This window comes from Massilia sp. Masssp94, assembly GCF_059491305.1.
On the sequence record NZ_CP168501.1, the window covers coordinates 2,900,124 to 3,012,473 of the forward strand.

The following is a 112,350-nucleotide window of genomic DNA, read 5'->3' on the forward strand; positions in this document are numbered from 1 at the left end:
AGGCCGAGCAGCCAGGCACGATCGCCGCCGCGATTCAGGCGGGCACCCAAGACTTCGAGGAAGCCGACTTGTGGGTCGAGGAGGTTCAGCTCGACCTGCGCTCGCCGCTTGATCGGGCCGCCGCCCTGGCACGCGCCGATGCGGTCGGGGAGGTAGTGCACCTAGTCGACGAGCTCACATCAAACGACGAACGGCTACGCGCATGGATGCTAGACCAGCTCGGCGGCCTCAGCATGTTGCCACCCGGTCTGTCCGATTGCGACCCGTCGACGCTGCGCCATGAAGTACTACGTGCCTTGCTGGCCGATGCAGAGGCGACGGTCCTTGCCCATCTGGGCGCCATGGAAGGAACTTCACGATGAAACTGCGCGAACTGCACCTGACCGCCTTTGGCCCCTTTACCGATCGCAAGCTCAATTTTGGCAGCGCTGAGCAGAGCGTGGTATTCGTCCATGGCCCGAATGAAGCCGGCAAATCCTCAACGTTGCGCGCCATCTCGGACCTGCGCTTTGGAATACCTCAGCTGAGCCGTGACAATTTTCTGCACGAACACCGCAATATGCTGCTGGGCGGCATACTCGTCGACTGCAACGATAAGCGCTACCACGTCACCCGTCGCAAGGGTCGTGGCACCACCCTGCAATATGCGGACGGCAGCGCGGTTCCGCCCGAGATTGAGACACTGATCACTTGTGGCCTGTCGAAGGAAGACTACGAGGCTATGTTCGGCTTGGATCACGAACGCCTTCGTAGGGGCGGCGAGGCCCTGCTGGAGGGCCAGGGAGAAGTCGGCGCAGCGCTGTTCGAGGCCAGTGCTGGCGTACGAAGCATTCCGCAAGTGCTCGAACGACTCGACCAGTCTGCGCGGACGTATTTCATGCCAGGGACACGCGGAAAGAATGCTCGCATCAACGAGGCCCTACGCAGCTACGCTGACCATAATACGGAGTTCAAGAGCGCACAGATCAAGCCGGCGGCCTGGGCGGAATTGTTCAAACAGCACCAAGTGGCGAAAAAGCACTTAGCCGAACTGGAGGAACGCGATCGCGAGGCGAACCGAAAGCGTCTGCACCTGTCCGAGCTGCGTGGCGTGGCCCCGCTGATTCGCAGCCTGGATGCGGCGCACGAAATGCTAGCCGAGCTGGAAGACGTACGGCTGCTGGCCGAAACAGCAGCGACCGAACGGGCCGCTGCACAAGCTGGATTGGCGGCCGCGCGCCAAAGCGCAGAAGCGGCACAGGCGACTGCGCAGCGGCTGGGCGCGCAGCTCAAGACCCTGATGCCAGATCAGGCGGTGCTCGACGCCGCGGCAAGCATCGAACGGCTTGCCGCTAACGCTGAGGCGTTCGACACCTTGCGCAACGACATTGCCGCCGCCGCGGACGAGGTGACCGAGGCGCAGCGCCTGCTGAGCGAACGTGCCGGCAGCATCCTGCCCGGCAAGCCAGCAGATGCCGTGCTGGCCTTGGTGCCAGGCTTGGCTGCGCGCGCTGAAATCGAGGAAGTGCTGCGCGAATTCGAGCTGGCGCAACAGCGTCTGAGCCAGCATCTCGAGTCGGCACGCCCTCTCACTGCCGAAGAGGAAGAGCAGATGGTCGAGCCTCTGCCCGCACCCGAGCTGCTTACTGCCTTAGATACGGCCCAGGTCGAGGCGACGCGCAAGGAAGCGTTAATGAAGCGCAAGGAGCAGCTCCCGGCCGAGATCAAGTCGCTGGAACGCGCCATTGCAGCTGACGCTGCGGCTCTCGGACTGGGAAGCGAAGCGGAGTTGCTCCAGATTCGCACCCTGCTGGATAGCGAAATCGATGCCGCACGCAGCGAGTTCGAAACCGCCGAAACGGAACTAGTCACGCTGCGCAAGCAGCTCTCGCAGTCGAAAGCCGAGCAGGTGGTCGTCGAAGCGAAGCGTGACAAGCTGTTGGCGGCCGGCGCTGTTCCCACGATAACGGACGTGCGTGCCGCGCGCGACCGGCGCGACGTCACCTGGACGCAGATACGTGCTGCGAATGACGGCGGTAAGGCCGTTGCCATCGTGATGCTGGACACTTTTGAGGCCGAAACACGCGATGCTGACAGGCTCATCGACGAGCTGGCACGTGATACCGAACGGGCGACCCAATTGCAGGGCTGCCAAGACGATCTGGCACGGCTTGTGCGTCAGTCGACCGACATCGAACGCGATCACACCGACATCCTGGAGCGCAATGCGACTGCGCTGCAGCGGTGGCATGCTAAGCTGCAGGCGCAGGGCTTGCCTCTACTGGCGCCGGCCGCGTTGCGCGAGTGGCAGTCACGGCTCGGCGATGCGCGCGAACAGAGCGCTACGCTGCGGTCGCTGCTCGACGAATTGGAGACGGTGCGCGCAACAGAGCGTGAGCTGGTGAACGGTCTGTACGATGCCATTACGGCTGTTGGCGCATCCGCTCCTGTTAATGCATCTTTGTCTCTCCTGTGGTCACTCGCGACGGACATCCAGAACGAAATGGAGCGTCGCAAGCGCGCCCTCAGCGCGGCAGTCGGCAAACGCGCGGAGCGCGAACGTCAGATCCGCCGCTTCAAGGCGCAGCAGGAAACGCTGGAAGAACAACAGTCCAGCGCGGCGTTGGCAGTCTCCTCGCGGGTTTTCGGTACGCTGCACTTGGAACTGGGAGCCGGGATCGCCGCCGCTCGCGCACGGCTGCTCGAGTTCGGGGCGCTGGCCAATGCCAAGGCCGATCTGGACGCTGCTGCTGCGCGCGGAGTGCGAGCTCAGCAAACATTTGACCGCCTACTGGGCCACGCACGCGAACTGGCAGCAGCGATGGGAGAGACACTGCCCGGCGACTTACGGCTGTACGTGGCGCAGCTCGAAGCAAGACTCAAGAAGGCCAAATTGATTGAAAGCGAGCGCGCCCTGAAGCAGCAGAGCCTGGAGGACGCGCAGGAACGCCAACATGAGCAGGAAAGCCTGGCGCAACGCCACGAAGCGACGCTGGAGCGACTATGCCGCGCGGCCAATGTTAATTCGCCTGAAGCGCTGCCCGAGGCAGAGGCGCAGTCGCAACGCAAGCGTCAGGCCCAGGCCGACGCTGATCGCGCACGCAAAGACTTGGCCGCGGCATCGTCGCGACAAGCGGATGAGCTGCGTATCCTGTTGCGCGACTACGATGCCGAGCGCATGGATGAGGAGGAAGCACAGGCATCGGCCGAGTTAGCGGCGCTTGAAACCGAGCTGCGCAATGCACGTCAAGCCGAGGAGGTCGCTCGTCGCGCGTTGGACGACGTCGACAGTGCCGACACTGCAGCCGCCGCGCGAGAGCGGATGGAGCGCGATGCGGCTGCGGTGCGACTGTCTATGGCGCCGTGGATGCGTTCCCGGCTCGCATACAGCCTGCTCGCCGAGGCCCTCAAGCGCTTCCGCGAACGCGCGCAGGGGCCAATGTTGGCGGCGGCGTCGCGCTACTTCCATCAGATGACCGATGGTCAGTTCGTCCGCTTGATCAGCGACGACAGCGACGATAAGCCGGTGCTGCTGGCGCAGCGCGCCAATGGCAGCCAAGTGAGGGTTGAGGGCCTTAGCGAAGGCACACGCGACCAGCTGTACTTGGCGCTGCGACTGGCTGCGCTCGAGATCCGGCGCGAGGCTGGCTACGATTTGCCTGTGGTGCTCGACGACGTGTTGATGACCTCGGACGACAGCCGGGCCGCGCTTGCATTGCACGCGATCGCGGAGTTCTCCAAGGGACACCAAGTGATCCTATTCACGCACCATGCGCACCTGTTGGATGTGGCCGAGCGCACCGTGCCAGGATCGATGCTTCAAGTGGTCGGACTCTAGGGAGGGACCTCTGTTCACAGACGAAGGCTGTCAAAGCGAGAGGACAACCTCAGCCATCGGAATTATCCGCAATGCCTAGGAGGATTGGAAGAATTATTTCCAACAGTTGTCACCTCACTTAAGTGTCGCCACTAATAAATTTTGATAGTAACCACTAAAATTGGATAGTGCCTTGGCCTCGTCAATTGTTACTATAAATTTCCTACAGATGGGCTGTGGTATCGGTGAGCGACAGAAGTTTTAGATCGAGCAGTGCCGAATGTTGCCAAACGCAAAAAAAGCCCATGACTACGCTTGCTCGCTCGCGTAGAACTGTCGTAATTTGTGCTGATAATAGCATCTACGGGAATGACTAAAGAGCGAAAACGTCATGAACTTCATTTTTAATTACTAATAATGCTCAAATTACTCGTAAATACGCCAAAAGGTGGCGTTGGTAAAACTACTACAGCGACCAATATTGCATTGCTTTTAGCCAGGCAAGGGCAACGAATTTTGGCCGTGGATTTGGCGGGCGGCCTGATTATGTCCCGCGTGTTATCAACCACCCCTGAATTCTCTAGAAGTTCCGGGAACCGTATTATTCAAATGGAAGGCGAAGGAGTGCCAGACAATTTTTCTGGAGCATCGGGTTTCGATTATGCCGTTTTAGATACGGATGATAGTTTCGTCGTTAGCGCTGACCTTCTTCGTGGCACACGCTCAGGATGGCGCGTTCTATCGCCTATCAATCCACACGACACTATTGGTCTTGATAGGATACCGCGTGAGCTCCGAGCTGTTTTGACGACAACTGCGCTTACCCCAAGTGAACTTAGACTCAGTGTGTTTGCAAACATGGCACATGGGGGAGAAGTTACATCTGGGCTTGAAAAAATAAGGACTGCGCTTTGCGATCATGGTATTGAAAGTACACTTGCCAACACACACCTTCCTTACTCTCCATCTGAAAACGCGCCGATCCTCCTGGAGGATCCTAATTACACCGAGTCCCTTCAATCGCTTCTCTATGAGGTTCTTTAATGAATCTATCGAAAATTGAAAAATTAGCTTTGGAGAAAATAAAAGGGGAGGTGGAGAAGCCTATCTCCTTCGTTTATTCTGGAACAATTGACCCTGATTTGCTTTCGGCACTCCAAATTTTTTGGTGTACGAATTCGCAGAAAATTGTGGTGGAGAACTCGATTTCACTCGTCGCATCTAGTTACTTGCGAACTGGTATTGACATCTTGAAAATGGCGAAACCGGACAGGTTAATTTTCTTGAAGGAAATCACGCTGAATCCAGTTCCGAAAAGCACTAGTGCTAAGGATAAAAGCTTTCTTTCAATCCGAGTTTGTACTTGGCAGCTGTTCTTGATTTTGAGTAAATCTGATATTAATATTAAAACTTCCCAACAGTTAGTCGATTTTTGCCTGCGAAAAGCTTTTGAGGCTCGGGCTATGCTTTTCGGCGATACAACTGAGATGGACATATGGGAAAATTAGAGGAGGCTCTTGTAGAGAGAGTGCTTGAAACTAGCGCGGAATATAAGCGTGCGGTAATGGAAAATACTATTCGATCCTTGCTCGGTGCCGCTCCACTTGAGCAGGTTACCGGACTTCCGCCAAGACGAGGTCCAGCAGACGGAGGGATTGACGGTATTATTTATATATCAAATTCCGATGGAGTAGGTCAACCTGTACGAACTGCAATAAATGTAAAAGTAAGGAAGACAGATTTCACGCGCGAACAATTGGGCGGTTTTTTGCTTGATATGGACCGGGAAAGAATTACTTCGGGAGTCATAATTACAGCTGCGTCTTTAGCTCCTGATGCAGAGGTGGAACTGGAAAGAAAAAATCGCGAGGGGACAGTTATGCTTTATCATATTCGTTTAGCCGATATATTAGCCGGAGATTTAAGTCATCTGGACATATTTATCGGGCAAAATCACATCAGCTCGGTCCTCACCTCCCAATTGCGTGAGATTCTTTCAAGAGAGTAAATGTACTACTCCGGGCGGGTCAAAACAAAGTGTTACAGCAAAAAATGGAAAGCATGGGTCCGGTCCGATTCTGTACAGTGGCGAACGCCCAACTGTTGCTTAGCGGCTTTAAGGCGTTCTTTAAGTGAGCCTTTGTTAGATCTGCCTCTTTGACTAGGTGATTAGTTATCTCGTGAAGGACTGTATCAAAAACAAAATGGTCAATATCTAGGCGGCTGAACTGCACCATTTGTGCCAAAACGCCTGTTTCGAAGCCAAATTCATATTGTTCGAAAACTGAGGTGTCAATCGATATTCCACCGATTTTCCCCGCGATGACCGCCTCTTTTAAAGCATTAACTGAAATTACAGGCATACGATATCTCTAGGACGGGAGCTGTAAAAGAAACTATTGCTGAGTACTGAATTTCTGTATGTGCTTTTGCTCTGCCTTGTTTTAGATGGTATTTGGACAAAATCAACCTGATGATTTGCCTAAAACAATGACAGGTAAGCCTGGCGGGGGCGGACCGTCTTCAACTGATCGCCAAGATTCCGATCAGATTCAGTAGCGACAGGCGCGTCAGCGTCGCTCAGTTTGTCGGGCTTGGGTGGGCGGTCGCGGCGGACCTCCCCGGATTCAATTCGATCCATAGGCCGATGGTGACGCGCTATTTTCGAGCATCGTTTGCAGGGCAGTCCAATCCGGCATGGCGGCCAGGTTGGGATGATGCCGCCAGAAGCGCGCAATCAGTTCCCGAAGGTCGGCATCGAAACCCGAGTCTGTGCGCAAACGTTCCAGATTATCGTTCAGGGCAGCGACGTTACATTCGAGAGCAATCTGGATTACCGAGCGCACCAAGTGCGGCTTGGAGCCTTTCGCAAAGGCAAGCAATTTCGCACGGTCCGCTTCGTCCGCATGGGCGAATACCTGACGCAGGGCAGGTGTCAGGCGGCGTGACAGGTCACGCTGTGCGCTTTGGCTAATGTTCTGTACTGTGGGCGACCCGATCAATTTGCAGAACAGAGCGGCAGCATCTGTACCGGACCGAGTTGCAGCAGCCGCGATCGTCCAGCCGTACGAGGTCAAATGATTTTCGAGCGCCGGTGCCTTCAAAGTAATGTCGAGCAGGCGGTCCGCCCAAGTCGTTCTCGATGGTTCGTCGACGAACTCGAGCGGATCAAGTAGCCTGCGGCGCACGAGGGCGGCGCACGCGTTCAGATACTGCTCTTTCTGAAATCGGTTCACCCTAGCGGCGCGCAAAGCAGGGAAGACGTGCTCGTTCAGCCAGACAACCAAGCGCGCAGCGTCGGCAGCATTCCGACAGATGACATCGGCCGTCCAGGCCGCGAGATGCAGACGCGTCTCCGTGTCCGGCAACTTGTCGAGCCACGTGAAGACCTCGTCCATGGCCGGCACGTGGACGGCGTCCGCAGTGACCAGCTCGGGCAACAGTTGCAACACGCTCTTGCTGGCGCGGGTAGATGCGCTCCGGACGATGACGCGCACCTTTTTTTCGAGGGATTCACGGAAAGCTTCGTTCGTCCTTGAGGCATCGGAGAGCTCAGGCAGCAATTCGCGCAGCCAAGCCGCTTGGCCGGTATGCGTGACCAGGTCAAGCAGGGCATCGATGTACTTTGGCTGAGGATTGTCGCGAAACGCCGCGATCAACCGGGCTTGTAATGTCGATGCGGCCCGGCTGTATTTCGTCGGGTCGCCGAGCACTGCCTCGTAGGCAACTCGAGCGCCGGGCAAGCCGCCTTCCGATGCCGCGAGCAGGAAAGGCATGAGTTCGGACGTGCCTGTCCATTCGCCGAGGGCGACTCCTGGCTGGACAGCGCCGAATAACGCTGCGGTTGACTGCGCCGACAGTACGGCGGCTTCGAGCAGCTGTACGGCCACTCCTAGCTCGACATGGCCCTGTTTCCGGCGCAGCACGCCGATGCCGAGGTCGAGCGCAGATTGCAGTGCCAGAAGGGCAGGCTGCCGGGTAGCCGGTGCTTGGTATGCACGTCCCAACATCGGACCCAAGACGAACCGTGCCCACAAGATCCGCAACGGCTTATCTAGTCCAGTCATGTGACTCTGCAATGCAGGCAAGTCATGGACCATGTTCCCGGCAAGTTGCCGTCTAATGTACTCGTCCACGCCAAACAGGTGAACAGCGAGTTCGGCACCATCGGTCGTGGGCGCGGACGCTAGCAACTGGCCCAATGTCGTGCCTGACGCTATCCAGTGGCCTGCCCATAAACGTGCATAAGGCTTGGTAAAGGTGTCGGCGCCTGCCTTACATGCGCTCGCGTTCCAATACTTATGTCGGGGCTGTTGTGCTTTGAGAAACGAGTTGATCGCTGTAGTGTCGAGCTGGCCAACGATGGAAACGACCTGTGCCGCGCAATCTAGGCGCGTGAATTTGGCGAGCGCCTTATCGAGAGCATCGCCGAGAAGGCTGAGAGCACCGTGCGACGTCGGCTGAGCGGACAGTGCCAGATTACCGAGCAGATAGATATAGTCGGTGACAACATCGTTTCTCACGTTGGCGGCATCGAAAACGTGGTCGCGCAACCGCAGGCTGCCTATCAGGGCCAACACGTCGGCCGGCATCCGTGACGCGAGACGGCCGAACATCTGTACCATATGCTGACGGATGCGCGGACTCGCCGCGAGCCATAGCGGCCGTGCCAGTGCGATCAGCTCATTGAGCCGTTTTGACGGGATATTAGTCGCCGTGCGTAAAAAATGGACGCGCAGTGCTTCACTCGAAGCGGGGTCGAGCAACAGAGCCTGCACCTTGTTAGCGCGTTCCGTGCAGGCTTTCCGCATGCTGCAGTGGACATGCAAGGCGACGCTCTGGTCGGCCAAGTCTGTACTGTGCAACAACCTGTCAAGCTCCCGGTGCGCGGCCTTCGCGACCGCCCCCCCGACCTCTTCGGCAAGCAGCAAGGCGTGCTGTTGGATCGGTTTCATAAACAAGTCTTCCGGACGTTCGTCGCAGCGCTGCGATAACAGGTCGATTCCGTCGCGTCCGAGCAGAACCACGAGACCCTGAGCGGCCGCGTATTCGAACAGCGTCTGATGGAAGAAATGGATGTGCTTGCCGCTCCTCTGCAATATTCCGCGGTGCAACAGGTCTGACACAAGTTCGATCTTGCCATCCACTGCGGAAAATAGTGTGATGACCTGACGGTACTCGAGGTCCAAAGTACCTTCGACCAACATCTGCAGTGCGAGGTAAGCAGCCACTCTGGAGCAATCCCGGCCATTTTTTGGCACTGCATCCGTGAGCAGTCCAGTCGAACGGCGATCTGACCGGATCCGGTACTGCCAGTACTCCCTATAAAGTTCGAAGAGATTGATGTCTTCCGGAATGCCATGCGGGGAGTAGATGTCGAACAGCATACGCATTGCCAGCGGAATCGCACACACGTCCTTGAGTGGGCGCCACATGGCGACTGCGCGCAAGATCCGATCGAGTTCGGCTTGGCTGTAACCGTGCCGTCTCGCGTAGGATGTCAACGCGGATATTAGCTCGGTATCGGAATATGTCTTAAGACGATAAATGCGAGGTGTAAACCTGGCCATGTCAATTCGCTCGAGTTCGCCAGGACGCGTGCTGAGCACGACATAGGCGTTCGCCTCCAACAGGCCAGCCAGCCGTCCGGCGAACAGTCCCGCATTGTCCGGGTCACGTAGCAGCAAGTCGGCCGTGTCAATGAGGATGAGTGCCATCTTGCCGCCGCGATGGATTGCAGCGCACGCGTCTTCGAGGCCGTCGACGTCGAGACCGCTGCCGACTGTCGCTTTCGCAAACGATGCAGCAGGTAGGAATAGAGGAGACCATTGTAGGTCGTCCCTTAGTTCACGGTAGACCCACCACAGCAGGCTCGATTTGCCGTGGCCGCCGTCTCCGACAACAACGAAAAGCCGCTCCATGGCGTCCTTCATAGGCCGGCGCAGGTCCTGCAGCAGACCCTCTCCCTGCTCGCGTGGCACGAACAAGCCACTGCTCAGGCGCATCGGTTTGCCGGCCGCGTCCATGCCTGCGATGTCGACTTCGCGAGCAAATGCCTCCGATCGAGCCTGCAAATCGATGAGCGCACCGTCCCCGCTTGCGGATATGGCCTCCTGGGCCGCAAGTGCGCGCATGAGGTTTTCGAAGATGTCGCGGCGGAGGGTTACCGTGAACTGTTCTCCGAGCACCTTAAGCAGATCCGCCCTGGTCAGTTTCCGCGCTGTCGAGGCATGTGCCGTGTCGAGGACCTTCTGCAGAACTGCCGGGAAAGCCTTTTCTGCGTCCTGCGGCGTCACCTTGAAGAATTCGTGAACCTGGGTGATGAGAAGATCCAGGCACTGTTTGCGAAGCGTTTCCGGATCTGGTTGGCCCGTAAGCCAGATGATGTTGCTGAAGAGCTCGGCCTGTAGCTGTTGTGGCGTGCGGTTAGAAAGGTAAGACTTTGTTGCCGGCTTCAAGTCCTGTGCCATAACCACACGAATCAGTTCGTCTAGATCCGTTGGCGATAAACGGTTGGCCGCCGCGTCTCGCCATGCTTCCAAGGTAGGGCGACCGGCGACCTGGTCAGTCTTGTCGCGCTCCAGCCCGACTTCTGACGTCGTTAGGAGCTGAACTTTGACCTTGTAATGAGCATTGTTCGTGTTCAGGTACACGAAGGAATCGATCGTAGCGCGTGCGGCACTACTGACGATTGTCACAGAAGTGGTCGCAGTGCACTTCACCTGTGTCGCAAGCAGTGATTGACCGAGAACGTCAGCATAATCGTCGGCAACTTCAAGGTGCAGTTCAGCTTGAGCGTCGAGCAGCAGCCACGCTGCGCAGCTTGCGTAAACCTGATAGACATAGCCACCGAGAGATGCGATCGCTTGCCGGGTTTCATCGCCTTTGATTGGCGGTACCGTGGGTGCGTTTGGGAGAACGGCGGCCATTTCTATTGTCCAGGGATCTCGTACAGTTCAGGAAATTATTTTACCTTGATAATTCGTCACGTCACTGTTGTATCGGTTGTTGTACACAGCCGATGAGTGGCATGTTGACCGGGTGCGTACAGGAACACGCGCACCTGGTCTTCAGGGAAGAACTCAGCGCCTCGTGATCGTCCGTACAATGCCGCCACCGAACATCAGCTATCGCCCTCGTCTTTTGGTCGAGGCAAAGGTCATGGAACTCATTGATCGACTGGTAGGTGTGGTCAATGCTATATCGTTCGCAGGTCCACTGTTCCGAGATCCAGCCGATCTCGGCCGTCGATTGGCAGGTGCCGGCTTAACTGGTCGGGCAGTCGCTGCCAAGCTGGATAGTCTAAAAACGTTGGAGTGAACGAGGTATCTTCAACCCGACATTGATTCAATGCTTGTTCCAATAGTGCCGCCCATCTGAGCTGTACTCACTATTCCCAGGATGTTGCGCTGAGAACTACACGGCTGAGCTTGCTTCAACTAACGATCGCTGGCTAGCTGACATACAGTTAGGTACATCGTCCGCAAACGGCAGCGGTTGAAGCGAGACGGCAGGCTTCAGTTGCTGAAGTTATCCGCAATGAGGGGCGGATTAGGGAGAATTCTCCACAATATTAGTCACTCAAGGAAAAGTTAGCCTTAAACTAAAAAGGTTGGCCACAAGTACAGAGCCCGGCGGAAAAGCCGGGCTTTTTGCTTTTCTATTACGCCGAACAATCATAATCGCCGATAGGAAATTCTCAACAGCAACAGCGTCTGCCCGGTTCGGCATAAAGCAGTAATTCCGGCGGTATCGCTTTCTTGTCGGGAATCAGATCAAACGACTTGAGGTAGTTACTGATAAGAAGGCGAGCGCTTTACCGGGGTTGCGCCCGCCGCCCACGATCAATAACGGCCTTTGCCCTTCGCCCGCGCGCTTCGGTCAGCGTTGTCGCAGAATCCACTGCGCGGCGCACCCCGCCAAAACTTGCGTTTTGTCACTGTTTACACGCAATTTAATCACTACAGTCAAGAACTTCGTCGCAAGTTCAGACGCGCTAACAGCCACTTCGAGCACCTCGAATTCAACAATGCGCAGCTCAACGAATGAGTAACTACGATGACTGACCTGCAAGCACTGCTGGAAGTTCACCAAAGCACCCGCCTGTTGCGCTTGTCGTTCCCGAGGAACGACGGCCCGCGAGTCAAGTTGATGGTGAACCGGTTCGAAGGCACGGAATACCTGTCGCGCGACTTCGAATTCAAGGTGGAACTCCTGAGCGACGACGGCAGGATAGAACTCGAGGCAATGCACGGCAAGCTGCTGTGCGTCTCGCTGGTACAGGCGGACGGCAGCCTCCGTCCCTTCACCGGCTATGTCACGTCGTTCAAGCTGGTCAAAACCGATGGTGGCATCGCGTTCTACGAGGCCGTGCTGACGCCGTGGCTCGCGTACACGCGCCTGCGTCGTAACAATCGGCTGTTCCATGCCAAAAGCCTGCGCGAGCAGGCGGAGACGATCTTCGCTGGCTACAATGGACTACCCGCGTGGGAATGGGAAGTCACTGCCGAACAACCGCAGTTCACGATGACCACGCAATGGGACGAAACCGACCACAACTACCTGTGCCGGCGTTGGGAAGCGGCGGGCTACAGCTATTGGTACGAACACAGCCGCGAAGGCCATACGCTCAGGATCTGCGACGACACCCGCGCCGCGGCGCCGATCGATGGGCCGTCGCCCGGCATCCGCTTTCACCGCGCCGGTGGCGCGGTCGAAGAGGATGCGATCGGCGAATGGAGCCCGCTGCGCCAGTGGGCGTCCGGACAAACTGCGGTGAGCGGCTTCGACTTCAAGAATCCGCGCCCGATACATGCGGACACCGTCACCATCAACCAGCAAGGCGATATTCCGCAGCTGGAGGTGCATCGCTATGAAGGGCATTACGGATTCAAGCACCAGTCCGACGCCTACCGGCTTTCGCAATTGCGCATGGAAGAAATCGAAGCCCGCGGCAAGCTGTACGAAGCACAAGGCAACAACCGGCGAGTCGCCGCAGGCAGGTGGTTCAGGCTGCTCGACCATTTCAGCGAAAGCGAAGACAGCGAATTCCTGATCCTGGAAGTGCATCACGAAGCCAGCAACAATTACCTGCAAGGTAAGAATGCGCGCGCCGAGTACAAGAACCGCCTGCTCTGCCAGAGCAAGGCCTTGCCCTGGCGGCCGGGACGCGGCTTCAACAGCACGGATACCAGACTGCTGGCCTTGCAGACCGCCATCGTGGTCGGCCCGGAAGGTCAAGGCAGCCTGAACGTGGACCAGTACGGGCGCATCCAGGTCAAGTTTCACTGGGACCGGGACGAAAGCGGTAGCTGCTGGGTACGGGTAAGCAGCAACTGGGCCGGCGGCGAGAAAGGCTTGGTCAGTCACCCGCGGGTCGGCTCGGAAGTGATCGTGCAATGGCTCGACGGTAATCCCGACCATCCGATCGTGACCGGCTCGGTGTACAACCAGAGCTATATGCCGCCGTGGAAGCTGCCCGAACAGCGGGCGCTGACCGGGCTCAGAAGCCGTGAGCTGACGGCCAACGGCGGCAACGCGCCCGGAGGACGCAGCAACCACCTGGTGCTGGATGACACGCAAGGGCAGATCCAGGCGCAACTCAAGAGCGACCATCTCGCCAGCCAGCTCAGTCTCGGTCATATCAACCGCATCGAAGACACTGCTGGACGCAAGGGCGCGCGCGGCCAAGGCTTCGAACTGCGCACCGACGGCCGCGGCGCGGTGCGCGCGCAGCAAGGCCTGCTGCTCAGCACCGAAGGGCGGCCGAACGCCCAGGCCCATATCACGGACATGGAGGAGACGCTGGAGCGCATGGCGCAGGGCCAGGCGTTGCACGACAGCCTGTCGCAGGTGGCACAACAGGCGCAGGCGCACCAGCCCGGCGACCAGGACCAGGTGACCGACGCGCTGCAGGCGCAGGTCGATGCCATCAAAGGTCAGGGAGGCACTCCGGCGCAAGGCGAATTCCCGGAATTCCAGGCGCCCCACCTGACCCTGGCCAGCCCCGCCGGCATTGAAACCACCACGCAGGGCTCAACTCATCTGATGAGCGTGGAGCATTCTGCCCTGACCAGCGGCGGCCATATCAGCCTGAGCGCGGGCAAGAGCCTGCTGGCCAGCGTCAAGGAAGCGGTGCGCCTGTTTGCCTACAAGGCCGGCATGAAGCTGGTGGCGGCGAGCGCCGACATCGATATCACCGCCTTGAAGGACAGCGTGAACATCCTGGCCAAGCTCAACATCACCCATACCGCCAACCGGATCACGATCACGGCAAAGGAAGAGGTGGTGATCAACGGCGGCACCAGCTTCAGCCGTTGGAACGCATCGGGGATCGTCCATGGTACCAACGGCATCTGGCGTCAACACGCGGCGAAACATAGCTTCGACCCCGGCAAGAGCGAAGGCACGCCGGGCTTGCCGCAGACCGTAAAGCTACCGCCGGGGCAGCTCGACCTGTATCACCAGTACGTGAATCAGGAAGGCGGCAGGAAGCAAGGCGTCCAGCAAGGCGACTACACCGTCATCGATGCCGAAGGCGGCGTCCACCGCGGAACGCTCGATGGCAACGGCTTTGCCAGCGTGGCCGGCCTGCCGATGGGAATGGCCACGGTCAGCTACGACAAGGATCCGCGCGATCCGTGGGATGAAGGCAGCTACTTCGGCCGGGGAACCGAATGGCCGGCCGTCGCGCTGTCCGAGGCTGGCGCCGATGCGGCGGCCACGGCTGACCGGCCAACGTCGGTGCCAAGGGCGCAGAACCCCGGACTGCTCGCCGACGCCAAAGGTGCGGCAGCCAGCCTCACCGGCGTAGCCGGCAACTTCGGCGCGATCGCGCAAGCCGCGAAACAAGCGGCAAGCGTCGTGCGGTCGCTGCAAAAAGGCGGCGCGCAAGCACTGCTGGCACCGATCGGGCACGCGACCCTGAATGCCTACGGCGCGTCAAGTCCCGGCAAGCCTGCCGCCGCCGTTGCGTCGACCCTTGGTTTGCCCGGATCGCTGCCGCGCATCGGCGCTGAAGTCCCGCCGTCAACTTTGAAAACATCCACCGTATAAAAAAACTTCCATGACCGAACCCACGCAAGCCCCGTCCAAGCCGGCCGAACGCGTGCCGGAAGTCGCAGTCGCTCCACTCAACACGATAGACCAGCAAGACATTGGCGCCGCTGCCGCCGCTTTTGACAAATGGTTGCGCAAGATCAGCTATGACTACGTCACGTTGGAGCGCCTGAGCACGGTCGCCGGTAGCCTGCCGGTGATCGGCAACATCATGGCGTTGATCGACGCCATCATGGACATGGTGGGGGTCATCCAGAAGTACATCGCCAAGAAAGAAATTGATTTCCTGGAATGGGTCAGCCTGGGCATCAACTTGATCGGCGTGGTTCCGTTTCCGCCGACGATGAGTGCCGCCCGCATGAGCCTGCGGCCCGCGCTGCACCTGGTCCGGCAAAAGCTGGCGCTGGGCGTCAAGGATATTGGCGCCGCCCTGATCGAGGTGCTGATCGCGCACCTCAATGCCACGCTGGCGGGCAAGATCGAGACCTTTATCGATGGTGCGATGGGCAAGCTGGCAGGGATGCTGGACGATTGCGCCCACCTTGCCGACGGCATTGCCGACGATCTGATCAAGATCCTCAACCGCTGCATCGGCAAGGAACCGCTTTTCGACGTGGCATCCCCTGCGGAAGTGGAAGACAAGCTGTACGACCCCAAGGTGAAAAGCAGCTGGCGCCGCATGCTTGGCGCCCTTGGTCGGCAGTACAAAAAGGCCGCGAACTACGCTGTCGCTGCGGCAGCCAGCCACCTGCCGCAGAGCGCAATAGCGGGCGTGACCGGTATCATCGGTCACTTGACCGACTTTAAGCCGGCGTTTCGCAGCAAGCTCGCCGCTCTGGCCGACGAACAGGCGCAGATGAGCATCCGGTGGATAATGATGCGGCTGCGCGACGCGGTCATCAAGCATAAGAAGCGGCATCCGGTGCTGGTCCCGTCAGCCAAGGGCGCGCATCACAACAAGAACAACCCCGGCCACGAGCTGGAGGCTGTCAGCCATCAAAGCCCAGCCAAGGGCGACGCTAACGTTTGCAAGCTGTGCCCCGCACCCGGCGGGACCGCGCATTCGATCAGCTTCGCCACCGGCGCCGAAACTTTTACACATACCGACTTCGTACTGGATGCGCCGCTCCCCATCGAATGGAGCCGCACCTACCGCAGCCAGCTGACCGCCTTTGACCGCGGCAATCTTGGCGCACGCTGGCTCACGCCGTACAGCACCCGCATCGACGTCGTTGGCCAAGGCAAGTCCGCCGCCCTGCTCTATCACGCAGCCGACGGCCGCAGCCACCGCTATCCGTGGCTGGCCATCGGCCAGCGGTACTACGACCCGGTCGAGCAAATCACGCTCACCCGCATGAGCATCAACCTCCTCGCGCTCGACTTCGGCAAGCCGCTGCCGGAAGGCGAACCCAGCCCATGGCGCGAAACCTACGAGCTGGTCGACACCGTGCGCGCCAAGGTCGCCGACCTGGGCAAGGAACATTTCCGGCTGATCGCCGTGCATGCCCGCGACGGCGCCGGACTTGGCCTGCGATATGACCACGTAGTCGCCGGCGAGCAGGTGCTCAGCGACATCATCAGCAAGCAGGGCGAGACCATCGTCGCCCATGCCGGCACCCAGGTCGACGCCGATACCGGCCACGTCCGCGCACTGTGGGAAATCCGGGACGGCAAACTGGTGCGCCAACTTGCCGCCTACGACTACGATGTCCACGGCGACCTGATCCGCGCGCAGGACGAGAACGCCGCCGCGTGGCACTACCAGTACGACCGACACCTCGTCACCCGCTACACCGACCGCACCGGGCGTGGGATGAACCTCGCCTACGACACCAGCATCGACAGCGGTGTCCACGCCAAAGCGATCCGCGAGTGGGCCGACGACGGCGGCTACGACACCCGGCTCGAGTGGGACAAGAACATCCGTCTGACCTACGTCACCGACGCGCTTGGCCACGAGACCCGCTACTACTACGACATCGCCGGCTACACCTACCGCGTCGTGCATCCGGACGGGCGCGAGGAATGGTTCTTCCGCGATGACGCCAAGAACGTCGTCCGTCACGTTCACACCGACGGCAGCAGCGAGCATTTCCGTTACGACGAACACGACAACCTGCTCACGCACACCCGTGCCGACGGCAGCCAGGTTCACTTCGAGTATGACGACCAGCACCGCGTCACCGGCATCCTCGATGGCGAAGGCGGCACCTGGAAGCGTGACTACAACGTCCAGGGTGATCTGGTCGAGGAAACAGACCCGCTCGGCAACAAGACCCAGTACGCGTACGACAAGGCCGGCCGGCCCGTCGAAGTCACCGATGCCAAGGGCGGCGTCAAGAAACTTGCCTATACGCCGGACGGCCAGCTCGCCAGCTACACCGACTGTTCCGGGCACAGCAGCCATTGGGAATACGATGACCGCAAGCGCCTGATCAAGCGCATCGACGCCGCCGGCAATGTGACCCGCTACCGTTACACGCCGCTCAGCGCCGAAACGCTGACGCAGGCACACGGTGAAGGCGGCAACCATCCCGGCCAACTCGAAGCCGTCATCCACCCCGACGGCAGCGAAGAGCAACTGCGCCACGACGCCGAAGGCCGGCTGCTCGCGCACATCGACGCACTGCAACGCACCACCGCCTACCGCTACACGGCGGCCGGACTGATCGCGAGGCGCACCGACGCGCTGGGACATAGCCTGGATTATCAGTGGGATGCGCTCGGCCGCCTATCCGCACTGGAAAATGAAAACGGCAGCGTCTATCGCTTCCACTACGACCCGGTTGGTCGCCTGCTGCAGGAACAGGGTTTTGATGGCAAGACCACCGAGTACCGCTACGACGAAGCCAGTGGCGTGCTGGCGGAAACCGTCGAAACCGGCCTGACCATCCGCCTCGACTTCGACCCCACGGGCCGGCTCGTGCAACGCCGGGCCGCAGCGCCCGGCCAGTCGGAGCAAATCGAAACATTCGCCTACAACGCCAACGGCCAGCTGGCCGAAGCGAAGAACGAACACGCCAGGCTGCAATGGTTCTACGACGCCGCCGGCAACCTGGTCCGCGAGCACCAGCATTACCAGGGGCCTTTCCATCCCGACAGGCGCACCGCGGTCTGGCACCACCACTACGACGAACTCAATCAGCGCACCGGCACCACCCGCCCCGACGGCCACCGCGTCGAATGGCTGACCTACGGCGCCGGCCACGTACACGGCCTCCTGCTCGACGGGCAGGACCTCGTCTCCTTCGAGCGCGACGCGCTCTACCAGGAAACCGGCCGCACCCAGATCAACGGCCTGTTGCAAACGATGAAGTACGATCCGGCCGGACGCCTGATCGAACAGCAACTCGGAATCATCGCGCAGGCCAGCCAGAAGGACCGGGATTTCTACCCCGACAAGTATCGCCCCGACGTCCAAGCCGGCATGCAAGCCGCGATCCTGCGGCGCTACCGTTACGACCCGTCCGGCCAACTGACCAGCCTGGAAGACAGCCGGCGCGGCCGCGTCGAATACCGCTACGACCCGGTCGGACGGCTGCTGGCGGCAAACAGCGTGTTGGGCCATGAAACCTTCGCGTTCGACCCGGCCGGCAACATCCAGGCAGCCGATATCGCGCAGCAGGAACCCATGGCCCGTTATGCCCCGCTGCCAAAGCTGCTGGACAACCTGCTCAAGGAATATGCCGGTGTCAGCCACCGCTACGACGAACGCGGCAACCTCGTGGAACGCGTGCGGAACGGCAAGCGGTCCGAATATGAATGGGATGCGTTTAACCGGATGACCCGCGCCACCACTTGGCATGGCGTCACCACCTTTGCCTACGATCCGCTGGGACGGCGTGTTGCCAAGCACAGCCAGGTGATGGAAGGCACTGTGTTCCGGGAGATGACCCGAACCATGTACGGCTGGGACGGCGACACGCTGGCGTTGGAAAGCAGCGTGCATCACGGCTACGCGGCAAGCGAACGAACGGTGCACTACGTGTATGAGCGCGACAGCTTTGTGCCGTTGGTGCAGGCCAGTCGAAGCCACGCCCTTCGGCTGGCGCCTACCACCGATGTGAAGGCGCTGATGGCGCGCAACGGCGGTAAGTACGATATTGCGCTTGATCCGCTATGGAATGGGGATTTTGAGCAGGAAACCGAACCGTTCGGTAAGGACGAGATCGCCTTTTATCAATGCGACCATTTGGGAACCCCGCAGGAGTTGACGGATTGCGAGGGCAAGGTCGCATGGTCGGCGCAGTACAAGGCGTGGGGGCAGGCGAAGCAGGCAATCAGCGACGCGGCGTACAAGGCCGGGATACACAATCCGATCCGGTTCCAGGGGCAGTACTTTGATGAAGAGACGGGGCTGCATTACAACCGGCACCGATATTACGATCCACTTAGCGGTCGTTTTGTGAGCAAAGATCCGATTGGATTGCTAGGTGGTTTCAATACTCATACATATGCACCGAACCCTATTCAATGGATCGATCCGCTGGGTTTGGCACCAAAGAAACAGAATTCCGTTAAGAACGGTTGCGCTAGTTGCGATCCATGTCAAGGCCATAACCCTGCTGCAATTGCGCAGTCGTGGCAAGGTCGTGATCCGTACAACGGCGTGGATAGCTATAGAAATGTTGTCGTGAAAAAGGGCACCGTATTTTATACGCTTTATCCGCATGGAGACGCACCGGGGAACTATTTAGTGAAATCCGACGTAGTAGTAGGTGCCCGCAATGCTAGGCAGTACAATGACTCGGTACAAGTTGCTCACAAGGGAAATTGGAAGCATCGAGATGCACGTCCTATGCGCACCAAAGTTCACGGTTATGTTCTTGCTAAGGATACTTGCATGGCAGTTGGTGTTGCAAAAAACAATCCAAACCTTGGAAATGGTGGCGCCACCCAATATTTTATAGAAAATAAAGATAAACCAAGCCTTGTAGATACAGGGCGAATTATTGCGTATGGGAATTAATAATGCATACTGTTAAATTAGACTTGAAGCACGGTTTGATTTTGGTTGATTCGTCATCCATAACGGTTGATGAAAAAGGCGTTCTAGCCGGATCTATCGCAAAACTATGTTCACCACCGATTCAAACAGATGAGGGGCGAACGCAATATCGTCTACTAAAAAAAGTCAGTGTTTGCGGAAAATCGGCAGATAGCGTGATTGAAGTTGGAGAAGGGAAAATATGCGCCGTTACGTTTTTGTTTGATTTGATTGAGTTTTTTGAGTCCAGTATTCTGGAGTCAAAAGTACTAAAAGCATGCGAGAAAACTTTAAATTTGAAGTTTTTAAGTAATCATCCAAGCGAGGCCTTTTTCAAATCCAGCGAATGGGGGCGGGCCACATTTTTTTACGATGCTAAGCAAGGCGATCTAAGTTTGGACATCAATTTCGAGCATCGGACAAACAAATTAAGTTAAAAGGCATGAGTTGTAAAAAATACGATCTGGTTCCTCCAGGGAAACAATTATTTATCGATTTTTCGCTCGCCAACTGGGCTCCATACAGCTTCGTTAGGCTGAGGATACTCAGAGCCTATTCCTCGAGCTATCTTTTAATTTGGCTCTTTTAAGGAACTTCAATGAAAAAAGTTTCACTGTCTCTAGTATCTGGCCTTCTGTTGTCCATACTGGCGTTCCCTGCCTTGGCTGACAAAAAGATACCAGAATCGGCGTTTTTCGATGCCGCAATTTGTAAACCACCTTATTCTTCCCGTCATGCTTTGGATATGTATAAGGCAGCCGAAAAATTGGGTAAGCCCGATCAGTCATCAGGGGCAGCAGTGTATCATCTTACGGCTCCCATAAAAAAGGACGGTTTTGTTGCGCAAGATGTCTTGTTTGCTGGTTCAACCATTGGCGTCCTTGTTGAGGGAAATGTCGCCGAAAAATTGGCTAAGCATTACAAATTAGTACCGCAGGATATCAATATTATTAATATGTCTGGCTTTGCACGCCAGCTACCGGACGCCCAGCAAGAAATGAAAGAACTAGGACTAATTTCTCTTGTCGCACTCAAGAGTAGTGCTTTCAAAGATAAGACCTTGCTGGCGTGTCAATTTGTCAGCAACGAAGACCGAAAGAACATGGAATTACTGAACGAAAACTAAGCCTGACATTGCGCTCAACCTGGACACCGTCCCTAACACGCAGCGTCAGTTAGCTCCTCGGAGAGTTCGTCGTGGTGACAGTTGGTGACAGGTGGCTTGGCCATGAAAACCCCCTGGTAAGCCGTGCAGCCCAGGCCGCACGGCCACCTCGGAGTGCCATGCTCACACCACCATCGGCCCCCCGATGTTCCCTTTGAATATCTCCATATTCAGCGAGAAATCGTCCACGGTGCCCGCAGTCCGCCCATCGACCAGCACGCTGATCGCCCGGCCGCCGCATACCCGCTTCATCTCGTCGATCGACAGCGAGCGCACGCGCGAGCCGGCCGGCGCCGTGCCGTCAAAGGCCAGGTCTTCGATAATCAATGTGTTCATGATGGTTCTCCTCGAATGGTTGGAAGTGGAACGGCGCGCATGTCACGCGCCCACTTCCCACCATGCATGGAGCATGCCACCTGCCACGTAACGGGCAGGCCGGCATTGACGGCGGTTTGTGTTGGTCCGGGACCAACACATCGCCTGAGACTGTTGGAAGATCAGTTCTTGCCGGACGATTTGGCCGCCACTTCGCGATACCGGGCTTCCGTCTCGGCCAAGCCTATGCGGGCCTGGACGAGCTGGGTCTGCATGCGTATGCGCTCCACCTCTTGCTGCACGCCTGAGAGTCCGGAGCCCTCTTGCGGTGCCCAGATCAAATCTCCGCCTTTGCCCGTGGCATTGCCGCGCGTGCACACGCGGCCATTCAACGCGGCCCCTTCGGAAAACTTCTGGTCCTGGTAAAAACAGTAGGATGGGTCGGCGGCCTTGGCGGGTCCGACGAAAACGACCGCCAATGCGGCGGCCGTGATGAACATTGATTTCATTGCGTTCCTGTTCAGGTAACGCCGCGCCGGCTCGCACCGGCGCGGCACTTCAGGTTAGAACACGTAGGTGGCCTGCATGCGGAAGCTGCGGCCCGGATCGAACCAGGAACGGCCCATGTCGCCAGGGGTCTGCTGGTTGACCTGTTTCGTCACGGTACGGGTCAGGTTGCTGATGTTGAAGCTGCCCGAGAAGTGGTCGCTGAAGCGGTAGTTGATGCCCGCATCCCACTGGCCCACCGGCAGCTGCCACACCGGGATCCCGAAGCCCGCATCCTGCAGCGGGTTGCCCTTGTCGTCCACGTGCGCCGGATCGGCGCTGGTGCCGTTTTGCCCCTTGGCGCCATAGACACCCGTCGCCAGCAAGGTACGGTCACGCCAGGAATACGCCAGACGTGCCGACACCGGGCCGCGGTCGTACATGAAGGCCATGTTGAAGGCGCGCTTCGACATGTACGGCACCGGCAGGTCCTTGTACGGGATGCCGTTGGTGTCGCAGCCATACAGCGCTGCAGATCCCTTCAGCTCGCCACCGGAGGGGCAGAAATTCGACGGGTTCGGGTGGTACAGCTGCTGCTTGCCTTCGATATAGGTGAAGTTCGACGACACGCCGAAACCCTTCGCCCAGTCCGGCAGGTAGTCGCTCACGCCGGGCACGTGATCGAGGTAGGTCATGCCGGCCAGCTCGATACCGCGCACACGGGCCTTGGCCGCGTTGGCCGGACCGGTGATCGTGAACTCCATATCGTTGCCGGCGAGATCCTTATACGTCCTCGTATAGGATTCGTTCATGATGATGTCCTTGACCTGCTTGTAGAAGAATGCAGCGGTCAGGGATTGGCCCGGGCGCGGATACCATTCCAGCGTCAAGTCGACATTGTTCGACTTGAGCGGCTTCAGCTTCACGTTACCGTCGTTGGTGCCGGTGTACGAGATGGTGGTGATCTTCTTGCTGTCGTTGGGATCGTTGATCACGTTCTGCGACAGCGTGATGTACTCCTGCAACTGATCGAAACCGGGACGGTAGATGCCGCGCGACAGCGCCACGCGTGCCTGCAGCTTGTCCGTCAGGCTCGCCTTCAGGTTCAGGCTCGGAATCACGTCGACGTGGCTGGACTTGAGATCCATCGGATCGCTGATCTCGCCGAAGCGCGGGACGTTCGGATTGGTGGTCTCGCCATAACTTGGCTTGAACACCGTGTAACCATGGGCCACGGTATTGGTCCGGACCACGCGTACGCCGGCGACGCCGTCCACCGGATATTTCCAGTTGTCGAAGCCGAAGCGCAGGTTGCCGTACAGGGCCTGGGTGCCTTCGCTGTGCCGGCTGACGTACTGCGGTTCGGTGCTGAAGCCAGGCGGGCGCCAATCGCTGCCGGCCGTCGAGCAATCGCTCGTCGCGCCCGTCAGCCTGTTGTCGTCCTCGCAGTTATAGCGCAGCGCGGTCAGCAAATTCTTGTATGCGGCCATGTCCCTGACCATCGACTGGGCGGGCACGACGAACGCCGGCGGTGCATGCATCCTGCCGTTGAAGAAGTCGGGGAACGCGAACGTTTGGACGTTGCCCAGCGCTGCGTATTTCGGGTCGCTCAAGTAACCGAAGTTCGGGCGCTGCCAGTCCCAGCTTTCGAGGTGCGGGATTTGTCCCGGGACGTCGGTTTCCTTCACGCCCCATTCTTCGGCATAGGATTTCCAGCCCGAACCCGCATTCTTGTCCTTGCGCGAGGAACGTTCCGTGATGCGGACGCCGAAGCGGACGTCGCGCAGCACCGGATGGTCGAAGCTGTATTTGCCATCCAGTTTCCAGGCGTACAGATCGGCCTTGGCACGGTTGAATTCAGGCTGCGAAATACCCCAGTAGTAGTTGCGGGGATCGGCCAGGAAGGCGATCGCCTTGTCGTTGAAATTGAATGCGGGCCGCGAACCGGAGACGTCCAGGCCTTCGCTCGGCAGGAATGTGCCGAGGTTGAGCATGCCGTAATTGCCGTTGTTGGTGGCGTGCACCCATTGCAGGTCGTTCTGGAACGACCAGCTTTCGTTGACGCGCCATTTGAAGTTCCACGCCAGCTCGCGCGTGCGGCCATGCACGTCGCGGAAGTTCTGGGTGGTGTTCATGCCGAGACCGCCGTCCACGAACTGGTTCGCGCCCTTGCCGCCGATCGGATAGCTGAGAACGCCCGACTGGAACACGCCGGCGCTGTTGAACTTGGCGTCGGTATAGACGGTCTTGTACGGGTTTTCAGGGTTGACACCCATCGAGACATTCGCGTTGACCTGATGGAACGCGGAGTCGAAGTACGTCAACGACGATTCCAGGTTGTCCTTCTTCCACTGCAACGCGCCATAGAAGCCCACGCGGCGGGTATCTTCGTTGTTGCTACCCCAGTTGCCACCGGCCGGCACCCACGCGGTCTGGCCTGGGATGAGATCGCTCCTCGGGTAGTAGACGTTCTGGTCGATCGTGTCGTAGCGGAACTTGGTGCGATTGAACGACAAATCCACCAGCGCGCCGAATTCGCCCGCGCGGGTCTTCCACCGGTTCGAGTACAGACCCGAGAAGCCCGGCGATTTGGTCTTGCCCAGTTCGGCGTAATTGCCCGTGGTGGTCAGCGCGCCGTACTGGCCCGGCGCGTCGAACGGCAGCCGCGTGCGCAGGTTGATCTGGCCGCTGATGCCGCCTTCGATCAGGTCGGCGGACGGATTCTTGTAGACTTCCACGCCCGCCATCAGTTCCGGCGGCACGTCGCCCCAGCTCAGTTCGCGTCCAGGCCAGCCGGCCGAGAACGTTTCGCGGCCGTTCATCGTGGACGAACCCCAGGACAGGCCACGCACCTGCACGCCCGAACCTTCCACGTTGAATTCCAGGCCGTTCGCGGCCAGGGAGGCGCCCTGGCGCGACTGGTTACGGTCCATCGTGACGCCCACCACGCGCTGCAGCACCTCGGTGATCGAGCGGTCCGGCAGCTTGCCGGCTTCGTCGGCCACGACCGCATCGACGATCTGGTCGGAATCGCGTTTGATCGCCGTCGCGGTCTCGAGCTGCTTGCGCTGGCCGGTGACCACGACAGTCGTAGTTGCGCTGTCGGCCGTCTGCGCCTGCGCGCTGCCGCACAGCATCGCGAACTGCGCCGCGGCCATCGCCAGCGCGGTCATCTTGATCGTCTTCCTGACGACCTTCGTCTCATCTCTTGTCATTATTGATGTCCTTTGTCTATGCCTTGGTTGCCACCGCCGTGCGGTGGCCATGAATGTCAGTCCAATGTCACTGGAAGTAGATCGGGCCGGTCAGCTTGAACTGGGTCTGGTACTTCGACGCTGCGTTTTTCACCTGCCCGTTCGGCTGTACCGCGGAGAACCGCATCTCGAGGACCGGGTAGTTCTGCACTTCGTTCATGATGTCCAGCCCGCTCAGGCCGCAGGTCTCGCTGAATGCGAACTGATCCTTGAGGCCGACGCTGTAGTTCGTGGCGGCGGCGGCGGTCGGCTGGACGGTGGCTTTCAGGGCTACGTTGCAAGCCTTGCCATCCTTCTGGTTGAAGTGACCGAGGAAGAGTTCGACGTTGAACTTGTTGTTGGCCGCGCCGAACCACTCCGGATTTTGCGCAAGGTTGAAATGCAGCGCCGACTGGATCTCGAGCTGCAGGCCTTTCGGCGCGGCGCCCGGCGTGGTGAGGGCGGTTTCCTTGACGCCGGCCCGGTACGTGCCGTCCGGCGACAGGAGATCGGCGTCTGCGAGGCCGGCTGCGAAGAACTGGAACGACGCGCGGCTATACCACCATGCGTCCGGCGGCGCATCGGACGTTGCCGTGAAGGTGAAGCTGTCGCCGGAAGCGGCGCGATCGCAACTGTCGCACCACCATTGGTTACCGAAATGGCCAATGAGGCCTTCGTTGGTGTTGTCGGTGTCCTTGTAGCCGGTCAGGAAAGTCATCTTGGCCGGCAGTTCGGTACCGATCGGAATGTTTTTCTGCATGAACTGCGCCATCGCCACCGACGTCGCATCTTTTCCGGTCACCAACGCCGGCAGATAGAAGTCATTACCCTCCTGCTCGGCGACGATGGTGCACATCCCGTTGGCGAGCTTGGTCATCGTCGTCCCGCTGACCGAGCACACGTCGGGTGTCTTGCTCGTGAATTTGGCCGGCAGGCCCGAGGTGAAGGTGGCGGACAACTGCACCGGCTTCGTATCGAGCGGCTGCCAGCCCGGGTTGGGGAACTTGGCGATCATTTGCGGGTTCTTGGGAACGACGAAGATCTGGCGCTGCGAGACCGGCGCGTAGCCGTCGGCACCGGCCTGCGTGGCGGTCACCGAGCACTCGCCCAGTTTCAGCAGCGTCAGCTGATCCCCGCTGACGCTGCAAACGTCCGGCGTGTTCGACGTGAACGTCACGGCGCCGCCGGAACTCGCCGTCGCCTTCAGCGTGGCCGTCGCGGAATTGGGCGGCACGCCGATCAACGCCTCGCCCGAGAACGGGAGCTGAAAGCTGATGGTCTGCTCTGCGCCCCCGTCAGTACTGCCGCCGCCGCCGCCGCCGCAGGCGCTCAGAAGTGCGATGCAGCCGAGTGCAATCGCCGAAACATGGAATTTCATCGCTTCTCTCCTCATGGTGTGGTTCCTATCTGTCGTATTGATGCGTTTTTTACGAGCCCATGACACCGCGCCGCGTGAGGACACGCGTCGGGCGAATGCTTCCGAAGGGATGCACTGGACTGGTATCGGGACGGGAATGCCCGGGAGCGCGGAGCTCCAATCGTGCTTCAACTGTTATTGTTCTTTATATATAACGGACATTCTCATGGTTTATGATGCCATTGGCAGTGGCATGGCCACAATTACAATAACTTTTAAGGTAGGACATGAAATTCACCAGCCGTTGGGTTTTTGCCGATTGCACACGGGGAAACAAGCGCCGGCTATGTTGTTGATTTGCAACGCCGAACGACGGCGAACCTAAGCTTTGGCGCGCGCTCTAACACCTGCCCCGGACATCGACCGGACGCAGGAGCGTGACCATGGCAGGCATCGTGCGCATCGACGACGAAGTGATCACGACGGATGACTTCATCCGTACGCTGAAGTTGAACGGACAGTTCGAAGGATTGGTCGAGCAGATGGTGCGCGACCGCCTCACGGCGCGCGCCGCGCGGCAGGCCGGCCTCATGCTCGCGCCCGGGCAGATCCAGGAGCGTGCCGATGCATTCCGCCGCGCGCTGGGCCTGCATCGCGCGGCGGACACCAACCACTATCTCGACGCGCTGGGCGTTTCGCTGGACGAGTTCGAGGCGTACATCACCGACGGCCTGTACCAGGAAAAGATGCTGGAGCAGGTGTGCAGCGAAACGGCCGTCGCGCAGTATTTCAAGCTCAATTCGCCGCGCTTCGACAGCGTGGAGATCAGCCACGTCGTGCTCGATGCCGAAGGCGCGGCGCGGGAGATGCTGTCCGTGCTGCAGGAGGAGCCGGAAGCGTTCGCCGAGATGGCACGCGAGCACTCCGTCGACGAGGGCACGCGCCAGCAGGGCGGCGTTATCGGCAAGGTGTTGCGCGGCTCGCTCAAGGGCGACATCGAGGCGCGCGTGTTCAATGCGCGTGAGGGCGAACTGCTCGGACCGTTTCCATCCCCCGATGGCGCGTGCTGGGAAATTTTTTGCGTCAACGCGAAACACCCGGCCTCGCTCGATGCCGACACGGCCGCCGAGGTGCGCCGCCTGCTGCGCGAAGCGTGGCTGGTGGCGCGCGCGCAGGAGCACGTGATCGAAGCGTGTCCGACGCGCTGAGCCCGGCTGTCACCATGGAAACGCCGTCCAGAGCGCCGCCGTCCACGGATTTCCTGGCATCCGTGGAGATCCTGTCGCCGCTGGGGCGCGAGGCGCTGGAACAGCTGGCGGACGCGGTGCAGGTGAGTCATTACGCGTTCGGCGAGACGATCTGCAAGGCGGGCGACCCGGCCGAGGGGCTGTATGTGGTGAAATCCGGTTCCGTGCGCGTGTTCTCCGAAGAGCACGGCAAGGAGCTCAGCATCGGCGTCCGTAAAACGGGCGAGACGTTCGGCGACATCGCCATGCTGCGCGACGCCCACCATGACTTGTCGGCACGTGCATCGCTTAAGACGGAGCTGTGGCTGATCCCGCGCGCGGCGATCGAGCCCGTGCTGGCGCGCAATCCGCAAGCCCTCGATTTCGTCACGAGCTATGTCGCGATCGGTTCCGCCGGCGGCCTCGTGGCGCGCCTGTTCGATTTGCGCGGCAAGGTCGGCAAGGAAGAACTGGAAGAGATGGTGCGCAGCGTGGGCGTCAAGCGCGTCCCGGCTGGCAAGGAAATCCTCAGGCAGGACGGGCGCGACGACCGCCGCCTGTACGTGCTGCGCCAGGGGCAAGTGAAACTGGTCTACCACGACGGCGCCGACGAATTGACGTTGGCCACCCTGCAGGCGGGCGACATGTTCGGCGAGAAGGCGTGTTTGATGCGGCAGGAACAGATGGCGTCGGCCGTGGCGGTATCTGCCGCTACCCTGCTCGTCATCCCCGAAAAGACGGCACACATGATCCTCGAGCGCAACGCTGGCCTGCGCGAAGTGCTGGAAGACCGCATCCGCTTCGTCGAACGGGAGCTGGAGCGGCAAAAGAAGCTGGCCGAACGCCGCAAGCGGCCGCTGCGGCTCGACCTCGCCGAGCCCGGGTCCGGCGAGCGCGTGATCCGCCGCTTCGCCCTGGTGGAGCAGGCCGAGGAGATGGATTGCGGCGCGGCCTGCCTCGCCATGCTGTGCCGCCACTACGGCCTGCAGATTACGCTCGGCAAGCTGCGCGAACTGGCCAACGTCACCACGCAGGGCGCGACCCTGGACAGCCTCGCGCGCGCGGGCGAGACGCTCGGCTTCTCGGCGCGCGGCGTGCAGTGCACCTTCGATGCGCTGCAGGGGTTCGAGTTGCCCTTCATCGTGCACTGGGAGGGCTACCACTACGTGATCGTGTACGGCATCTCGCCGCGCACCATTTGGGTCGCCGATCCGGCGGTGGGCTTCCGCAAGATGTCCGTCGAGGCGTTCGAGCGGGGCTGGAGCGGCACCTGCCTCGTCTTCACGCCCGGCCAGGACATGGCGGCGCAGGCCGCCCTTCGCTCGCCGTGGCTGCGCTTCGTGGGCTATTTGCGGCCGTATCGCAAGATACTGCTGCATCTGTTCCTGGCCACGTTCGTGATCCAGATGCTGGGCATCGTGCCGCCCCTGATCATCCAGAACATCCTCGACGGCGTGATCGTGCACCAGAACGTCAGCCTCCTGCATCTCCTGATTGCCGGGCTCGTCATTTCAAATGTGTTCTCGCAGCTGATGGCGACCGTGCGCGCCTACCTTGCCAACTACATGGTGCGCAATCTCGACTTTTCGATGATGGCCGGGTTTTTCAAGCACACGATGTCGCTGCCGTTCTCGTTCTTCGCCAAGCGCAAGACGGGCGACATCGTCGCGCGCTTCCAGGAAAACCAGACGATCCGGGCCTTCCTCACCGAATCCACCGTCACGACGTTGCTGAACCTCTTGATGGTGTTCATCTATTTTTCCATCCTGTTCGTCTACAACGTCAAGCTGACCTTATTGTTGATCGCGTTCGTCATCCCGATCATGGCGCTGACGATCCTGACGACGCCGCACATCAAGCAGTACGCGCGCGATGTCTTCAACGCCTCCACCGATGCGCACGCCTTCCTGATGGAGGCGCTGGGCGGCGTGGAGACGATCAAGGGCATGGGCAGCGAGCGCCCCGTGCGCCTGAAGTGGGAAAAGAAGTACGTGAAGGCGCTCGACACGCAGTACCGCGCGCAGCAATTCAACATCCTCGTGGGCCTCGCGAGCCAGTTGCTCAATGCGGGCACGACCATCGCGATCCTGTGGGCCGGTGCCAGCCTCGTCCTGGACCACGAGCTGACGATCGGCCAGCTGATCGCCTTCAACGCCCTGATGGGCAGTGTGCTGGCGCCGTTGATGGGGCTGGTAGCGCTGTGGAGCCGGCTGGCGGACGCGGGCGTTGCCATGGAACGCCTCGGCGACGTGCTCGACATCGAACCGGAACAAAAGCCCGGCGAGGCGGCCAGCCGCGTCGTGCTGCCCGACCTGCGCGGCGACGTCAAACTCGAGAACGTGTACTTCCGCTATGGCGGCAACGACACGGCCTATGTGCTGGAAAACATCAGCATCGACATCCGCCGCGGAGAACTGGTCGCCATCGTCGGCCGCAGCGGCTCGGGCAAGACGACGCTGGCGAAACTGCTGGTCGGCTTTTATGCACCCACGGACGGCAAGATCCTCGTCGACGGCTACGACATGAGCGCGATCGACAAGGATTATTACCGCGCCCAGGTCGGCTACGTCATGCAGAGCAATCTGCTGTTCTCCGGCACCATCGCGGAAAACATTGCGAGCGGCGACGAGAGTCCGGACCGGCGCCGCATCGAGCAGGTCGCGAAGATGGCCGATGCGCACGCCTTCATCAGCAAGATGCCGCTCGGGTACGAGCAGGTGGTGGGCGAGCGCGGCGTCGGGCTGTCCGGCGGCCAGGTGCAGCGCTTATGCATCGCCCGCGCGCTGTACCAGGATCCGCGCCTGCTCGTGTTCGACGAGGCGACGTCGGCACTCGATACGCAGTCCGAAAGCAACATCATCGCGAACATGCACGAGATCCTCGCGGGACGCACGGCCGTGATCATCGCGCACCGGCTCAGCACGATCATGCGGGCGGATAAAATCGTCGTGCTGTACGAGGGCGGCATCGTCGAGCAAGGCCGGCACGACGAGCTGCTGGCGGGGCGCGGCATGTATTACGAGCTCGTGCAGAAGCAATTGGCCGCAGCTTGATTATCATGAAACTGTTCAACCAGGATCTGCCGCAGGGCGCATCGTCGATGTCATACGCGGGCTTGCTGGAGCGCCTGGAAATCCTGCGCTCGACCCTGCGCTGGGCCAGCCGCCTGGACCGGCCCGACATCGAAAAGCTGCTGCGCCAGGCGAATGCCGTGCGCGACGAGGTCATGCAACTGTCGCACACGGAGCGTTTCATACAAGCAGTCGGCAGTCAGGCGGCGCCGGAGCAGATCCCGGGCGAGCGCCGCCAGGCCCTGCTCGCGCGCAGCTTCGTGTTCGAAGGCACGTTCGGCGACAACCCACGCCTGCTGGACGCGCTCGAGATCGCGGAAAAGGCGGCGCCGACCGACCTGCCCGTCCTCGTCGACGGCGAAAGCGGTACGGGCAAGGAATTGATGGCCAAGGTGATCCATGCGAACGGCGCACGCGCCGACAAAGCGTATATCTCCGTCAACTGCGGCGCCATTCCCGAGAGCCTGATTGAATCGGAACTGTTCGGCCACAAGCGCGGCGCCTTCACCGGCGCGGCGACGGACCGCAAGGGCAAGTTCGAAAGCGCGCACAAGGGCACGATCTTCCTGGACGAGATCGGCGAGTTGCCGCTGCAGGGACAAGTGAAATTGCTGCGCGTGCTGCAGTCGCACGAGATCCAGCGCGTCGGCTCGGACGAGACGATCGCCGTCGACGCCCGCATCGTCGCGGCCACCAACAAGAATCTGCGCCAGCTGATCGAACAGGGCCAGTTCCGCGAAGACCTGTTTTATCGGCTCAGCGTGATCCACGTGACCTTGCCGCCGCTGCGCGAGCGCAAGGACGAGATCCCGCTGCTGCTGGCCTATTACGGCGACGAGGCGGCCGAAGCGCTGAAGAGGCGGCCGGTCGCGCTGACGCCGGTCTTGCGCGCCTTCCTGCTCGACTACACCTACCCCGGCAACATCCGCGAATTGCGCAACCTGATGTACCGCCTGGCCTGCCTGGCCGGAGACACGGCGGACATCGCGCACCTGCCCGAGGACATCCGCCCCGTTGCGCCTGCCCGGATCGAGACGGCCTCACCGGACCCGCCGGCCTCGCTGGCCGAAGCCAAGCGCGCGGCCAGCGACGAAGCCGAGCGTGCCTGCCTGGAACGCGGCCTGAAGGACGTCGGCGGCACCGTGGCCGAACTGGCGCGGCGCTGGGACATGAACCGCTCCCATTTGCAGATCCTGCTGAAGAAGCACGGGCTGCATTCGAAGGATTTTCGGCGGCATTAGCCGCGGATCACAAGGAGGGATTGAGAACGGTCTGGTCGGCCTCGACGTCGTCCGCGCGCACGACGATGACGGAGATGTTGTCGCGTCCGCCCCCTTCCAGCGCGAGCCGGACGAGCGTATCGGCCGCCTGCGCGCAGTCGCCGCCGGTCAGCGCGCCGAACATGGCCTCCGCGCTGACCGCATTGCTCAGGCCATCGCTGCAGAGCAGGAAGATGTCGCCGTCGCTCACTTGCACCTGCACTTCGTCCAGCGCCAGCGTCGTGGCCGCACCGAGCGCCCGCGTGATCATGGTCGCGCCCGGGTAGGCCGATGCGTCGGCAGGAGACAGGTGGTTCCGCGCTTGCAGTTCCTCGAACTGGTTGTGATCGCGTGTGAGCTGGTGCAGGCTGCCGCCGCGGCATAGATAGACGCGGCTGTCGCCGGCCCAGACGCAGACGGCGGTGCGGCCGGATGCCAGCAGCAGGACGAGCGTCGTGCCGATGACGGGCACGTTGCGTGCGGCGGCCTCCGCCACCAGCAAACCGTTCACTTCGAGCAGGCAGACGCGCGCTGCGGCGACGGCTTGTTGCAGCGCGTCTTCCGGCGGCAGCGCGTCCAGCGCTTCCACCGACATCCGGCTCGCGATTTCGCCGAACGCATGACCACCCATGCCGTCGGCGACGGCCCATAATCGCCGCGCCGGCCGGTCCAGCACGGCATCCTCGTTATTCGTGCGCACCAGTCCCGTGTCGGTGCGCGCTGCCGAGGTCCAGCGGAGTTGCAGCGTCTCGCCCATCAGACGTGTCCGTTGTTGGTACTCCGTTCATCCACGCCGACGGTCACCACCGAGTTCGGCGCCGAATTGCTCACGCTGACCGTCTGGAACTGGTTGATCATCTGGTCCGCGTAATTGTTGATCTGGTAAAAATTGATGACAGGTGAAGCGCGTAACTGCTCGGGCAGATAAGCCTGGATCCAGCCGAAGCACCACGCCGCGCCGTCGCCGCCGCGGACACGCGCCATCGCGCGCGCGTCGAGGGTGCGCTCGACGCGAAGGTCATCGATCCTGATGTGCGCCATGTGGCCTCCTGATTGAAAGACAGCGGCTGGTCGTTTTGGTTCATCGGTTTGGCGGGAACCGTATCAGGTTCCCGCCCTCCCGGGTCAGATCACCGCGATGTTGTTCTGGCCGAACTGGCTCGTGTTGTTGTTCGCGGTCACGCCGTTGACGAAGGCCGATCCGTTCGCAGTCGCGTTGACGACGTTCTGGAACTGGGTCAGGTTCTGCGTCGCGTCCACCGTCGTACCGTAGGTCGGCGACGGCGACGGCGAGGGCAGCGGGTACCAGGACGTCTGGCTCATGTTGTAGCCACCGCGTACGGCGGCCATGGCGCCGTGGTCGAGTTCAGCGGTGACGGACAGGTCTTTGATGATCAGGGTTTTCATGATGATGCTCCTTAAAAAATTACAGCGGGACGACAGCGTTATTGGTAGCAAATTGCAGTGGGTTCAAGGTCACGGCGGGGGCCGTGAAGCCGTCGCCGATCACACTGTTGTTGAGCACGTTGACCTTGATGTCCTGGACCTGGGCGATGCGCTGGTCGAGGTTCAGGTTGACGTTCACGTTCGGCCCGAAGGCCTGGCCTCCGCGGATCGCGGACATGGCATGCGTGTCCAGTGCGCGGGTGCGGGTGAGGTCCTGGATGACGATCGACGACATGATGTTCTCCTTAGATGACCAGCAGGTTGTTCTGGCCGAACTGCGACGTGTTGTTATTCGCCGTCACGCCGCTCACGAAAGCCGAGCCGTCGGCCGTCTCGTTGAGGACGTTCTGGAACTGGGTCAGGTTCTGCGTCGCGTTGACGGTTTTCGCATACGACGGCATCGGGTACAGCGAGTACGACTGGCTGCTCGTGCCGTGGCCGCCGCGCACGCTTGCCATTTGTTTGTGATCCAGTTCGCAGTTCTGGGCCAGGTCGTTGATGATCAGGGTTTTCATGACGTTCTCCTTACAGGACGGCGATGTTGTTCTGGCCGAATTGATCGGTGTTGTTGGTGGCGCTGACGCCGGAAATGAAGGCCGAGCCGTTGGCGGTCAGGTTCTTCACGTCCTGGAACTGCATCAGGTTCTGGTTCGCCTTGATGGACGAGTCGTACGACGGGCTGTACATGGTCGGCCAGGGCGTGGACGTGGCGCCGTGGCCGCCGTGGATGGCGGTCATGTCGCTGTGGCTCAGTTCGCAGGCGGCGGCGAGGTCTTTGATGATCAGGGTTTTCATGTTGATTCTCCTTGCGTCAGTGATTTGGTTGGAAGAGCGTTTGATTTGCGCTCACCAGGGTATGAGCAGAATGCGTGCCAGCCCAAAAAGCCCGTAAAAACAGGCTGTCTGGCTGTTTGGAAGGAGAATCTGGCGGGCACGGACCAACACCGCGCCGTATCTGTTGGATCCAGCCGAACACCGAACCTGAACGTACAAAAAAACCGCCCGGCTGGCGGGCCGGGCGGCATGGTAATCGTACTAAACGGTTTATATGGTTTATCTGGAAGGCGGCTTGCCCGGCTTCGCCTTCGTGCGGAAGTCGACGATCCGCTGCGGTTGCGCGGGCCGCAGCACACCCGCGTGCGAGCGCAGGCGCGAGCCGCCCGAGATCGCCTGCATTGCCTTGCGGTCCAGGTCCGTGTTGTCGGACAAGTCCTTGATGGTGATGGTTGCCATGTCGTTCTCCTGAATGGGGAATGCCGGCCCGGCCATCGTGAGATGACCGGGCCGGCATGAGTGACAGATTAAATTCGCGTTGGTTCCGCTCAGTGATCCATTTAATGAGCAACCACCGCGTTGTTCTGGCCGAACTGGCTCGTGTTGTTGTGTACGGTGACGCCGTCGATGAAGGCCGAGCCGTTCGCGGTCGCGTTCGTCACGTTCTGGAATTGCTGCAGGTTCTGGTCGACGTCGACGGTCGAGTTGTAGCTCGGGAAATAGACCGGCATCGGGGACAGCCCATGCGACGGTTGCTGCATCTTGCCGTGACCGCCACGCACGTGCGCCATCGCGCCGCGGTCCAGTTCGCAGGTGAGTGCCAGGTCTTTGATCGACAGAGTGTTCATCGTGTTTCTCCTTGAGTGTATGAAGTCAGGTTGGTTGGCGAGCCGCTTTCGTCGTGCTCACCCTACTCTTCGCGAGAACCGTGCCAGCACTTTTTTGCGCCCATTCGCGGCGTTTTATCGGGTATCGGGTGGGTTCGGTCCAACACTGGCAGTGACGCCGTTTGGCCGGGAACAACACATCGTCTGTGCGGTGAATTTGCACACGGCGCACCTGTCAGAGGAAGACATGGACAACCTCGCCGATACCCTTCGCCAGTTCCAGAGCGGCACCCTCGGGCAAGCCGAGATGTTCGCGCGCGTCGACCGCCTGCTGGCCAGTACGCCCGAGAGCGTCTCGAACCTGCTCAAGACCCTCAACGACGCGCATCGCCGCGCGCCGCTGCCGGCCGAGGTCTATGGCGAAGTCGAGCGCCGCATCGCGCAGGCGATCGAGGCACGCCAGCGCCAGCGCGTCGGCGACGAAGAAACCTATGTCCAGACCAAGCCCCTGCAACCGCCGACGCAGCCCGCGGGCATCGCCGGCCCGCCGGGCGCGGCGGTCGAGCGCATGAAAGGCGTCGGCGACACGCTCAACGGCCGCTTCGTGCTCGAGGAATGCGTCGGCTTCGGCGGCATGGGCACCGTCTACAAGGCGCTCGACCTGCGCAAGCTGGAAGCGTCGGACCGCCATCCCTATATCGCGATCAAGGTGCTGAACGTACAGTTCCAGGGGCACCCCAAATCGCTGATCGCCCTGCAGCGGGAAGCGCGCAAGGCGCAGACGCTGGCCCATCCGAACATCGTGGCCGTGTACGACTTCGACCGCGATGGGCCGATGGTCTACATCACGATGGAATACCTGCAGGGCAAGTCGCTCAGCCAGATGCTGCGCGCGCCCGACTTCCACGTCCTGCCGTTCGACGAGGCGATGAAGATCGTGAGCGGCATGGGCCGCGCGCTCGCCTATGCGCACGAGCGCGGCTTCGTCCATTGCGACTTCAAGCCGGCCAACGTGATCCTGACGGAGACCGGCGGCGTCAAGGTCATCGACTTCGGCATCGCGCGCGTGTTCCAGAAAGCGGAAGAGGACTCGGACGTGACCGTCTTCGATCCCGGCAGCCTCGGCGCCCTGACGCCCGCCTATGCGAGCCCCGAGATGCTGGAAAACCGCGAGCCCGATCCGCGCGACGACATCTATGCGCTCGGCTGCATCACGTATGAATTGCTGACGGGGCGCCACCCGTTCAACCGGCTGTCTGCCCTCCAGGCGCGCGACGCGGGCCTGCGTCCGCAGCGGCCGCCCGGACTCGGCCACAGGCAATGGCGCGCGCTGCGCAATGCGCTCGCGTTGCGGCGCGAGCTCCGCACGCCCACCGTCAACGGTTTTTTGAAGGAGATCGGTGCGCGCGACGCGCGGCGCCGGCAGCCGCTGCTGATCGGGGCGGGAACCGCGCTGGCCGCCGCGGCCGCGGCACTGGTCGTGTTCGTCGCACTGCGCCTGCTGTTGCCGCGGCATGGCACCGCGCCGGCCGCGCAGGGGCCGCCCGCGTCCGTCGCCGCCACGCCGCCGCCCGCGAACTCGCCCCCCCCTGCGCCTGCGCCGCCGCCGACCCTGGCGGCCGTCTCCACCGTGCTGGCCGGCGTGCCGTGCTCGGCGCTCGTGCCCGCCATCGACGGGCGTGTCGTGAGCGTGCAGGGCTATCTCGCGCACAGCGTGGGTCCGGCGCGCCTCAAGACGATGCTGGCGGCTCTGCCGGGCGTGACGCGGGTCGAGCTGACCCTGCGCGACGTCGACGATGCGAAGTGCCCGTTGATGCGCGTCCTCGGCCGCTACTGGGTCGCGTCCCGCACGGCCGGTGTGGCGCTCCGCCTGAACCCGGGCAGCGGCCGGGGCGGCAACCTGGCGGCAGGCGATACGCTGATGGTCGACGTGGCCACGCCGGACTACCAGTCGTACGTGTCGGTCGATTATTTCGTCCTGGACGGCAACGTCGTCCACCTGCTGCCCAATGCGGCCGCGCGCGAAAACCTGGCGCCGCCGCGCTACACGGCCACCATCGGCAGCCTCGGCAACTGGGTGATCGGTCCGCCGTTCGGCACCGAGATGCTCGTGCTGGTGACCACGTCCGTGCCGCTGTTCGAGGGGCTGCGTCCGGATGCGGAACCCGGATCGGCGTATCTGCGCGCCCTGGACGAGCGCCTCGCCGCGATCGCCGGGGCACATGGCGCGATCGCCGTCGACTTTTTGCAGATCACGACGCACGCGCGCCGCTAGCCGTCAATCGAGCGACCGCGCGACCCGGAATCCGTTCTGCGACTGGCGCACGCTGGCGTCGTATTTGAAACGCGTGGTGGACAGCATGTAGCTGCCGTTTTCGCGCCACGAACCGCCACGGATGACGCGCGCCTGGCAGTTGCCGTCGACCCAGGCGCTACCGTCGGCGGGCGCCCCCTTGTACGTGCTGTGCCAGCAATCCTGCACCCATTCCCACACGCTGCCGTTCATGTCGTTCAGGCCGAACGGATTGGCGGGGAAGCTGCCGACCGGCGGCGGGCGTTCCTCGCTCCAGGGCATGCCGCAGCCTTCGCAACTCGAATTCCCGCCTTTCATCTCTTGCCCCCACCAGTAGCGGGTCGTGGTGCCGCCGCGCGCCGCGTATTCCCACTCGGCCTCGGTCGGCAGGCGGTACGGCTTCCCGCTCACCGTGCCCAGCCATTTGAGGTACAGCTGCGCCTCGTCCCAGCTGACGTCGCGCATCGGCAGGTTTTCGGGCACGTTGCCCAGCGACGGCATCGTCGGACACACGCTGGCCCGGACGCACTGGTTCCACTGCCCCACCGTGACCTCGTACTTGCCGATCGCGAACGGCGTGTGCAACGCCACCTTGTGCGCGGGTCGCTCGGACGGGTCGCTGCTGTTGTTGCCCATCATGAACGGCCGCGGCGACAGCGCGACCATCAACGGGCAGACGTCGCAATCCTTCATCGTGGCAACGGAACCGGCCGGTCCCGCTGCGGGCGCCACTTCACGGCCGCCGTCGACGGGTGCCGGCACCGGGCGTATCTTGTTGTCGGGCGGCCGGGTTGGCTGCGATTGCGGTGGCGGCTTCGGCACGGTCTTCGTCTGCGGCTGGGTGCCTGCGGGCTTGCTCCCGGCCGGCTTCGCGGGCGCGGGCGCGGGCGCCTGCGGCGGGGCCGCCTTCAGCTGCTGGATGCGCGTGCGCGCCAGGCTGGCGAAGCGTCCCTTCGGATAGGCCTGCAGGTAAGCCTCGTAGTCGCCCACCTGCTTGCTGTCCTTGACGGAATTCCAGAACGCCAGCTCGAACTGCTCGGCGCTGTTCTTGGGCAGGACGCCCGCCACCTGGAACGTCGTGGGCAACCCATGCGCGCGCACGGGCGCGACGGCCGCCAGTGCCATCAGGCTGCACAGGATCAAGAGCCTCATCCACACAGGCCGCCTCCGCAAGTGTCAGGAAACCGCTTAGACCACAGGCCGCCGCGATTGTGCCGGCCGCACGTTTGTTCTGGCACAGGTGCCATGCATCCCGGTTGACGGATGCTGCCGGAACAGCGGCCCGCATGGCGGGCAGGAGAGGACGATGCGCAAAACAATTGTCTTGATACTGAGCGCGGTGGTATTGCAGGCCGTGCCCGTGCTCGCACGCACGCCGTCGCCCGAGAGCGCGCTGGTGTATTTCATCTGGCCCAGCGACGGCATGGTCGTCCGTCACGCGTTCTGGGTGCGGATGGGCTTGCGCAACATGGGCGTCGCGCCCAAGGGCACGGACATCGCGAAGACGGGCCACCACCACCTGCTGATCGACACCGACCTGCCCGAGAACATGGACCAGGCCGTGCCGAACGACCGCAACCACCTGCACTTCGGCGCCGGCGAAACGGAGGCGAGAATAGAACTGCCGCCGGGTTCGCATACGCTGCAGCTGCTGTTGGCCGACAAGGATCATATTCCGCACGATCCGCCGGTCTACTCGAAAAAGATTACAGTCACGGTCAAGTGAAACAGGAGCCCCCATGCGCATACGACTGGCAGCCGCCCTTCTCGCCGCCGCCGTTTCAGTTCCTGCCGCCGAGCCGACGCCGGCGCCGCCCAACGCCTACCTGTACATCGGCTGGCCCAACGACGGCCAGGTGGTCGCATCCGGCAAGCCGATCCGCGTCTGGTTCGGCCTGCGCAACATGGGCGTTGCGCCGAAAGGCGTGAAATTTCCGAATACGGGGCACCACCACCTGCTGATCGACACGGACGCGCCGGAGCCGGGCGTCGAGATTCCGAACGACCGCAACCACCTGCACTTCGGCGCCGGAGAAACGGAGACGACGATCGAGCTGCCGCCCGGCAGGCACACGCTGCAGCTCGTCATGGGGGACGACCAGCACGTCACGTTCGAGCCGTCCGTCCAGTCCAGAACAATCACGATCACTGTGAAATGATTTGCGAACTGTAGCGCGGCGTCACTGTCTTACAGGTCTCAAGGCGAGGACGACATGGCGATCGAACCGGCACCGGAACCCTATGCGGCACCGCCCGTGGAAGGCGGCGTCAGCGCATATCTCGAGCTGCTGGGCGGGCGCGACGTCCGGTCGCGGCTGTTTCCGCTGCACGACGAGGTCGTGATCGGACGCGATCGCCAGGACGCGCTCGCGTCCGACCAGTTCATCTGCATCCCGCTGCACACGATCAGCCGCCGCCACGCGCGCGTGCGGAGGCGCGGGGAGGCCTGGTCGGTCGAGGACCTGCACTCGTCGAACGGCACGTTCGTCAATGGCGAGCGGCTGCAACCCGGGTCGTGGCACGTGCTGGGCGACGGCGACGAACTGGCGCTCGCCTCCACCCAGCTCGTGTTCCGCTCGCTGGTCGCACCCGGCGCGGCCAGCATGCCGACGGTGATCAGGAAGTCGGTCGACGCCACCCAGTACGTGCCGGCGGCCGGCCCGCGCGATGCGCCTCGCGGCGAGCTCGAGAAATCGGTGCTGAAACTGCATGCGATGGCCCAGGTCAGCATCGCGCTGGGCGCCGTCACCGACCGCGCGACGTTGACGGAAAAGATCATGAATTTCATCTTCGACCTGTTCCCGCTGGCCGAGCGCGCGTTCATCCTGCTGCGCCAGAACGAACGCGACCCGCCCGTGCCGGTGGCGGCGCGGCGGCGCAACGGCATGGTCGAGGATCCGGGGCAGGCGCGCCTGTCGCACACGATCGTCGACGAGGTGCTGGGCAGGAAGCGCGCGATCCTGTCCGTCGATACCCTGGCCGACCGCCACTTCGCCGCGCAGGATTCGATCGTCGCCCAGGCGATCCGCAGCGTCATGTGCGCGCCGCTGATCGTGGGCGAGGAAGTGCTGGGGCTGATCCAGGTCGACAGCTCGTCCGATCCGCGCGCGTTCCAGGAGGCCGACCTCGAACTGCTTACGGGCGTGTGCGCGGAAACGGCCGTCGCGCTCAAGAATTTCCAGCTGTATTCCGACATCGAACGCCTGCTCGACGGCTTCGTGCGCGCGTCCGTGCAGGCGATCGAGGAGCGCGATCCCGTCACGGCCGGCCACTCGTTCCGCGTGGCGAGCTATGCCGAGCGCCTCGCCATGGCGCTCGACCGCGCGCAGGATCCGGACGTGCGCCGTATTGCCTTTACGCGCGAACAGTTGCGCGAGATCCGCTATGCCGCGCTGCTGCACGACTTCGGCAAGGTCGGTGTGCGCGAGCACGTGCTGCGCAAGGAGAAAAAGCTGCACCATGCCGACATGCGCCTGCTGGAGCAACGCTTCCTGTACGCACGCGCCTGCCTGGAGCGCCAGGCCTATCACACGCTCGCGCAGCGCCACATCGACGAGGGCTGGAGCGCGGCGACGTTCCGGGTCGAAAAGGAGTCCGCCGATGCGCGCCTGGCCGAGGAAGCGGCGCGGCTCGACGGCTTCCTCGCCACGATCCGCAGCGCCAACGAGCCCGCCATCTCGCGCAGCAGCGCCCTGCCCGATTTGCGCGACATCGTCCACTACGGCTGCCACGACCCGGACGGCCAGCCGCTCGCGCTGCTGGAAGACCACGAGGTGGCGGCGCTGAGCCTGGCGAAAGGCTGCCTGACGGCGGACGAGCGGCGCCAGATCGAGGAACACGTGGTGGATTCGTATTCGTTCCTCGTCCTGATCCCGTGGACGAGAGACCTGGCCGGCGTGCCCGCGATCGCGCACGGCCACCACGAGAAGCTGGACGGGTCCGGCTATCCGTCGGGCCTGCGCGGGCCGCAGATCAGCATCCAGACGCGCATCCTGACGATCTGCGACATCTACGATGCACTTACGGCCGGTGACCGGCCGTACAAGAAGGCCGTTCCCGTGGAACAGGCGCTGGACCTGATGCACGAGGAATGCGACGCGGGGCATATCGATGCGCGCCTGTTCCAGGTGTTCGTCGACGCCCGAGCATGGATGGCGCCATGACCGGCCGTCTCCTTTGCCTGGTTGCCGCCCTGCTGCTTGCCGCCTGCGCGGACGTCGGCATGCGCCCGTACGCGCGGCCGTCCGTGCCGGCCAAGACGGCGTGGGCGAACTCGGCCAGCTTGCCGCTGTCCAAGACGGAGCTGATCGTGCCGGACTGGTGGCACGAATTCCGCGATCCCTACCTCGACCAGCTCGTCAGCCGCGCGCTCGCCGGCAATTTCGACCTGGCCGTGCTCGCCGCGCGCATCGGCGTGGCCAACGCGCAGATCGGAGAGGCGCGGGCCGGCGCGCTGCCCACGCTCGACGCGGGTGCGGGCGCGAGCTTCCAGAAGGTCACGGGTCAACCGTTCACGAAGCAGTTCAACCTGGCCACGCAGACCAACTGGGACATCGACATCTGGGGCAAGGTCGAGAAGGGGGTGCAGGCGCAGAAGGCCGAGTTTTCCGCCACCGAGGCCGAGTGGCGCGCGGGTTATCTGAAACTCGTGTCGGACGTGTCGACGACGTATTTCCAGATCCTGCAATTCGACGAACAGATCGACCAGCAGCGCCAGACGCAGGCCCGCAACCGCGACATTCTCACCACGTACCAGGCGATGGAGCAGAACGGCCTCATCCCGCACACGCGTGTGCTGCAGCAATCGGCCGAGGTCAACCGCCTGAGTACGGAGCTGATCGAATTACAGCGCCTGCGCGCACTGGCCGGCAATGCGCTGGCGACCTTGATCGGCGTACCGGCCGGCGACTTCCAGATGCCTGCCGGCCGCCTGCAGGAGCGGGTGCGCGTGCCCGAGGTGCCGGGCGGCCTGCCGTCGCAATTATTGAAACGCCGGCCCGACGTCGTCGCGGCCGAATATCGCGTGCTGGAAGCGTACGACCTGACGGGGCAGGCCAAGCTGGCGCAACTGCCGTCGATCAGCCTGACGGGGCGCGGCGGCACGTCCAGCTTCGCGCTGTCGACCTTGCTGAAATCGTTCACGTTCGGGCTGCTGCCCAGCATTAATTTCCCGATTCTCGACCCGGGCGTGAAGGCGCGCGTGCGCACGAGCGAGGCGCAGACGAAGGTGGCGGAGCAGGCGTATCGCCAGACCGTCATGGCCGCGTTCGAAGACGTGGAAAATGCGCTCGTCAACCTGGAGGCGCACAAGAAGCAGCGGGGAGAATTGCAGCAGCAGGTCGACCAGTTGCGGCTCGTGGCCAGCACGACGGATGCGCAGCGCAAGGAGGGCGTGGCGTCGCAGCTGGAAGTGTTCGAGACCGAGCGCACCCTGCTCGGGGCCCAGCTGGCGCTGCTCGCCAACCAGCAGCAGATCCTGTCCGATACGGTGACACTGTACAAGGCGCTGGGCGGCGGCTGGCCGCCGGTGGAGGTGGCCGATGCGGCGCAGCATTGAAAGACGCTCCGATGGCGCCTGACGAAGTCCTGGTCGGCAAGATGCAGGCACCGCCTCTTCAACGCGTCGGCATCGTGCTCGAACCGCTGAACCATCCCGAGCTCGGTCCGCTCGCCATCGACGACGGCCTGTTCGCCATCGGCCGCACCGAGCCGCCGTTCGCCGCGTATCCGCCCGAGATCGTGGCCGATTTGTCGCGCCGCCATGCGCGCGTCTTCGTCGAGGGTGGCGACGTGTATATCGCCGACCTGGGCAGCAAGAACGGCACCACCGTCAACGGTGTCGCCGTGCGACACGGCATCGTGCGGCTGCACGACGGCGACGAGGTCGGCCTGGCGCGCGTGCTCGCGTACCGGGTGCGGCTGCAGGCGTCTACGCCGGCAGCGGCGCCGGCCGCCCGGCTCGCGAGCCTTACGCTGGAACCGGAGCGTGCCGACCTCGGACTGGAAGCCATCGTCATCACCAGCTTTCCCTTCCTGATCAGCAAGGTGGACGATACGTTCGCGCGCTACAAGGAGAAGGAGCCGCACCAGGTCGGCTATCTGTCGCGCCGCCACGCCCACATCTTCCTCAAGGCGGGCGTGCCGTACGTGGAGGACCTGGGCAGCACGAACGGCACCTTCATCGGTGCGGTGCGGCTCGACGAGCACGCCCATGCGCTGGAGGACGGCGACGTGCTCGCGTTCGGCGGTCATCACTTCGTCTACCGCGTGCGCCTGCAATGGGAACAGGCCGGGCCCGAGCCGACCGTCACGCGGGTGTCGTTGCCGCCGGCGGCCTCCCCCGCGGCGATGGATGCGGACCACACGACGTTCGTCGCGTCGGCCGGCTCCTTCCTCGACATCTTTTGCGCCGACGAGCTGCCCGGCGCGCAGGAAGACGAGGTGAACCCCGCCTCTGCGGAACCGGCCCGCATCAGGCACGACAAGCGCGGGCAGGCCGCCCTGATGACGGCCGCCCTGCTGGATGCAATGGGCGCCGCCGGCGATGCCGACCCCGCGCGCCTGCGCCGCTGGCTGATGACATTGAGCGCGCTGGTGATCGCTGTCATCCTCCTGTTCCAGCTGGCCGGCGCGCCGGAGCGGGCGTTGCAGGGCCTCGTCGACCGCGGCGATTTCGCGACCGCGGCCCGCCTCGCCGACGACCGTCTCGCGCGCGACCCGGACAATGCGGAGGTGAAGGCGCTGGCCACGGAAGCCCTGCTGAAAGCGGAACTGCCGCAGTGGATGGCGGACCTGAAGGCGCGCCGCTTCGACCGCGCCATCCAGGCCGAAACACGCATGCGGCGCCTGAGCACCCATAACGCGGATGCCCGGCCGCTCGTGGCGGAAATCGCCTGGGTCGGCGACGTGGAACGGTTCGTCCATGGGCGCGGCGGCGCGGCGGCCCCCGTGCGCGACGCGGCCGACGGTGCGCGCCTCAGCCGGATGGTGCGCCAGTGGCAGGACGAGCAGCCGGCGCACCAGCGCGCGTTCGCGACGATCTCGGCGTACGTCCCGGCCTTCCGCGACACGTATGCGCAGGCGGCCAGCGACCTGCGCAAGCTGGCCCTGACAGGAGGCGGCGATGGCAACGAGTGACAAACCCCTGCGCCCGCTGATCGGCGCGCTGGAAGACCACGGCGACGAGGGCATCGGCATCCTGACGGCCACGCCGGCGCGCTTCACGCACCTGGCCATCTACGTGATGGTGGCGCTGGTGCTGGTCGGCCTGGCGTGGTCGTTCTTCGGCCGCGCGGATGTGCTCGTGATGGCGCCGGGCACGCTGGTACCGGCATCCGAGGTGCGCCGCCTGTATGCGCCCATCGACGGCGAACTGGCCAACATCTACATCGCCGAGGGACAGCCCGTGCTCAAGGGAGACGTGGTGGCGCGGCTGTACGCACGCGGCGCCATCGAGGCGGCCCGCAATGCGCTGGAGGCGCGCCTGAAACTGGAAGACGCGGAACGCGAATGGAAGGAATTCCCACAAAAGAAAGCTTTATTGGACGAGCGGGTGGCCGCGCTCAAGGAAGCGATGGACACGGAGGAACGCCAGCACGAGCGCCGCCAGGCCGAGGGCACGAGCCGCCTCGCCGCCGGCCAGCGCGCGCAGGCGCAGGAAGCGCGCACGAATCTGGAGGACGCGCGCCGTGCACGGGATGCGGCGCGCGACGAAGCGGCCAAGTACGAGCGCCTGTTCGCGCTGCCGGGCGGCGGCGGGGTCTCGCAACTGCAGGTGGAGGGCAAGAAGAATGCGCTGCAGGCGGCCGAGAACGCGGTGCGCGTGGCGGAATCGCGCGCGAGCGAGCTCTCGGCGCGCCAGAGCCTGGAAACCACCGAGGCCCGCTCGCAGCTGGAGACGAGCGGCCAGCAGCTCGCGAGCCTGCGCCTGCAGTACGAAGCGGCGACGCGCGAGGCGACGAACGTCGAGGAAAAGCTGCGGCTGCAGGTGCAGACGGCGCGCCTGGTGGCGGATGCGGCATCGCGCATCCAGTTCGAGAACATCGACAAGGACAATTTCCTGCGCATCCTTGCGCCCGTGGACGGCGTGATCACGGAGGTGACGTCCACGCAGCCCGGCGATAAGATCCAGGCGAACACCCCGCTGGGCGGCATCGTGCCGAAGAACACGCGGCCCCTGCTCAAGATCGAGATCCCCGAACAGGACCGCGCCTTCCTCCGCGAGGGCTTGCCGGTGCAGGTGAAATTCAACGCCTTTCCATACCAGCGCTACGGCATCATCGACGGCACCTTGCAGACCATCGCGCCCGCGACCCGGGCCTCGCCGCAGACGCGGCTGCCCGTGTACGAAGGCCGCGTCGCCCTCGAGCGCGATCACTACACCGTGGGCGACACGTCGTACCCGCTGCGCTACGGCATGACGGCGAGCGCGGAAATCGTCGTGCGCAAGCGCCGTCTCATCGACCTGGCCTTCGACCCGTTCCGCCAGCTCGGCGGGTGATGCCTATTGCGGCAAGCCGTTGTCGCCGTCGGACGCCGCCTTGAGCTGCAGGAAGACGACGTCCGCCGGCACGGTTTCTCCCGCCCGGAGCTTGGTGCGCGGGTCGTCCATGACGGGTGTCAGCATGAGCTTGCCTTCGACCCGGTCGGCGACGAACCAGGATTTCATCGCAGCCACGTGCACGAGGAAATCGCCGGCGCCGTGACGATAGCGGCTGACGAGCCGTGCCACGGCCGCGTTGCCCAGTTCGGACGCCCGCCAGCCTTCGCGCGACCCGGTGACGAAGATCGAGGTCGCCACGCGGTCGCCGACCTTGACGGGGTACAGGCTACGGCGGATGTCGACGAGCAGCGTTTCCGGATCGGTGTTCCCGGTAAAGGCACGCAGGGCGTCGAGCTGGACCCGGTAGACCTGCAGCGGCTCGCCGAGCGTGGCCTGGCGTACCTCGGCCTCCGACTCGAAACCGAGCGACGCATAGTTGCCGGCATTGACGACCTGCCGGAGCGTGGCCAGGCCATGCTGCGCTGCGGTGTCCTGGCTGTGGTTGGGGCGGGGTTGGCTCGTCTGGCAGCCGCCGAGGAAGAGGACGACCGCAACGACCAACGCGAAAGGAAGTTTGCGCATGTCAGTCACCTTTGTACGTGATGTTGTAATAGTCGTTCCAATGGGTGTGGTCGCCCGTGCGGCTGACGTAATCGGCATACGTCATGATGGTTTCCGTGCCGCCGACGAGCGTGCCCAGATCCGTATAAGGCTCGGGATCGTTGACGTCCACGTATTGCACGCCGTTCACCGTGAAATAGCCTTTTACGACCATCATGTGGCCACCGCCGCCGGGCCAGTGCCAGCTGAATGCGATGGGTTTCTTTTTGCAGTAAATCTGCGATTTGATCTGGCTGAACGTGAGTGCCGTATCGGAGGTCTGGTCGGCCGTAAAACCGTATTTCACGTATTCCGGCCAGCCGCCGTTATTACAGCTTCCGGAATTATTTTCGCAGCACGTCGCGAGGCCGAAACGGTTATTCGCTTCCACGCATTGGGCGACGTCATGGCCCAGGAAACGCATGGTCATCTGGCCGCTCGCCGCCCAGCACCAGTTCGACGCCTGCTGCGGTAATTTCGGGACGTCGATTGTGGATACCAACGGTGGATTACAACAGGCGGATAAAGTTCCCAATAAAAAAATTCCGCCAAGTATATTTGCGCTTTTCATTACGGCGACCCTCCAGCGAGTTCAATCGTTTATTTCCGGAATCATCCACGTATGGATAAACCCTCCCGATAAAGGTATATGCAGATCGGTTGCGAACCCAACCTGATTCCCGTGATTGGTTGAGGCCGCTCATTGATGAATAACGCCATCTTTTAATGCGGTATCATTGCGCCATGCGCCGCCTGATCCTCATCCTGCTGCTGGTCGTCTATCCATTCCAGGTCGCCCTGGCCATGGCGGACAAGTGCTGCGCGATGACGCCGGCCGGCGTGAGCCACCACAGCGTCGTCGCGCCAGGCGTAGACCGGACCGTGTTCGTGGCCGACGACGACGGCGCGTCCCTGGTCGACCCGCACTGCGCGGCCTGCACGTTCGGACATACGGCGTGCCTGCCCGCGGCGTTCGTCGTGATACCGGCCGAGCGCCGGCACGCTTCCAGCATCGCCTTCTTCCCGCCCTACCTCAAAGCGCCGCCCGCGAGCCGTCCCGAACGGCCGCAATGGCCTGCCGCCGCCTGACCCGCGCGCGGCATTGATACCCCACAAATCTCCGCGCGCCTGAATCGACCATTTTCAGGAGCACGCATGAACACATCCAGACAAAGACTGGCGATGTTCGTCCTCGCATCCGCATTGGCATGGCGCTGCGGCGCCGAGCCCCTGCGCGTCGCGGCGGACACCACCCCCATCGACTTATCCACAGCGATCCGGCTCGCCCTCGACCAGCCCGCCGCGCGCGCGGCCGCGCATGAGGTGGCGGCGAGCGAAGCGCTGGTCGGCCAGGCCGGCCGGCTGCCGAATCCCGAGCTGTCCTGGCTGCGCGAAGGCCAGCAGGCCGGCACGCGCACGACCACCGTGCAGATCAACCAGCCGATCGAGCTCGGCGGCAAACGCCGAGCCCGCGTCGCCCTCGCCCAGGGTGCGGCCGACGTGGCGCGCGGCGACCGGCTGGCGCAGCGGCTGGCCATCCGGGCCGACGTCATCGCAGCCTACCATGACGTCCTGATCGCCGGACACCGGCTCGCACTTGCCCAGGCCTTGACGGACCTCGCGCGCCGGACCGTCGACGTGGCGGGCAAGCGCGTCGCGGCCGGGAAGATATCGCCGATCGACGAGACACGGGCCCGCCTCGCGGCCGTCGATGCATCGACCGCGCTGACCCGGGCGACGGCCGCGTTGGCCATCGCCCGCACGACGCTGGCCGCGCTGGTCGGCCGCCCCGCGGACACCCTGGCGCTGGCAGACGACAGCGAGCGGCTGCCGGACCCCGCACCCATCGCGACCTTGCTGGCCCGCGAATCCGCCGCCGTCCGCCGCGCACGCGGCCAGCTCGCGGCGCGGCAGGCCCAGGCGGATGTCGAGCGGGCGGCGCGCGTGCCGGACGTCACGCTGTCCGTGGGCACGCAAAAGGATGACCAGGTGGGCCGGCGCCAGGCCGTCGTCGGCCTGTCCGTGCCGCTGCCCCTGTTCAACCGCAACGAGGATGCCCTGCACGCGGCCTTGCGCCGCACCGACGCGGCGAACGACGAACTGGCTGCGGCCCGGGTCGAGACGGCGGCCGCGCTGACGGCTGCCCACACGCGCTACGCAACGGCGAAACAGGAAGCCCGGCTGCTGCGCGACGACGTCGTGCCGGGCGCGAAGACCGCGTACGAGCAGACGCTGAAAGGATTCGAGTACGGGAAGTTTTCCTTCCTGGACGTGCTCGACGCGCAACGGACGTGGTTCCAGGTGCAGACACGCCACTGGGACAGCCTGGAAACCGCCTGGCGCGCCTGGGCCGACATCGAACGCCTCGCCGGCACCGATCAAGATTGAAGAGAACACCATGACGAAGAAACAGACCCTGGCGATCGCGCTGATGTGCGCGTTCGCCCTCCTCCTGGCCGGACTGATGCTGTTTACGCGCGAGGACTCGGCACCCACGAAAGATGCGCACGGCCACGACGACCGCGGCGCGGAAACAGGCGGCGCAGCGGAAGATGCAGGCGCACGCGGCATCGCGATGACGGCGGCGCAGATCAAGGCGAACGGCATCGCCCTCGACACGGCCGGTCCGGCCACCTTGCGGCAGCGGCTGCACCTGCCCGCGCAAGTCAAAACCGACGCGGAACGCACCGTCGCGCTGGCCGCGCCCGCGCCGGGCATCGTGCAGGCCGTGCTCGTGGCGCCGGGCGCCCTGGTGCGCAAGGGGCAGGCGCTCGTGACGATCCGGAGCCCGGCCATCGCGCAGTGGCGCGCCGACGCCGCCAGCGCGCGCCAACGGCTGCAGCTCGCCCGCACGACGTACCAGCGCGAAAAGGCGCTGTGGGACGAGCGCATCTCGGCCCGCCAGGATCTGGAAGCCGCGGCGACGGCGATGCGGGAAGCGGAGATCGCCGCACAGGCGGCGGCACAGCGCCTGGCCGCCCTGGGCATCGAAGCGGGCGGCGGCGTGTCCAGCAGCGTGACGATGCGCGCACCGCTGAACGGCGTCGTCGTCGAGAAGCCGGCCGTCGCGGGCCAGGCGGTCGACGAAACGAAGCCGTTGCTGACCATCGCCGACCTGTCGCACGTGTGGATCGAAGCGGCCGTACCCGCCGACAGCCTGGGCCAGGTCGGGGCGGGCATGGCGGCGAAGATCAGCGTGGGCACGCAACCGGGCGAGATCGACGGCACCGTCGCATTCGTCGGCCCCGTCCTCGGCGAGACGACGCGCATGGCGACGGCACGCATCGTCCTGCCGAACCGCGACGCGCGCCTGCGGCCGGGCATGCTGGCCAGCGTCGACCTGATGGGGCCGCAGGCGCAGGTGCCGGTGACCGTGTCCGGCGATGCCATTCAGACGATCCACGAGCACAGCGTCGTGTTCGTCCGCACGAAGGCCGGATTCACGCTGCGCGACGTCGTGCCCGGGCGCTCGGACGGCAAGCGGATCGAGATCGTGCGCGGGCTGGCGGCGGGGGATGTCGTCGCGGCCGGCGGCAGCTTCCTGCTGAAGGCGGACCTCGGCAAGAGCGAAGCCGAACACGACGACTGACGAGGCGCCCATGTTCCAACAACTTATCGCATTCGCCATCGCGCGCCGCTGGCTGGTCGTGCTCGCGGTCCTCGCCCTCGCCGGCCTGGGCGTGGTCAACTACCAGCGCCTGCCGATCGACGCCGTGCCCGACATCACGAACGTGCAGGTGCAGATCAACACGGCCGCGCAGGGCTATTCTCCGCTGGAAGTCGAGCAGCGCATCACCTTCCCCATCGAGTCGGCGATGAGCGGCCTGCCCCGGCTCGAGCAGACGCGGTCGCTGTCGCGCTACGGCCTGTCGCAGGTCACCGTCGTCTTCAAGGAAGGCACCGACATCTATTTCGCCCGCCAGCTCGTGAGCGAGCGGCTGCAACAGGCGAAAAGCCGGCTGCCGGACCAGGCCGATCCCGCGCTGGGGCCGATCGCGACGGGCCTGGGCGAGATCTTTTACTGGACGGTCGAAGCGCGCCCGGACGCATTGAAACCGGACGGCACGCCCTATTCTCCGGCCGACCTGCGCGAGATCCAGGACTGGATCGTGGCGCCGCAACTGCGCGGCGTCGCGGGCGTGACGGAAGTGAACACCATTGGCGGCTACCTGAAGGAGTACCAGGTCGCGCCGGACATGGCGAAGCTCACTGCGCGCGGGCTGTCGCTGGCGACCCTGGTCAATGCCATCGACCGCAACAACGTCAACGCGGGCGCCGGCTATATCGAGCGCGGTGGCGAACAATTCGTCGTGCGCACGCCGGGACAAGTGAAAACGCTGGAGGAGATCCGTAACATCGTGCTGGACGTCGTCGACGGCGCACCCGTGCGCGTGCGCGACGTGGCCGACGTGGAGCCGGGCCGCGAACTGCGCACCGGCGCCGCCACGGAGAACGGTCGCGAAGTGGTGCTGGGCGCCGTCTTCATGCTGATCGGCCAGAACAGCCGCGCCGTCGCGGACAGCGCGCGCCGCAAGCTGGACGAGGTCAACCGTTCGCTGCCGCCGGGTGTGCAGGCTTTGCCGGTGTACGACCGCGCCGTGCTGGTGAACAAGGCGATTCGCACCGTCCGCAACAACCTCGTCGAAGGGGCGCTGCTCGTCATCGCGATCCTGTTCGCTTTTCTCGGCAATCTGCGCGCGGCGCTCGTGACGGCGCTCGTCATCCCGCTCACGATGCTGCTCGTGTTCACGGGCATGGTGCAGGCGGGCGTCAGCGCCAACCTGATGAGCCTCGGCGCGCTCGACTTCGGCATCATCATCGACGGCGCCGTCGTCATCGTCGAGAACTGCATCCGCCGGCTCGGGATCGCCCAGGCCGAGGTCGGGCGGCCATTGACTGGCGCGGAACGCCGCACGGAGGTGGCGCTTGCCGCGGCGGAAGCGAGGCGGCCGCTGCTGTTTGGCCAGGTGATCATCATGACGGTCTATCTGCCCCTGCTCGCACTGTCCGGCATCGAAGGCAAGATGTTTCATCCGATGGCGCTCACGGTCGTGATGGCGCTCGTCGGCGCGATGATCCTGTCCGTGACGTTCGTGCCGGCTGCCGTCGCATTGTTCGTCAGCGGCAACGTGGCCGAACACGACAACCGCATGATGCACAAGGCGCGCGACTGGTACCGGCCGCTGCTGGACTGGACCCTGCGCAACCGCCCGGTCGCCCTGACCTTCGCCGTGCTGTCCGTGCTGCTGACAGGCTTGCTGGCGACCCGCCTCGGCACCGAATTCGCGCCGAACCTGAACGAGGGCGATCTCGCCGTGATGACCTTGCGGATTCCCGGCACGAGCCTGCAGCAATCGGTGGCGATGCAGCAGCAGTTGGAGACCGCCCTGCTGCGCGAATTCCCCGAGATCGAACGCGTGTTCGCGCGCATCGGCACGGCCGAGGTGGCGACGGACCCGATGCCGCCGAATGCTGCCGACAGCTATTTGATCCTGCGTCCGGAAAACCAGTGGCCGAAGCCGAGACGAACGCATGCCGAGCTCGTGGCCGCGATCGCGGAAGCGGCCAACCGCATCCCCGGCAACAACTACGAGTTCTCGCAACCGATCCAGCTGCGCTTCAACGAGTTGATCTCGGGCGTGCGCAGCGACGTGGCCGTGAAGGTTTTCGGCGACGACACGGCGACCATGCTCGCGACGGCCCAGCGCATCGCCCAAGTGCTCGATCGGCTGCCGGGCGCCGGCGAAGTGAAAATCGAGCAGACGGGAGGTTTACCGGCGCTGACCCTGGCCGTCGACCGCATCAAGGCCGCGCGCTACGGCCTGAACGTGGCGGACGTGCAGGAAGCGTTCGGCACGCTCGTCGGCGGCCGCGACGTGGGCACCGTGTTCGAAGGCGACCGCCGCTTCGCGATCACGGTGCGCCTGGCGGAAGGGGCGCGCAACGATGTCGACACGCTGCGGCGCCTGCCGATCTCGCTGCCGGCGCGCGATGGGCGGGCCGCCAGCATTCCGCTGTCCGAGATCGCCACGTTGGACTTCGTGCCGGAAGCGAACCAGATCAGCCGCGAGAACGGCAAGCGCCGCATCGTCGTCACGGCCAATGTGCGCGGGCGCGATCTCGGGTCGTTCGTCGCCGCGCTGCAAGCCGACCTGGCCAAGCTGAAACTGCCGGCGGGCGTATGGCTGAGTCTCGGCGGACAATTCGAGAACCTGCGGGCCGCGGGCCAGCGCCTGGCGCTCGTCGTGCCGGCCGCACTGGCGCTCGTGTTCGCGCTGCTGTACCTGATGTTCGGCAGCGTGAAGGATGGCCTGCTCGTGTTCAGCGGCATCCCGTTCGCCATGACGGGCGGCGTGCTGGCGCTGTGGCTGCGCGGATTGCCGCTGTCGATTTCGGCGGCGGTCGGCTTCATCGCGCTGTCCGGCGTGGCCGTGCTGAACGGGCTCGTGATGCTGGCGTTCGTGCGTTCGCTGCGCGACCAGGGCCACTCCGCGCAAGATGCCATGCGCGAAGGGGCGCAGGTACGTTTGCGCGCAGTGCTGATGACGGCGCTCGTCGCCTCGCTGGGCTTTTTGCCGATGGCGCTGGCGACGAGCACGGGCGCGGAAGTGCAGCGGCCGCTGGCGACGGTCGTCATCGGCGGCATCCTGTCGTCGACGGCGCTGACCTTGCTGATCCTGCCGGCCTTGTACACGTGGGCGCATGAAAGTTCCCGCGACCCGGCCTATCGTTGAGCGTCATGGTGCGACCGTCCGGTACGCCATCCGGACCGGCCGCACCTGTGGCAGACTTTGTCATCGCTTATCGCTTACCAACACGGACAAGCACATGGACATCGGACGGATCGAAGCCCTGGCCCTGCGCCCCAGCCTGGCCGCGCCACCCGTGCGCGTGGACGGCGTGAGGGCCATCGCCTACCAGGGACTGGACGGCGACGTGTACGCCGACCCGCTGTCGCCGCGCCAGCTGCTGCTGGCCGGCACGGATGCTTACGACGCGTTCGCGCTGCCGCCGCACACGCTGCGCGAGAACCTGCTCGTGGACGTCGACACGTCGCGGCTCGTCTCCGGCACCGTGCTGCAGGTCGGCGATGGCGCCCTGCTGCGGCTGATGTTCCAGTGCGAAGCCTGCGGGCACCTGGACGCGCACCAACCCGGCCTGTCGACGCGCATCGGCACACGGCGCGGCATGCTGGCGCGTGTGCTGCGCGGCGGCGAGATCCGGCCGGGCGACCGGATCCGCGTGGCGGGCGCGCCGCTGCCCGCGTGGTCGGACGACTGGCGCGAGCGCATCGTCCATGTGCTCGATACACTGCCGCCCGCCAGCGTGATCACGTATAAGCGGCTGGCCCAGGTGGCCGGCATCGCGTCCAGCTATTGCCGCGCTTTCCCGGGCATGATCGCCCGGCTGGGGCCGCGCTACGCGGGCAAGGCCGTGCCCTCGCAAGCGGATATCGACCTGCCGCGCTGGGATGGGCGCGGGTTGTTCGATCCCGCGCCGGTGGAACGGTTGTTTTTCGCCGAGGTCGTGCCGTAGGCTTGCCCGTCAGGCCAGCTGTTCGATCGGCTGCAGGGCGTAGCGGACGTCGCCGCGGTCATCCGCCTGTGGTCCGGTGACGAGACAGGCATCCCAACCCAGTCTCCCGCTCGGCGCGGGGCCGAGGACGGTGCTGCGGACCGCTTCTCCGCGCAGGATCAGTTCGACCTCGTATTCGAGCGTGACGCCGGCCAGCAGGCCCAGCAGGCTTTTGAGGGCGCGCGCCGCGAGGCCACCCGGCAGGAACGACGAGAAACCGGCGTGGTCCAGCGGACCCACCACGACGCGCAGGCGCAGGTCGCGCTGCCACACGCGGTCGCCGGCCATCGCGCTCGTGCCCAGCACGGCGGTGGGGTGGCCGAGGACGGTCTGCTGGGCGGACGGCACGTCGTACCAGGCCCCGACGAATTGCTCGATGCGCACCGGGTGGTCGAAATACTCGGACAGCACGCGCCCCATCTGTACGGCCGAGGGCGGGCGCTGGCGGATCGACGCGGCGAAGTAGCCGATCGATTCGTCCAGCAGGGCGCCGTCCCTGGGATGCGTCAGGCGCCGGCGCAGCGCATTGTGGCCGAGCCCTGCCAGTGCCAGCAGCAGCGGCAGGAAGGTGTCCTGGCCGTCGAGCTGGTATTTGAAGTGCAGCCGGTATTTGCGCCAGGCTGCGTAGAACAGGGCCAGCGAGCGGTTCGAGAACGTGTCCAGCAGCGCGCGTGGACCTTCGTCGGAATGGCGCTGCTGGTGGTCGGCGATGCGCTCCGTGTAATGGGCCGGCAGCACGCCGGTGGCGCTCAACAGGCCCATGAAGGAGGGGGTGACGCGGATGTAGGTGAGCCTGGCTTCCTGCAATGCCTTGCCGAGCGCGTGCGCGCCGCGGTCGAGGTCGCGCGGCTCGGGCTGGATGGCTTCCAGCTGGCTGGCCGGAAATCCCAGCGACGTCGAGTTCTGGAAGCGCACGTAATGCGCGATGGCGTCGTGCTGGGGGCTGCCGTGCCGCTTGAGCCAGAGCTCGAGCATGCGCACGGCCTGGAAGTACTCGAAACGATAGGGTTCCCTGAACAGGCGCTCGATTACAGCAGGCTCAAATCGCCGCTTCTCGGTAGGCATTTCAATAATTCCTCTCCGGTTTTATTGGACACCACCACCAGTTGCGTGAAGCTGTTGGCGTGCACGTACAGGGCGAGAAACCGTTCGATGATGTGGGCGAATGCGTAGATGCCGCTGCCGACGAAGGCTTCCTCGTCGATGAGGATGCGCACTTCCACGCCGCGCACGAGGCAGGTGAACGGATTGCCCGCCATCCACGCGCTGGCGGTACGTTGTTCGATGCCGGCAATGCCGCCGATCTGGCGCTGCGACGATGGCGAACGGGGCAGGTCGTACAGGGCGAGCATCTCGCGGAAGGCGTCGACGCCGCCGTTTGCCAGTGACAAATGGTTCAGCGTCAGGTGCGAGATCAGGCGCCAATGGGCGCTGCGGGCGCTCTCGAAGCGGTAGGTGATGGTGGGCTTGCGCAGGAAGTGGATCGTCTTCATGCTCGAGCCGCCTTCGAGGAACAAATCGCCGCCGAGCTGGCCATAGGAGAGTGAGGCCGGCAGGTCGCGGTTGCTGCAGATGAGTTCGATGTTCAGCGTTTGCGTCTCGACGGCGGCCGGATCGAAGTCGATGTCGACGATGGCGATCTGTGTCTCGTACCCGGGGCTGCGCTCGGCCAGCGTCTCGTCGCGCCGCAGCACCCAGTAATGCCCGTTCCGCTCGGGCGTCTGGGCGTGCTTGAGCGAGTAAAACGGGTGGAATTCGACGACGGTTTCTCCCTGCGGCGTCTGGCGCACGAGGTTGACGGATTCGATGGATTGCACTTCGTAGGCGAAGGCGCGGCGTGCGTCGGCCAGCACGGGGTAGCTGGCGCTCGCGTGGGTCAGGCGGATCGGCTCGCCGCGCTGCGGGAACAGGTTGATGACGGGCGTGCAGCCGAGCAGCAGGTTGTTGGTCGACAGCGTGCCGAGCATGCGCGCCGTGTTCGAATCCGCGCGCAGGCCCGCCAGCGCCAGGTGCAGCGTCACCGTCGTCGCGCCGGCCGCCAGCGCGGTCGGCAGCGCGGCCATGAGTGCGGCCAAGTCGATGTCGAAAAAGTTGAACTTGTCGGGGAAGCAGAAGTACTCCGTCAGCAGGCGGTAAGCGGCATGCGAGCGCGCGGGAAAATCGATCAGGGCTTCGTCGTCGGCGAAGCCGGCGGGCTCGATCGGGATCGCGCCCAGGGGAAACCAGCGGCCATTGCGGTCCGCCTCGACGTATGCGCCCGCGGCCCGCATGAACAACGTGTCGCGCAACGCCGCGCAGAACGACGGTTCGCCGTCGATGAACACGCGCAGGCGCGGCAGGGCCAGCCGGCCGAGGCGCAACTGGTCGGCCGTGGCGGTGAGCGTCAGGCTCAGGCCGGAGCCGGCGCCTTCCGGCAGGCGTACGGCTTCCGGATGGTCGATGATGGCGGAGAACGCGGCCCTGGTGAGCGCAAGCGGCGCGACGGTGACGGGATAAACGGTGCGGAACGTGCAGGCCGCGCCGCGCACGGGCCGCGTACTCAGCGCGGTGCCGCGCGGGAGGACGCCGATGCCCGTCTGCTGGTTGGCGGTCCCCCCGAAATCCATCTGGGCGATCGAACAGGAGGGAAACGGGCGCAGGTAATGGGGGTACAGGACGTCGAACAGCGCTTCCGTGAATTCGGGATAGTCGTCATCGAGCCGCTTCGCGATACGCGCGTTCAGCAGCGCGAACGATTCGATCATGCGTTCGGTGTGCGGGTCTTCGCACACTTCGCCGCTGATGAGCAGGCGGCCCGCGATCTTCGGATAGCGCTCGGCGAATTCGCGCAGGTGACGGCGCAAGTGGCCGAGCTCGCGCTCGTAATACGGTAGCAATTGTTCCAAGCTTAGCCTCGCGCGGACGCGGCCGGCGACGCCCTGCCCGCCTTGTTGATGCTGTATTGCAGGGTCGACGGCTGCAGCAGCGCGTCGAAATTGACCGGTTCTTCCGATGCGCTGGCGACGAGCACCGCCGTGATCGAAAACTTCAGGCGGTTCACCGCACTCTCGTCGCGCACTTCGAGTACCGCCTTCACGTTGCGCAGGCGCGGTTCATGGCGGGCGATGGTTTTTTCGAGGCAGTCGCAGATGTAAGCGCGGTCGCTCGGGCTCGACAGCGAGCGGTCGGCGAAATCCGTCAAGCCGTAGGTCACGAGCGACTCGCTGCACTCGGGGAAACCCTGCAGTGAATTTTCGGGAATGACGGAGCGCGTGTTCAACAACGCCTCGAGGTCGCGCGCGACGGCATCCTTGAAATCCTCGGCGGTGATGCGCGAGACGGAGGCGTTACCGGCGCCGCGCACCGATGTGCCCAGCAGACGGTCGAAAAAACCAGGCGTGAATCCTTCCATCGAACTCCTCCATGCCGGCGGCGCAAGCGGGCATCTTTACACAGTCGGGCGCGAAAAAATAGTTCAGTTGGGCAAGACCCACGGTTACTTTGAGCAGTAGCAAAACTGCAGGTCATAGCAGAAAAAAAACCGTCATGAAGGACTAAGGTGATCGACTTGGGACAAGTCAATGACTGGAGGACATGCATGACGAGCACGATGATCGGCAACATGGCCAGCAAAGTATTGTGGGGAGAGGGTCTGCTCCTGCGTCCGCAGCATTTCCAGCGCCAGGACCAGTACCATGAACACCGCCTGTACAAGAGCATCCGGGCCGTACACCCGTATGCCTGGGGCATCGAAACACTGCAGATCGACCGCGAGGCGCTGTCCAGCAACGTGTTGCGCATCCTCGAACTCGCACTGCGCTTCCAGGACGGCGAACTGGTCGATGCGCCGGGTGCCGACGAACTGCCCGACACCGTCGACCTCAGCCAGTTGCCGCAATCCCAGCAAACCGTCACGTATTACGCCGCCCTGCCCGGCCTCAAACCCTTCAGCGGCAATTTCGCCCAGCCGGGCCAGCCGACCAAGACGGTCCGCTTCGTGCAAACCAATGAGGAAACGCCCGACCTCTACACGCAAGCGGCGCCGGCGTCCGTGTCCTACCTCAGGAAAACCGTGCGTCTCGTCCCGGAATTCGAGCCGCGCGACGCCTACCTCAGCTTTCCGGTGCTGCGCCTGCGGCGCGCCCCGTCCGGCGGCTTCGAGATGGACCCGTCCTTCCTGCCGCCCAGCCTGTCGGTGGGTGCCGCACCCGCCCTGTTCCAGCAGGTGCGCCGCCTGCTCGAGGCGCTGCAGGCCAAGGTGAGTTCGCTGTATGGCCACCACCGCGAGCCGAGCCGCAACGTGATCGAATTCCGTTCCGGTGACATGTCGTCGTTCTGGCTATTGCACACCGCCAGTTCCGCGTGCGCATCGCTATCCCACTACGTGCACCATCCCGACCTGCACCCGGAACGCCTGCACGAACAATTGCTGGGCGTGGGCGGCGCGCTGATGACGTTTTCGAAAAGCTGGACGCTGACCGACCTGCCGGTGTACCAGCACGCCGATCCCGGTCCCGGCTTTGCCAAGCTGTTCCAGATCATCCGTGAACTGCTCGACACCGTGATCTCGTCGAAGTACTTCGCCATTGTCCTGAACGAAGTGCGGCCGTCGTACCACCACGGCATGCTCGACTCCGGCAAGATCGACGACAAGACGACCTTCTACGTCGCCGTCTCGGCCGATATCCCGACGCTGGAACTCGTCGACACCGTGCCGCTGCGTTTCAAGGTCGGCGCGCCGGACGACGTCGAGAAATGCGTGCTGTCGGCCCTGCCCGGCGTGCGCCTGCAATACGCGCCACAATTGCCCGCCGCCGTGCCAGTGCGCCCCGACACGTGCTATTTCATCCTCGATGCCAAGGGACAAATGTACGAGCGCATGCTGCAGGCGCAATCGATGGCGATCTACGTGCCGTCGGGGATGAAGGGGCTGAAGCTGGAACTGCTGGCTGTCGCTGCGTGAGTCCGCGGTGCATGTTCCTCGTTGAACTCATCGCAGGCCAGCAGGCCACTATCGACAAACTTTGACGCCACACCATCATGTCGACACCTCTTACCGCCGAACCGCTCCCCGCTTCCCATACAGTCCCCGGCTGGATCAGGCAGGCCCTCATCGCTGCCACCGTCTTCGTCGCCTGCTGGGGCGGCGCGATCGTCTGGTGGCGCGCGAGCGGGAGCGTGCCCGCCACGTCGGAATGGATGCTGGTGCTGTTCGGCCTGCCTGTAGCCCTGCTGCTGGCGGGCTTCATCGGATACAAACGGATCGCGCAACGCAGCACCACCGTCCAGGCCGACGCGCTGCCCGCCGCACCCGCACGACCGGCCAGCGCCGCCACGCGCCCGGCGCACGCGCGGCACCTGGCGATCCTCGCGACGGCACTGCGCGCTCCGCAGGGTGTGTCCGCCGAAGAACTGGCGGCCGCCATCGCGGACAACAAGGCACGCCCGGGTCTGGACCGGGAACTCGTCGACGACGACGGCTTCCCCGTGATGTGCGCGCGCTGCGAGGACGCGCTAGACGAGGCGCTGCGGGAAGACATCACCGACTGGCTGGCGGCGCACGGAGCCAGTGAGGCAAACTTCAGCGACGAGCAGTGGCGCGCGCTGACGCTGGCAAGCAGCGTGGTCGCGGAACTCGCGGGACGTGCCGCGATCGAGTGGGCCGTGCGCGACGATGCCATGCCCGGGCTCCAGGTGCTGCCGCTGCTGCCTGCGGATTGGTCCGAGGGACAGCGCGATGCCGCTGCGGCGTGGCTGCGGCATGCGGCGGCGCAGGCCGGATGGCGTGGCGAGATCGGTGCGGCCATGTGCGGCACCGATCCCGTGACCGGCATTACTGCGGCCGGCGCAGCGCCCGGTGTCACGCTCGTGGTGGCGGCAGCGTCCCATGTGGGCGAGGCAACGGTCGCACGCTGGGCGTCGGAACAGGTCTTGTTCACGGCCGCGCAGCCGCAGGGGTTGATGCCGGGCGAGGGCGCCGCCGGCCTATTGCTGGGCGGCGCGGCGCTGGCCGGGGCATCCGATGGCCAGGCGGTGGCGCTGCTCGCGCCGCTCGCGGAAGTGCAGGTCGCGGAGCCGGCCGACACACGCAGGCGCGGTACCGACCGCGTGCTCGCGGGATTCGTCGAGCGCACGCTCGCCGATGCAGGTGCCGGTGCGGATGGCGTGGCGATGATCGTCGCCGATACCGGCCACCGCTCGCGCCCGGTGTACGAGCTGATGGAATACGCAGCCACGACGATGCGGCAGCTCGACGGCAGCGCGGACATCGTACGTGTCGGGGCATCGAGCGGCGCATGCGGCGTCGTCCCGTTCGTGACGGCGCTCGCGCTGGGCGCGCACTACGCGGGTGCGCGCCACGCGCCGGTGCTGTGCCTCGCCAACGAGACGCCGGGCCGCCGCATCGCCACGCTCGTGCAACCCGTGGATTGAACTCTCAGCGGGCCGGCGCGCGCCATGCCTGCGTGCGGCCCAGCACGTGGCTGTCGATGGATCCCTTCCTGGCCAGCTGGCCGCCGATGCCGAAGTTCAGCAGGCAGACATCTTCGTCTTCGTTTTCCCGTCCCTGGAAGCGGCGTGCCCACGGATCGCGCGTCGTGTCGTCCTGCGCGGGGCGGCGTGCCGCTGCAGCCGTCCGCGCGGCGCGGCGTGGTTGCGCCGGTTCGTCGAGCACGGCGGCATGCTGGCCGCTGGCGCTGCAGGAGACGAGTGAGCAGACGTTCACGTCTTGCGCAAATGCGGGGAGCGGTATGAGAAGCGCGGCGGCGGCCAGCGGGAGGAGCTTCCTGATCAAACCGGATGTCATGGTCTGCACCTTGTCGATGACGATGCGGCCACTCTAGCGGGTTGCGCGCGCAGGTCGATGTCCGATTGTGTCGGACGCGCGTCCCGACACATGCGCTTGCAAAAATCCTGCGCTACCATGAGTCCCGTAACTCAACGCACGGAGGAGACGACACATGATTTATCAAGGCAGCTGCCACTGCGGCCAGGTGGCGTATGAAGTGGAGGGCGAGATCCAGGGCGCCCTCGCCTGCAATTGTTCGATGTGCCAGCGCAAGGGATCGCTGCTCTGGTTCGTGCCGCGTGCGCAGTTCCGCCTGCGCACGCCCGAGGACGCGGCCGCCACCTACACGTTCAACAAGCACGTCATCCAGCACCGCTTCTGTCCCACGTGCGGCATCCATCCGTATGCGGAAGGGGTCGATCCGAAGGGGAATCCGATGGCGGCCATCAACCTGCGCTGCATCGAGGGTATCGATCTCGACGCGATTCCCGTGCAGCACTACGACGGCCGCGACGCCTGACCTTCAGTTCAGGCGCGGCGCGATCACGAGTTCCGGCTGCGGCCGCGGTGCGTGGGCGGACAGCTCCGCCGGCGCCACTTCCTGCGGCAGCGCGACGATGCGTTCCCACAGCGCGAAGCCGGCCGTGCGGTTGGCCTTGCTGAGCTGGTAGGCGGGCAAGGCGTCCATGCCGTGGGCCATCCACAGCGCTTCGTACGAGGGTGTCAGGCGCGCGTCGTGCCAGGCTTCGGAGAGGGGCGCGAAGGTTTCCTGCAGGACGGCCGCCGTGCTGCGCATGCGCACCCAGCGGTGGTTCAGCCAGCCGTTTTCTTTTTCGACGGGGTTCAGGAAACGCTCGATCACCTGGCGCGCCGCCTCTTCTCCGCTGCGGCTCATCACGTCGATGGCGGCGCGCGTCATGTTCAGGTTCAGCCCACCCTCTTTTTTCGTATGGCGGATCTGCACGACGCGGTCGCGGTAGCCCGGGGTGCGCTTCAGGGCTTCGTCGCGCCACGTGCGGATCGTGCGCAGGATGGCGCCCGCGAAGCGCGGCAGCGACGGGCGGCCGTCGGTGTCGTCGACCGGCATGTACGCGGCCGTCACCCCGGTGTTGTTGTTCGTCGGGAGAGACACGCGCGCGTCGAACGGGTCGTCGTCGGCGAGGTCGTCCTGCAGGGTGACGCCGAAGGTCGGACGGGTCGGGAGGATGTTGTCGAAAAAGTGAATGGGGAAGTTGCTGGTCAGGCCGCCGTCCGAGAACCAGACGCGCAGCAGGTCGACGCCTTCCCCATGCACCGGCAGCGCGCGCAGGCGGTACAGGGGTACGGCCTGCAGCAGCACGGGAAAACTGAGGCTCATGCGCGCGGCCACCACGAGCGGCAGGTCGTCCGGATCGGGCATGAAGTAGTAATCCTCGCCACCGGCGTTCATGCGTTCCAGTACCGTCACCGTGCGTGCGCCGTGGCGCGTATGGCGCGAGTGCGCCGTCATCCAGTCGACGATCGCGGGCGGGAACAGGGCGGCCATTTCCGAGGCGCGGAATACGAGGTCGGCGCTCGAATGCGGCAGCCGGTGTGCGCGCAGTTCGGAGAGGCCCGTCGTCATCAGGGCCAGTTCGATCGGCGGCTCGGACGTGCGCAGCAGCCCGAACGTCAATGGGGTGTCGAGCGGGAGACCGGCGATGTCCTGCACGAGGCCATGCAGCCATTCCGTCAGCGCGGGCGGATTGTCCGCGGACGTGCGCAGGCCGGAGCAGATGCCGCAGCGGTTGGCGCGCAGCCCGCGCCACGCCGACCACGTGGCCTGCAGCAGCGCCCCGGCCAGCGCGCCCACGAACATGCACAAGCCGAACCACAGGACGCTGGCGAGACCGACGAGGGGCACGCTCGGCCAGTGTCCGCCGAGCAGGCTGCTGCTGATCAGAAAGCCCAGCAGCCACATGCCCCCGCCCACCACGGCACCGAGCGGGAAATTCCACAGCATGGCGAGGGATAGATAGCCGCAGGCTTTCGACTTGCTCGTTTCGTTGAGCGCCGCCGCGATCACGCGGAAGTGCGGACGCAGCGCGGCGCAGGGCTGGAACAGCGAGAACAGCCGGGTGTGCGCGCCGACGGCTTCCTGCAGGCTGCCGGGCAGCCGGGCCAGGAGATGGAAACCGTCGTCCTCGCCCTGCCCGTCCTTGCGCACGCGGTTGCGCTTGAACTGGGCCGCCGCCGCCGCGATGGCCGCCACGGCGCCGACGCTCGTCCCGCCGATCGAGCGCAAGGTGAACTTTTCGGCCAGCCGCGCCACGAACGCGGGGTAGACCACGCCGGAGGTCACGCCCCCCTCCATCACGATATCGCATTCTTTCGGTAGAAAATCGTTCATCGCTGTCGACGCTCGTGCTTGATGCGTCGATTATGCGCTAACACAGCCTAGCCCGGCACGCCCACGATCACGCTGGACGCCTTGAACATCGCCGTGGCCGTCCTGCCCTCGGCCAGCTCGAGCGCTCGCGCGCTCTCGTTGGTGATGATGGCGGCGATGCTGCCGCCACCCGTCAGGTCGAGGACGACTTCCGTGTTGACGGCGCCCGGCGTCAGGAGGGACACGGTGCCGGCGAGCTGGTTGCGGGCCGAGAAGCGCGCACCCTCGCCTTCCGTCATGAGGATGATCGAAGACGCCTTGACCAGCGCGAACGCCTGGGCGCCCGCTGCCAGGCCGAGGCTGGCCGTGCTCTCGTGCGTGACGATGGCGACGATTCTGTGGCCGCCGGCGACGTCGAGTTCGATCTCGTCGTTGACGGCGCCGGGCTGGATCCCGGAGACGGTGCCGAAGAACTGGTTGCGTGCGCTCGTTTTCATGTTCAGCCTGCTGATCAGGGTCAGGTCGGCGGACAGGTTGCCGGCCTGTCCGTTGAGTTGGTCCACGAATTGCTGGTGGAGTTGCTCGAGCGCCCGGAAGTTCCTGACGAGTTGTTCGCCGCGCGCCGTCAGCCGCGTGCCGCCGCCGCCCTTGCCGCCGGCGACGCGTTCCACCAGCGCTTCGCCGGCCAGGTTGTTCATCGCGTCGATCGCGTCCCACGCCCCCTTGTAGCTCATCCCGACCGCTTTCGCGGCCTGGCTGATCGATCCCGCCTCGCCGATCGCGGCCAGCAGCTCGACCCGTCCCTGGCCGCCGAATTTTTCGCCGCCGACCGTCATCCAGACGGCGCCCTGCAGCGCGAAGCCTGTGTTGTCGCTTTCCACTTTGCCCTGTTCCGTTTCGTTATATACTCTACTATATAGCGATAAAGAACTGGAGTCGACCATGAAGCAACTCGCCGGCCTTCTGGCCCTGATCGCGTGCCACGCCGCCCAGGCGGACGAGGTGCAAGTGGCGGTCGCCGCCAACTTCACCGCGCCGATGCAAAAGATCGCTGCGGCATTCGAACAGGACACGGGCCACAAGGCCGTCCTTGCGTTCGGCGCCACCGGCAAGTTCTACGCCCAGATCGTCAACGGCGCGCCGTTCGAGGTGCTGCTCGCGGCCGACGACGAGACCCCGGCCAGACTGGAAGCGGAGCGCCGCACCGTGCCCGGCACGCGTTTTACCTATGCGACCGGCAAGCTGGCGCTGTGGTCCGCGCAGGACGGCTATGTCGACGGCCAGGGCCAGGTCCTCAAGACGGGGAACTATGCCCATCTCGCCATCGCCAACCCGAAGACGGCCCCGTACGGCGCGGCCGCCATCGAGACGCTGAACAAGCTGGGCGTCTACGACCGCGTGCAGGGTAAGCTCGTGCAGGGCGAGAACATCGCGCAAACGCACCAGTTCGTCAGCACGGGCAATGCGCCGCTCGGCTTCGTCGCGCTGTCGCAGGTCTATCGCGACGGTAAATTCGCGTCCGGCTCCGGCTGGATCGTGCCCGACAACCTGCACGGTCCGATTCGCCAGGACGCCGTCATCCTCGCCAGGGGCGGCGCCAATCCGGCCGCGAAGGCTTTGGCAAGCTATCTGAAATCGAACAAGGCCAGAGAGATCATCCGCTCGTACGGCTACGCATTGTGACCCTGGACGCCGCCGACTTCGCGGCCGTCCGCCTGACGCTGGAGCTGGCGACCGTCGTGACCCTGCTGCTGCTGGTGATCGGCACACCGATCGCGTGGTGGCTCGCGCGCACGCGCTCGCGCCTGCGGCACGCGGTCGGGGCTGTCGTCGCGCTACCCCTCGTGCTGCCGCCCACCGTGATCGGCTTTTATCTGCTGCTGCTGCTGGGGCCGAACGGCCCCGTCGGCAAGCTGACGGAGGCGCTCGGCATCGGCTTGTTGCCGTTCTCGTTCGGCGGCCTCGTGCTGGCCTCCGTGTGCTATTCCCTGCCCTTCGTCGTGCAGCCGCTGCAGAATGCCTTCGAGGCGATCGGCACGCGGCCGCTGGAAGTGGCGGCCACCTTGCGCGCGAGTCCGTGGGACACCTTCTGGTCGGTGGCGGTGCCGCTGGCGCGTCCCGGTTTCCTGTCCGGCGCCGTGCTCGGCTTCGCGCACACGGTAGGCGAATTCGGCGTCGTGCTCATGATCGGCGGCAATATCCCGAACAAGACGCGCGTCGTCTCCGTGCAGATCTACGACCACGTCGAGGCGCTCGAATATGCGCAGGCGCACTGGCTCGCGGGCGGCATGCTGGCCTTCAGCTTCATCGTGCTGCTGGCGCTGTACACCTTCTACCCGCAAGCGATGAAAGGACGGCGCCGATGACCGACGGATTGCGCGTACGCCTGCGCATGGACCGTGGCGCGTTCCAGCTGGACGTCGACCTCGACTTGCCGTTGCACGGCATCAGCGCCCTGTTCGGTCATTCCGGCTCGGGCAAGACGACGGTCCTGCGCGCCATCGCCGGCCTGGAACGCGCGCCCGGCGGTATCGTCGCGCGCGGCGACGAGGTGTGGCAGGACGATGCGCGCGGCGTGTTCGTCCCCGTGCACCAGCGGGCCGTCGGCTATGTATTCCAGGAAGCGAGCCTGTTCCCGCACCTGTCCGTGCGCGCCAACCTGGAGTTCGGCCGCAAGCGCGTGCCCGTGCACGAGCGCCGCTTCGCGCTGGAGCCCGTGACGGCCCTGCTGGGCATCGAAAACCTGCTCGAGCGCCGGCCGGACGGTCTGTCGGGCGGCGAGCGCCAGCGCGTGGCGATCGCGCGCGCCCTGCTCGCGTCGCCGCGGCTGTTGCTGATGGACGAACCGCTGGCCGCGCTCGACCTGCGCCGCAAGCTGGAAATCCTGCCCTACCTGGAACGGATGCATGCGGAACTGGCGATCCCGATCGTCTACGTGAGCCATGCGCCGGACGAGGTGGCGCGGCTCGCGGATCACCTCGTGCTGCTGGACGCCGGCAAGGCGGTCGCCAGCGGGCCGCTGTCGGAGACGCTGGCGCGCGTGGACCTGCCGCCCAGTTTCGCCGACGATGCCGGCGTCGTGCTGGACTCGATCCTGGCCGGCCACGAGGAAGACGCTTTATCCCGCCTGGAATTCGCGGGCGGCGCGCTGTTCGTGGGGCGGCGCCGCGAAGCCATCGGCACGCACCTGCGCTGCCGCATCCACGCGCGCGACGTCAGCCTTGCACTGGACCGCCCGCAAGGCACGAGCATCGTCAACCGCCTGCCGGCCGTGGTGACGGCGGTGGCGGCCACGGACACGCCGGGCCACGTGCTCGTGCAATTGCGGATGGGAGAATCGCCGCTGCTGGCCCGCATCACCGAACGCTCGCGCCGCGAACTGGGCATCGCGCCCGGACTGCGGCTGTGGGTGCAGATCAAGGGCGTGGCATTGTTAAATTGAAATTACCTAGAACCGGGGTCAGAGCCCGGTTTTGGGAAATTTCCAAAATTCGGGCTCTGACCCCGGTGGTCAGCGCATCCGGCGCATCGACGAGATGCGGTTGTTCATGCGGTCGAGCACGTCGTAGCGGCCCGGCCCCAGCACGACGCATTCGCCACGGAAGTCGGCGTGTTCGCAGAATTCCCAGCGGCCTTCGCGGATGATGAGCGAGGTGGCGCGGTCGTTGAAGCCGACGTCGCTCAGCGCGCGCACGTCCTGCGACAGTTCCACTTGCTGGCCTTCGAAGCGCTGGCCGGCGAACATCACGACGTCGGGACCGCCCCGGTCGCCGCGCCAGCCGCCACGGTCGCCACGGTCGCCGCGGTCGCCGCGGTCGTCACCGCGCGAGCCGCCACGGTCGTCGTCACGGTCGTGATCGCGCCAGCGGCCACGGCCGCCGCGGTCGAGCTGGCGTGCGGACGAGATGGCGTCATTGAAACCCGGAAGCTCGCGGTATTCGCCCGGCCCGAATTCCTGGCAGCGGCCGCCGAAGTTGGCGTGCTCGCACAGCAGCCACGTGCCCGAGCGGATGACGGCGCTCGACGCGCGGTCGTTGAAATTGACATCGCCCAGGCTGGCGGCGTCGCGGTCGATGGTCACGCGTTGGCCGCGGAAATTGCTGTCCGAGAACAGCGTCAGTTCTCCGGCAAAGGCGGCGTGGGTGAAGGTGGCCAGCACGGCGGCGGCGGCAAGCAGGCGTTTCATGATTTCTCCATGGGTGTGCGCCATCCGTCGGCGCCTGTGCTGTTAACGCGGGCGCCGTACGGACGGCTGACAGTTTCCTTGTAACAAAATTTTACGCGATCGGCGGCACGTGGATGGCGTCGATGTGTTCGGCCCGCAGCAGGTCGACGATGTGCCGGCCCAGGTCTTCCAGCGCGGTATCGTTCGACAGGTTGTGCAGGCGCTGCTCCAGGCCGCGCTGTTCGCGGATCGACACCGCCCAGCCGATCGGCCGCCCGTCATAGCCCGCGTCGGCCTTGCACAGGCTGGCGCAGGCGATCGTCAGCCGCAGCTCGTCCGTCGGCGCATAGTCGAAGCACCAGCCCCAGTCTTCCGCGCTCGGATAGCCGGTGACGACGCCCTGGCGGTTCAGCGCCTGCGCCAGCCACAGGGCCAGTTCGAAGCCGTAGACGCCCGGGTTGGCCTGGCAGTCTTCCGGCAAGGTCGGCAGGAATCGGGCGGATGAAAATTCGATACACCAGGCCATCGAGACCTCCTCACGCGGCCGCTTGTTCCTCCAGCACGGGGCAGCCGAACCCCGGCCGCGCCAGTTCGCGCGTCAGATCCGCACGCAGGGCGGACAGGCCGGCGATGCGCGCATCGATGTCTTCGAGCTTGCGCATCAACGCGTCGCGCAGCAGGGGCGCGGCGGCGGCCGGATCGTCCAGCAGCGGCAGGCCGGTCTCGATCTCGGTCAACGTAAAACCGAGCGCCTGGGCGGCGCGCAGGTAGCACAGCCATTGCACGGCTTCGGGCGGATAGTCGCGGTAGCCGTTGGCGAGACGGCGCGACAGCAGCAGCCCGCGTTTCTCGTAGAAGCGCAGGGTGTCCCGGGTAAGGCCGGTGGCGGCAGCGAGTTCTCCGATCTGCATGGAAGTCGATGCAATAAATGGCTTGACCTTGGAGTGTACTCCAGGGGCGATGATGCCGGAACCTTCATCCCGGGAGATTTCCATGCAACTCAGCCGATCCGCTTTTCTCACCGTCGTGCGCGCCAGCGCCGTGTACGACCTGCTGCTCACGGCGCCGTTCGCCACGCCTTGGACGTTCGCCCTCGCGCACACGCAGCTGTCAACTCTCAACCGCAGCCTGGGCGGCGACGCGCTGCCGGACTTCGGCCCGTTCCACGTGCTGTTCGCCTGCCTGATGGGCAGCATCGTGCTCGTGTGGTCCGTGCTGCGCCTGCGCGCCGCCAGCGTCACCCTGGGCCGCTACGATGGCGTGGGCCGATTCCTGTTCTCGACGTGGATGGCGTGGGCGTTGGCGGCCAGCGGTGCGCCCTTGCTGTGGCTGTTCCTCGTGCCGGAATTCTGCTGGGGCGTCGCGCAATGGCTGCCGGTTGCTCAGGGAGACGGCAGCAGCGCCGCCCGCGCGCCTTTTACTAGCGCCGCACCCATGCGTTCCAGCCGCGGCGGCTGAATGCGCCAGGCGTGCCAGTACAGCGCCACGTCGACGAACAGATCCGGCGTCAGGTCGACGAGGGCGCCGCTGGCGAGCATGTCCGCACATTGTTCCAGCGGCAGCAGGCCATAGCCCAGGCCGAGCCGGATCGCCTGCACGTACGGATCGCTGGACGGCACGTAATGAAACGGGTACGCGCCTTCCGGCAGGCCGAAGTGCTGCAGCAGGAACGCGGTCTGCAGGCGGTCGTTGCGGTCGAAGACCATCACCGGCGCCCGCCGCGCGGCCTCTCGCGTGATCCCGCCGGGGAACCAGCGCGCGGCGAAGGCGGGCGCCGCCACCATCCGGTAGCGCATCACGCCGAGCGGACTCACCGTGCAGCCGCGCATCGGCTCCGTTTCGCCGGACACGCAGGCGAGCGCGAGCCCCTGTTCCAGCAGCGCGAACGTGTGTCCCTGGTCGCCCGTGACGAATTCGACGAGCAGCCCTTCCTCGATCAGCACCGGCGCCAGCACGGGCAGCAGCCACGTCGCCAGCGTGTCGTTGTTGACGGCCAGCGCCACGCGCACCGGACCCGGATCGGCCTGCTGCTCGGCGAAGAATTCGTCTTCGAGCAACGCGCGGCGACGCAGGAATTGCAGCAACCGCATGCCGGGCGCCGTCGGCCGGCAGGGACGGGCGCGCACGAGCAACGGCGTGCCCAGGTCGTGTTCCAGCGCGGCGATGCGCTGGGAGATGGCGGACGGCGTCACGTTGAGGAGCGCCGCTGCCTGCTCCAGGCTGCCGCTGTCGACGGCGGCGACGAACGCCTCGCTGCGGCGCGGATCGATGGTCATTGGATTAGCCCAGCTTAATGAACTTTAGAAGTCATTAATATAATTGATGTAGCCGCGCGTACAAGGCATGCTGCTCCGCAATAACAACAGGAGGTAGCATGTTTTCACAACCGATTTTCTGGCAAGGCCTCGGGATGGGCGCGAGCCTGATCATGCCGATCGGCCCCCAGAACGCGCATGTGATCCGCACGGGCGTCGCCGGCCGCCACGTCGTGCTGACGGTGCTCACGTGCGTGCTGATCGACGTCACCCTCATCGCGCTGGGCATGTCCGGCTTCGGCGCGCTGATCGAGCATTCCCCGGCGCTGCTGCTGGCGGCCCGGTGGGGCGGCGCCGCGTTCCTGCTGTGGTACGGACTGCGGTGCCTGAAAAGCTGCTGGCAGGGCGCGGCGGCCCCGCATGCGGGTGAAGGGCAGGCGGCGGCGACGGCTTCGCGCGCGCTGGGCATCGTACTGGCGATGTCGCTGCTGAATCCGCACGTGTACCTGGATACCGTCGTGCTGCTGGGCGCCGTCGGCAGCAGCCTCGCGGCGAATCACCGCGTGTCGTTCGCGGCCGGCGCGATGACGGCATCGCTACTGTGGTTTTCCGCGCTGGGCCTGGGCGCGCGCCGCTGCGCGTTCGTGCTGGCGCGGCCCGCCGTCTGGCGCAGCATCGAAGGGGTTACGGGGACGACGATGCTCGTGCTGGCCGCCTTGCTGCTGCTCGAGAACTAGGCCGCGAGCGCCTTGCCGTGCTCGACCGACATCTGCGCCGGCAGTGCGACACCGTTCTTCACCGCGGTCAGTTCGGCGAGGATGGAGACGGCGATCTCGTACGGCGTCTTGCTGCCGATGTACAGGCCGATGGGACCGTGCAGCTTCGCGATCTGGTCCTCGGTGAGGTCGAATTCGCGCAGGCGCTCGCGCCGCCGCGCATTGTTGGCGCGCGAGCCGATGGCGCCGACGTAGAAGGCGTCCGTCCTGAGCGCCTCCATCAGCGCGAGGTCGTCCAGTTTCGGGTCGTGGGTGAGGGCGATGACGGCGCTGCGGCTGTCCAGCTTCATCTCCAGCACGAGGTCGTCCGGCATCGCGTGCACGACGTCCACGCCCGGCAGGCTCCAGCTGGCGCGGTATTCTTCCCGCGGGTCGCACACGGTCACCTGGTATTCCAGGCCGACGGCGATCTGCGCCAGAAATTGCGACAGCTGGCCGGCGCCGATGATCAGCATGCGCAGGCGCGGACCGTGGATCGTGACGAGCGCCTGGCCGTCCATGCGCAGCTGCTCGTCGACCTTGCCCTGCGCCAGTTCGACCGCGCCCGTCGTCAGGTCCAGCGTGCGCCGGGTCAGCATGCGGCGCTGGGCCAGCGCGAGCAGTTCGTCCATGCGGCTGTGCGCCCCGAGCGGTTCGACGACCAGCTGGATCGTGCCGCCGCAGGGCAGGCCGAAGCGGTGCGCTTCGTCGGCCGAGATGCCGTACGTGATGACTTCGGGCGCGGTACGTACGATGCCCATTTCGCGCACGGCGGCGATCAAATCATCCTCGATGCAGCCGCCCGACACCGAGCCGACGACGACGCCGTCGGCGCGGATCGCCATCGTGGCGCCTTCCGGCCGCGGGCTCGATCCCCACGTCCGGACGACGGTCACGTACTCGCAGCGCCAGCCGGCGCGCAGCCACTGGTCGCAGGCGTGCAGCACTTCGAGGTCGATACTGTCCATTGCCTTCCTTTGTTGCCAATCGGTAATTCTTGAGCCCACAGGGCAGCATGCATCCTAACGCAAAAACACGATCCGCGACGGGTTGCGGCACCCGGCAAGAGTGCAGGGGAAAAAATGGTATAAATCGTTTTCGCGCCGGCGGCGCTATACTCGTCGGACCGCGACCCGTGTTGGAGACCATCATGAAGCCAGACCTGCTGTCCCTGCTGCGCATCGATCTTCCCATCATCCAGGCCCCGATGGCCGGCGTCTCGACGGCGGCGCTGGCGGCGGCCGTGTCGCAGGCGGGCGCGCTCGGCTCGATCTCCGTCGGCGCCGGCAACGCCGAACAGGGCCGCGCGGCCATCGCCGACGTGCGCCGCCTGACCGACCGGCCGTTCAACGTCAACGTGTTCTGCCACCGTCCCGCGCAGGCCGACGCCGCGCGCGAAGCGGCGTGGCTCGACTACCTGTCTCCGCATTTCGCCGCCAGCGGCGCGCAGCCGCCGGCGTCCTTACGCGAAATCTACCAAAGCTTCCTCGACGACGATCCGATGCTGGACGTGCTGCTGGAGACGCGTCCCGCCGTCGTCAGTTTCCACTTCGGCCTGCCGGACGCGCGCCGCATCCAGGCGCTGAAGGACGCGGGCATCGTGCTGCTGGCCAGCGCGACGTCGGTCGATGAAGCGCGCCAGGTGGAGGCGGCCGGCATCGACGCCGTCGTCGCCCAGGGCTACGAGGCGGGCGGCCACCGCGGGCTGTTCGATCCGGAGCGGGGCGATCCCGCCATCGGCACGTTCGCGCTCACGCAAGGGGTGGCGCACGCCGTCCGCATTCCGGTGATCGCGGCCGGCGGCATCATGGACGGGAACGGCATCGCCGCCGCGCTGCGTCTCGGCGCCAGTGCCGCCCAGATGGGCACCGCGTTCATCCTGTGCCCGGAGTCGTCCGCGACATCGCACCACCGCGCGCTGATGCAGGCCGGGGAGGGTGTGATCACGGCCGTGACGGACGTCGTCTCCGGCCGGCCCGCGCGCGGGCTCGTGAACCGGCTGTTCAGCGAGATCGGCGCGCCCGGCCACCCGCCGCTGCCGGATTATCCGATCGCCTACGATGCCGTGAAGGCGCTGAACGCGGCGGCCACGAATGCGGGCAACAACGATTTCACGGTCAACTGGGCAGGGCAGGGGTTTGCGCTCGCACGGGCACTGCCGGCGGGAGAATTGGTGCGCCTGCTCGGCGAGGAACTGGCTCAGGCGTCCGCGTAAGCCGTCTCGATGGCTTCCTTGCGCGGCCTGGACGCGATGTGCACGACCAGCACCGCGTCGAGCGGCAGGGCAGGGTGCGCGGCGCGGTGCTTCGTGAACCAGAACACCTCGTCCACGTCCTCGTCGCCGGCATCGTGCGCGGTCGCGAGCACGTGCTGGTCCTCGGGCGCGTCCTCGTAGTCGACGGCTTCCAGCGCCGCGTCGTCCACGGCTTCGATCCAGGCCTCGGCATCCTTGCCCCAGGCCTGCACATAGCGCGCGCCGGAAGCGACGAGCCAGCGCGCGACGTCCCACAGCCACATTTCCGCGACCTCGTCCTCGGCCAGCACGATGGCGAGGAAGGGCGGGCGCGCGCCCAGGTCGGGCAGGTCGGCGTCGGGCGGCAGGTGCAGATATGTAAGAGTCTTTCGTTGCATGGCGCTAGCTTACCATCCTGCGTTACTATCTTGCTCGCGCCGGGACGTTCCGGCCCGATCCGTGGAGTCCCATGAAAATCCTTGCTTCCCTCGCGCTCGCCGCCGCTTCAGTCACGTCCGCCCACGCCGCCATTCCCGTGTACGGTTTCTTCGTCAAGAATACCTATCCGCACGACCAGCAAGCCTTCACGCAGGGCCTGTTCTTCAGGGACGGCCAGCTGTACGAATCCACGGGCCAGAAGGGACACTCGTCGCTGCGCAAGGTCGACCTGAAAACCGGCAAGGTGCTGCAGAAGAAGGACCTGGCGGATGAATACTTCGGCGAAGGCTCCACGGCCGTCGGCGACACCATCGTCGGCCTGACGTGGCAGTCGAACGTGGGCTTCCTGTTCGACGCGAAGACGTTCGCGCTGAAGGGCCGCTTCAACTACAAGGGCGAGGGCTGGGGCCTGGCCAGCGACGCGAAGCACGTCTACATGAGCGACGGCACCAGCGAGATCCGCATCCTCGACCCGAAGACGCTGGACGAGCAGCGCCGCATCCGCGTGACGGCCGAGGGCAAGCCGATCACCCAGCTCAACGAACTCGAAATCGTCGACGGCCAGATCTTCGCCAACGTGTGGGGGACCGATGTCATCGCCCGCATCGATCCGGAGACCGGCAACGTCGTCGGCTGGATCGACTGCACGGGCCTGCTGCCGCCGGACCAGCGCGGGACGACGAATCCGGACGCGGTCCTGAACGGCATCGCGTACGAGCCGAAGCAGCACCGCCTGTATGTGACGGGCAAGCTGTGGCCGAAGCTGTTCGAGATCGAGCTGGTGCCGATCAAACGTCCCTGACCGTCACGTCACCGCGATCACGACCTTGCCGAAGTGCGAGCCGGATTCCATGTGCCGGTACGCCTCGCGCGCCTGGTCGAACGTGAACACGCGGTCGACGACGGGCTGCAGCCCGGTCGCCTCGGCGAAGCGCACGACCTTTTCCAGCATCGCGCGGCTGCCGACGTAGACGCCCACGAGCCGCTTGGCGGTCGCCAGCAGGGTGGCCGGATTGACTTCGCCGCCGAAGCCGCTGACGCCGCCGATGATGGCGATGCTGCCGCCCATCGCGGTGGACGCGATCGAGCGGTTCACGGTGCCCTGGCCGCCCACTTCCAGCACCACCTGTGCGCCCGCGCCGTCCGTCGCGCACAGCACCTCTTCCTGCCATTCCGGCGTCGTGCGGTAGTTGATGACGTGGCGCGCGCCGAGCTCCTTCGCCCGCTGCAGCTTGGTGTCGCTGGACGACGTGATGATCGCGTTCAGCCCGGCCGCCCGGGCCAGCTGCAGGCCGAGGATGCTGACGCCGCCTGTCCCCAGCAGCAGTACGGTGTCGCCCGGGCGGACCGCGTTGCTGGATTCGAAGATGGCATTCCACGCCGTCACGCCCGCGCAGGGCAGGGTGGCCGCGTCGACGAAGCTCATCCCGTCCGGGATTTTCACCAGCGCGTCCTCGTCCAGCACCACTTCCTCCGCGAGCATGCCGTCGATGTCGCCGCCGAGCGCGTGACGGACTTTCTCGGGGCTCGTCAGGCCGTCATGCCAGTGTGGGAAGAACGACGCGGTGACGCGGTCGCCGGGCTGCACGCGCGTGACGCCGGGACCGGTGGCGACGACTTCGCCGGCGCCGTCCGAGCAGGGGATGATGGGGTCGTCGACGGTGACGAGGTAGTTGCCGCTGGCGACCATCAGGTCGCGGTAGTTCAGCGAGACGGCGTGCACGCGGATGCGCACTTCGCCATTGCCCAGTTCACGGTGAGGAAAATCCACGCATTGCAGCCCGTCGATGCCATCGCCGGGTAAGATCTGGTAAGCCCGCATCGCTGTCCTCCATCGGTTGGTCGGCCGCCCCCACTGGGCGGGACGATATTGTCGCCGCAAGATTGACGTGCGTGGCGCACGCTTATTTGGCGCTTATCTGGCCGCCGCCTTGCCCCGCTGGCTCGGGATGAACTCTTCCAGCACCGCCTGTTTCATCAGCGCCGGCGGCAGGATGCCCTGGGCGATGATGAAGTCATTGAAGGCCTTCAGGCTGAAGCGGTCGCCCAGCGCGATCTCGGCCTGCGTCTTCAGCGCGCGCAGTTTCACGTAGCCGTAGTAGTACGCGGTGGCCTGGCCCGGCATGCGGTACGAATAGCGGTCGACTTCCGACTGCGCGAACGGTTCGGACAGCACGACTTCGCGCATCAGGAACTGCTTCGCCTGTTCCGGCGTCATGCGGCCCAGGTTGATCTGCGGGTCGAGCAGGGCGCGCGCCATGCGCAGCAAACGGGCCTGCAGCGAGACGAGCTGGCCTTCCGGCGGCATGTACGGCAGGATCATCGCTTCCGAATACAGGCCCCAGCCTTCGACGTTCGTACTGTTGAAGGCGAAGCGGGCGCGCGCCACCGACATCCCTTGCTCCACCATCGACGCGAACTGCAGCTCGTGGCCCGGGCGCGCTTCGTGTGCCGTCAGCGTCCAGGCCATCGCGGTAAAGTCGAAGTCGTTCATCTTCTCCTTCGACTTCGCGTTCGGGTTCGCCAGCGGGATCACGAACTCGCCATACTCTCCCGTGTTGCCGATCATGCGCGGTGGGCTCATGAACGGCGCCGGCGAGCGGGCCGCCTCGGCGGGCGTCGCGGTGCGGATGTTCGCCTCGCGCGACGGCAGGGTCACGAGATCGTGGGCGCGCACCATGCCTTCGATATCTTTTAAACGCTCGCGGTAGTACGGCATCAGCTGGTCGGGGGCGATCGAGGATTTTTTGAGCTCGCGGATCACGTCACGGTAGTCGGACGACGGCAGCTGGTTGCGCGCGGCGATGATGCCCGCCACGACCTGCATCTCGTCGCGCACTTCCTGGAAGTCGAAGCCGGCGCGCTCGATCATCTGCTCCGGCGCGATGTCGACGCCGACGTTGGCGAGGCGGTTCACGTAGATCGCTTCCGGCAGGCGCACTTCCTTGCGCGTGCGCGGCATCAGGCGATTGCGCACCCAGTCGTCGTAGTCCTTCACCTGGGCCTTCAGCGCCGCGAAGTCGCTTTCCCAGCCGGTGATGTTCGCTTTCTTGAACAACTCCTCGATGCCGTCCATGTAGGTCGCGTTGTTGTTCAGGCCTTCCTCGACCTCGCCCACGTACGGGCCGATCAGCGTCTTGCTGGCAAGGCGTTCCTCGCCGCGGGCGCGCGCCAGCGTGGCGATCGGCGCGTAGCCGGCTTCCTTGCCGGCGTAGCGCTTCAGGCGTACCAGCGCGAGCTTCTGGCGTTCCGGCTTGTTGCGCGGGTCGAGCAGGGCGCGCAGGCCGCCGTACACGACTTCGCCCACGTTGACGTACTCGAGCAGGTATTTGTGCTCCAGCTTCATCGTCGCGATCTTCTTCTCGCGCGAGTCGATCAGGATGTCGAGGTCCTGGCGCACCTTCACGTCGTTTTCCTGTGCGCGCTGGCGGCGCAGTTCCGCGAGGCGTTTTTCGGTGTCGGCCAGTTCGCGCTCGTACACGCGCGGTTTCAGGTCGGCGACCTGGGTGTCGTAGTTTTCGTCGCCCAGTTCCGTGGATTCCTCGGGCACGTATTTACCGGTGTCCTGCAGGACCGGCTGGGTGTAGGCGTCGCTGCGCGCGACCCATGCGGGTGCTGCTGCGCAAGCGGCGCCGGATGCAAACAGGAGGGCGAGGCCGAGACGGATCATGATGCTGCCTTGTCGTGGTAAAGCCGGCATTCTAGAGCTAGATCGGCTTCGCCACCATGAACCAGAAGATGAAGACGAACGCGATGAACGCCGGCACGCCGAGCGCCACCCACGTGCGGAAGTATTTCCAGTACAGGGCGGGAAGCGGCGTGCCGTCGCGCGCGGCGTCCGCCGCCATGTCGCGCAGGCGCATCTGCAGCCACACGACGGGCAGCCAGCAGGCGCCCGCCAGCACGTACAGCATCAGCGACCACATGATCCAGCGGCTGCTCATCGGATAGCCGGCCAGGTGCACCATGGTGAACCCCGTGGCCGGCTGGACGACGGCCGTCGTGGCCGTGAACAGCCAGTCCGCGATCACGACGTATTTGCTGACGACGGCGATCGCGCGCACGTCGCGGCTCACGTTCGCGAACAGCATGTACCAGGCCGACCCGATGCCCGTGCCGAACAGGAAGGTCGACGACAGGATGTGCAGCCATTTCACGACGACGTAGTCCATCATGTGTCCTCTCTCTCGAGTTCGTAGAGCAGCCAGATCGCGGCCAGCATCGGCAGGTTCTTCGTCAGCGGGCCGTAGGGGTGGATCAGGAATTCCGGCAGCCGGACCGCGATCACGACCGAATAAAAGCCGATCAGCGCCAGTTGCATGAGCCACAGCCAGCGGCGCCGGCGCAAGAACAGCGTGCCGGCGCCCAGCAGCACGTCGAACACGGACGCGCCGTACAGCATCAGCGGGCGCAGGGCCTCGGGGATGCCGGCGCGCGCCAGCAACTCGTAGCTGGCGGCGGCCGGGTAGATGAACGCCGAGACGATGGCGGTGGCGATCCAGACGATGGCGATGGCCAGCCGCAGCACGGGCAGCAGCCAGTCCAGCTTCGCGCGCGCGCGCTCGGCGCCGGGATCGACGACGAACGACGCGATGTCGCGCGGCGGGCGTCCCAGCAGGCGCAGCGTGGGGGCGGGGTCGGCCGCGTTGCCGCGGTCGAGCATGCGCAGCGCGTCCGGGTCGAGCAGCGCGCCGGGCAACCAGGCGCCCACGCGCGCAAGCACTCGCGCGACACCCCCCGGCAGCGGCAGCACGCGCAGCCTGCCCATCCCCATCGCGCGGCGCAACGTGGCCAGGTAATCGACGAACGGCAGCGCTCGCGGACCGACGAGGGCGATGCGGCGCACGGGGCCACTCTCGGCCTCGTCCGCATACAGCCGCTGGCGCAGCAGCGTCACGATGGCGGCGACGACGTCGTCCACGTGGATCGGCTGCACGAGTTGCGGGGAATCTCCCAGGCGCACGGCGCACGGCAGCGATGCCATCGCCTTGAAGACGCGCGCGCTGGCGCCGTCCGCGCCGTAGACGAGCGACGGCTGCACGATGGCGGCGCGGATCGGGAGCGTGGCGAGATAGTCGTCGGCGGCCTTCTTCGACAGGTGGTACGCGGTGTCGGCCTGCTCGTCGGCACCCAGCGCGGACAGTTGCACGACCATGTGCACGGCGTCGGACTCCGCGCAGGCGGCGAACAGGGCGCGCGGCGTTGTCGTGTGCAGGTTCGCGAACGTCTGCGTGCCGCGCTCGCGGAAAATGCCGACGGTGTTGATGACGGCTTCCACCCCGGAAAGGCGCGCCAGCCACTTGGATTTGTCGGTATCGTTGGCGAAGTCGGCGCGGATCGCGTACAGGTGCGGGTGGCTCGGCAATGTGCCGGGATGGCGCACCGCGCACACGACGTCATGGCCCTCCGCCAGCAGCGCGCGCAACAGGTGCTGTCCGATGAATCCCGTTGCCCCCGTGAGCAGGATCCGCATGCTTTTCCTTTCTCTACTCTCCAAGAGGACTTCATGGAATCATGGAACACGGCATTCAGGCGCGGCCTCGTCGGCGGCGCCACGTCCAGCCTGCTGTCGACCGCGGCGCTGGCCCTGCTCGGCCGGCGCGAAGCCGGCAGCGCCTACGCACCGACCAATGCGGTCAGCCACTGGATTTATGGCGACGAGGCATTGCATGAACACACGCCCACGCTGCGCCACACCGTCCCCGGCTACCTGATCCACCACGGCAGCGCGATGTTCTGGTCGGTGCTGCTCGAGCGCGTGTGCGGCCGCCTGTTCGACCGCAAGGAACCCGCCCTGACGCTCGGCGTGGCGGCCGCCGCCTCGGCCGTGGCCTGCTTTGCCGACTACCAGCTGACGCCCAGGCGTTTCCAGCCGGGCTACGAGGCCCACTTGTCGAAGCCGTCGCTGGCCGTCGTCTACGGCGTGTTCGGCGTCGGGCTGGCGCTCGGTGCGATGCTCAGCCGCCGTTCCTGATTTCCTTCGAGTGTAAGCGAGGCGGCGATATCGTGGCGTCAGGGTGCATTGACGACCAGCTGCGCCGCGAACGCACGCTGGTACGCGGGCCGTGCTTCGCCGCGCGCGACGTAGGCGGCCAGGACGGGGAATTCGTCGAGGATGCCGGACGGCCGCAGCCGGAGCAGCACCGACACCATCATGAGGTCGCCCGCGCTGAAGTCGCCGTCGAGCCAGTCGGCATCGCCCAGGCGCGCCGACAGCTGCTTCATGCGGTCGCGCACGCGCTCCTCGACGAGCGGGATGCGTTCCTTGCTCCAGGGCTTGTCGCCTTCGAAGATCCGGGCCGTGACCAGTTCCAGGATGGGCGGTTCCACGGTGTTGAGCGCGGCAAACAGCCACGTGATGGCGCGGGCCCGCGCATGGTCGCCGGCCGGCAGCAGGGCGCCGTGGTGCGTGGCGATATGAAAGACGATGGCGCCCGTCTCGAACAGCACGAGGCCGTCCTGTTCATACGTCGGGATCTGGCCGAACGGGTGCAGGGCCAGGTGCGCCGGTTCTTTCATGGCGCGGAACGACACGAGGCGGACGTCGTACGGCAGGCCCGCTTCCTCCAGCGCCCAGCGCACGCGCGTGTCGCGCGCGAGGCCCTTGCCGCCGTCGGGCGAACGTTCGAAGGCGGTGATCGTGATCGTCATGGCGCGGCTCCAAGGAAAAACGGCGTACCGTGCAGTGTCACGGTACGCCGTTGTGAGGTCAAGCGTATTTAAAAGCTGTAGTTCGCGCGCGCATACACGTAGCGGCCATTGTTGCCGAACGGCGTGTAGTTCGAGAACGGCGTATTGCTGGTCGTGTTCAGCGCCGGCGGCAGGGTTTCCGAGTACTGGTCGAACAGGTTGTCCGCGCCGACCGCCAGGCTGAACTGGCGAGTGAAGGCGTAGCGGGCTTCCAGGTCGACGATCGTCCTGGCCTTCAAGGTGAAGTCGAACGCTTCCGTCGTGCCCGGCGACAGCACTTCGCCGTAGCGCGTGGCGCGGGCCGTCACGCCCCACTGGTTCAGCTTCCAGTTGGCGCTCGCCGTGATCTTGTTCTTCGGCTGGCCCTTTTCCAGCGTCAGCACGTTCACGCGGTCGAACAGCACGGGCGCCGGATCCAGCGCGGCCAGCTGGGCGGTGGTCGGGACCCTGGTCACGTCCGTGTGGTTGAAGTTGCCGGCCAGCGTGAAGTCGAAGCGGCCGGCGGCGCCCGCGTTCCACGGCATGCTCGCGACGATGTCGACGCCTTCCGTCTTCGTGTCGACGCCGTTGATGAAGAAGCGGCCGCCGCCGACGCCGATGAAGCCCTGCGACACGATGTAGTTGCGCACGGCCGTCGACAGCAGGTTTTCCGACAGCACGATGCGGTCGCGCACGTTGATGCGGTAGGCGTCCACCGTCAGGCTGACGGGGGCGAAGCGCATGACGGCACCCAGCGAAAAGTTGGTCGACTTCTCGGCCTTCAGCGGCTTGGCGCCCAGCGCGACGGCGACCGGATCGTTCGGCGTGAACGTCGTGATCTCGTACGGGATGCCGTTGACGAAGTTGGTCGACGTCGACGTGAAGCTCTGCTGCTGCAGCGACGGCGCGCGGAAGCCGTTCTGCACGGCGCCGCGCAGCGCGAAGTTCTTCGTGAAGTCGTAGCGGCCCGCCAGCTTGCCGGACAGGTTGTTGCCGAAGTCGTTGTAGTGCTCCTCGCGGATGGCGGCGGAGGCGAGCAGCTTGTCGGTGATGTTCGCTTCGACGTCGACGAACACGCCGATCGCGGTGCGCGACTTGTGCGACGCATTGGCCGGACGGAAGCCCGGGAATACCTGCGCGCCCGATGCGGCCGGGACGCCGCTCGGCAGGATCACGCCGCCGTTGCGCCAGGAATCCGGCTCGCCCGCGTGCAGCTCGTAGCCTTCGCGGCGCGCCTCGGTGCCGACCGCCACGTTCAGCGGCGACGCGAGACCGCCCACGTCGAACTTGCGCACGCCGGTGAGGTTGTACACGAGCTGGTTGTACGAGAAGCCGCCCGCATCGAAGTTCGTCTTGCTGGTCGGGCCGATCGACGCGTTCAGCGTGTTCTGCACGTCGTAGTTCATGCCGTTCTGGCCGTACACGAGCGACGTGTCCAGGTCCCAGTCACCGAGGGCCCAGGTCATGCCGGCGGCGGCGCTGAAGTCTTCGACGGTCGGGGCGATGATCGGCAGGAAGCCGTCCGGGTAGATCGATTGCACGTTGCGGCTGTCCTGCGGCATGCGGAAGTAGCCGGCCGAGCGCGCGTCGCGCAGCTGGTAGCTGCTCCAGCCGTAGACCTTCACGTCCGGGGACAGGTTGTTGCCCACGTTGACGAACACGGTCTTCTGCTGCATCTCCGGGTCGCCGTACCAGGCGTCGAAGCGGTTGATGGTCAGCTCGCGCGGATCGTAGGCGCCGTTCACTTTCGCGTACAGCTGGCGCATGTCGTAGCCGCTGCGCTCCGTGTGGTTCTGGTCCTTGTATTCGGCCGCGATGGTGATGTAGCCCGTCTCGCCCAGCGGCAGGCCTTTCCAGGCGCTGACGGTCGTGGTCTGGCCGTCCGTGCGCTTGCGCGAATTGGGTCCGGTCCACGTGGCGCCGGCCGGCGCCGCGGCATTCAAGAGGTCGTATTCCGAGATGTGGGCGCCGTACGTGATCGTGCCTTCGCCGCCCGTGCGGTCCGTGCGCAGGCGGACATTGACGACGCCCGAGATTGCGTCGGAACCGTATTGCGCGGCCGCGCCGTCGCGCAGCACCTCGATGCTTTTCACGATGGCGGATGGCACCGTGTTCAGGTCGACGGCGGCCGAGCCGCGGCCGATCGAGCCGTTCAGGTTCACGAGCGACGACGTGTGGCGGCGCTTGGAGTTCACCAGCACGAGGCTCTGGTCCGGCGCCATGCCGCGCAGGGTGGCCGGGCGGACGGTGTCCGTGCCGTCCGTCAGCGTGGGACGCGGGAAGTTCAGCGACGGCAGCGCCACCGACAGGGCCTGGTTCAGTTCGGTCGAACCCGTCGTCTTGAGGGTGTCGGCCGAGATGATGTCGACGGGAGAGGCCGTGTCGAGCGCCGTGCGGTTGGCGACGCGGGTACCGGTCACGACGACGGTGGCGGTGCTGTCCTGGGCCTGGGCCAGCAGCGGCGTGCCGGCGAACAGGGTGGCGATGGAGAGGGCGAGTACGGATTGTTGCGGCACAAATCGTTGTTGCATTCTCTTGTCCTTATTCTTGATCTACGTGGATACAACGGCAAGCTCGACTTGATAGTGGAGCTTGATTGTTATCGTTGTCAATTGTGCTAACCCGCAATAGATGTAAGGACGCAACAGTTACCCATCGCGGTGCATGGGCGCACCGCGATGGGCCGGGCTTTGTTACTTTCCGCGGATTTTCTGCACCAGCGTCACCACCGCCAGCACGACCGCGCCGACGACGACCCCCGCCGCGGCATCCACCACGCCAGGGGCCACCGCCGCCAGCAGCCTGCCCACGACCGGGACGCCTGCCACCGCCGCAGCGGCGCTCTCGGCCAGATGGTGCAGCGGCTCGAACGCGTGGCCGATGATGCCGCCGCCGACCATGAACATGGCCACCGTGCCGATCACGGATAGCGACTTCATCAGGCGCGGCGCGGCCGCCACCAGCAGGTTGCCGATGGCGCGGGCGGCGCTGCTCGCACGGCGACTCAGGTACAACCCGAGGTCGTCGATCTTGACGATGCCCGCGACGATGCCGTAGACGCCGATCGTCATCGCGACCGCCACCGCGACGAGGGCCGCCACCTGCGCGCCGAACGACGCGCCCTGTTCGTTGACGACGCCCAGCGAGATCACGATGATTTCCGCCGACAAAATAAAATCGGTGCGGATCGCGCCCTTGATCTTGTCCTTCTCGACCGCGCGCATGTCGGCATTGGCCGCCAGCGCCGTCGCCAGTTCTTCTTCGTGCGCCGCATCCTCGGCGGCGCTGTGCAGCAGTTTATGGGCGACTTTTTCGAAGCCCTCGAAGCACAGGTAGGCGCCGCCCACCATCAGCATCGGCGTGATCGCCTGCGGCAGGAAGGCGGAGATGGCGAGCGCGGCCGGAACGAGGATCGCCTTGTTGCGCAGCGAGCCCATCGCCACCGCCCACACGACGGGCAGCTCGCGGTCCGCGTTCACGCCTGTCACCTGCTGGGCGTTGAGGGCAAGATCGTCGCCCAGCACGCCGGCCGTCTTCTTGGCGGCGACCTTGCTCATCAGGGCCACGTCGTCGAGCACGGTGGCAATGTCGTCGATAAGTGCCAATAAACTTCCTGCAGCCATGTACCGCTCCCCAATATCAATATGCTCACATCTTAACCGACGCAGCCAGTCGGTCCGGTACACGGTTCAGGCGCGTTTTCTGCGTTTCAAACCCGAAAATCTGCATCTCGTCGCTTTCCCGTGCAGCTCATCGCGGGCGATACGTATAGTGACAACATTGGCTGCGGTGCAGCAGCCTTTCCGACCTGAAGGAGATGTCCATGAACCAGAACCTCGACCTGCCGTCCGTTCCGCGCCGCCGTGCCCGTCCTCCGAAGCGCAAGACCCGTATCACCATCTACCTCGACGACGAGGTCCTGGACGAATTCCGCTCGCGCGCCGAGCGCACCGGCACCGGTTACCAGACGCTGATCAACGCGGCGCTACGCCTGCGCCTGGCCAGCGGCGACGCGAATCCGGCAGCGGCCTGAGCAAAAAAACGCAGAAACCCCGCCAATACAGGGTGTATGACGTGTAAGAAGATTACGCGTAGCAATTAATTATGCTAATCTTCCGGCTCTTTCAACCCGGAGGATTTATGAAAAAAGGCGAACTGATCGCTGAATTTGCGAAGCGTACCGAGATGTCGGGCGCCGCTGCGAACGACGCAGTGAACACCATCATCGACATCATCACCGAGCGTCTGAAAAAAGGCGACACGGTGGGTATCACCGGCTTCGGCACGTTCTCGGTCACCAAGCGCGCTGCCCGCAAGGGCCGCAACCCGGCAACCGGCGAAGTGATCAAGATCGCTGCGTCGAAGACGCCGCGCTTCGCTGCCGGCGCGACCCTGAAGGCCGCCGTCAACCCGAAGAAGAAGTAAGCAGTACCCGCGGCTGGCCGCGGTCGTCCGGCAATCGCCGGCGCCGTGCGCCATGCCCGCGTATCCTTTCTCTCCCCTTCCGCTTCCTTCCCATGAGCTTCGCCACCTGGATCACCTTCGTCATCGCAGGTTCGCTGATCGCCATTTCGCCCGGCTCCGGCGCCATCCTGTCGATGTCGCACGGCCTTGCCTACGGGCTGAAAAAGGCCAGCGCCACCGTGCTGGGCCTGCAACTGGGCCTCGTGCTCGTGCTGGTGATCGCCGGCGCCGGCGTCGGCTCGCTGCTGGTCGCGTCGGAGACAGCGTTCACCATCGTGAAGATTGTCGGCGCGCTGTACCTGATCTGGCTCGGCATCGCCCAGTGGCGCGCGAAGGCGGAAGCGTCGAACGTCTCGACGGCCGGCCTCGCGGCGCACCCGTCGTTCGGCCGCCGCGTATTGACCGGCTTCCTCACCAACGCGACGAATCCGAAGGGCATCATCTTCATGGTCGCCGTGCTGCCGCAATTCATCTCGAACGCGGCGCCCGTGCTGCCGCAACTGGCGATCCTGGGCGTCACGATGGTCACCATCGATACCACGGTGATGCACGGCTACGCCCTGCTGGCATCGACGATGCAGCGCTGGTTCCGCGACCCGCGCGCCGTCAAGGTCCAGAACCGCTTCTTCGGCGCCGTGCTGATGGCGGTCGGTGCGCTGATGTTCTTCGTCAAGCCTGCCCACGCCTGAACGCGGAAACATTTCGCAACCATTTGTAATTCGTGTCGTCGTTTCGTACGCTCGTGCGTTGTAATGCAGGAGACGCAATCCGTCGCGTCTACCAACAAGAATACGAGTTTATTCCCGCCCTGGAGACATCATGCCGAACCGCGTCGCGCAAACCGCCGTCCTCCTTGCTTTCTCCACCCTGACGGCGCTCGCCGTGGCGGCCGATCCGCCGGCGCGCGTGGGCCGCGTCGCGCTGGCCCAGGGCCAGGTCACCATCGGCAGCGACGTCGGCGCGGAAATGATGGCCGCGCAGGTCAACTGGCCCGTCACGTCGGGCAACACGATCAGCACGGCGGCCGGCAGCCGCACGGAGCTGCGCGTCGGTTCGACGTCGATCCGCCTGGACGGCGATTCGTCGCTGGAAGTGCTGCAGATGGACGACAACGGCCTGCGCCTGCGCCTGCACTACGGCAGCGCCAGCGTGCGGGTGCTGAATGCGGACGTGCTGGCCGGCTTCGAACTCGAGACCCCGCAGGCGCGCGTGCGCCTGCAGCAGCCCGGCCGCATGCGCGTGGACGCGGAGCGCGTGCGCGACACCAGCTTCGTCACCGTGTTCGACGGCACGGCGCTCGTCGAGGACGGCGATTCGCAGCTGACCCTGCGCGCCGGCCGCCGCGCCGAGGTGGGCGATGCCGACGTCCGCACCATGGCCGCCGTGCGCGACGATTTCGACGAATGGGCCCTCGTGCGCGACCGCTACGAGGACAATGCTGCGTCGTCCCGCTACGTGACGACCGAGATGACGGGCTACGAAGACCTCGACCGCTACGGCAGCTGGCGCGAGGATCCCGAATACGGCCCGCTGTGGACCCCGACCGTGGCCTCCACCTGGGTGCCGTACCGCGACGGCAGCTGGACCTGGCTCGATCCGTGGGGCTGGACCTGGGTCGACAACGCGCCGTGGGGCTATGCGCCGTTCCACTACGGCCGCTGGGTGCACGTGCACAATCGCTGGGCCTGGGCACCGGGCCGCCGTCACGAGCACCTGGTCTGGGCACCGGCGCTCGTCGGCTGGGTCGGCGGCGCCGGCTGGAACCTCACGTTCCGCGACCGCAACCGGCCGCTGCCGGCCGCCGGCTGGTATCCGCTGACGCCGCACGACCGCTACGTGCCCACGTGGCGCGCGCCGGACCACCACCTGCGCTGGCTGAACGAACACGTGCGCGACAACCCGCGCCGCCCGCGCGACTACCGCCCGCAAGGCCTCACGGTCCTCCCGCAGGACCGCTTCGGCCGGCCGGGCCGGGTGAACGTCCCGCGCACGCCCATCACGACCGTGCCGCCCGTGCTGGTGCATAACGTCCCGGCCGGCGCGCCGCCGGCCGCCCCGGTGATGCCGAACCGGCCGAACCGCCCGGATCGTCCGGATCGTCCCAATCGTCCCGATCGTCCGGATCGCGACGGGGACGGCATCCGCGGCCCGGTCGCCATCGGCCGCATGGAGGGCCGCCACGCGGACCCGGGCCGCGAGCGCCGCATCGAGACGGCACGCGCCGGGCGCGACGGTTTTATCGCCCAGCGCCCGCAAGGCCAGGTCATCACGGCGCCGCCGGTCAATTCGGCACCAGCACAGGGTTTGCCCGTCACGAGTCCGACGCCACACTTGCCGCCGCAACCGCTGAGCACCGTGACGAGCCCGACGCCGCACATGCCGCCGCAACCGCTGTCGACGTCCAGCCCGACGATCCAGCAGCCGCAGGCGATGCCGCCGGCGGGCGTCCCCCCCGCCTGGCAGCGCGACCGCATCGACCGCGAGCGCGATCGGATGGAGCGTGACGCGCGCCGTGACGAACGCCGCGACCAACTGGAAGAATGGCGCCGCAGCCGCCAGCCGGTGCAGCAGGCCCAGCCGCAGCCCCAGCCGCAGCCGCAGCCACGCATCGAGCGTCCGGCCCCGCCGCCTGTGCAGATGGCGCCGCGTCCGGCACCCGCCGCCGCGCCTACCCCTGCGCCGGCCCCGCCGCCCGTGCAGATGGCCCCACGTCAGGCCCCACCGCCCGTGCAGATGGCCCCACGTCCGGCACCCGTCGCGGCACCGGCCCCGGCGCCCGCGCCGGCCAGGTCCGAGGAACGGCGCCACGTCGACCAGCGCGGTCGGGACCAGAAAGAGCGTTGATCCGGGCGGAAATGGGGCGGTTTGGCTACAATGCTGTTTTACAAAAGGAGTGGCCATGGACCCGAAAGATTCCCTCATCGAATACCCGAGCGATTTCCCGATCAAGGTCATGGGCCCGACGCACGACGAGTTCGCCAACACGATCGTCGAAGTGGTCACCATCCACGATCCGACTTTCCATGCCGGCAAGATGGAAGTGCGGCCGTCGGCCAAGGGCGCCTACACGGGCCTGACCGTGATCGTGCGCGCCACCAGCCGCGAAATGCTCGACAACCTGTACCGCGAACTGTCGTCGCACCCGATGGTCAAGATCGTTCTATAAACTGGGTTCAGGACGCCAGCCATCAGGCTGGCTTATAATGACGGGGTATCCCTTCACAGACCCTATCCATGCAAGCGAACCAGCCGGCTATCCGTGAGCTTGGCCGCGCCGACTACGAACCCGTTTTTGCCGCGATGCGCGCCTTCACGGATGCGCGCACGCCCGACACGCCCGACGAGTTGTGGATCGTCGAGCATCCGCCCGTGTTCACGCTCGGGCTGGGCGCCGACCGCGGCCACCTGCTGAGCGTCACGGCCCACGACGTCCCCGTCGTGCAGACCGACCGCGGCGGCGAAGTCACGTACCACGGCCCCGGCCAGGTCGTGATCTACCTGCTGATGGACCTGCGCCGCAACAAGCCCGGCGGCAAATTGTATGCGCGCCAATTTGTCCACAAGATCGAGCAGGCCGTGATCGATGTGCTGGCGGCGTATAATCTTGCCGGTGAACGCGTCGAAGGCGCGCCCGGCATCTATATCGCCGACGGTCCGCGCAAGGGCGCCAAGATCGCCGCGCTGGGCCTGAAGGTGCGCGGCAACGGCTGCACCTACCACGGCGTCTCGCTGAACGTGGCGATGGACCTGGCGCCGTTCACCTGGATCAACCCGTGCGGCTATTCCGGCCTGGCCACGGTGGACATGAAAACGATGGGCGTCGACGCGCCGCTGGCCGACGTACAGCAAGCCCTCGCCGCCGCGCTGATCGACCATCTGTCCACGGCACCCTCTTCAACCGCAGCGGTCGCGCAGGCCGCAACCAACTGACTACGCACATGACTTCTCCAATCGACACCGGCACCGCAGCAGCAGAATCCGCAGCAAATGCGTATAACGCGAGCGAAAAGCAGAAAGGCGCGAGCAAGACGTCGCGCATCCCGATCAAGATCGTGCCGCTCGAACAACACGAGCGCCTCAAGAAGCCGGACTGGATCCGCGTAAAAGCCGCGAGCCCGTCGTCGCGCTTCTACGAGATCAAGGACATCCTGCGCGCCAACAACCTCGTCACCGTGTGCGAGGAAGCGAGCTGCCCGAACATCGGCGAATGCTTCGGCAAGGGCACCGCGACCTTCATGATCATGGGCGACAAGTGCACGCGCCGCTGCCCGTTCTGCGACGTCGGCCACGGCCGTCCGGACCCGCTCGACGTCAACGAGCCGGGGAATCTCGCCAAGACCATCGCCGACCTGCGCCTGTCGTACGTCGTGATCACGTCGGTCGACCGCGACGACCTGCGTGACGGCGGCGCCGGCCACTTCGTCGAGTGCATCCAGAAGACGCGCGCGCTGTCGCCGAACACGAAGATCGAAGTGCTCGTGCCGGACTTCCGCGGCCGCCTGGAAAAAGCGCTGAACATCTTCGCCGACGGCCTGCCGGACGTGATGAACCACAACCTGGAAACCGTGCCGCGCCTGTACAAGGAAGCGCGTCCGGGCGCCGACTACCAGCATTCGCTGGTGCTGCTGCGCGACTTCAAGAAAATGTACCCGAACGCCGTCACGAAATCCGGCCTGATGGTCGGCCTGGGCGAGACCGACGAGGAAATCCTGGAAGTCATGGGCGACATGCGCGCGCACGACATCGACATGCTGACCATCGGCCAGTACCTGGCCCCGTCGAACTCGCACCTGCCGGTGCGCCGCTACGTGCACCCCGACACTTTTAAAATGTTCGAAGAGAAGGCGTACGAGATGGGCTTCGTGCACGCGGCCGTCGGCGCGATGGTGCGCTCGTCGTATCACGCGGACCAGCAGGCGCACGAAGCGGGCGTCGCAGCGTAAGTAACGTCAACAATTCGGATACATCACGCGTGGGCGGAGGGCCGCCCACCCTACGGGAACGATACGTAGGGTGGGCGGCCTCCGCCCACCTTGTTTGTCACCTGCCGCACGGTGCGCCCGCTGCGCCCGCGCTATATTGAAAACATGAGCGAACACCAACCCCGTCTCCCCTCCGACGCCGACAACACCCAGGACGACGACGCGTTCCTCGAACGCGAGCTCGGGCTGCACGCTCGCGGCGTCGAACTGGTCCGCATGGAAGGCCGCGTCTTCCTGCGCTTCGCCGGCGCCGTGCGCGTGGACGGTCTGCACGTCGAGTACCGCCTCGTGCCGTCGCGCGGCGTGCTGGCCAAGCCCAGCAAATGGCGCAAGATGGATCTGCTCGCGCGGCGCGAGCTCGTCGAGGAGCGGGCCACACGCGACGCCGTCGACGACCTGAACCAGGAGGTCGAAGAATTCGTGCGCGAAATTGCCGACCAGGCCGACGAGTTCGGCTTCGACCCGATGCTGTTCCTGCACGTACTGGAAGAGCTGGAGACGTCCGAGCCGGCCGAGTTCGTGTTCGACCGCATCCGCCAGCGCCTGCTGCACGCCGGCGAGCGCGAGCAGGAAGAGCGCCACGCCGCGCGCACCAAGGAAAGCATCAACCTCGCCGAGTACCCAGCGTCGTTCGACGTGGCCAGCAAGATGGCGCGCCGCTTCATCGCGCTGCTGGGCCCGACCAACTCCGGCAAGACGCACCGCGCGATGGAGCACCTGGCGCAAGCCGACAGCGGCGTCTACCTCGCGCCGCTGCGTCTGCTGGCGCTGGAAAACTACGAGCGCCTGCAGAACGCCGTCGGTCCCGATGGCGAACCCATCAAGGTCAGCCTGATCACGGGCGAGGAACGCCGCCTGGCCGAAGGCGCGACGCACATCGCCAGCACCGTCGAGATGCTGGACACGAAGACGCCCGTGCAGGTCGCCGTCATCGACGAGATCCAGATGCTGGCCGACCGCGACCGCGGCGCCGCGTGGACGGCCGCCGTATGCGGCGCGCCGGCGTCGACTGTGTACCTCGTCGGCGCGCCGGAAGCGCGGCGCGCGATCGAGGCGCTGGCCGAGCGCCTGGAGTGTCCGCTCGAAGTCCACGTGCTGAAACGCAAGGCACCGCTGTCGATGGAACCCGGCGCCGTGCGCAAGCTGAGGAACCTGAAGCGGGGCGACGCCGTCATCGCGTTCTCGCGGCGCGAGGTGCTGATGTGGCGCGACATGATCACGGAGATGGGCCTGTCCGTCGCGACCGTCTACGGCAATTTATCTCCGGAAGTCCGGCGCGCGCAGGCCGAGCGGTTCCGCGAAGGGCAGGCCGACATCGTCGTCGGCACGGACGCCCTCGCGATGGGCTTGAACATGCCGATCCAGCGCATCGTGATGACGACGGCCGTCAAGTACAACGGCGTCGAGGAAGAAGAAATCTCGGCCGCGCTCGCCAAGCAGATCGCCGGCCGCGCGGGCCGCTACGGCGTGCACGAGGAAGGTTTCGTGGCCGGCTACGACGACGACACGCACGAGGTCATGCGCTCGTTGATGAAGGAAAAGGTCCCGCCCGTGCCGGCCAGCGGTTTCGCGGTCGCCCCGTCGCTGGAGCAACTGCACCGCATCTCGTCGGTGACGGGCGAGACGTCGCTGGTGAAATTGCTGAAACGCTTCGTGCACAACATTGACGTGCCCGACGGCTTTTTCTATCCGCGCATCACGGAAGAACAGAACGAGCGCGCGGAATGGCTCGATACGCTGGACTTGAGCGTGGCGGAGAAATTCACGATGTCGCTCGTGCCCATTTCGACCAGGGTGCCGACCCTGGAAAGCGCGTGGTCGCACTGGGCGCAATCGCTCGCGAAACGGAAAGTCTGCAAGCTCCAGCCCCATCCGCAGGAATTGTTTTGGCAAAACCTGCAGGAAGTCGAGGACACGTGCCGCATGTACTCGGCCTATGCCTGGCTCGGCTACCGCATGCCGGAATTCTTCCCCAGCATCGAGGAAGCGCAGACCTTGGCGCGCGAAGCGTCCGAGCGCGTCGATGCGCTGTTGCAGCAGCAGAATGCGGCGACGCGCAAGCGGCAGGCCAAAAAGGAACGGGGGCGCTGGTAAGCAGCCGCTTCACGGCAGCTGCCGGGCCCGCCCGACGGCTTCCAGCCACTCTTCCCACACGGCTGGATCGCTCGTCCGGCCGTCTTCATCCAGCCGGTAGCCGGCCAGCAGGTCGGCCAGGTCGCTCGATTCCGTCAGGTCGACTTCGCGTTCGAGAAAGGCGAGCATGGCGCGGTAGGCCTGCTCGACCGTCAAGGGTTGATTGCTCGCATCCATGCTCGTCTCCGTGTCGATGACGCCAGCTTACGCCGATGTGCGCCGGTCGGGGCGACTCTTCACTTCGACCCGGTGCACGCCCGGGATGGCGCGCAGGCGGTCGAGCAACGCGTTGAATTCCGACTCGGACAGGCGCGAGAACGCGATGAGGACGTCATCGAGGTTTCCCGTTTCCTCGCTCTGCTGGACGATGAACGTGCCGATGCGGTTCGTGACCGGACCGAGTTCCTTTTCCAGCACGTGCAGCGTGAGCCGGCCCCGCTCGGCCGACAGCACCAGTTCGCGTTTTTGCCTGGACGAGAAATAGCGTTGTTCCAGCGGTTTCATCGCGGCCAGGATGAACAGGATGATGGCCGTGCCTGCCACCGCCGCCACGTACAGGCCGCCGCCCACCGCCAGGCCGACGGCCGCCACCGACCACAGGCTGGCCGCCGTCGTCAGGCCGCGCACGACGTCGCCGCGCAGCAGGATCGATCCCGCACCCAGGAAGCCGATGCCGGACACCACCTGGGCCGCCACGCGCGACGGGTCGAGTGAAATATGCTCGTGGTTCAATACGTCGTTGAAGCCATAGGCCGAAACGATCATGATCAGGCAGGAACTGACGCAGACCAGCATGTGGGTCCGCAACCCCGCCGCCCAGGACAGGCGCTCGCGCTCGAACCCGATGGCCCCGCCCAGCAGGGCCGCAAGGCACAGGCGCGCGACGAGTTCGGCTTCCGGCAGCATGATGGATGTGTTGATGAGCTCCAAAAAGCCATCTTAGCACCGGGCCCGGCTGGCCGGCGCACACTGTCACGGCAGGCAGTGCGCGGCAATGCCCGGACCGCCGGGACCGGCGTTTGCGATGTCGGCGGGCGGGTAGCCATTGCCCAGTGCCAGCGTCTGTCCGCCTTCGTAGCGCAGGCGTAACTGGTCGCCGGAATAGTCGGGCAGCGCGCGCGGCACGTAGACGGCGAAGCGGTAATGCAGCTGGGCGTAATAGCCGTGCCGGAAGACCTGGCTCGAAGGCCCGCGCTGGAGTTCGGCCGCGATCGCATCCGCGAGGGCGTCGGTGTCGAAGCGGCTGTTGATGTCGGCCGTGTCTTCCAGCCGCAGCGTGTATGGCCGCAGTGGCCCGTAGCGCTGGTCGCCGTATTGCACGCGCAGGCGGTCGGCGTCGAAATAAAAACTCGGAATGTTGGTGCCCGTGGCGTCCAGGTCGCACAGCAGGAACACGGCCCAGAATCCGTGCGAATCCAGCGGCAGCACGAACTGGACGGGCGCGCGGTTCGGCAGCGCGACGGGCACGGTGAAATCGATCCGGTGGACGTTGGCGACGTGCTGGTAATGCAACACGACGGTGTTGCGCAGGCCGGTGTCCACGCTGCTGCAGCCTGCTGCCGTCAGCAGGCCCGCAACGAGCACGTACTCGATCAGCTTGCGCATCGCCTTCTCCTTTGCCGGCATCAAGCTTGGGCCGAACAGGACCTCGGCGTTTGCGGGAAGTCAGCGGTGCGCGGGGAACGTCAGGCGTAGTGACGTATGCAGTTTGTTGGCGTTACGCGTGGGCGGGGGCCGCCCATCCTACGATTTCAACGATTTTTGTAGCAGCGCATGTAAGGATGCAAAATCCGGCTCGCCCAGGTAGCGCTTGAGGATCTTGCCATCCTTGCCGATGACGAAGGTGGTCGGCGTCATGTTGACGTCACCAAACTGCTTGGCCAGGTCGCCGCCGGAATCGAGGGCCACCTTGAACGGCAGCTTGCGCGTCTCGGCGTAGTTCAAGACATAGTTCGGCGGATCGTAGCTCATCGCCACGGCGACGAATTCCAGGCCGTCCTGCTTGAACTTGTTGTACGTCTCGACCATCTGCGGCATTTCTTTCACGCAGGTGGCGCACGACGTTGCCCAGAAATTGACCATGACGACCTTGCCGCGCAAGTCCTGCGAGCTGATCTTCTGGCCGGCGATGGTGATGAACGTGACGTCGGGCGCCTGCTGCTGCTGGCTGAACGTGGCGTAACCGATGCCGGCGATCGCCAGCACGGCCGCGCCGATGGCGGCCGGCTTGATCCATGTGCGTTGTGAGGTGGTCATGGTCTCATCCCCATCATCCGGTGTGTTACGACGTGCCCCGCGGCTCGGGTTGCTGCTGTTGCGGTGGCGACATCGAGCGCAGGTCTTCTTCGCTGATGTACTCGAACATTTTAACCACGCGCATGACGCCCGACACGCCCTGGGCAACATCGGCGGCGATATTGCCTTCGCGCTGGGTCACGAGACCCATCAGGTACACGGTGCCGCCTTCCGTCACGACCTGGAACGAGGTGGCCGACACGGTCTTCTTGTCCGCGAGGCTGAGCTTGACCTTGCTGGTGATGAGGGCATCGCTGGCGCGCGACGTGTAGCTGGACGGGCCGGCGATCTGCAGTTCGTTGATGACGTTATCGACATTGGTGATGCCGCGCACTTCGTTCTCGACCGCACGCTTCATCGCCTCGTCCTTCACCTCGCCGGTCAGCAGCACCTTGCGGTTGTAGCTGTTGATGTTGACGTGGCCGGCATCGCCGACGATGTTGCCCATCCGGGCAGCGGCTTTCAGTTCGATGCCCTTGTCCTCGGTCTGCGCGCCCAGCGTGCGGCGGTCGGCCGTCGCGACGGCACCGCCGACGGCGCCGGCAGCCACGACCGCGACGCAGCCTTGCAGGGACGACAACAGGGCCACGCACAGCACGGCCTTCGACAGGGGACGCAGCACGGCGTCGGCGTTAATTTGCATCTTCTTCTCCGAACAGGGCGACGTCGAGACCGTCGCAGATACTGTGGATCGCGACCAGGTGCACTTCCTGGATGCGGGCGGTGCGGGAATGCGGCACGTTGATGTGGACGTCGGCGTCGGTCAGCATTTGCGCGATCTTGCCGCCGTCCTTGCCGGTCAGGGCGACGACGCGCATCTCGCGTTCCAGCGCGGCCTCGACGGCGGCCAGCACGTTGCCCGAATTGCCCGACGTGGAAATCGCCAGCAGGATGTCGCCGGCCTGGCCGAACGCCTGTACCTGCTTGCTGAAGATTTCGTTGAAACTGTAGTCGTTGCCGACGGCCGTGATGATCGACGTATCGGTGGTGAGCGCGATCGCCGGCAGCGGGAAGCGCTCGCGCTCGAAGCGGCCGACCAGTTCGGCGGCGAAGTGCTGCGAGTCGCCGGCCGAGCCGCCGTTGCCGCAAGAGAGGATCTTGTTGCCGTTGGAAAGCGCATTGAACATCAGCTCAATCGCTTGAGAAATCGGTTGTGCAAGGAGATTCGCCGACTTCATCTTGAGTTCGGCGCTTTCCTGGAAGTGGGCGAGGATGCGTTGAGTATTCATGGTCAAAGATTATAGTGCAGTGGCAATGCCCGGCGATCAAGGCCAGCAAAAAATGCTTACACTTCAACGGCGTTCCTTATCCATTCGACATGGTTGCCATCGATGGCGACGACGTCGATGCGGCAGGGCGGCAGGCGATTGAAGCGTTGTAGATAAAACTGGGCGGCGCGGATGATGCGGCGGATTTTCGCCGGACTGATGCTTTCCGCCGCGCTGACCGGGGCCCCGGCCGCGCGCTGGCGCACTTCGACGAACACGAGCGTGGCACCGTCGCGCAGGATCAGGTCGATTTCTCCCGGCTTGCACTGGAAATTCGCTTCCACCAGCACGAGGCCGTGGCGTTCGAGATGGGCCAGGGCCACGTTTTCCCACGCGCGTCCCTGTTCCTGCTTGCGCGACAGCCGGGTCGGCCACATGTCAGCGGCCCTTGACGGGTTCGAATGCGCCGCCGCCGACGACGACGGCAGCCTCGACCCGCTGCAGCTGCAATTGCCCGCCGGGGCCGGCGACCGCGTCGAGCCGGCCCGTGACGCCATCGATGTTGAACGGCGCGCCATCCCGCAGTGCCAGTTCGCGCGCGACGCGGAAGGCGTCGATGCCGAGGGCATATAAGCGGTCCATGTCGAGCGGCTGTTCCGTATCCAGCGGGCGCGGGTAGACCATCACGGCCGGGTGGTCGGGCAGCACGATCCACGGCAGGTCGAGGAGGCGTACGCCGTCGAGGCCCGGCGCATCCGGCACCGTCGACCGCCCCGGATTCGCCGGGCCGCCGCCATAGCAGGGGATCGCGGCGGCCAGCGCGCGCACGGGGCGCAGCGCTGCGCTGTCGAGTGCGGCGAACAGCAGGTCGGGCGGGTCGATCTCCAGTTTCTGCTTCAGTTCCCCGATGGCCGCCTTGCCCCCTTCGCCGGACGGCACCGCGAAGCGCTGGTTCGTGTGGCCCAGCTGGACCCAGCGCGCCTCGAACGCGCCGGCCGCCCGCTGCGCCCAGGCTGCGCCGCCCGTGAGGATCAGCGCGCGGCCGTGCGGATGCTCGCGCGCGGCCCATTCCGCCACCTGGCGCGCCTCGTCCTCGATCGACAGCCCCGCCACGAGCATCCCGCGCGGCACACTCGCCCGGCCTTCCGGCACGCTCAGCACGACGGTCGGCCGCGTGACGGCATCGCTGTCGGCCAGTGCCGCCACGGCGGAACGCGCGAGCGGACCGACGATGATGTCGCTGGCCACCGCCGCGCGCGCGTACGCGTCGAGCACGTCGCGCGGCGCATCGCCTGTCGAGACGACCTCGGCCTTGAAGCCGGTGCCGTCCCGTTCCATGCTCGCCATGAAGCCGGCGCGAACCGCCTCGGCGGCCGTTGCCAGCGTGCTGGATCGCATCGGCAGCAGCAGGGCGATGCGGATGGGCGGGCTTGATGCCGGCGGCGGCGGCGCCGGTTCGTTCGGTGGCGGCCGGGCAGGACGCGGCTGGATGGCGGGATCCAGCATCGCGAGAAGGGGCGCGTGCGCACTTGTGTTAGTGTCCACGGACGCGCACAATCGCTGCGGCCCGGCACATGGCGTGCCGGCAAGGGCGTGGCCACCGACACTCATCATGATGAGCAGCCAGGCCAGCCGGGCGCACAGTGCCTCGAGAATCTTCATCCGTATCCCCAACATGACAGAAACCCAGTCCAGCCAGATCGCCCAACTGCCCGTCATGGGCGAGGCCGCCCAGCAGTCCTATCCTACCGCAACGCTTTACGTGGTGGCCACACCGATCGGCAACGTCACCGACATCACGCTGCGCGCGCTGCACGTGCTGCTGCTGGCCGACGTCGTCGCCTGCGAGGACACGCGCAAGACCGGCGCATTGCTCACGCGCTTCGGCCTGAACAAGCAGATGATCGCGGCGCACCAGCACAACGAACGCGAGGTCGCCGAGAAAATCGCCACGCGCCTGCGCGCGGGCGAGCGCGTGGCGCTCGTGTCGGATGCGGGCACGCCGGCCGTGTCCGACCCGGGCGCGCGCATCGTCGACGCGGTGCGCGACGCCGGCCTGCACGTCGTCCCGGTGCCCGGCTCGTCGGCGGCCATCGCGGCGCTGTCGGCGAGTGGCCTCGTGAACGACCGCTTCTATTTTGTCGGCTTCCTGCCCGCGAAGACGAAGCAGCGCGAATCGGAACTGGCCACGCTCAAGGCCGTGCCGGCGACGCTCGTGTTCTATGAGGCACCGCATCGCATCACGGACTGTGTGGAATCTCTCGTCGCCGCATTCGAGCCGACGCGCCAGGTGGTCTTTGCGCGCGAGCTCACCAAGCTGTTCGAGGAAATCCACCGCTGCCCGCTGAGCGAGGCACTCGCGTGGGTGAAGGCCGACGCCAACCGCGAGCGCGGCGAATTCGTCGTGCTGGTCGAAGGTGCGCGGACGGAGGACGATGAAGGCGACGTCGAGGCGGAGCGCGTGCTGCGCATCCTGCTGGAAGAGTGTTCGGTGAAACAGGCGGCCGCGCTGGCGGCGCAGATTACCGGGAAAAAGAAGAACGCCTTGTACGAGCGGGCGTTGCAGATCAAGGGCGGCGAGTAAGCGTACTTACCACTTGCACCCGCTGTCCTTCTTGTCCATCGCCAGGAAGATCGGCGCCAGCAAGCCCCCGGGCACGCCATCCTTGCAATCCGGCCGCTTGGCCTGCTTGATCGCCCGCTCGAACTTGCTTTCCGTTTGCAGCGCCGGTTTCGGCAGGCGTTCGAGCGCCGTGCCCACCTTGTCCGGATCGGGTTCGTTGGCCAGCTTCGTGGCCATGCCGCGCGCCAGGCTGCGCGCCGCGTCGACGTCGAAATGCCGCGTCGTCGTCGCGGGTTCCGGTGGCGGCGCGGGCGTGTCCGGTGCCGGTTTCACGGCATAGGTTTCCTCGGTCGACTGGCGTTTTTCCACCGGCACGGCGATCACAGGGCGGGTTTTCCTTGCGGGCGGCTGCGCGCGCGGGATCGGTTTCGGCGGCTCCTCGGCCGGTTTCACTTGCACGGGCGGTGGCGCGGCTTGCAGGCGGATCGTGAGCCGTTCCGGCGGCGCGGCGGGCAAGGTCGTGGCAGGCTGGCGATAGAACGCGAGCAGCAGCGCGTGCGCGAGCACCGACAGTGCAATGCCGGCCGCGACGCGGTTGACCTGCTTGCGGTCGGGGAGGGCGCCGTCGATGTTGTCGATTGCAAACGTCACGTCTTCACCTGTACGGAAAACCACGAATTCACGGGCTTTCCTTGACCTGGACAGTACCCGGACGGTATGATGGCTGTCTTCGGAGTGTAGCGCAGCCCGGTAGCGCATCTGGTTTGGGACCAGAGGGTCCAAGGTTCGAATCCTTGTACTCCGACCAGTATAGCAAGAGGCCGACGAGAGATCGTCGGCCTTTTTCATTTGTTACAACGTTCTCTTCGCCAACAATGCATTGCCGGCCCGGCTCGCGCCCTTGCGGCCGAGATGCTGCGAAATGAACGCGCCCGCCTCCACGACGACATCGAGGGCTATGCCCGTCTCGATCCCCAGTCCGTTCAGCATGTAGACCACATCCTCGGTCGCCACGTTGCCCGTCGCGCCCTTCGCATACGGGCAGCCGCCCAGGCCCGACACGGACGAGTGGAAGATCGTGACGCCCAGTTCCAGGCTGGCGTAGATGTTGGCGAGCGCCTGGCCGTAGGTGTCGTGGAAGTGGCCGGAGATGCGGTCGAGCGCGAAGGCGCGCGCCGCCGTCTCCATCACGGCCTGCGTCTTGCGCGGGGTCGAGACGCCGATCGTGTCGGCGATGTCGATCTCGTCGCAGCCCAGGTCGCGCATGCGGCCGACGACGTCCGCGACCGCATCCAGCGGCACTTCTCCCTGGTACGGGCAGCCGAACGCGCAGCTGATGCTGCCGCGCAGGCGCAGGCCGTTGTCCTTCGCCGCCTTCGCCACGGGCTCGAAGCGCGCGATGGATTCCGCGATCGAGCAGTTGATGTTCCGCTGCGAGAACGCTTCCGACGCGGAACCGAAGATCACGACTTCATCGGCCTGCGCCGCCAGCGCGGCCTCGAAGCCCTGCATGTTCGGCGTCAGCGCGGAATACAGCGTGCCGGGGCGGCGCGCGATGCCGGCCATGACCTCGGCACTCGTCGCCATCTGCGGCACCCACTTGGGCGAGACGAACGACGCCGCCTCGATATTGGCGAAGCCGGCGCGTGACAGGCGGTCGACCAGTTCGATCTTGACTGCGGCGGACACCGCTTCCTTTTCGTTCTGCAGCCCGTCGCGCGGGCCGACTTCGACGATCTTGACGTGCTTCGGCAGTTGGTTGTGCATGGTGGTTTCCTAATAGCCGCGGGCGCGGTCGACGATGTCGTCGATGGCCTCGCCCCGTTCCAGCTTGCCGATCTTGGCGGCGATCTGGCGTACGGCTTCTTCGCGCAGGGTGAGCGCGGAGATGTGCGGCGTGATGGTGATGCGCGGTTCGTTCCAGAACGGATGCGGGGCCGGCAGCGGTTCGTTGCGGAACACGTCCAGCGTGGCGCCCGCGATGTGGCCGGCGCGGATCAGCGCCAGCAGGTCCGGCTCGGCCAGCAGCGCGCCGCGCGCCACGTTGATCACGTAGGCGCCTTCGGGCAGTTGCGACAGGTGCGCGCGGTCGAGCAGGTTCGTCGTCTCGGGGGTGAGCGGCAGCATGCAGACGAGGACCTGCGTGCCGGACAGGAAGTCGCCCAGTTCGTCCATGCCGGCAAAACATGGCACGCCCGGCACGTCCTTCGGCGACCGGCTCCAGCCGCGCACGGGAAAGCCGAGCTGGCGCAAGGTGCGCAGCACGGGCATCCCGAGCTTGCCGAGGCCCAGTACGCCGACCGTGAAGTCGGCCTTGCGGCGGCGCGTTTCCAGCGGGTTCCAGATGCCCTGGCGCGCCTGCTGTTCGTAGTCGTCGAAGCGGCGGAAGTAGCGCAACGTTGCATACGCGACGTACTCCGCCATCTGCTCGGCCATGCCCGCATCGCCGAGGCGGACGATGGGGACGTGCGGCAGCGCGTCGCCGAACTTCAGCAGCGCGTCCACGCCGGCGCCCATCAGGAAGATCGCCTTGACGTGGGCCAACTGGTCGAGCAGCTGCGGCGTCGGCGCCCACACGACGGCGTAGTCGCAAGGCGGTTGCGACGCCAGCGACATGTTCTCGCGCCACACGACGGTCTCCGCGTGTGGCAATGCATCGGCAAAATCACGGGCCCACGGTTCGATGACGCCGTCGCCCCGGTACAGCAATATCCGCATCATTTGTCTCCTGATAATTGTTATGGATTGCGTGTGCTGTCTCGTTGGTTTTTATATGCTGCGGTTCTGCAACGTAATGGTGGGCGGAGGCCGCCCAACCTACGATTCGCCGTGCCCACCGGATTACGCCGCGGCTTTGAACGCCAATAATGGTGCCCCATCCGCGACCTGGTCGCCGACCTGGTACAACACTTCCTCGACCAGGCCGTCGCTCGGTGCGGCAATCGTGTGTTCCATCTTCATTGCTTCCATGATCACGAGCGGCTCGCCCTTCTTGACGAGCTGTCCGCTGGACGCGATCACGGCCACCACCTTGCCCGGCATCGGCGCCGTGAGGCGGCCGTCCGCCGTCTCGTGCTCGCCGGCATGCGCGAGTGGATCGTGCCAATCCAGCACGTGGTGCAGGCCGCCCGTGAACACGTGCAGCGTTTCGCCGTCGCGCCGCACCGTGCCCTGGATGGCCTGGCCGTCCAGGCGGATCGCGTAGCGGCTGTCATGCTGCGAAACAAGCGCCAGCGGATGGGCCTTGCCGTCCGCTTCGAGCGTCCAGCCATGTGCATGATAGGCCATGTCGATGGCATAGACCTTGGCCTGGGTCGTGGCCGCGTACTCGTCGCTGAATGCCAGCCGGCGGCGATACGTGCCGTTCATGCGCCAGCCGTAGGTGCTGGTCCACGGGTCGGTCGCGTTGCTGTTCGTCGATGTTTCCGCCGCGACGAGGGCCACGGCCGCCAGTGCCAGCGCGGACAACGGCGCCGGTCCCGCTGGCGGGAACAGCGTCGCCGTGTTTCGCTCGATCAGGCCCGTGTCCAGGTCGGCATGCGCAAAGGCATCGCCTTCGACGAGGCGTTTCAGGAAGGCGATATTGGTCGCGAGGCCGACGATGTGGAATTCGGACAGCGCCTGCGCCATGCGCGCCAGCGCCTGCGCGCGGTCCGCGCCCCACACGATCAGCTTCGCGATCATCGGATCGTAGAACGGAGAAATCGCGTCGCCCGCGCGCACGCCGGAATCGATGCGCACGTCGCCCAGTTCGAACGCGACGTGGCTTGGGGTGTCCATGCAGAGGAGTGTCCCGGTCGAGGGCAGGAAGCCCTTTTCCGGATTTTCCGCGTACACGCGCGCCTCGATCGCGTGGCCGTGGATCGCGAGTTCATGCTGCTGCTTCGGCAGCGGCTGGCCGGCGGCCACGCGCAGCTGCCATTCGACGAGGTCCGTCCCCGTGATCATCTCGGTGACGGGGTGCTCGACCTGCAGGCGCGTGTTCATCTCCATGAAGTAGAACGAGCCGTCCTGGTTGGCGATGAATTCGACGGTGCCCGCGCCCACATAGCCCACGGCACGTGCCGCCGCGACGGCTGCTTCGCCCATCGCGGCGCGGCGCTCGGGCGGCATGCCAGGCGCCGGCGCTTCTTCCAGCACCTTCTGGTGACGCCGCTGCACGGAGCAGTCGCGCTCGTGCAGATAGACGCAGTTGCCGTGCGTGTCCGCGAACACCTGGATCTCGATGTGACGCGGGCGCGTAAGGTATTTTTCGACGAGCACCTTGTCGTCGCCGAACGACGAAATGGCTTCGCGCTTGCACGACGCGAGCGCGGCCTGGAAATCCTCCGACCGTTCCACGACGCGCATGCCCTTGCCGCCGCCGCCCGCGCTGGCCTTCAGCAGCACCGGGTAGCCGATGCGGTTCGCTTCCGATTGCAGCAGTTCCGGGTCCTGCGCATCGCCGTGGTAGCCCGGCACGAGCGGCACGCCCGCGCCTTCCATCAACTGCTTGGCGGCGGATTTCGATCCCATCGCGCGCATCGACGATCCCGGCGGGCCGATGAACACGAGACCCGCGGCCGCGCAGGCTTCCGCGAATTCGGCGTTCTCGGACAGGAAGCCGTAGCCCGGGTGGATCGCCTGCGCGCCGGTGGCCAGCGCCGCGGCGATGATCTTGTCGCCGCGCAGATAACTGTCCCTGGCGGCGGCGGGGCCGAGCAGGATCGCTTCATCGCAGACCGCCACGTGTTTCGCGCCGGCGTCGGCTTCCGAATAGACGGCAACGGTCTTGATGCCGAGGCGGCGCGCGGTGGCGGCGACCCGGCAGGCGATTTCGCCACGGTTGGCGATGAGGATCTTAGTGAACATGGTGTCTCGTCTGTTTTAAGTTTTGTAAACGTTAGCTTTCAATCCGTCGTCCCCGTGAAAACGGGGACCCATGCTGAGCCACGGATCACGCGGCTTATGGATTCCCGCTTTTGCGGGAATGACGGGTTTTTTATTGCTGAACAGGTCGAACTTGGTTTTTGGCTTCAGCAGCCGCAGCTTTCCTTCTGCACCGACTCCAGCATCGCCGAGCGCGTTTTCAGGCCCAGCTTTTCCAGCAGCTTGCGGTCGTCGTCCGCTTCCGGATTGTCCGTGGTGAGCAGCTTGTCGCCGTAGAAGATCGAGTTGGCACCGGCCATGAAGCACATCGCCTGCACGGCTTCACCCAGCTCGCGGCGGCCGGCCGACAGACGCACGCGCGCCTTCGGCATCGTGATGCGCGCGACGGCGATCGTGCGCACGAATTCGATCGGGTCCAGCGGCGGCAGCCCGTGCATCGGCGTGCCTTCCACCTGCACCAGGTGGTTGATGGGCACCGATTCCGGATACGGGTTCATGTTGGCCAACTGCGCGATCAGGCCCGCGCGCTGGGCACGCGTCTCGCCCATGCCCACGATGCCGCCGCAGCAGATCTTCAAACCGGCAGTGCGTACGCGGCCCAGCGTGTCGAGGCGGTCGCAGTATTCGCGCGTGGAGATCACGTCGCCGTAGAAGTCCGGCGAGGTGTCGATGTTGTGGTTGTAGTAGTCCAGGCCCGCCTGCTTCAGTTGCTCGGCCTGGCCTTCTTCCAGCATGCCGAGGGTCGCGCAGGTTTCCATGCCCAGCGCTTTCACGCCGCGCACCATGGCTTCCACTTTCTCCATGTCGCGCTCTTTCGGGCTGCGCCACGCGGCGCCCATGCAGAAGCGGGTCGCGCCCTTGGCCTTCGCTTCACGCGCGGCGTCCAGCACGGTGTCGAGGTCGAGGATCTTCTTCGCCTCGACGCCGGTGTCGTAGCGCGCGGCCTGCGGGCAGTAGCCGCAGTCTTCCTCGCAGCCGCCGGTCTTGATCGACAGCAGGGTCGCGAGTTCGACGTCGCCGTCGGGGAAGTTGGCGCGGTGCGCCTGCTGCGCGCGGAACATCAGTTCCGGCAGCGGCAGTTCGAACAGCGCGAGCACGTCGGCGAGCGGCCAGGTGGCGTCTTTCGGCAGGGAGGCCGGCGTGACCGGCGGGTGGAGAGTAACGACTTGGGTCATTTCGGATTCCTTGTTTTGGTCAGGCTCGCTTGGCCGGCCATCCGGGCAGGCTCGCGAGTTCGAGGTAAGTGGAGGCCTTGGCGGCCGTCGGTTCGTCCAGGCGCGGCACGTGGCCGAGCAGCGGGGCGGGCAGGCGGCGTCCGAGCTCCGCGATGTTGTCAATCGCGAAGCGCATGTCCGGGTCCACCTGGTTGGCGACCCAGCCCGCGAGCACGAGGCCGCGCGCGACGATCGCCTCGGCCGTCAGTAAAGCATGATTGATGCAGCCCAGGCGCATGCCGACGACGAGAACGACGGGCAGCCCCAATTGTACGGCCAGATCGGCACTGTCGAAGTCTTCCGAGAACGGCACGCAGAAACCGCCCACGCCTTCGACGACGGTCGCGTCGGACGCGCCGAGGATTTCGGCATACGCCGTCAGGATGGGCACGGGTTCGATGGTCACGCCTTCCAGCGCGGCCGCGATGTGCGGGGCGCACGGTTCGCGCAGCATGTACGGCGTCGTGATCGACTGCGGCAGCTGCACGTTGCCGGCCGCGCGCAGCATGGCCGCGTCGTCGTTGTGCAGTTCGCCGTCGCGTTCCTCGGCACCGGCCGCGATGGGCTTCATGCCGCATGCGCGCACGCCATGGCGCACGAGTTTATGGAGGATGGCGCTGGAGATCAGCGTCTTGCCGATCTCCGTGTCGGTGCCCGTCACGAAGCAGGCGAAGCGCGTCGGCACGCCTTCCGCGGCCAGTGGCGCGGGGACGGCGATCGGCATCGCGGCCGGTTCGGCCATGCCGACGGATTGTTCGGGCTCGTTCAGACTCATGCCGAGGTCCTTTCCAGCTGGTTGAGCGCAGTAATCAACTGCGCGACGTCTTGTTCGGTATGCGCGGCGGACAAGGTCACGCGCAGGCGCGCCGTCCCCACCGCCACGGTCGGCGGACGGATCGCCGGCACCCACAGCCCCTGCTCGTGCAGGCGGGCCGCGGCGGCCATCGCCTCGTCGTTGGCGCCGATGATGATGGGCTGGATCGCCGTCGTCGAGACGGGGCGCTGCCAGCGCTCCAGGCGCAGGCCGGCGTCCAGTTGCGCGATGCGCGCACGGAGGCCGGCGCGGCGTTGTTCACCTTCATCGCCCTCGATGATATCCACACTCGCGAGCAGCGCGTGCGCGAGCGCGGGCGCGGCGGCCGTCGTGTAGATGTACGGGCGTGCGCGCTGGATCATCAGCTCGATCACGTCTTCGTGCGCGGCGATGAACGCGCCGCCGACGCCAGCCGCCTTGCCCAGCGTGCCGATGTAGACGAGGTGCGGCGAACGCAGGCCGAAATGCTCCAGCGCGCCGCGGCCGTTATCTCCCAGCACGCCGAAGCCGTGCGCATCGTCGACGACGAGCCACGCGCCGTGGCGCTCGCACAGCGCGAGCAGTTGCGGCAGCGGGGCGAGGTCGCCATCCATGCTGAACACGCTGTCCGTCACGACGATTTTAACGGGCGCTGCGCTCGCCGCCAGTTTCTCTCCCAGCACGGCCACGTCGCCGTGCGGGTACACGGTCACGCCCGCGCGCGCGAGGCGGGCGCCGTCGATCAGCGAGGCGTGGTTCAGCGCTTCCGAAAAAATCATCGCATCGGGCGTGCTGCCGAGCCCCGTCAGCACGGCGAGGTTCGCCATGTAGCCGGTGCAGAAGTACAGCGCGCGCGCGGATTCCAGATGCGGCGCTTCGAACGCGGCGAGTCGATCTTCCAGCAGCGCGTGCGCGCGGCTGTGGCCCGATACGAGGTGCGACGCGCCGCTGCCGGCGCCATACAGGCTCGCACCCTCGCGCAGCGCTTCCACGACGCGCGGGTGCGCGGCGAGGCCCAGGTAATCGTTGCTGCAGAACGCGAGCATGTCCCGGCCGTCGACGACCTGGCGCGGCGCGCAGGGCGTCTCCGCCGTACGCCGGTAGCGGGTCAGGCTGCGGCTTGCCAGCTCGTCCAGTTGGGCGCGGACGTCGTCGATCAGGTTCGTCATCATTCCGCGATCACTTCTTCGAACACCTTGCGCGTGCGCGCGGCGAGGCCGACGATTTCTTCTTCGTCCAGCACGTACGGCGGCATCAGGTACACGGTGCGGCCGATGGGACGCAATAAAAGCTCGTTTTCCACGGCGCTCGTGAAGAAGCGGCGCGCGAAGGTCGACGCGCGCTGCGTGTCCGGCTCGACCGCATCGAACGCGAGGATCATGCCGCGCTGGCGGAAGTTCGTCACGCGCTTGTGGTCCAGCAGCGGCGCCAGTTCCAGCATCAGGCGCGTGGCCGTCTCGCGGTTCTTGTTCAACACGTCGTCGTCCTGGAAGATCTGCAGCGTGGCCAGCGCGGCGCGGCAGGCCAGCGCATTGCCTGTGTACGAGTGCGAGTGCAGGAAGCCGCGCGTGATGTCCTCGCTGTAGAACGCCTCATAGACCTTGTCGGTGGTGAGGACGAGCGACAGCGGCAGGTAACCCCCGCTGATGCCCTTCGACAGGCACATGAAGTCCGGCCAGATCGCCGCCTGTTCGCACGCGAAGAACGTGCCGGTGCGGCCGCAGCCGACCGCGATCTCGTCGGCGATCAGGTGCACGTGGTATTTGTCGCACAGCTCGCGCAGGCGCTGCAAATACAGCGGGTCGTGCATCGCCATGCCGGTCGCGCACTGCACGAGCGGTTCGACGATGATGGCGGCGATGTGGTCGGCCCGTTCCGCGAACAGCGCCTCGACATCCTTCGCCGCACGCAGCGCGACGTCCTGCGCGGACTCGCCGTCGACGGCGTTGCGCGCATCGGGCGACGACACCGTCCGCGCGGCGCGCAGCAGCGGGCCGTACGCATCCTTGAACAGCGCGACGTCCGTCACGCCCAGCGCGCCGACGGTCTCGCCGTGGTAGGAGCCCTGCAGGCAGACGAATTCCTGCTTGTCCGCATAGCCCGCGTTGCGCCAGTAATGGAAGCTCATTTTCAGCGCGATCTCGACGGCCGATGCGCCATCGGATGCGTAGAACGCGTGACCCAGCTGCTGGCCCGTCAGTGCGGCCAGTTGTTCGGACAGCTCGATCACCGGTTCATGCGTAAAGCCTGCGAGCATCGCGTGTTCGAGCTTGTCCAGCTGGTCTTTCAACGCTGCGTTGATGCGCGGGTTGGCGTGGCCGAACAGGTTGACCCACCAGGAACTGATGCCGTCCAGGTAGCGCCGGCCTTCATGGTCGACCAGCCATGGCCCCTTGGCGTGGCTGACGGCGATCAGCGGCACCTCTTCGTGGTGCTGCATTTGCGTGCATGGATGCCAGACGCTGCGCAGGCTGCGCGCGATCCAGTCGGAGGAGGTGGTGGTGGGTTTCAATCTACGTCCTGTTTGGTCTAGCTAGTCCAGCCATGAAGGCCGGCGTTTTTCGAGAAATGAGGCGACGCCCTCGCGCCCTTCGAGCGACGCGCGGATGCCCGCGATGCGGTTCGCCGTGTCTTCCAGCAGCGCTTCCTTGACCGGTTCGCCCGCGATCTCGCGCACGAGCGTCTTCGCTTCGCGCACGGCATTCGGGCTGTTGTTGGCCAGTGCCTGCACGATGCCGGCGACCTTCGTGTCGAGGTCCGCGGCCGGGACGATCTCGTGCACGAAGCCGATGCGGTGGGCTTCCTTCGCGTCGAAGCGTTCGGCGGTGAGGAAGTAACGGCGTGCGGCCTGCTCGCCCATCGCCTTGATCACGTAGGGCGAGATCGTCGCCGGGATCAGTCCGAGTTTGACTTCGGACAGGCAGAAATTGGCCGTGTCGACGCTGATGGCGACATCGCACGCGGCCACGAGGCCCATGCCGCCGGCGTAGCAATCGCCCTGGACTTTCGCCACGACGGGCTTCGGGCAGACATAAATGGTGCGCAGCATGTCGGCGAGGCGCATGGCGTCGGCGCGGTTTTCGCTGTCCGAATAACCGGCCATTTTCTTCATCCAGTTCAGGTCCGCGCCGGCGCAGAACGCGGCGCCGGTCGCGCCCAGCACGATGGCGCGCACGAGCTCATGGCGTCCCAGCTCGTCGAAGGCGAGGGCCAGCTCCGCGATGCTTTGTTCGTTGAACGCGTTGCGCAGGTCGGGGCGGTTCAGCGTGACGTGGCCGATGCGGTCGGTAATGGTGACAGTGAGGGTCTGGTAGTCCATGTCTCGTCTCCTCACATGCGGAACACGCCGAACTTCGTGTCCGGGATCGGCGCGTTCAGCCCGCTTGACAAGCCCAGGCCCAGCACCATGCGCGTATCGGCCGGGTCGATCACGCCGTCGTCCCACAGGCGCGCGGTGGCGTAATACGGGTGGCCCTGGTGCTCGTACTGTTCCTTGATCGGCTGCTTGAACGCGGCTTCCTCGTCCGCACTCCACTGCCCGCCGCGGGCCTCGATGCCGTCGCGCTTGACGGTCGCCAGCACCGACGCCGCCTGGTCGCCGCCCATCACGGAGATGCGCGCATTGGGCCACATCCACAGGAAGCGCGGCGAGAACGCGCGGCCGCACATGCCGTAGTTGCCGGCGCCGAACGAGCCGCCGATGATCACGGTGAACTTGGGCACCGACGCCGTCGCGACCGCGGTGACCATCTTCGCGCCGTTGCGGGCAATGCCTTCGTTTTCGTATTTGCGACCGACCATGAAGCCGGTGATGTTCTGCAGGAAGACGAGCGGGATTTTTCTCTGGCAGCACAGCTCGATGAAGTGCGTGCCCTTCAGTGCGGATTCCGAGAACAGGATGCCGTTGTTGGCGATGATCCCGACTTTCATGCCGAAGATGTGGGCGAAGCCGCAGACGAGCGTCGTCCCGTAGCGGGCCTTGAATTCGTCGAACTCGCTGCCGTCCACGATGCGCGCGATGACTTCGCGTACGTCGAACGGTTTACGGGTGTCGACAGGAATGACGCCGTACAGCTCTTCCGGCGCGTACTTGGGCTCCACCGCTTCGCGTAGCGCGCCCTGCTGGGGCTTGGTGCGGTTCAGGTTCGAGACGATGGTTCGCGCGAGCGCCAGCGCGTGCGTGTCGTCCTGCGCCAGGTGGTCGGCCACGCCGGACAAACGCGTGTGCACGTCGCCGCCGCCGAGGTCCTCGGCCGTGACGACTTCGCCCGTCGCCGCCTTCACGAGCGGGGGGCCGCCCAGGAAGATCGTGCCCTGTTCCTTGACGATGATGGATTCGTCGCTCATCGCCGGCACGTACGCGCCGCCCGCCGTGCAGGAGCCCATCACGACGGCGATCTGCGGGATGCCTTTCGCGGACAGGTTGGCCTGGTTATAGAAGATGCGGCCGAAGTGGTCGCGGTCGGGGAACACGTCGTCCTGGTTCGGCAGGTTGGCGCCGCCCGAGTCGACGAGGTAGATGCAGGGCAGGTTGTTCTGCTCCGCGATCTCCTGCGCGCGCAGGTGTTTTTTGACCGTCATCGGGTAGTACGTGCCGCCCTTGACGGTGGCGTCGTTACAGACGATCACGCATTCCTGGCCTGCCACGCGGCCGATGCCCGTGATGATGCCGGCGGCGGGCGCCGCATCGTCGTACATTGCGTAGGCGGCCATCTGGGAGAATTCGAGGAACGGCGTGCCCGGATCGAGCAGCATCTGCACGCGCTCGCGCGGCAGCAGCTTGCCGCGCGCGACATGCTTGGCACACGCGGCTTCGCCGCCCCCCTTGGCGACCTGCGCCACCTTGGCGCGCAAGTCGTCGACGAGGGTTTGCATGGCGGCGGCGTTGGCTTTGAAATCTTCGCTGCGCGGGTTGAGTTTCGTGTCGATCTGGGGCATCGGATCCTGTCTCCTGCTGTTCGCGGCTTGTGGCGCGGTTTTATTCAGGGAAACTGCCGTCCACATAGAACCACCGCATCTTGCCACCCACGGCAGGGTCCGGCTCGCGCAGGAACCGGCTGACTTCGTGCAACCGGTGGGCGCGGCCGTGGACCTTGAAGCGGGCGACGAATTCGACGGTGTCTTCGTTGGGTTGTTCCGGCAGGTCTGCTTTACGTTGACGTAAACGTAAAGCAGATTTTATCTCAAGTCCGAGCCACTGCACCTTCTGGTTTTGGTCGATGATGGGTTCCGCCGGCAACGTGCTGGGGTGCCAGGTCGCGCGCAGGTAGGCTTCGTCCCGCATGACGAAGGCCGTGTAGCGGGAACGCATCAATGCCTCGGCCGTCGGCGGCAGTTCCGCGCCGGCGATGAAGGGGCCGCAGCAGCGCATGATCGACGGGCCGCCGCAAGGACAGGGGAGAGGCTTCGCAGGAGTAGGCATGGCGGCAATTATCCGCCATTTCCGCGGGCTGGGTGAGCCACGCCTTTATGCGGGATAACAGCAGATGCGTGGGCGTTAAAGCATCTGTGCAGATCTTTTGCCGAAAATAAATGAACTGCTCATTAAATGGGCGGAGAAAAATTTTGTTTTTGGGTGCCCAGGATGGCTGTTCCATAACATTTCCCTGCGATTGCGCCGGAAAGTGATGTAAGAATGGCACAACGTGGTCTAACGATTGTATATTTACAACGTTTTGCTACGCGAAGGAGACGGTCATGTCTGCAATCCACAGTCTTGTTCTTGCCGCTGCCCTGTCGAACGTGCTGGCCACGGCCGTGGCGACGGAAGTCACGGTCGAGAAGGACTTGCCGAAGCGTGCGAAGGCCCGGTTCTTCGAGCGCGTGCAGGCGGGGGAGCTGGCCGATGCGGTCGCGCACCGGGGGCAGCCGGTGGATGTCAAGCCGGGCCAATACCATTTGCGCGTGCCCTGCGACAGCATGAAGCCGGGGAGCTTTGCAGACATCACCGTCACGATCGATGACAACAGCAGGACGCGGTTGAGGCTGGAGGAGTGCGGGGTGCAGGTCGACAGTCATTGAGCAATGCTCGAAGACTAAGCTGAGTAAGTCGGCCATGTTTTTACATTAAGTTTACGGTGATCTCCCGTATAGTTTGTTCGGCGAGCGAATTAATTAAATCGCGATTTTGGATCCGATGCGCGACACCGCCGGCGCACCTCGGCTTTTTTGGTTTGACTAACGTTAATCATATGAACCGTTTCCTTGGTTTCGCGGCACTGACTGGGTTCGTGCTGGCTGCCGCTACGCATGTGTTTGCCTTGGCAGGCGTCGACGTGGCGGAGCATTTCCCGTCTGTCTGGCTCCTGCATGTCGGAATATTCGTCGTCTTCGTCCCGTTCGTTTTCTCCAGCCGGAAGGTACTTGGCACGCGCCCTTCGCTTGCGGACATGCGAGCGTTGGTTCCCGGTTGGGTCTTTTTCGCCGGCGCGGCCGTTTGGCTCTATATGATGATCAACTTCGCGCTGTTCGCCGCCGCAACACAAGGCGGTAATCCGGCCGTGGAAGCGGGCAAGTACGTGCTGAAAAACCATGGACGGCTCATTCGAGAACTCAGCGGTGCGGAGTACGAGGCGCTGCGGGCGAATGAATTGCGCGGTTTCTCCGGGCACTGGTTATTGTTCTATTTCGTGCCGTTCGCATACTTCCTGTTTGCGAAAAGACCAGGTTCCTCCAATCCGTCACCGACGTCTGTGTGACACTCCGTGATTTTGTCGGCTGAACAAGTTGCTATGCTGGTCCATGGTCGGGTTCGACACGTGCCGACCGGGGATATCGACAAAAACAAACTGAAATCCAAAACATATTTCATGAAACAATCATTAATTCGCAGAGCATTATTCATCGTGTCGTTGCTGCTCATTTCCTCAAGTGCGACGGCTCGAGAACTTCCCGGCAAGCGCGACTCGCTGCACTCGGTCGTCCTGAATGAAGACAGGGTGATCCAGGTGCTCCTGCCTGAAAACTTCAACCCGGCATCGGGACAAAAATACGATGTGCTATATATCCTGGATGGTGATGGCAACTTGAACACTATCTCGGATATCCAGCAGTTTGCGCAGAACGAGTCTTACATGCCTCCCGTCATCATGGTGGCCGTGTTTAATACCAATCGTGACCGCGACATGACGCCGACCCATGTCGAGCAGATGGCCAGCTCGGGCGGGGCGGACAAGTTCCTGTCTTTTTTGAAGAACGAACTGCTCCCCTATATCAATAAAACCTACCCTGTCAGCGGCAACAATATATTGTATGGACACTCGCTGACCGGCCTGTTTTCCGTTTATGCATTTCTCGCCGAGCCACAGCTCTTCAATTATTACCTGGCCGTCGACCCAAGCCTTTGGTGGGATAGCAATTACATCAACAAAATTGCAGGCGACAAGTTGAATGCCTCGCCGGGTAAAGGCAAATCCCTGTTCATTACCGGGCGCGACGACGCGGGACTCAAGCAGATGGGAATTGCCGACATCGACACTCTTTTGAAGGAGAAGGCGCCCAAGGATTTAAACTGGAAAATCGTCGGCTACCCGGATGAGCACCATGGCTCGCTGCGGCTGAAAAGTGTCTACGATGGACTGAAATTCTTCTACAGCGGCTATGGCACACCGGCTGTCGTATTTCACCCGATGAACGGCATCGTCCTGAAGGACACGCCCTATAAAGTCTATTATTTTGGACAATCGCAAGTGCGCTACACGCTCGACGGGAGCGAACCGACATCGTCATCCACGAAAATGTTGCTTCATAATAGCCTGGTGAATGATGCCAAGTTGACCGCCAAGGATCTGGATCGTACCGACCGGTTCAACAAGACAACGGTCGGCGAATTCAGGATCGGGAATGCGCTGCCGGCAGTTGCAAAGCCGAGCAACATCACGCCGGGCGGCCTCAATTATTCCTATTATGAAGGATGGTGGAGCGCGTTGCCGGACTTCCGCAAAATGAAACCCGTTCGTTCTGGAATCGCCAGCAAAGAGTTCAACGTCAACAATATGCCCCGTTCGAGCGATTTCGCGACGCTATTGGAAGGCTACATCGAGATTCAAAAGGACGGGCAATATATCTTCGTCCTGGACTCGGATGACGGATCCAGGTTATTCCTTGGAGACCACCTACTGATCGATTACGACGGCACCCACGGTGGTGGGAAGCCGAAAACCTATTTGGTTCCTCTGGCAAAAGGCTTCTA

At 64.8% G+C, this 112,350-nt stretch carries 103 protein-coding genes and 1 tRNA gene (2 of these 104 running past the window's edge); 49 read left to right on the forward strand and 55 right to left on the reverse strand.

The features are described 5' to 3' along the window. The 5 genes from ACEN9G_RS12875 to ACEN9G_RS12895 form a co-directional block, all read left to right on the forward strand. Nucleotides 1–362, forward strand: the end of a protein-coding gene (locus ACEN9G_RS12875) for a metallophosphoesterase family protein (protein WP_413337460.1). 901 nt of this gene lie to the left of the window's left edge; the window shows 362 of its 1,263 coding nt (coding positions 902–1,263); the start codon falls outside the window, past its left edge; its stop codon occupies nucleotides 360–362. Further along, nucleotides 359–3,817: an AAA family ATPase gene (locus ACEN9G_RS12880; protein ID WP_413337461.1), complete on the forward strand. Its 3,459-nt coding sequence runs from the start codon at nucleotides 359–361 to the stop codon at nucleotides 3,815–3,817. The genes ACEN9G_RS12875 and ACEN9G_RS12880 overlap by 4 nt, the downstream gene beginning before the upstream one ends. 396 nt (nucleotides 3,818–4,213) lie before the next feature. After that, nucleotides 4,214–4,840 carry a nucleotide-binding protein gene (locus tag ACEN9G_RS12885; protein ID WP_413337462.1) on the forward strand — a complete coding sequence of 209 codons (627 nt, stop codon included), beginning with the start codon at nucleotides 4,214–4,216 and terminating at the stop codon, nucleotides 4,838–4,840. Further along, nucleotides 4,840–5,304: a hypothetical protein gene (locus ACEN9G_RS12890; protein ID WP_413337463.1), complete on the forward strand. Its 465-nt coding sequence runs from the start codon at nucleotides 4,840–4,842 to the stop codon at nucleotides 5,302–5,304. The genes ACEN9G_RS12885 and ACEN9G_RS12890 overlap by 1 nt, the downstream gene beginning before the upstream one ends. Next, nucleotides 5,292–5,804 carry a restriction endonuclease gene (locus tag ACEN9G_RS12895; protein ID WP_413337464.1) on the forward strand — a complete coding sequence of 171 codons (513 nt, stop codon included), beginning with the start codon at nucleotides 5,292–5,294 and terminating at the stop codon, nucleotides 5,802–5,804. Before ACEN9G_RS12890 ends, ACEN9G_RS12895 begins: the two co-directional genes overlap by 13 nt. Before the next feature lie 19 nt (nucleotides 5,805–5,823). Here the strand turns inward: ACEN9G_RS12895 and ACEN9G_RS12900 are convergent, their stop codons facing one another. After that, nucleotides 5,824–6,159, reverse strand: coding sequence for a PIN domain-containing protein (locus ACEN9G_RS12900; protein WP_413337465.1), 336 nt, complete (start codon nucleotides 6,157–6,159; stop codon nucleotides 5,824–5,826). A gap of 264 nt (nucleotides 6,160–6,423) precedes the next feature. Further along, nucleotides 6,424–10,725: an NACHT domain-containing protein gene (locus tag ACEN9G_RS12905; RefSeq protein ID WP_413337466.1), complete on the reverse strand. Its 4,302-nt coding sequence runs from the start codon at nucleotides 10,723–10,725 to the stop codon at nucleotides 6,424–6,426. Nucleotides 10,726–11,854: 1,129 nt separating this feature from the next. Between ACEN9G_RS12905 and ACEN9G_RS12910 the strand changes: the two genes are divergently transcribed. From ACEN9G_RS12910 to ACEN9G_RS12925, 4 genes are all read left to right on the forward strand, one after another. After that, nucleotides 11,855–14,851 carry a type VI secretion system Vgr family protein gene (locus tag ACEN9G_RS12910; protein ID WP_413337467.1) on the forward strand — a complete coding sequence of 999 codons (2,997 nt, stop codon included), beginning with the start codon at nucleotides 11,855–11,857 and terminating at the stop codon, nucleotides 14,849–14,851. Between the two features lie 10 nt (nucleotides 14,852–14,861). Beyond that, the gene (locus tag ACEN9G_RS12915) at nucleotides 14,862–19,823 is read left to right on the forward strand and encodes an RHS repeat-associated core domain-containing protein (protein ID WP_413337468.1); all 4,962 of its coding nucleotides are present in this window, start codon (nucleotides 14,862–14,864) and stop codon (nucleotides 19,821–19,823) included. 2 nt (nucleotides 19,824–19,825) lie between these two features. Continuing rightward, nucleotides 19,826–20,278, forward strand: a complete 453-nt coding sequence (locus ACEN9G_RS12920; protein ID WP_413337469.1) for a hypothetical protein — start codon at nucleotides 19,826–19,828, stop codon at nucleotides 20,276–20,278. A 161-nt stretch (nucleotides 20,279–20,439) separates the two neighbouring features. Beyond that, nucleotides 20,440–20,967 carry a hypothetical protein gene (locus tag ACEN9G_RS12925; protein ID WP_413337470.1) on the forward strand — a complete coding sequence of 176 codons (528 nt, stop codon included), beginning with the start codon at nucleotides 20,440–20,442 and terminating at the stop codon, nucleotides 20,965–20,967. Nucleotides 20,968–21,129: 162 nt separating this feature from the next. Here the strand turns inward: ACEN9G_RS12925 and ACEN9G_RS12930 are convergent, their stop codons facing one another. From ACEN9G_RS12930 to ACEN9G_RS12945, 4 genes are all read right to left on the reverse strand, one after another. Continuing rightward, on the reverse strand, nucleotides 21,130–21,342 hold the full coding sequence (locus ACEN9G_RS12930; protein ID WP_413337471.1) for a hypothetical protein: 213 nt from the start codon (nucleotides 21,340–21,342) through the stop codon (nucleotides 21,130–21,132). Between the two features lie 161 nt (nucleotides 21,343–21,503). Continuing rightward, nucleotides 21,504–21,821, reverse strand: coding sequence for a DUF1496 domain-containing protein (locus tag ACEN9G_RS12935; RefSeq protein ID WP_413337472.1), 318 nt, complete (start codon nucleotides 21,819–21,821; stop codon nucleotides 21,504–21,506). Between the two features lie 63 nt (nucleotides 21,822–21,884). After that, entirely contained in the window at nucleotides 21,885–25,022 is a 3,138-nt protein-coding gene (locus ACEN9G_RS12940; RefSeq protein ID WP_413339510.1) for a TonB-dependent receptor, read from the reverse strand. Nucleotides 25,023–25,089: 67 nt separating this feature from the next. Further along, the gene (locus ACEN9G_RS12945) at nucleotides 25,090–26,433 is read right to left on the reverse strand and encodes a hypothetical protein (protein WP_413339512.1); all 1,344 of its coding nucleotides are present in this window, start codon (nucleotides 26,431–26,433) and stop codon (nucleotides 25,090–25,092) included. Nucleotides 26,434–26,840: 407 nt separating this feature from the next. Between ACEN9G_RS12945 and ACEN9G_RS12950 the strand changes: the two genes are divergently transcribed. Genes ACEN9G_RS12950 through ACEN9G_RS12960 form a run of 3 tightly spaced genes read left to right on the forward strand, consistent with a single transcriptional unit; the run spans nucleotide 26,841 to nucleotide 31,935 of the window. Then, the gene (locus ACEN9G_RS12950; RefSeq protein ID WP_413339514.1) at nucleotides 26,841–27,605 is read left to right on the forward strand and encodes a peptidylprolyl isomerase; all 765 of its coding nucleotides are present in this window, start codon (nucleotides 26,841–26,843) and stop codon (nucleotides 27,603–27,605) included. A gap of 14 nt (nucleotides 27,606–27,619) precedes the next feature. Next, nucleotides 27,620–30,676 carry a peptidase domain-containing ABC transporter gene (locus ACEN9G_RS12955; protein WP_413339529.1) on the forward strand — a complete coding sequence of 1,019 codons (3,057 nt, stop codon included), beginning with the start codon at nucleotides 27,620–27,622 and terminating at the stop codon, nucleotides 30,674–30,676. Between the two features lie 5 nt (nucleotides 30,677–30,681). Next, nucleotides 30,682–31,935: a sigma-54 interaction domain-containing protein gene (locus tag ACEN9G_RS12960; protein WP_413339516.1), complete on the forward strand. Its 1,254-nt coding sequence runs from the start codon at nucleotides 30,682–30,684 to the stop codon at nucleotides 31,933–31,935. Nucleotides 31,936–31,942: 7 nt separating this feature from the next. Here the strand turns inward: ACEN9G_RS12960 and ACEN9G_RS12965 are convergent, their stop codons facing one another. From ACEN9G_RS12965 to ACEN9G_RS13000, 8 genes are all read right to left on the reverse strand, one after another. Beyond that, entirely contained in the window at nucleotides 31,943–32,710 is a 768-nt protein-coding gene (locus ACEN9G_RS12965) for a PP2C family protein-serine/threonine phosphatase (protein WP_413339518.1), read from the reverse strand. Further along, complete coding sequence (locus ACEN9G_RS12970; protein ID WP_160407403.1) at nucleotides 32,710–32,994, reverse strand: hypothetical protein; 285 nt, start codon at nucleotides 32,992–32,994, stop codon at nucleotides 32,710–32,712. The genes ACEN9G_RS12965 and ACEN9G_RS12970 overlap by 1 nt, the downstream gene beginning before the upstream one ends. 84 nt (nucleotides 32,995–33,078) lie before the next feature. After that, nucleotides 33,079–33,360 carry a hypothetical protein gene (locus tag ACEN9G_RS12975; protein ID WP_413339520.1) on the reverse strand — a complete coding sequence of 94 codons (282 nt, stop codon included), beginning with the start codon at nucleotides 33,358–33,360 and terminating at the stop codon, nucleotides 33,079–33,081. A 19-nt stretch (nucleotides 33,361–33,379) separates the two neighbouring features. Next, nucleotides 33,380–33,634, reverse strand: a complete 255-nt coding sequence (locus ACEN9G_RS12980) for a hypothetical protein (RefSeq protein ID WP_036237151.1) — start codon at nucleotides 33,632–33,634, stop codon at nucleotides 33,380–33,382. Between the two features lie 10 nt (nucleotides 33,635–33,644). Continuing rightward, a complete protein-coding gene (locus ACEN9G_RS12985) occupies nucleotides 33,645–33,914 on the reverse strand; it encodes a hypothetical protein (RefSeq protein ID WP_413339522.1) in 270 nt (89 codons plus the stop codon). Between the two features lie 10 nt (nucleotides 33,915–33,924). Beyond that, on the reverse strand, nucleotides 33,925–34,194 hold the full coding sequence (locus ACEN9G_RS12990; RefSeq protein ID WP_413339524.1) for a hypothetical protein: 270 nt from the start codon (nucleotides 34,192–34,194) through the stop codon (nucleotides 33,925–33,927). Between the two features lie 258 nt (nucleotides 34,195–34,452). After that, nucleotides 34,453–34,632: a hypothetical protein gene (locus tag ACEN9G_RS12995; protein ID WP_413339526.1), complete on the reverse strand. Its 180-nt coding sequence runs from the start codon at nucleotides 34,630–34,632 to the stop codon at nucleotides 34,453–34,455. A 101-nt stretch (nucleotides 34,633–34,733) separates the two neighbouring features. Continuing rightward, a complete protein-coding gene (locus ACEN9G_RS13000; RefSeq protein ID WP_056133709.1) occupies nucleotides 34,734–35,021 on the reverse strand; it encodes a hypothetical protein in 288 nt (95 codons plus the stop codon). A 226-nt stretch (nucleotides 35,022–35,247) separates the two neighbouring features. Between ACEN9G_RS13000 and ACEN9G_RS13005 the strand changes: the two genes are divergently transcribed. After that, a complete protein-coding gene (locus ACEN9G_RS13005; RefSeq protein ID WP_483126693.1) occupies nucleotides 35,248–37,275 on the forward strand; it encodes a serine/threonine protein kinase in 2,028 nt (675 codons plus the stop codon). A 3-nt stretch (nucleotides 37,276–37,278) separates the two neighbouring features. Here ACEN9G_RS13005 and ACEN9G_RS13010 read toward each other — a convergent pair whose 3' ends face one another. After that, nucleotides 37,279–38,445 (reverse strand): formylglycine-generating enzyme family protein, encoded by a 1,167-nt coding sequence (locus tag ACEN9G_RS13010; protein ID WP_413342324.1) that lies wholly within the window; start codon nucleotides 38,443–38,445, stop codon nucleotides 37,279–37,281. A 154-nt stretch (nucleotides 38,446–38,599) separates the two neighbouring features. On the opposite strand from ACEN9G_RS13010, the gene ACEN9G_RS13015 reads away from it, so the two are divergent. From ACEN9G_RS13015 to ACEN9G_RS13040, 6 genes are read left to right on the forward strand one after another with little or no spacing between them, the layout of a single operon-like run. Next, the gene (locus ACEN9G_RS13015; protein ID WP_413342322.1) at nucleotides 38,600–39,019 is read left to right on the forward strand and encodes a DUF4399 domain-containing protein; all 420 of its coding nucleotides are present in this window, start codon (nucleotides 38,600–38,602) and stop codon (nucleotides 39,017–39,019) included. Nucleotides 39,020–39,032: 13 nt separating this feature from the next. Further along, nucleotides 39,033–39,452, forward strand: a complete 420-nt coding sequence (locus tag ACEN9G_RS13020) for a DUF4399 domain-containing protein (protein WP_413342320.1) — start codon at nucleotides 39,033–39,035, stop codon at nucleotides 39,450–39,452. A gap of 54 nt (nucleotides 39,453–39,506) precedes the next feature. Beyond that, the gene (locus ACEN9G_RS13025) at nucleotides 39,507–41,456 is read left to right on the forward strand and encodes an HD domain-containing phosphohydrolase (protein ID WP_413342318.1); all 1,950 of its coding nucleotides are present in this window, start codon (nucleotides 39,507–39,509) and stop codon (nucleotides 41,454–41,456) included. After that, complete coding sequence (locus ACEN9G_RS13030; RefSeq protein WP_413342316.1) at nucleotides 41,453–42,850, forward strand: efflux transporter outer membrane subunit; 1,398 nt, start codon at nucleotides 41,453–41,455, stop codon at nucleotides 42,848–42,850. Before ACEN9G_RS13025 ends, ACEN9G_RS13030 begins: the two co-directional genes overlap by 4 nt. Nucleotides 42,851–42,861: 11 nt before the next feature. Continuing rightward, nucleotides 42,862–44,430 carry an FHA domain-containing protein gene (locus tag ACEN9G_RS13035; RefSeq protein ID WP_483126694.1) on the forward strand — a complete coding sequence of 523 codons (1,569 nt, stop codon included), beginning with the start codon at nucleotides 42,862–42,864 and terminating at the stop codon, nucleotides 44,428–44,430. Beyond that, nucleotides 44,417–45,793, forward strand: a complete 1,377-nt coding sequence (locus ACEN9G_RS13040) for a beta-barrel domain-containing protein (protein ID WP_483126695.1) — start codon at nucleotides 44,417–44,419, stop codon at nucleotides 45,791–45,793. Before ACEN9G_RS13035 ends, ACEN9G_RS13040 begins: the two co-directional genes overlap by 14 nt. Before the next feature lie 3 nt (nucleotides 45,794–45,796). On the opposite strand, the gene ACEN9G_RS13045 is transcribed toward ACEN9G_RS13040, so the two are convergent. Together ACEN9G_RS13045 and ACEN9G_RS13050 are read right to left on the reverse strand one after the other, a co-directional pair. Beyond that, nucleotides 45,797–46,417, reverse strand: a complete 621-nt coding sequence (locus tag ACEN9G_RS13045) for a hypothetical protein (RefSeq protein ID WP_413344962.1) — start codon at nucleotides 46,415–46,417, stop codon at nucleotides 45,797–45,799. A gap of 1 nt (nucleotide 46,418) precedes the next feature. Next, the gene (locus ACEN9G_RS13050; RefSeq protein ID WP_413344964.1) at nucleotides 46,419–46,970 is read right to left on the reverse strand and encodes a C39 family peptidase; all 552 of its coding nucleotides are present in this window, start codon (nucleotides 46,968–46,970) and stop codon (nucleotides 46,419–46,421) included. Between ACEN9G_RS13050 and ACEN9G_RS13055 the strand changes: the two genes are divergently transcribed. The 6 genes from ACEN9G_RS13055 to ACEN9G_RS13080 all read left to right on the forward strand — a co-directional run bounded on the left by ACEN9G_RS13055 (nucleotide 46,858) and on the right by ACEN9G_RS13080 (nucleotide 53,971). Next, nucleotides 46,858–47,112: a hypothetical protein gene (locus ACEN9G_RS13055; protein ID WP_413344970.1), complete on the forward strand. Its 255-nt coding sequence runs from the start codon at nucleotides 46,858–46,860 to the stop codon at nucleotides 47,110–47,112. The two genes, ACEN9G_RS13050 and ACEN9G_RS13055, sit on opposite strands and share 113 nt — an antisense overlap. Nucleotides 47,113–47,161: 49 nt before the next feature. After that, nucleotides 47,162–47,524 (forward strand): hypothetical protein, encoded by a 363-nt coding sequence (locus ACEN9G_RS13060; RefSeq protein ID WP_413344966.1) that lies wholly within the window; start codon nucleotides 47,162–47,164, stop codon nucleotides 47,522–47,524. 66 nt (nucleotides 47,525–47,590) lie between these two features. Beyond that, a complete protein-coding gene (locus ACEN9G_RS13065; protein WP_483126696.1) occupies nucleotides 47,591–48,823 on the forward strand; it encodes a TolC family protein in 1,233 nt (410 codons plus the stop codon). Nucleotides 48,824–48,833: 10 nt separating this feature from the next. Continuing rightward, nucleotides 48,834–50,024 (forward strand): efflux RND transporter periplasmic adaptor subunit, encoded by a 1,191-nt coding sequence (locus ACEN9G_RS13070; protein ID WP_483126697.1) that lies wholly within the window; start codon nucleotides 48,834–48,836, stop codon nucleotides 50,022–50,024. A 10-nt stretch (nucleotides 50,025–50,034) separates the two neighbouring features. Further along, complete coding sequence (locus ACEN9G_RS13075; protein WP_413338991.1) at nucleotides 50,035–53,169, forward strand: efflux RND transporter permease subunit; 3,135 nt, start codon at nucleotides 50,035–50,037, stop codon at nucleotides 53,167–53,169. A gap of 94 nt (nucleotides 53,170–53,263) precedes the next feature. After that, nucleotides 53,264–53,971, forward strand: coding sequence for an MOSC domain-containing protein (locus ACEN9G_RS13080; protein WP_413338992.1), 708 nt, complete (start codon nucleotides 53,264–53,266; stop codon nucleotides 53,969–53,971). Nucleotides 53,972–53,980: 9 nt separating this feature from the next. Here ACEN9G_RS13080 and tssG read toward each other — a convergent pair whose 3' ends face one another. The 3 genes from tssG to tssE are packed head-to-tail and all read right to left on the reverse strand — an operon-like array spanning nucleotide 53,981 to nucleotide 57,401. Beyond that, nucleotides 53,981–55,075: a type VI secretion system baseplate subunit TssG gene (tssG, locus tag ACEN9G_RS13085; protein WP_413338993.1), complete on the reverse strand. Its 1,095-nt coding sequence runs from the start codon at nucleotides 55,073–55,075 to the stop codon at nucleotides 53,981–53,983. After that, nucleotides 55,039–56,895, reverse strand: a complete 1,857-nt coding sequence (gene tssF, locus ACEN9G_RS13090; RefSeq protein WP_413338994.1) for a type VI secretion system baseplate subunit TssF — start codon at nucleotides 56,893–56,895, stop codon at nucleotides 55,039–55,041. The genes tssG and tssF overlap by 37 nt, the downstream gene beginning before the upstream one ends. A 2-nt stretch (nucleotides 56,896–56,897) precedes the next feature. Beyond that, nucleotides 56,898–57,401 (reverse strand): type VI secretion system baseplate subunit TssE, encoded by a 504-nt coding sequence (gene tssE, locus ACEN9G_RS13095; protein ID WP_413338996.1) that lies wholly within the window; start codon nucleotides 57,399–57,401, stop codon nucleotides 56,898–56,900. A gap of 210 nt (nucleotides 57,402–57,611) precedes the next feature. On the opposite strand from tssE, the gene tssK reads away from it, so the two are divergent. Both tssK and ACEN9G_RS13105 read left to right on the forward strand, forming a co-directional pair. Further along, nucleotides 57,612–58,952, forward strand: a complete 1,341-nt coding sequence (gene tssK, locus ACEN9G_RS13100) for a type VI secretion system baseplate subunit TssK (RefSeq protein ID WP_413339010.1) — start codon at nucleotides 57,612–57,614, stop codon at nucleotides 58,950–58,952. Between the two features lie 77 nt (nucleotides 58,953–59,029). Then, nucleotides 59,030–60,421, forward strand: a complete 1,392-nt coding sequence (locus ACEN9G_RS13105) for a hypothetical protein (protein ID WP_413338998.1) — start codon at nucleotides 59,030–59,032, stop codon at nucleotides 60,419–60,421. Between the two features lie 4 nt (nucleotides 60,422–60,425). On the opposite strand, the gene ACEN9G_RS13110 is transcribed toward ACEN9G_RS13105, so the two are convergent. Then, entirely contained in the window at nucleotides 60,426–60,794 is a 369-nt protein-coding gene (locus ACEN9G_RS13110) for a hypothetical protein (protein WP_413339000.1), read from the reverse strand. Nucleotides 60,795–60,948: 154 nt separating this feature from the next. Between ACEN9G_RS13110 and ACEN9G_RS13115 the strand changes: the two genes are divergently transcribed. Next, complete coding sequence (locus ACEN9G_RS13115) at nucleotides 60,949–61,296, forward strand: GFA family protein (RefSeq protein WP_413339002.1); 348 nt, start codon at nucleotides 60,949–60,951, stop codon at nucleotides 61,294–61,296. A 3-nt stretch (nucleotides 61,297–61,299) separates the two neighbouring features. Here the strand turns inward: ACEN9G_RS13115 and ACEN9G_RS13120 are convergent, their stop codons facing one another. Both ACEN9G_RS13120 and ACEN9G_RS13125 read right to left on the reverse strand, forming a co-directional pair. Next, nucleotides 61,300–63,096, reverse strand: coding sequence for a patatin-like phospholipase domain-containing protein (locus ACEN9G_RS13120; RefSeq protein ID WP_413339004.1), 1,797 nt, complete (start codon nucleotides 63,094–63,096; stop codon nucleotides 61,300–61,302). 95 nt (nucleotides 63,097–63,191) lie between these two features. Then, entirely contained in the window at nucleotides 63,192–63,959 is a 768-nt protein-coding gene (locus ACEN9G_RS13125; protein WP_413339012.1) for a TOBE domain-containing protein, read from the reverse strand. Between the two features lie 106 nt (nucleotides 63,960–64,065). Between ACEN9G_RS13125 and modA the strand changes: the two genes are divergently transcribed. From modA to modC, 3 genes are read left to right on the forward strand one after another with little or no spacing between them, the layout of a single operon-like run. Beyond that, nucleotides 64,066–64,806, forward strand: coding sequence for a molybdate ABC transporter substrate-binding protein (gene modA / locus ACEN9G_RS13130; protein ID WP_413339005.1), 741 nt, complete (start codon nucleotides 64,066–64,068; stop codon nucleotides 64,804–64,806). Then, nucleotides 64,803–65,489 (forward strand): molybdate ABC transporter permease subunit, encoded by a 687-nt coding sequence (gene modB, locus ACEN9G_RS13135; RefSeq protein WP_413339007.1) that lies wholly within the window; start codon nucleotides 64,803–64,805, stop codon nucleotides 65,487–65,489. Before modA ends, modB begins: the two co-directional genes overlap by 4 nt. Continuing rightward, nucleotides 65,486–66,565, forward strand: coding sequence for a molybdenum ABC transporter ATP-binding protein (gene modC / locus ACEN9G_RS13140; RefSeq protein ID WP_483126698.1), 1,080 nt, complete (start codon nucleotides 65,486–65,488; stop codon nucleotides 66,563–66,565). Before modB ends, modC begins: the two co-directional genes overlap by 4 nt. Before the next feature lie 69 nt (nucleotides 66,566–66,634). Here the strand turns inward: modC and ACEN9G_RS13145 are convergent, their stop codons facing one another. The 3 genes from ACEN9G_RS13145 to ACEN9G_RS13155 form a co-directional block, all read right to left on the reverse strand. Then, nucleotides 66,635–67,309, reverse strand: coding sequence for a beta/gamma crystallin-related protein (locus ACEN9G_RS13145; protein ID WP_413340989.1), 675 nt, complete (start codon nucleotides 67,307–67,309; stop codon nucleotides 66,635–66,637). A gap of 91 nt (nucleotides 67,310–67,400) precedes the next feature. Then, a complete protein-coding gene (locus ACEN9G_RS13150) occupies nucleotides 67,401–67,814 on the reverse strand; it encodes a hypothetical protein (protein WP_413340991.1) in 414 nt (137 codons plus the stop codon). A gap of 10 nt (nucleotides 67,815–67,824) precedes the next feature. Next, nucleotides 67,825–68,199 carry a MerR family transcriptional regulator gene (locus ACEN9G_RS13155; protein ID WP_413340993.1) on the reverse strand — a complete coding sequence of 125 codons (375 nt, stop codon included), beginning with the start codon at nucleotides 68,197–68,199 and terminating at the stop codon, nucleotides 67,825–67,827. A gap of 82 nt (nucleotides 68,200–68,281) precedes the next feature. Here ACEN9G_RS13155 and ACEN9G_RS13160 point away from each other — a divergent pair, with 82 nt between their 5' ends. Beyond that, nucleotides 68,282–68,746, forward strand: a complete 465-nt coding sequence (locus ACEN9G_RS13160; protein ID WP_413340994.1) for a hypothetical protein — start codon at nucleotides 68,282–68,284, stop codon at nucleotides 68,744–68,746. On the opposite strand, the gene ACEN9G_RS13165 is transcribed toward ACEN9G_RS13160, so the two are convergent. Further along, nucleotides 68,671–69,564: a LysR family transcriptional regulator ArgP gene (locus ACEN9G_RS13165; protein WP_413340996.1), complete on the reverse strand. Its 894-nt coding sequence runs from the start codon at nucleotides 69,562–69,564 to the stop codon at nucleotides 68,671–68,673. The genes ACEN9G_RS13160 and ACEN9G_RS13165 overlap by 76 nt on opposite strands. Before the next feature lie 98 nt (nucleotides 69,565–69,662). Between ACEN9G_RS13165 and ACEN9G_RS13170 the strand changes: the two genes are divergently transcribed. Next, nucleotides 69,663–70,280, forward strand: a complete 618-nt coding sequence (locus ACEN9G_RS13170) for a LysE/ArgO family amino acid transporter (RefSeq protein WP_413340998.1) — start codon at nucleotides 69,663–69,665, stop codon at nucleotides 70,278–70,280. Here the strand turns inward: ACEN9G_RS13170 and ACEN9G_RS13175 are convergent. Beyond that, nucleotides 70,277–71,266: an XdhC family protein gene (locus ACEN9G_RS13175; protein ID WP_413341000.1), complete on the reverse strand. Its 990-nt coding sequence runs from the start codon at nucleotides 71,264–71,266 to the stop codon at nucleotides 70,277–70,279. The two genes, ACEN9G_RS13170 and ACEN9G_RS13175, sit on opposite strands and share 4 nt — an antisense overlap. 182 nt (nucleotides 71,267–71,448) lie before the next feature. On the opposite strand from ACEN9G_RS13175, the gene ACEN9G_RS13180 reads away from it, so the two are divergent. Continuing rightward, nucleotides 71,449–72,513: an NAD(P)H-dependent flavin oxidoreductase gene (locus ACEN9G_RS13180; RefSeq protein WP_483126699.1), complete on the forward strand. Its 1,065-nt coding sequence runs from the start codon at nucleotides 71,449–71,451 to the stop codon at nucleotides 72,511–72,513. On the opposite strand, the gene ACEN9G_RS13185 is transcribed toward ACEN9G_RS13180, so the two are convergent. Beyond that, nucleotides 72,498–72,929 (reverse strand): DUF7684 family protein, encoded by a 432-nt coding sequence (locus ACEN9G_RS13185; RefSeq protein WP_413341001.1) that lies wholly within the window; start codon nucleotides 72,927–72,929, stop codon nucleotides 72,498–72,500. The two genes, ACEN9G_RS13180 and ACEN9G_RS13185, sit on opposite strands and share 16 nt — an antisense overlap. Nucleotides 72,930–73,000: 71 nt before the next feature. Here ACEN9G_RS13185 and ACEN9G_RS13190 point away from each other — a divergent pair, with 71 nt between their 5' ends. Beyond that, nucleotides 73,001–73,771, forward strand: a complete 771-nt coding sequence (locus ACEN9G_RS13190) for a glutaminyl-peptide cyclotransferase (protein ID WP_413341003.1) — start codon at nucleotides 73,001–73,003, stop codon at nucleotides 73,769–73,771. Between the two features lie 3 nt (nucleotides 73,772–73,774). On the opposite strand, the gene ACEN9G_RS13195 is transcribed toward ACEN9G_RS13190, so the two are convergent. From ACEN9G_RS13195 to ACEN9G_RS13210, 4 genes are all read right to left on the reverse strand, one after another. Beyond that, nucleotides 73,775–74,791 (reverse strand): zinc-dependent alcohol dehydrogenase family protein, encoded by a 1,017-nt coding sequence (locus ACEN9G_RS13195; protein ID WP_413341005.1) that lies wholly within the window; start codon nucleotides 74,789–74,791, stop codon nucleotides 73,775–73,777. Between the two features lie 93 nt (nucleotides 74,792–74,884). Continuing rightward, on the reverse strand, nucleotides 74,885–76,639 hold the full coding sequence (locus ACEN9G_RS13200) for a DUF885 domain-containing protein (RefSeq protein WP_413341007.1): 1,755 nt from the start codon (nucleotides 76,637–76,639) through the stop codon (nucleotides 74,885–74,887). A gap of 37 nt (nucleotides 76,640–76,676) precedes the next feature. Beyond that, nucleotides 76,677–77,141, reverse strand: coding sequence for a DUF2269 family protein (locus ACEN9G_RS13205; RefSeq protein WP_413341011.1), 465 nt, complete (start codon nucleotides 77,139–77,141; stop codon nucleotides 76,677–76,679). Beyond that, nucleotides 77,141–78,442, reverse strand: coding sequence for an SDR family oxidoreductase (locus ACEN9G_RS13210; protein ID WP_483126700.1), 1,302 nt, complete (start codon nucleotides 78,440–78,442; stop codon nucleotides 77,141–77,143). The genes ACEN9G_RS13205 and ACEN9G_RS13210 overlap by 1 nt, the downstream gene beginning before the upstream one ends. Before the next feature lie 33 nt (nucleotides 78,443–78,475). On the opposite strand from ACEN9G_RS13210, the gene ACEN9G_RS13215 reads away from it, so the two are divergent. After that, nucleotides 78,476–78,943: a hypothetical protein gene (locus ACEN9G_RS13215; RefSeq protein ID WP_413342100.1), complete on the forward strand. Its 468-nt coding sequence runs from the start codon at nucleotides 78,476–78,478 to the stop codon at nucleotides 78,941–78,943. Nucleotides 78,944–78,981: 38 nt separating this feature from the next. On the opposite strand, the gene ACEN9G_RS13220 is transcribed toward ACEN9G_RS13215, so the two are convergent. The 3 genes from ACEN9G_RS13220 to ACEN9G_RS13230 all read right to left on the reverse strand — a co-directional run bounded on the left by ACEN9G_RS13220 (nucleotide 78,982) and on the right by ACEN9G_RS13230 (nucleotide 83,261). Further along, nucleotides 78,982–79,620 carry a glutathione S-transferase family protein gene (locus ACEN9G_RS13220; protein WP_413342098.1) on the reverse strand — a complete coding sequence of 213 codons (639 nt, stop codon included), beginning with the start codon at nucleotides 79,618–79,620 and terminating at the stop codon, nucleotides 78,982–78,984. A gap of 68 nt (nucleotides 79,621–79,688) precedes the next feature. Next, on the reverse strand, nucleotides 79,689–82,169 hold the full coding sequence (locus ACEN9G_RS13225) for a TonB-dependent receptor plug domain-containing protein (protein ID WP_413342096.1): 2,481 nt from the start codon (nucleotides 82,167–82,169) through the stop codon (nucleotides 79,689–79,691). A 162-nt stretch (nucleotides 82,170–82,331) separates the two neighbouring features. After that, the gene (locus ACEN9G_RS13230; RefSeq protein ID WP_413342094.1) at nucleotides 82,332–83,261 is read right to left on the reverse strand and encodes a DUF808 domain-containing protein; all 930 of its coding nucleotides are present in this window, start codon (nucleotides 83,259–83,261) and stop codon (nucleotides 82,332–82,334) included. Between the two features lie 200 nt (nucleotides 83,262–83,461). Between ACEN9G_RS13230 and ACEN9G_RS13235 the strand changes: the two genes are divergently transcribed. The 8 genes from ACEN9G_RS13235 to ACEN9G_RS13270 all read left to right on the forward strand — a co-directional run bounded on the left by ACEN9G_RS13235 (nucleotide 83,462) and on the right by ACEN9G_RS13270 (nucleotide 91,178). Next, a complete protein-coding gene (locus ACEN9G_RS13235; RefSeq protein WP_036239616.1) occupies nucleotides 83,462–83,671 on the forward strand; it encodes a BrnA antitoxin family protein in 210 nt (69 codons plus the stop codon). Between the two features lie 107 nt (nucleotides 83,672–83,778). After that, entirely contained in the window at nucleotides 83,779–84,063 is a 285-nt protein-coding gene (locus ACEN9G_RS13240; RefSeq protein WP_036239618.1) for an HU family DNA-binding protein, read from the forward strand. A 92-nt stretch (nucleotides 84,064–84,155) separates the two neighbouring features. Continuing rightward, entirely contained in the window at nucleotides 84,156–84,791 is a 636-nt protein-coding gene (locus ACEN9G_RS13245) for a LysE family transporter (protein WP_413342092.1), read from the forward strand. 130 nt (nucleotides 84,792–84,921) lie between these two features. Further along, nucleotides 84,922–86,946: a DUF6600 domain-containing protein gene (locus ACEN9G_RS13250; protein WP_495605545.1), complete on the forward strand. Its 2,025-nt coding sequence runs from the start codon at nucleotides 84,922–84,924 to the stop codon at nucleotides 86,944–86,946. Nucleotides 86,947–87,001: 55 nt separating this feature from the next. Next, the gene (locus ACEN9G_RS13255) at nucleotides 87,002–87,268 is read left to right on the forward strand and encodes a DUF493 family protein (RefSeq protein ID WP_056125976.1); all 267 of its coding nucleotides are present in this window, start codon (nucleotides 87,002–87,004) and stop codon (nucleotides 87,266–87,268) included. 68 nt (nucleotides 87,269–87,336) lie between these two features. Next, the gene (gene lipB / locus ACEN9G_RS13260) at nucleotides 87,337–88,032 is read left to right on the forward strand and encodes a lipoyl(octanoyl) transferase LipB (RefSeq protein ID WP_413341350.1); all 696 of its coding nucleotides are present in this window, start codon (nucleotides 87,337–87,339) and stop codon (nucleotides 88,030–88,032) included. An 8-nt stretch (nucleotides 88,033–88,040) separates the two neighbouring features. After that, nucleotides 88,041–89,045: a lipoyl synthase gene (gene lipA, locus ACEN9G_RS13265; protein WP_413341352.1), complete on the forward strand. Its 1,005-nt coding sequence runs from the start codon at nucleotides 88,041–88,043 to the stop codon at nucleotides 89,043–89,045. 144 nt (nucleotides 89,046–89,189) lie between these two features. Further along, nucleotides 89,190–91,178, forward strand: coding sequence for a helicase-related protein (locus ACEN9G_RS13270; protein WP_413341353.1), 1,989 nt, complete (start codon nucleotides 89,190–89,192; stop codon nucleotides 91,176–91,178). A 9-nt stretch (nucleotides 91,179–91,187) separates the two neighbouring features. Here ACEN9G_RS13270 and ACEN9G_RS13275 read toward each other — a convergent pair whose 3' ends face one another. The 8 genes from ACEN9G_RS13275 to ACEN9G_RS13310 all read right to left on the reverse strand — a co-directional run bounded on the left by ACEN9G_RS13275 (nucleotide 91,188) and on the right by ACEN9G_RS13310 (nucleotide 96,382). Next, nucleotides 91,188–91,394 carry a hypothetical protein gene (locus tag ACEN9G_RS13275; RefSeq protein ID WP_413341355.1) on the reverse strand — a complete coding sequence of 69 codons (207 nt, stop codon included), beginning with the start codon at nucleotides 91,392–91,394 and terminating at the stop codon, nucleotides 91,188–91,190. Nucleotides 91,395–91,421: 27 nt separating this feature from the next. Continuing rightward, on the reverse strand, nucleotides 91,422–92,123 hold the full coding sequence (locus tag ACEN9G_RS13280) for an MgtC/SapB family protein (protein ID WP_413341357.1): 702 nt from the start codon (nucleotides 92,121–92,123) through the stop codon (nucleotides 91,422–91,424). A gap of 66 nt (nucleotides 92,124–92,189) precedes the next feature. Further along, nucleotides 92,190–92,822 carry a hypothetical protein gene (locus tag ACEN9G_RS13285; protein WP_413341359.1) on the reverse strand — a complete coding sequence of 211 codons (633 nt, stop codon included), beginning with the start codon at nucleotides 92,820–92,822 and terminating at the stop codon, nucleotides 92,190–92,192. 138 nt (nucleotides 92,823–92,960) lie between these two features. After that, complete coding sequence (locus ACEN9G_RS13290) at nucleotides 92,961–93,473, reverse strand: peroxiredoxin family protein (protein WP_413341360.1); 513 nt, start codon at nucleotides 93,471–93,473, stop codon at nucleotides 92,961–92,963. 25 nt (nucleotides 93,474–93,498) lie between these two features. Next, nucleotides 93,499–94,155, reverse strand: coding sequence for a BON domain-containing protein (locus ACEN9G_RS13295; RefSeq protein WP_413341362.1), 657 nt, complete (start codon nucleotides 94,153–94,155; stop codon nucleotides 93,499–93,501). Then, a complete protein-coding gene (locus tag ACEN9G_RS13300) occupies nucleotides 94,145–94,741 on the reverse strand; it encodes a phosphoheptose isomerase (RefSeq protein WP_056125992.1) in 597 nt (198 codons plus the stop codon). The genes ACEN9G_RS13295 and ACEN9G_RS13300 overlap by 11 nt, the downstream gene beginning before the upstream one ends. A gap of 56 nt (nucleotides 94,742–94,797) precedes the next feature. Continuing rightward, the gene (locus tag ACEN9G_RS13305; protein WP_413341364.1) at nucleotides 94,798–95,157 is read right to left on the reverse strand and encodes a YraN family protein; all 360 of its coding nucleotides are present in this window, start codon (nucleotides 95,155–95,157) and stop codon (nucleotides 94,798–94,800) included. Between the two features lies 1 nt (nucleotide 95,158). After that, the gene (locus ACEN9G_RS13310) at nucleotides 95,159–96,382 is read right to left on the reverse strand and encodes a penicillin-binding protein activator (RefSeq protein WP_413341366.1); all 1,224 of its coding nucleotides are present in this window, start codon (nucleotides 96,380–96,382) and stop codon (nucleotides 95,159–95,161) included. Between the two features lie 13 nt (nucleotides 96,383–96,395). Here ACEN9G_RS13310 and rsmI point away from each other — a divergent pair, with 13 nt between their 5' ends. Further along, nucleotides 96,396–97,304 (forward strand): 16S rRNA (cytidine(1402)-2'-O)-methyltransferase, encoded by a 909-nt coding sequence (gene rsmI, locus ACEN9G_RS13315; protein WP_483126702.1) that lies wholly within the window; start codon nucleotides 96,396–96,398, stop codon nucleotides 97,302–97,304. A 6-nt stretch (nucleotides 97,305–97,310) separates the two neighbouring features. Here the strand turns inward: rsmI and ACEN9G_RS13320 are convergent, their stop codons facing one another. Beyond that, nucleotides 97,311–97,934: a hypothetical protein gene (locus ACEN9G_RS13320; RefSeq protein ID WP_413338488.1), complete on the reverse strand. Its 624-nt coding sequence runs from the start codon at nucleotides 97,932–97,934 to the stop codon at nucleotides 97,311–97,313. Nucleotides 97,935–98,014: 80 nt separating this feature from the next. On the opposite strand from ACEN9G_RS13320, the gene ACEN9G_RS13325 reads away from it, so the two are divergent. Next, nucleotides 98,015–98,091, forward strand: a tRNA-Pro gene (locus ACEN9G_RS13325). A 44-nt stretch (nucleotides 98,092–98,135) separates the two neighbouring features. On the opposite strand, the gene ACEN9G_RS13330 is transcribed toward ACEN9G_RS13325, so the two are convergent. From ACEN9G_RS13330 to ACEN9G_RS13375, 10 genes are all read right to left on the reverse strand, one after another. After that, entirely contained in the window at nucleotides 98,136–99,050 is a 915-nt protein-coding gene (locus tag ACEN9G_RS13330; RefSeq protein ID WP_413338490.1) for a hydroxymethylglutaryl-CoA lyase, read from the reverse strand. A gap of 9 nt (nucleotides 99,051–99,059) precedes the next feature. Continuing rightward, complete coding sequence (locus ACEN9G_RS13335; protein ID WP_371763124.1) at nucleotides 99,060–100,001, reverse strand: 2-hydroxyacid dehydrogenase; 942 nt, start codon at nucleotides 99,999–100,001, stop codon at nucleotides 99,060–99,062. A 123-nt stretch (nucleotides 100,002–100,124) separates the two neighbouring features. Continuing rightward, nucleotides 100,125–102,134, reverse strand: a complete 2,010-nt coding sequence (locus ACEN9G_RS13340; protein ID WP_413338492.1) for an acetyl/propionyl/methylcrotonyl-CoA carboxylase subunit alpha — start codon at nucleotides 102,132–102,134, stop codon at nucleotides 100,125–100,127. Between the two features lie 164 nt (nucleotides 102,135–102,298). After that, on the reverse strand, nucleotides 102,299–103,327 hold the full coding sequence (bioB, locus tag ACEN9G_RS13345) for a biotin synthase BioB (protein WP_413338494.1): 1,029 nt from the start codon (nucleotides 103,325–103,327) through the stop codon (nucleotides 102,299–102,301). A gap of 19 nt (nucleotides 103,328–103,346) precedes the next feature. Then, entirely contained in the window at nucleotides 103,347–104,141 is a 795-nt protein-coding gene (gene bioD, locus ACEN9G_RS13350; protein ID WP_413338496.1) for a dethiobiotin synthase, read from the reverse strand. Beyond that, nucleotides 104,138–105,328 carry an 8-amino-7-oxononanoate synthase gene (gene bioF / locus ACEN9G_RS13355; RefSeq protein WP_413338498.1) on the reverse strand — a complete coding sequence of 397 codons (1,191 nt, stop codon included), beginning with the start codon at nucleotides 105,326–105,328 and terminating at the stop codon, nucleotides 104,138–104,140. Before bioF ends, bioD begins: the two co-directional genes overlap by 4 nt. After that, a complete protein-coding gene (bioA, locus tag ACEN9G_RS13360; protein WP_413338500.1) occupies nucleotides 105,328–106,671 on the reverse strand; it encodes an adenosylmethionine--8-amino-7-oxononanoate transaminase in 1,344 nt (447 codons plus the stop codon). Before bioA ends, bioF begins: the two co-directional genes overlap by 1 nt. A gap of 21 nt (nucleotides 106,672–106,692) precedes the next feature. Beyond that, the gene (locus ACEN9G_RS13365; RefSeq protein WP_413338502.1) at nucleotides 106,693–107,478 is read right to left on the reverse strand and encodes an enoyl-CoA hydratase/isomerase family protein; all 786 of its coding nucleotides are present in this window, start codon (nucleotides 107,476–107,478) and stop codon (nucleotides 106,693–106,695) included. Between the two features lie 11 nt (nucleotides 107,479–107,489). After that, complete coding sequence (locus ACEN9G_RS13370) at nucleotides 107,490–109,097, reverse strand: carboxyl transferase domain-containing protein (RefSeq protein WP_413338504.1); 1,608 nt, start codon at nucleotides 109,095–109,097, stop codon at nucleotides 107,490–107,492. 40 nt (nucleotides 109,098–109,137) lie between these two features. Next, a complete protein-coding gene (locus ACEN9G_RS13375; RefSeq protein WP_413380990.1) occupies nucleotides 109,138–109,581 on the reverse strand; it encodes a YchJ family protein in 444 nt (147 codons plus the stop codon). 275 nt (nucleotides 109,582–109,856) lie between these two features. Here ACEN9G_RS13375 and ACEN9G_RS13380 point away from each other — a divergent pair, with 275 nt between their 5' ends. From ACEN9G_RS13380 to ACEN9G_RS13390, 3 genes are all read left to right on the forward strand, one after another. Then, complete coding sequence (locus ACEN9G_RS13380) at nucleotides 109,857–110,180, forward strand: hypothetical protein (RefSeq protein ID WP_413338507.1); 324 nt, start codon at nucleotides 109,857–109,859, stop codon at nucleotides 110,178–110,180. 170 nt (nucleotides 110,181–110,350) lie between these two features. Further along, the gene (locus ACEN9G_RS13385) at nucleotides 110,351–110,857 is read left to right on the forward strand and encodes a hypothetical protein (RefSeq protein WP_413338509.1); all 507 of its coding nucleotides are present in this window, start codon (nucleotides 110,351–110,353) and stop codon (nucleotides 110,855–110,857) included. A gap of 6 nt (nucleotides 110,858–110,863) precedes the next feature. Further along, nucleotides 110,864–112,350 carry the 5' portion of an alpha/beta hydrolase-fold protein gene (locus tag ACEN9G_RS13390; RefSeq protein ID WP_483126703.1) on the forward strand. It continues 121 nt past the right edge of the window, so 1,487 of the gene's 1,608 nt are visible here — the first part of the coding sequence; it begins with the start codon at nucleotides 110,864–110,866; the stop codon falls past the right edge of the window.

Bases quoted from the DNA above. Each gene is read 5' to 3' on its own strand.
- ACEN9G_RS12880 (WP_413337461.1), top strand. From the start codon at position 359: ATGAAACTGCGCGAACTGCACCTGACCGCCTTTGGCCCCTTTACCGAT.
- ACEN9G_RS12885 (WP_413337462.1), top strand. From the start codon at position 4,214: ATGCTCAAATTACTCGTAAATACGCCAAAAGGTGGCGTTGGTAAAACT.
- ACEN9G_RS12890 (WP_413337463.1), top strand. From the start codon at position 4,840: ATGAATCTATCGAAAATTGAAAAATTAGCTTTGGAGAAAATAAAAGGG.
- ACEN9G_RS12895 (WP_413337464.1), top strand. From the start codon at position 5,292: ATGGGAAAATTAGAGGAGGCTCTTGTAGAGAGAGTGCTTGAAACTAGC.
- ACEN9G_RS12900 (WP_413337465.1), bottom strand. From the start codon at position 6,159: ATGCCTGTAATTTCAGTTAATGCTTTAAAAGAGGCGGTCATCGCGGGG.
- ACEN9G_RS12905 (WP_413337466.1), bottom strand. From the start codon at position 10,725: ATGGCCGCCGTTCTCCCAAACGCACCCACGGTACCGCCAATCAAAGGC.
- ACEN9G_RS12910 (WP_413337467.1), top strand. From the start codon at position 11,855: ATGACTGACCTGCAAGCACTGCTGGAAGTTCACCAAAGCACCCGCCTG.
- ACEN9G_RS12915 (WP_413337468.1), top strand. From the start codon at position 14,862: ATGACCGAACCCACGCAAGCCCCGTCCAAGCCGGCCGAACGCGTGCCG.
- ACEN9G_RS12920 (WP_413337469.1), top strand. From the start codon at position 19,826: ATGCATACTGTTAAATTAGACTTGAAGCACGGTTTGATTTTGGTTGAT.
- ACEN9G_RS12925 (WP_413337470.1), top strand. From the start codon at position 20,440: ATGAAAAAAGTTTCACTGTCTCTAGTATCTGGCCTTCTGTTGTCCATA.
- ACEN9G_RS12930 (WP_413337471.1), bottom strand. From the start codon at position 21,342: ATGAACACATTGATTATCGAAGACCTGGCCTTTGACGGCACGGCGCCG.
- ACEN9G_RS12935 (WP_413337472.1), bottom strand. From the start codon at position 21,821: ATGTTCATCACGGCCGCCGCATTGGCGGTCGTTTTCGTCGGACCCGCC.
- ACEN9G_RS12940 (WP_413339510.1), bottom strand. From the start codon at position 25,022: ATGACAAGAGATGAGACGAAGGTCGTCAGGAAGACGATCAAGATGACC.
- ACEN9G_RS12945 (WP_413339512.1), bottom strand. From the start codon at position 26,433: ATGAGGAGAGAAGCGATGAAATTCCATGTTTCGGCGATTGCACTCGGC.
- ACEN9G_RS12950 (WP_413339514.1), top strand. From the start codon at position 26,841: ATGGCAGGCATCGTGCGCATCGACGACGAAGTGATCACGACGGATGAC.
- ACEN9G_RS12955 (WP_413339529.1), top strand. From the start codon at position 27,620: ATGGAAACGCCGTCCAGAGCGCCGCCGTCCACGGATTTCCTGGCATCC.
- ACEN9G_RS12960 (WP_413339516.1), top strand. From the start codon at position 30,682: ATGAAACTGTTCAACCAGGATCTGCCGCAGGGCGCATCGTCGATGTCA.
- ACEN9G_RS12965 (WP_413339518.1), bottom strand. From the start codon at position 32,710: ATGGGCGAGACGCTGCAACTCCGCTGGACCTCGGCAGCGCGCACCGAC.
- ACEN9G_RS12970 (WP_160407403.1), bottom strand. From the start codon at position 32,994: ATGGCGCACATCAGGATCGATGACCTTCGCGTCGAGCGCACCCTCGAC.
- ACEN9G_RS12975 (WP_413339520.1), bottom strand. From the start codon at position 33,360: ATGAAAACCCTGATCATCAAAGACCTGTCCGTCACCGCTGAACTCGAC.
- ACEN9G_RS12980 (WP_036237151.1), bottom strand. From the start codon at position 33,634: ATGTCGTCGATCGTCATCCAGGACCTCACCCGCACCCGCGCACTGGAC.
- ACEN9G_RS12985 (WP_413339522.1), bottom strand. From the start codon at position 33,914: ATGAAAACCCTGATCATCAACGACCTGGCCCAGAACTGCGAACTGGAT.
- ACEN9G_RS12990 (WP_413339524.1), bottom strand. From the start codon at position 34,194: ATGAAAACCCTGATCATCAAAGACCTCGCCGCCGCCTGCGAACTGAGC.
- ACEN9G_RS12995 (WP_413339526.1), bottom strand. From the start codon at position 34,632: ATGGCAACCATCACCATCAAGGACTTGTCCGACAACACGGACCTGGAC.
- ACEN9G_RS13000 (WP_056133709.1), bottom strand. From the start codon at position 35,021: ATGAACACTCTGTCGATCAAAGACCTGGCACTCACCTGCGAACTGGAC.
- ACEN9G_RS13005 (WP_483126693.1), top strand. From the start codon at position 35,248: ATGGACAACCTCGCCGATACCCTTCGCCAGTTCCAGAGCGGCACCCTC.
- ACEN9G_RS13010 (WP_413342324.1), bottom strand. From the start codon at position 38,445: ATGAGGCTCTTGATCCTGTGCAGCCTGATGGCACTGGCGGCCGTCGCG.
- ACEN9G_RS13015 (WP_413342322.1), top strand. From the start codon at position 38,600: ATGCGCAAAACAATTGTCTTGATACTGAGCGCGGTGGTATTGCAGGCC.
- ACEN9G_RS13020 (WP_413342320.1), top strand. From the start codon at position 39,033: ATGCGCATACGACTGGCAGCCGCCCTTCTCGCCGCCGCCGTTTCAGTT.
- ACEN9G_RS13025 (WP_413342318.1), top strand. From the start codon at position 39,507: ATGGCGATCGAACCGGCACCGGAACCCTATGCGGCACCGCCCGTGGAA.
- ACEN9G_RS13030 (WP_413342316.1), top strand. From the start codon at position 41,453: ATGACCGGCCGTCTCCTTTGCCTGGTTGCCGCCCTGCTGCTTGCCGCC.
- ACEN9G_RS13035 (WP_483126694.1), top strand. From the start codon at position 42,862: ATGGCGCCTGACGAAGTCCTGGTCGGCAAGATGCAGGCACCGCCTCTT.
- ACEN9G_RS13040 (WP_483126695.1), top strand. From the start codon at position 44,417: ATGGCAACGAGTGACAAACCCCTGCGCCCGCTGATCGGCGCGCTGGAA.
- ACEN9G_RS13045 (WP_413344962.1), bottom strand. From the start codon at position 46,417: ATGCGCAAACTTCCTTTCGCGTTGGTCGTTGCGGTCGTCCTCTTCCTC.
- ACEN9G_RS13055 (WP_413344970.1), top strand. From the start codon at position 46,858: ATGGTCATCTGGCCGCTCGCCGCCCAGCACCAGTTCGACGCCTGCTGC.
- ACEN9G_RS13060 (WP_413344966.1), top strand. From the start codon at position 47,162: ATGCGGTATCATTGCGCCATGCGCCGCCTGATCCTCATCCTGCTGCTG.
- ACEN9G_RS13065 (WP_483126696.1), top strand. From the start codon at position 47,591: ATGAACACATCCAGACAAAGACTGGCGATGTTCGTCCTCGCATCCGCA.
- ACEN9G_RS13070 (WP_483126697.1), top strand. From the start codon at position 48,834: ATGACGAAGAAACAGACCCTGGCGATCGCGCTGATGTGCGCGTTCGCC.
- ACEN9G_RS13075 (WP_413338991.1), top strand. From the start codon at position 50,035: ATGTTCCAACAACTTATCGCATTCGCCATCGCGCGCCGCTGGCTGGTC.
- ACEN9G_RS13080 (WP_413338992.1), top strand. From the start codon at position 53,264: ATGGACATCGGACGGATCGAAGCCCTGGCCCTGCGCCCCAGCCTGGCC.
- tssG (WP_413338993.1), bottom strand. From the start codon at position 55,075: ATGCCTACCGAGAAGCGGCGATTTGAGCCTGCTGTAATCGAGCGCCTG.
- tssE (WP_413338996.1), bottom strand. From the start codon at position 57,401: ATGGAAGGATTCACGCCTGGTTTTTTCGACCGTCTGCTGGGCACATCG.
- tssK (WP_413339010.1), top strand. From the start codon at position 57,612: ATGGCCAGCAAAGTATTGTGGGGAGAGGGTCTGCTCCTGCGTCCGCAG.
- ACEN9G_RS13105 (WP_413338998.1), top strand. From the start codon at position 59,030: ATGTCGACACCTCTTACCGCCGAACCGCTCCCCGCTTCCCATACAGTC.
- ACEN9G_RS13110 (WP_413339000.1), bottom strand. From the start codon at position 60,794: ATGACATCCGGTTTGATCAGGAAGCTCCTCCCGCTGGCCGCCGCCGCG.
- ACEN9G_RS13115 (WP_413339002.1), top strand. From the start codon at position 60,949: ATGATTTATCAAGGCAGCTGCCACTGCGGCCAGGTGGCGTATGAAGTG.
- ACEN9G_RS13125 (WP_413339012.1), bottom strand. From the start codon at position 63,959: ATGACGGTCGGCGGCGAAAAATTCGGCGGCCAGGGACGGGTCGAGCTG.
- modA (WP_413339005.1), top strand. From the start codon at position 64,066: ATGAAGCAACTCGCCGGCCTTCTGGCCCTGATCGCGTGCCACGCCGCC.
- modC (WP_483126698.1), top strand. From the start codon at position 65,486: ATGACCGACGGATTGCGCGTACGCCTGCGCATGGACCGTGGCGCGTTC.
- ACEN9G_RS13145 (WP_413340989.1), bottom strand. From the start codon at position 67,309: ATGAAACGCCTGCTTGCCGCCGCCGCCGTGCTGGCCACCTTCACCCAC.
- ACEN9G_RS13150 (WP_413340991.1), bottom strand. From the start codon at position 67,814: ATGGCCTGGTGTATCGAATTTTCATCCGCCCGATTCCTGCCGACCTTG.
- ACEN9G_RS13155 (WP_413340993.1), bottom strand. From the start codon at position 68,199: ATGCAGATCGGAGAACTCGCTGCCGCCACCGGCCTTACCCGGGACACC.
- ACEN9G_RS13160 (WP_413340994.1), top strand. From the start codon at position 68,282: ATGCAACTCAGCCGATCCGCTTTTCTCACCGTCGTGCGCGCCAGCGCC.
- ACEN9G_RS13165 (WP_413340996.1), bottom strand. From the start codon at position 69,564: ATGACCATCGATCCGCGCCGCAGCGAGGCGTTCGTCGCCGCCGTCGAC.
- ACEN9G_RS13170 (WP_413340998.1), top strand. From the start codon at position 69,663: ATGTTTTCACAACCGATTTTCTGGCAAGGCCTCGGGATGGGCGCGAGC.
- ACEN9G_RS13175 (WP_413341000.1), bottom strand. From the start codon at position 71,266: ATGGACAGTATCGACCTCGAAGTGCTGCACGCCTGCGACCAGTGGCTG.
- ACEN9G_RS13180 (WP_483126699.1), top strand. From the start codon at position 71,449: ATGAAGCCAGACCTGCTGTCCCTGCTGCGCATCGATCTTCCCATCATC.
- ACEN9G_RS13185 (WP_413341001.1), bottom strand. From the start codon at position 72,929: ATGCAACGAAAGACTCTTACATATCTGCACCTGCCGCCCGACGCCGAC.
- ACEN9G_RS13190 (WP_413341003.1), top strand. From the start codon at position 73,001: ATGAAAATCCTTGCTTCCCTCGCGCTCGCCGCCGCTTCAGTCACGTCC.
- ACEN9G_RS13195 (WP_413341005.1), bottom strand. From the start codon at position 74,791: ATGCGGGCTTACCAGATCTTACCCGGCGATGGCATCGACGGGCTGCAA.
- ACEN9G_RS13200 (WP_413341007.1), bottom strand. From the start codon at position 76,639: ATGATCCGTCTCGGCCTCGCCCTCCTGTTTGCATCCGGCGCCGCTTGC.
- ACEN9G_RS13205 (WP_413341011.1), bottom strand. From the start codon at position 77,141: ATGGACTACGTCGTCGTGAAATGGCTGCACATCCTGTCGTCGACCTTC.
- ACEN9G_RS13210 (WP_483126700.1), bottom strand. From the start codon at position 78,442: ATGCGGATCCTGCTCACGGGGGCAACGGGATTCATCGGACAGCACCTG.
- ACEN9G_RS13215 (WP_413342100.1), top strand. From the start codon at position 78,476: ATGGAATCATGGAACACGGCATTCAGGCGCGGCCTCGTCGGCGGCGCC.
- ACEN9G_RS13220 (WP_413342098.1), bottom strand. From the start codon at position 79,620: ATGACGATCACGATCACCGCCTTCGAACGTTCGCCCGACGGCGGCAAG.
- ACEN9G_RS13225 (WP_413342096.1), bottom strand. From the start codon at position 82,169: ATGCAACAACGATTTGTGCCGCAACAATCCGTACTCGCCCTCTCCATC.
- ACEN9G_RS13230 (WP_413342094.1), bottom strand. From the start codon at position 83,261: ATGGCTGCAGGAAGTTTATTGGCACTTATCGACGACATTGCCACCGTG.
- ACEN9G_RS13235 (WP_036239616.1), top strand. From the start codon at position 83,462: ATGAACCAGAACCTCGACCTGCCGTCCGTTCCGCGCCGCCGTGCCCGT.
- ACEN9G_RS13240 (WP_036239618.1), top strand. From the start codon at position 83,779: ATGAAAAAAGGCGAACTGATCGCTGAATTTGCGAAGCGTACCGAGATG.
- ACEN9G_RS13245 (WP_413342092.1), top strand. From the start codon at position 84,156: ATGAGCTTCGCCACCTGGATCACCTTCGTCATCGCAGGTTCGCTGATC.
- ACEN9G_RS13250 (WP_495605545.1), top strand. From the start codon at position 84,922: ATGCCGAACCGCGTCGCGCAAACCGCCGTCCTCCTTGCTTTCTCCACC.
- ACEN9G_RS13255 (WP_056125976.1), top strand. From the start codon at position 87,002: ATGGACCCGAAAGATTCCCTCATCGAATACCCGAGCGATTTCCCGATC.
- lipB (WP_413341350.1), top strand. From the start codon at position 87,337: ATGCAAGCGAACCAGCCGGCTATCCGTGAGCTTGGCCGCGCCGACTAC.
- lipA (WP_413341352.1), top strand. From the start codon at position 88,041: ATGACTTCTCCAATCGACACCGGCACCGCAGCAGCAGAATCCGCAGCA.
- ACEN9G_RS13270 (WP_413341353.1), top strand. From the start codon at position 89,190: ATGAGCGAACACCAACCCCGTCTCCCCTCCGACGCCGACAACACCCAG.
- ACEN9G_RS13275 (WP_413341355.1), bottom strand. From the start codon at position 91,394: ATGGATGCGAGCAATCAACCCTTGACGGTCGAGCAGGCCTACCGCGCC.
- ACEN9G_RS13280 (WP_413341357.1), bottom strand. From the start codon at position 92,123: ATGCTGCCGGAAGCCGAACTCGTCGCGCGCCTGTGCCTTGCGGCCCTG.
- ACEN9G_RS13285 (WP_413341359.1), bottom strand. From the start codon at position 92,822: ATGCGCAAGCTGATCGAGTACGTGCTCGTTGCGGGCCTGCTGACGGCA.
- ACEN9G_RS13290 (WP_413341360.1), bottom strand. From the start codon at position 93,473: ATGACCACCTCACAACGCACATGGATCAAGCCGGCCGCCATCGGCGCG.
- ACEN9G_RS13295 (WP_413341362.1), bottom strand. From the start codon at position 94,155: ATGCAAATTAACGCCGACGCCGTGCTGCGTCCCCTGTCGAAGGCCGTG.
- ACEN9G_RS13300 (WP_056125992.1), bottom strand. From the start codon at position 94,741: ATGAATACTCAACGCATCCTCGCCCACTTCCAGGAAAGCGCCGAACTC.
- ACEN9G_RS13305 (WP_413341364.1), bottom strand. From the start codon at position 95,157: ATGTGGCCGACCCGGCTGTCGCGCAAGCAGGAACAGGGACGCGCGTGG.
- ACEN9G_RS13310 (WP_413341366.1), bottom strand. From the start codon at position 96,382: ATGAAGATTCTCGAGGCACTGTGCGCCCGGCTGGCCTGGCTGCTCATC.
- rsmI (WP_483126702.1), top strand. From the start codon at position 96,396: ATGACAGAAACCCAGTCCAGCCAGATCGCCCAACTGCCCGTCATGGGC.
- ACEN9G_RS13330 (WP_413338490.1), bottom strand. From the start codon at position 99,050: ATGCACAACCAACTGCCGAAGCACGTCAAGATCGTCGAAGTCGGCCCG.
- ACEN9G_RS13335 (WP_371763124.1), bottom strand. From the start codon at position 100,001: ATGCGGATATTGCTGTACCGGGGCGACGGCGTCATCGAACCGTGGGCC.
- ACEN9G_RS13340 (WP_413338492.1), bottom strand. From the start codon at position 102,134: ATGTTCACTAAGATCCTCATCGCCAACCGTGGCGAAATCGCCTGCCGG.
- bioB (WP_413338494.1), bottom strand. From the start codon at position 103,327: ATGACCCAAGTCGTTACTCTCCACCCGCCGGTCACGCCGGCCTCCCTG.
- bioD (WP_413338496.1), bottom strand. From the start codon at position 104,141: ATGAGTCTGAACGAGCCCGAACAATCCGTCGGCATGGCCGAACCGGCC.
- bioF (WP_413338498.1), bottom strand. From the start codon at position 105,328: ATGACGAACCTGATCGACGACGTCCGCGCCCAACTGGACGAGCTGGCA.
- ACEN9G_RS13365 (WP_413338502.1), bottom strand. From the start codon at position 107,478: ATGGACTACCAGACCCTCACTGTCACCATTACCGACCGCATCGGCCAC.
- ACEN9G_RS13370 (WP_413338504.1), bottom strand. From the start codon at position 109,097: ATGCCCCAGATCGACACGAAACTCAACCCGCGCAGCGAAGATTTCAAA.
- ACEN9G_RS13375 (WP_413380990.1), bottom strand. From the start codon at position 109,581: ATGCCTACTCCTGCGAAGCCTCTCCCCTGTCCTTGCGGCGGCCCGTCG.
- ACEN9G_RS13380 (WP_413338507.1), top strand. From the start codon at position 109,857: ATGTCTGCAATCCACAGTCTTGTTCTTGCCGCTGCCCTGTCGAACGTG.
- ACEN9G_RS13385 (WP_413338509.1), top strand. From the start codon at position 110,351: ATGAACCGTTTCCTTGGTTTCGCGGCACTGACTGGGTTCGTGCTGGCT.